91 protein-coding genes and 1 tRNA gene are annotated in these 95,707 nt (G+C 61.2%); 44 read left to right on the top strand and 48 right to left on the bottom strand.

Going from position 1 to position 95,707, the window contains the following annotated elements; translation table 11 throughout:
• Positions 1–18: 18 nt before the first annotated feature.
• Together ACE04I_RS24200 and ACE04I_RS24195 are read right to left on the bottom strand one after the other, a co-directional pair.
• The gene (locus tag ACE04I_RS24200) at positions 19–1,518 is read right to left on the bottom strand and encodes an amino acid permease (protein WP_046795254.1); all 1,500 of its coding nucleotides are present in this window, start codon (positions 1,516–1,518) and stop codon (positions 19–21) included.
• A 136-nt stretch (positions 1,519–1,654) separates the two neighbouring features.
• On the bottom strand, positions 1,655–2,425 hold the full coding sequence (locus tag ACE04I_RS24195) for an N-formylglutamate amidohydrolase (protein WP_046795545.1): 771 nt from the start codon (positions 2,423–2,425) through the stop codon (positions 1,655–1,657).
• Positions 2,426–2,594: 169 nt separating this feature from the next.
• Here ACE04I_RS24195 and ACE04I_RS24190 point away from each other — a divergent pair, with 169 nt between their 5' ends.
• From ACE04I_RS24190 to ACE04I_RS24170, 5 genes are all read left to right on the top strand, one after another.
• Entirely contained in the window at positions 2,595–3,485 is an 891-nt protein-coding gene (locus ACE04I_RS24190; protein ID WP_046795255.1) for a MurR/RpiR family transcriptional regulator, read from the top strand.
• Between the two features lie 133 nt (positions 3,486–3,618).
• Positions 3,619–4,722 (top strand): ABC transporter substrate-binding protein, encoded by a 1,104-nt coding sequence (locus tag ACE04I_RS24185; protein WP_046795256.1) that lies wholly within the window; start codon positions 3,619–3,621, stop codon positions 4,720–4,722.
• A gap of 66 nt (positions 4,723–4,788) precedes the next feature.
• A complete protein-coding gene (locus ACE04I_RS24180; RefSeq protein ID WP_046795257.1) occupies positions 4,789–5,664 on the top strand; it encodes an ABC transporter permease in 876 nt (291 codons plus the stop codon).
• Positions 5,661–6,449 (top strand): ABC transporter permease, encoded by a 789-nt coding sequence (locus ACE04I_RS24175; protein WP_046795258.1) that lies wholly within the window; start codon positions 5,661–5,663, stop codon positions 6,447–6,449. Before ACE04I_RS24180 ends, ACE04I_RS24175 begins: the two co-directional genes overlap by 4 nt.
• 13 nt (positions 6,450–6,462) lie before the next feature.
• On the top strand, positions 6,463–7,524 hold the full coding sequence (locus ACE04I_RS24170) for an ABC transporter ATP-binding protein (protein ID WP_046795259.1): 1,062 nt from the start codon (positions 6,463–6,465) through the stop codon (positions 7,522–7,524).
• Positions 7,525–7,554: 30 nt separating this feature from the next.
• Here ACE04I_RS24170 and metH read toward each other — a convergent pair whose 3' ends face one another.
• Positions 7,555–11,325: a methionine synthase gene (gene metH / locus ACE04I_RS24165; RefSeq protein WP_137326504.1), complete on the bottom strand. Its 3,771-nt coding sequence runs from the start codon at positions 11,323–11,325 to the stop codon at positions 7,555–7,557.
• A 169-nt stretch (positions 11,326–11,494) separates the two neighbouring features.
• Here metH and ACE04I_RS24160 point away from each other — a divergent pair, with 169 nt between their 5' ends.
• From ACE04I_RS24160 to ACE04I_RS24125, 8 genes are all read left to right on the top strand, one after another.
• Entirely contained in the window at positions 11,495–12,751 is a 1,257-nt protein-coding gene (locus ACE04I_RS24160; protein WP_046795261.1) for an AGE family epimerase/isomerase, read from the top strand.
• 104 nt (positions 12,752–12,855) lie between these two features.
• The gene (locus ACE04I_RS24155; protein WP_046795262.1) at positions 12,856–13,341 is read left to right on the top strand and encodes an MgtC/SapB family protein; all 486 of its coding nucleotides are present in this window, start codon (positions 12,856–12,858) and stop codon (positions 13,339–13,341) included.
• Positions 13,342–13,482: 141 nt separating this feature from the next.
• The gene (locus ACE04I_RS24150; protein WP_082118374.1) at positions 13,483–14,403 is read left to right on the top strand and encodes a 2-dehydro-3-deoxygalactonokinase; all 921 of its coding nucleotides are present in this window, start codon (positions 13,483–13,485) and stop codon (positions 14,401–14,403) included.
• Between the two features lie 13 nt (positions 14,404–14,416).
• Positions 14,417–15,046 (top strand): 2-dehydro-3-deoxy-6-phosphogalactonate aldolase, encoded by a 630-nt coding sequence (locus ACE04I_RS24145; RefSeq protein WP_046795263.1) that lies wholly within the window; start codon positions 14,417–14,419, stop codon positions 15,044–15,046.
• Between the two features lie 10 nt (positions 15,047–15,056).
• Positions 15,057–15,851, top strand: a complete 795-nt coding sequence (locus ACE04I_RS24140) for an APH(3')-II family aminoglycoside O-phosphotransferase (RefSeq protein ID WP_046795547.1) — start codon at positions 15,057–15,059, stop codon at positions 15,849–15,851.
• Positions 15,852–15,931: 80 nt separating this feature from the next.
• Positions 15,932–16,648: a FadR/GntR family transcriptional regulator gene (locus ACE04I_RS24135; RefSeq protein ID WP_046795264.1), complete on the top strand. Its 717-nt coding sequence runs from the start codon at positions 15,932–15,934 to the stop codon at positions 16,646–16,648.
• Between the two features lie 19 nt (positions 16,649–16,667).
• A complete protein-coding gene (locus ACE04I_RS24130) occupies positions 16,668–17,870 on the top strand; it encodes a mandelate racemase/muconate lactonizing enzyme family protein (protein ID WP_046795265.1) in 1,203 nt (400 codons plus the stop codon).
• 86 nt (positions 17,871–17,956) lie between these two features.
• Positions 17,957–18,814 (top strand): DMT family transporter, encoded by an 858-nt coding sequence (locus ACE04I_RS24125; RefSeq protein WP_046795548.1) that lies wholly within the window; start codon positions 17,957–17,959, stop codon positions 18,812–18,814.
• 82 nt (positions 18,815–18,896) lie between these two features.
• Here ACE04I_RS24125 and ACE04I_RS24120 read toward each other — a convergent pair whose 3' ends face one another.
• The 6 genes from ACE04I_RS24120 to ACE04I_RS24095 form a co-directional block, all read right to left on the bottom strand.
• Positions 18,897–19,901 carry a TRAP transporter substrate-binding protein gene (locus ACE04I_RS24120; RefSeq protein ID WP_046795266.1) on the bottom strand — a complete coding sequence of 335 codons (1,005 nt, stop codon included), beginning with the start codon at positions 19,899–19,901 and terminating at the stop codon, positions 18,897–18,899.
• 47 nt (positions 19,902–19,948) lie between these two features.
• Entirely contained in the window at positions 19,949–21,226 is a 1,278-nt protein-coding gene (locus tag ACE04I_RS24115) for a TRAP transporter large permease (protein WP_046795267.1), read from the bottom strand.
• Positions 21,226–21,759: a TRAP transporter small permease gene (locus ACE04I_RS24110; RefSeq protein ID WP_046795268.1), complete on the bottom strand. Its 534-nt coding sequence runs from the start codon at positions 21,757–21,759 to the stop codon at positions 21,226–21,228. The genes ACE04I_RS24115 and ACE04I_RS24110 overlap by 1 nt, the downstream gene beginning before the upstream one ends.
• A 16-nt stretch (positions 21,760–21,775) precedes the next feature.
• A complete protein-coding gene (locus ACE04I_RS24105) occupies positions 21,776–22,954 on the bottom strand; it encodes a fumarylacetoacetate hydrolase family protein (protein WP_082118375.1) in 1,179 nt (392 codons plus the stop codon).
• 173 nt (positions 22,955–23,127) lie between these two features.
• Entirely contained in the window at positions 23,128–23,847 is a 720-nt protein-coding gene (locus ACE04I_RS24100) for a FadR/GntR family transcriptional regulator (RefSeq protein ID WP_046795270.1), read from the bottom strand.
• 46 nt (positions 23,848–23,893) lie between these two features.
• Complete coding sequence (locus tag ACE04I_RS24095; protein ID WP_046795271.1) at positions 23,894–25,345, bottom strand: FAD-binding oxidoreductase; 1,452 nt, start codon at positions 25,343–25,345, stop codon at positions 23,894–23,896.
• A 195-nt stretch (positions 25,346–25,540) separates the two neighbouring features.
• Here ACE04I_RS24095 and denD point away from each other — a divergent pair, with 195 nt between their 5' ends.
• From denD to ACE04I_RS24080, 3 genes are read left to right on the top strand one after another with little or no spacing between them, the layout of a single operon-like run.
• Entirely contained in the window at positions 25,541–26,524 is a 984-nt protein-coding gene (gene denD, locus ACE04I_RS24090; RefSeq protein WP_046795272.1) for a D-erythronate dehydrogenase, read from the top strand.
• Positions 26,521–27,402, top strand: coding sequence for an NAD(P)-dependent oxidoreductase (locus ACE04I_RS24085; protein ID WP_082118376.1), 882 nt, complete (start codon positions 26,521–26,523; stop codon positions 27,400–27,402). The genes denD and ACE04I_RS24085 overlap by 4 nt, the downstream gene beginning before the upstream one ends.
• Positions 27,403–27,411: 9 nt before the next feature.
• On the top strand, positions 27,412–29,196 hold the full coding sequence (locus ACE04I_RS24080; protein ID WP_046795273.1) for an IlvD/Edd family dehydratase: 1,785 nt from the start codon (positions 27,412–27,414) through the stop codon (positions 29,194–29,196).
• A 42-nt stretch (positions 29,197–29,238) separates the two neighbouring features.
• On the opposite strand, the gene ACE04I_RS24075 is transcribed toward ACE04I_RS24080, so the two are convergent.
• Entirely contained in the window at positions 29,239–30,162 is a 924-nt protein-coding gene (locus ACE04I_RS24075; protein ID WP_487207658.1) for an alpha/beta hydrolase family protein, read from the bottom strand.
• An 80-nt stretch (positions 30,163–30,242) separates the two neighbouring features.
• Between ACE04I_RS24075 and ACE04I_RS24070 the strand changes: the two genes are divergently transcribed.
• On the top strand, positions 30,243–30,836 hold the full coding sequence (locus ACE04I_RS24070; RefSeq protein WP_046795550.1) for a TetR/AcrR family transcriptional regulator: 594 nt from the start codon (positions 30,243–30,245) through the stop codon (positions 30,834–30,836).
• On the opposite strand, the gene ACE04I_RS24065 is transcribed toward ACE04I_RS24070, so the two are convergent.
• Positions 30,833–31,600 (bottom strand): SDR family oxidoreductase, encoded by a 768-nt coding sequence (locus tag ACE04I_RS24065; protein WP_137326506.1) that lies wholly within the window; start codon positions 31,598–31,600, stop codon positions 30,833–30,835. The genes ACE04I_RS24070 and ACE04I_RS24065 overlap by 4 nt on opposite strands.
• A 238-nt stretch (positions 31,601–31,838) precedes the next feature.
• On the bottom strand, positions 31,839–32,879 hold the full coding sequence (locus tag ACE04I_RS24060) for a glutamine synthetase beta-grasp domain-containing protein (RefSeq protein ID WP_046795275.1): 1,041 nt from the start codon (positions 32,877–32,879) through the stop codon (positions 31,839–31,841).
• 414 nt (positions 32,880–33,293) lie between these two features.
• On the opposite strand from ACE04I_RS24060, the gene ACE04I_RS24055 reads away from it, so the two are divergent.
• From ACE04I_RS24055 to ACE04I_RS24045, 3 genes are all read left to right on the top strand, one after another.
• Complete coding sequence (locus ACE04I_RS24055) at positions 33,294–33,485, top strand: DUF2735 domain-containing protein (protein ID WP_046795276.1); 192 nt, start codon at positions 33,294–33,296, stop codon at positions 33,483–33,485.
• Positions 33,486–33,729: 244 nt separating this feature from the next.
• Positions 33,730–35,823, top strand: coding sequence for a TonB-dependent siderophore receptor (locus ACE04I_RS24050; protein WP_197082528.1), 2,094 nt, complete (start codon positions 33,730–33,732; stop codon positions 35,821–35,823).
• Positions 35,824–35,841: 18 nt separating this feature from the next.
• Entirely contained in the window at positions 35,842–37,074 is a 1,233-nt protein-coding gene (locus ACE04I_RS24045) for an MFS transporter (protein ID WP_046795277.1), read from the top strand.
• A gap of 27 nt (positions 37,075–37,101) precedes the next feature.
• Here ACE04I_RS24045 and ACE04I_RS24040 read toward each other — a convergent pair whose 3' ends face one another.
• Together ACE04I_RS24040 and ACE04I_RS24035 are read right to left on the bottom strand one after the other, a co-directional pair.
• Positions 37,102–38,181 (bottom strand): siderophore-interacting protein, encoded by a 1,080-nt coding sequence (locus ACE04I_RS24040; RefSeq protein ID WP_487207657.1) that lies wholly within the window; start codon positions 38,179–38,181, stop codon positions 37,102–37,104.
• 333 nt (positions 38,182–38,514) lie between these two features.
• A complete protein-coding gene (locus ACE04I_RS24035) occupies positions 38,515–39,873 on the bottom strand; it encodes an MFS transporter (RefSeq protein ID WP_046795280.1) in 1,359 nt (452 codons plus the stop codon).
• Positions 39,874–40,184: 311 nt separating this feature from the next.
• Here ACE04I_RS24035 and cyoA point away from each other — a divergent pair, with 311 nt between their 5' ends.
• The 5 genes from cyoA to ACE04I_RS24010 are packed head-to-tail and all read left to right on the top strand — an operon-like array spanning position 40,185 to position 45,202.
• The gene (cyoA, locus tag ACE04I_RS24030) at positions 40,185–41,369 is read left to right on the top strand and encodes a ubiquinol oxidase subunit II (protein WP_046795281.1); all 1,185 of its coding nucleotides are present in this window, start codon (positions 40,185–40,187) and stop codon (positions 41,367–41,369) included.
• A gap of 29 nt (positions 41,370–41,398) precedes the next feature.
• Positions 41,399–43,402, top strand: coding sequence for a cytochrome o ubiquinol oxidase subunit I (gene cyoB / locus ACE04I_RS24025; protein ID WP_137326507.1), 2,004 nt, complete (start codon positions 41,399–41,401; stop codon positions 43,400–43,402).
• A gap of 4 nt (positions 43,403–43,406) precedes the next feature.
• The gene (gene cyoC, locus ACE04I_RS24020) at positions 43,407–44,030 is read left to right on the top strand and encodes a cytochrome o ubiquinol oxidase subunit III (RefSeq protein WP_046795283.1); all 624 of its coding nucleotides are present in this window, start codon (positions 43,407–43,409) and stop codon (positions 44,028–44,030) included.
• On the top strand, positions 44,027–44,434 hold the full coding sequence (gene cyoD, locus ACE04I_RS24015) for a cytochrome o ubiquinol oxidase subunit IV (protein WP_046795284.1): 408 nt from the start codon (positions 44,027–44,029) through the stop codon (positions 44,432–44,434). The genes cyoC and cyoD overlap by 4 nt, the downstream gene beginning before the upstream one ends.
• Before the next feature lie 48 nt (positions 44,435–44,482).
• Positions 44,483–45,202, top strand: coding sequence for an SURF1 family protein (locus ACE04I_RS24010; RefSeq protein ID WP_052760446.1), 720 nt, complete (start codon positions 44,483–44,485; stop codon positions 45,200–45,202).
• On the opposite strand, the gene ACE04I_RS24005 is transcribed toward ACE04I_RS24010, so the two are convergent.
• The 3 genes from ACE04I_RS24005 to ACE04I_RS23995 all read right to left on the bottom strand — a co-directional run bounded on the left by ACE04I_RS24005 (position 45,199) and on the right by ACE04I_RS23995 (position 46,769).
• Positions 45,199–46,011 carry an enoyl-CoA hydratase/isomerase family protein gene (locus tag ACE04I_RS24005; protein WP_052760434.1) on the bottom strand — a complete coding sequence of 271 codons (813 nt, stop codon included), beginning with the start codon at positions 46,009–46,011 and terminating at the stop codon, positions 45,199–45,201. The two genes, ACE04I_RS24010 and ACE04I_RS24005, sit on opposite strands and share 4 nt — an antisense overlap.
• A gap of 122 nt (positions 46,012–46,133) precedes the next feature.
• Entirely contained in the window at positions 46,134–46,376 is a 243-nt protein-coding gene (locus tag ACE04I_RS24000; RefSeq protein ID WP_046795554.1) for a hypothetical protein, read from the bottom strand.
• A gap of 174 nt (positions 46,377–46,550) precedes the next feature.
• The gene (locus tag ACE04I_RS23995; protein WP_046795286.1) at positions 46,551–46,769 is read right to left on the bottom strand and encodes a helix-turn-helix domain-containing protein; all 219 of its coding nucleotides are present in this window, start codon (positions 46,767–46,769) and stop codon (positions 46,551–46,553) included.
• Between the two features lie 266 nt (positions 46,770–47,035).
• Between ACE04I_RS23995 and ACE04I_RS23990 the strand changes: the two genes are divergently transcribed.
• Positions 47,036–47,455, top strand: a complete 420-nt coding sequence (locus ACE04I_RS23990) for a diacylglycerol kinase (RefSeq protein WP_046795287.1) — start codon at positions 47,036–47,038, stop codon at positions 47,453–47,455.
• On the opposite strand, the gene ACE04I_RS23985 is transcribed toward ACE04I_RS23990, so the two are convergent.
• The 7 genes from ACE04I_RS23985 to ACE04I_RS23955 form a co-directional block, all read right to left on the bottom strand.
• A complete protein-coding gene (locus ACE04I_RS23985; protein ID WP_082118377.1) occupies positions 47,436–49,394 on the bottom strand; it encodes an LTA synthase family protein in 1,959 nt (652 codons plus the stop codon). The genes ACE04I_RS23990 and ACE04I_RS23985 overlap by 20 nt on opposite strands.
• A 167-nt stretch (positions 49,395–49,561) precedes the next feature.
• Positions 49,562–49,960, bottom strand: a complete 399-nt coding sequence (gene mnhG / locus ACE04I_RS23980; protein WP_046795288.1) for a monovalent cation/H(+) antiporter subunit G — start codon at positions 49,958–49,960, stop codon at positions 49,562–49,564.
• On the bottom strand, positions 49,957–50,238 hold the full coding sequence (locus ACE04I_RS23975; protein WP_046795289.1) for a K+/H+ antiporter subunit F: 282 nt from the start codon (positions 50,236–50,238) through the stop codon (positions 49,957–49,959). Before ACE04I_RS23975 ends, mnhG begins: the two co-directional genes overlap by 4 nt.
• Positions 50,235–50,711: a Na+/H+ antiporter subunit E gene (locus ACE04I_RS23970; protein WP_046795290.1), complete on the bottom strand. Its 477-nt coding sequence runs from the start codon at positions 50,709–50,711 to the stop codon at positions 50,235–50,237. Before ACE04I_RS23970 ends, ACE04I_RS23975 begins: the two co-directional genes overlap by 4 nt.
• Before the next feature lies 1 nt (position 50,712).
• On the bottom strand, positions 50,713–52,341 hold the full coding sequence (locus tag ACE04I_RS23965; RefSeq protein WP_046795291.1) for a monovalent cation/H+ antiporter subunit D: 1,629 nt from the start codon (positions 52,339–52,341) through the stop codon (positions 50,713–50,715).
• A complete protein-coding gene (locus ACE04I_RS23960; RefSeq protein ID WP_046795292.1) occupies positions 52,338–52,676 on the bottom strand; it encodes a Na+/H+ antiporter subunit C in 339 nt (112 codons plus the stop codon). Before ACE04I_RS23960 ends, ACE04I_RS23965 begins: the two co-directional genes overlap by 4 nt.
• Entirely contained in the window at positions 52,676–55,594 is a 2,919-nt protein-coding gene (locus tag ACE04I_RS23955) for a monovalent cation/H+ antiporter subunit A (RefSeq protein ID WP_046795293.1), read from the bottom strand. Before ACE04I_RS23955 ends, ACE04I_RS23960 begins: the two co-directional genes overlap by 1 nt.
• An 85-nt stretch (positions 55,595–55,679) precedes the next feature.
• Between ACE04I_RS23955 and ACE04I_RS23950 the strand changes: the two genes are divergently transcribed.
• The gene (locus tag ACE04I_RS23950) at positions 55,680–55,985 is read left to right on the top strand and encodes a helix-turn-helix transcriptional regulator (RefSeq protein WP_046795294.1); all 306 of its coding nucleotides are present in this window, start codon (positions 55,680–55,682) and stop codon (positions 55,983–55,985) included.
• Positions 55,986–56,047: 62 nt separating this feature from the next.
• Here the strand turns inward: ACE04I_RS23950 and ACE04I_RS23945 are convergent, their stop codons facing one another.
• Together ACE04I_RS23945 and ACE04I_RS23940 are read right to left on the bottom strand one after the other, a co-directional pair.
• Positions 56,048–56,530 (bottom strand): GNAT family N-acetyltransferase, encoded by a 483-nt coding sequence (locus tag ACE04I_RS23945; protein WP_046795556.1) that lies wholly within the window; start codon positions 56,528–56,530, stop codon positions 56,048–56,050.
• A gap of 40 nt (positions 56,531–56,570) precedes the next feature.
• Positions 56,571–56,646 (bottom strand) — tRNA-Ile (locus ACE04I_RS23940).
• Between the two features lie 153 nt (positions 56,647–56,799).
• On the opposite strand from ACE04I_RS23940, the gene ACE04I_RS23935 reads away from it, so the two are divergent.
• On the top strand, positions 56,800–57,546 hold the full coding sequence (locus ACE04I_RS23935; protein ID WP_487207656.1) for an SIMPL domain-containing protein: 747 nt from the start codon (positions 56,800–56,802) through the stop codon (positions 57,544–57,546).
• Between the two features lie 166 nt (positions 57,547–57,712).
• Here ACE04I_RS23935 and ACE04I_RS23930 read toward each other — a convergent pair whose 3' ends face one another.
• From ACE04I_RS23930 to ACE04I_RS23905, 6 genes are all read right to left on the bottom strand, one after another.
• Positions 57,713–58,075: a hypothetical protein gene (locus ACE04I_RS23930; RefSeq protein ID WP_046795424.1), complete on the bottom strand. Its 363-nt coding sequence runs from the start codon at positions 58,073–58,075 to the stop codon at positions 57,713–57,715.
• Positions 58,076–58,217: 142 nt separating this feature from the next.
• Complete coding sequence (locus ACE04I_RS23925; protein WP_046795425.1) at positions 58,218–58,640, bottom strand: secondary thiamine-phosphate synthase enzyme YjbQ; 423 nt, start codon at positions 58,638–58,640, stop codon at positions 58,218–58,220.
• A 53-nt stretch (positions 58,641–58,693) separates the two neighbouring features.
• On the bottom strand, positions 58,694–59,047 hold the full coding sequence (locus tag ACE04I_RS23920; protein WP_046795426.1) for a DUF1428 domain-containing protein: 354 nt from the start codon (positions 59,045–59,047) through the stop codon (positions 58,694–58,696).
• An 87-nt stretch (positions 59,048–59,134) separates the two neighbouring features.
• The gene (locus ACE04I_RS23915; protein WP_046795427.1) at positions 59,135–59,515 is read right to left on the bottom strand and encodes a DUF427 domain-containing protein; all 381 of its coding nucleotides are present in this window, start codon (positions 59,513–59,515) and stop codon (positions 59,135–59,137) included.
• 93 nt (positions 59,516–59,608) lie between these two features.
• Positions 59,609–60,649: a zinc-dependent alcohol dehydrogenase family protein gene (locus tag ACE04I_RS23910; protein WP_046795428.1), complete on the bottom strand. Its 1,041-nt coding sequence runs from the start codon at positions 60,647–60,649 to the stop codon at positions 59,609–59,611.
• Between the two features lie 41 nt (positions 60,650–60,690).
• A complete protein-coding gene (locus tag ACE04I_RS23905; protein WP_046795429.1) occupies positions 60,691–61,752 on the bottom strand; it encodes a DUF930 domain-containing protein in 1,062 nt (353 codons plus the stop codon).
• Between ACE04I_RS23905 and ACE04I_RS23900 the strand changes: the two genes are divergently transcribed.
• From ACE04I_RS23900 to ACE04I_RS23890, 3 genes are all read left to right on the top strand, one after another.
• On the top strand, positions 61,706–62,410 hold the full coding sequence (locus tag ACE04I_RS23900) for a TetR/AcrR family transcriptional regulator (protein ID WP_487207655.1): 705 nt from the start codon (positions 61,706–61,708) through the stop codon (positions 62,408–62,410). The two genes, ACE04I_RS23905 and ACE04I_RS23900, sit on opposite strands and share 47 nt — an antisense overlap.
• Positions 62,411–62,415: 5 nt before the next feature.
• Entirely contained in the window at positions 62,416–62,760 is a 345-nt protein-coding gene (locus tag ACE04I_RS23895) for a DMT family transporter (RefSeq protein WP_046795431.1), read from the top strand.
• Positions 62,761–62,937: 177 nt separating this feature from the next.
• Entirely contained in the window at positions 62,938–63,177 is a 240-nt protein-coding gene (locus ACE04I_RS23890) for a DUF2798 domain-containing protein (protein WP_046795585.1), read from the top strand.
• A gap of 76 nt (positions 63,178–63,253) precedes the next feature.
• On the opposite strand, the gene rpoD is transcribed toward ACE04I_RS23890, so the two are convergent.
• The 4 genes from rpoD to ACE04I_RS23870 all read right to left on the bottom strand — a co-directional run bounded on the left by rpoD (position 63,254) and on the right by ACE04I_RS23870 (position 68,993).
• Positions 63,254–65,314, bottom strand: coding sequence for an RNA polymerase sigma factor RpoD (gene rpoD / locus ACE04I_RS23885; protein WP_046795432.1), 2,061 nt, complete (start codon positions 65,312–65,314; stop codon positions 63,254–63,256).
• Positions 65,315–65,716: 402 nt separating this feature from the next.
• Positions 65,717–66,064 (bottom strand): GFA family protein, encoded by a 348-nt coding sequence (locus ACE04I_RS23880; RefSeq protein ID WP_046795433.1) that lies wholly within the window; start codon positions 66,062–66,064, stop codon positions 65,717–65,719.
• A 77-nt stretch (positions 66,065–66,141) separates the two neighbouring features.
• Positions 66,142–68,145 carry a DNA primase gene (gene dnaG, locus ACE04I_RS23875; RefSeq protein WP_046795434.1) on the bottom strand — a complete coding sequence of 668 codons (2,004 nt, stop codon included), beginning with the start codon at positions 68,143–68,145 and terminating at the stop codon, positions 66,142–66,144.
• Between the two features lie 398 nt (positions 68,146–68,543).
• Positions 68,544–68,993 (bottom strand): GatB/YqeY domain-containing protein, encoded by a 450-nt coding sequence (locus tag ACE04I_RS23870; protein ID WP_170986288.1) that lies wholly within the window; start codon positions 68,991–68,993, stop codon positions 68,544–68,546.
• Between the two features lie 327 nt (positions 68,994–69,320).
• Here ACE04I_RS23870 and carA point away from each other — a divergent pair, with 327 nt between their 5' ends.
• Positions 69,321–70,550 (top strand): glutamine-hydrolyzing carbamoyl-phosphate synthase small subunit, encoded by a 1,230-nt coding sequence (carA, locus tag ACE04I_RS23865; protein ID WP_046795436.1) that lies wholly within the window; start codon positions 69,321–69,323, stop codon positions 70,548–70,550.
• A gap of 98 nt (positions 70,551–70,648) precedes the next feature.
• Positions 70,649–70,999, top strand: a complete 351-nt coding sequence (locus ACE04I_RS23860; RefSeq protein WP_046795437.1) for an antibiotic biosynthesis monooxygenase — start codon at positions 70,649–70,651, stop codon at positions 70,997–70,999.
• A 29-nt stretch (positions 71,000–71,028) separates the two neighbouring features.
• Here ACE04I_RS23860 and ACE04I_RS23855 read toward each other — a convergent pair whose 3' ends face one another.
• Both ACE04I_RS23855 and ACE04I_RS23850 read right to left on the bottom strand, forming a co-directional pair.
• Complete coding sequence (locus ACE04I_RS23855) at positions 71,029–72,423, bottom strand: MATE family efflux transporter (protein ID WP_046795438.1); 1,395 nt, start codon at positions 72,421–72,423, stop codon at positions 71,029–71,031.
• A 147-nt stretch (positions 72,424–72,570) separates the two neighbouring features.
• Positions 72,571–73,803, bottom strand: a complete 1,233-nt coding sequence (locus ACE04I_RS23850; protein ID WP_046795439.1) for a TCR/Tet family MFS transporter — start codon at positions 73,801–73,803, stop codon at positions 72,571–72,573.
• Between the two features lie 269 nt (positions 73,804–74,072).
• On the opposite strand from ACE04I_RS23850, the gene ACE04I_RS23845 reads away from it, so the two are divergent.
• Positions 74,073–74,552 (top strand): DUF2938 domain-containing protein, encoded by a 480-nt coding sequence (locus tag ACE04I_RS23845; RefSeq protein WP_046795440.1) that lies wholly within the window; start codon positions 74,073–74,075, stop codon positions 74,550–74,552.
• Here the strand turns inward: ACE04I_RS23845 and ACE04I_RS23840 are convergent, their stop codons facing one another.
• Positions 74,553–74,879, bottom strand: a complete 327-nt coding sequence (locus ACE04I_RS23840; protein ID WP_046795441.1) for an ArsR/SmtB family transcription factor — start codon at positions 74,877–74,879, stop codon at positions 74,553–74,555. It lies immediately after the preceding gene.
• A gap of 47 nt (positions 74,880–74,926) precedes the next feature.
• Here ACE04I_RS23840 and ACE04I_RS23835 point away from each other — a divergent pair, with 47 nt between their 5' ends.
• Complete coding sequence (locus ACE04I_RS23835; protein ID WP_046795442.1) at positions 74,927–75,409, top strand: SRPBCC family protein; 483 nt, start codon at positions 74,927–74,929, stop codon at positions 75,407–75,409.
• Between the two features lie 29 nt (positions 75,410–75,438).
• Here the strand turns inward: ACE04I_RS23835 and ypfJ are convergent, their stop codons facing one another.
• From ypfJ to ACE04I_RS23815, 4 genes are all read right to left on the bottom strand, one after another.
• Positions 75,439–76,347: a KPN_02809 family neutral zinc metallopeptidase gene (gene ypfJ, locus ACE04I_RS23830; RefSeq protein WP_046795443.1), complete on the bottom strand. Its 909-nt coding sequence runs from the start codon at positions 76,345–76,347 to the stop codon at positions 75,439–75,441.
• Between the two features lie 99 nt (positions 76,348–76,446).
• Positions 76,447–77,658 carry an MFS transporter gene (locus ACE04I_RS23825; protein WP_082118398.1) on the bottom strand — a complete coding sequence of 404 codons (1,212 nt, stop codon included), beginning with the start codon at positions 77,656–77,658 and terminating at the stop codon, positions 76,447–76,449.
• A gap of 140 nt (positions 77,659–77,798) precedes the next feature.
• A complete protein-coding gene (locus tag ACE04I_RS23820) occupies positions 77,799–78,923 on the bottom strand; it encodes an acyltransferase family protein (RefSeq protein WP_046795444.1) in 1,125 nt (374 codons plus the stop codon).
• 115 nt (positions 78,924–79,038) lie between these two features.
• Positions 79,039–79,581, bottom strand: coding sequence for a DUF2306 domain-containing protein (locus ACE04I_RS23815; protein ID WP_046795445.1), 543 nt, complete (start codon positions 79,579–79,581; stop codon positions 79,039–79,041).
• A gap of 48 nt (positions 79,582–79,629) precedes the next feature.
• Between ACE04I_RS23815 and ACE04I_RS23810 the strand changes: the two genes are divergently transcribed.
• A complete protein-coding gene (locus ACE04I_RS23810; RefSeq protein ID WP_137326589.1) occupies positions 79,630–80,418 on the top strand; it encodes a LytTR family DNA-binding domain-containing protein in 789 nt (262 codons plus the stop codon).
• Positions 80,419–80,433: 15 nt separating this feature from the next.
• Here ACE04I_RS23810 and ACE04I_RS23805 read toward each other — a convergent pair whose 3' ends face one another.
• Positions 80,434–81,165, bottom strand: a complete 732-nt coding sequence (locus tag ACE04I_RS23805) for a DUF1868 domain-containing protein (RefSeq protein ID WP_487207654.1) — start codon at positions 81,163–81,165, stop codon at positions 80,434–80,436.
• Positions 81,166–81,453: 288 nt separating this feature from the next.
• Here ACE04I_RS23805 and carB point away from each other — a divergent pair, with 288 nt between their 5' ends.
• From carB to ACE04I_RS23790, 3 genes are all read left to right on the top strand, one after another.
• A complete protein-coding gene (gene carB, locus ACE04I_RS23800) occupies positions 81,454–84,942 on the top strand; it encodes a carbamoyl-phosphate synthase large subunit (protein ID WP_046795446.1) in 3,489 nt (1,162 codons plus the stop codon).
• 785 nt (positions 84,943–85,727) lie between these two features.
• Positions 85,728–86,204 carry a transcription elongation factor GreA gene (gene greA / locus ACE04I_RS23795; RefSeq protein WP_046795447.1) on the top strand — a complete coding sequence of 159 codons (477 nt, stop codon included), beginning with the start codon at positions 85,728–85,730 and terminating at the stop codon, positions 86,202–86,204.
• A gap of 15 nt (positions 86,205–86,219) precedes the next feature.
• The gene (locus ACE04I_RS23790; RefSeq protein ID WP_046795448.1) at positions 86,220–87,266 is read left to right on the top strand and encodes a glycosyltransferase family 4 protein; all 1,047 of its coding nucleotides are present in this window, start codon (positions 86,220–86,222) and stop codon (positions 87,264–87,266) included.
• Positions 87,267–87,304: 38 nt separating this feature from the next.
• On the opposite strand, the gene ACE04I_RS23785 is transcribed toward ACE04I_RS23790, so the two are convergent.
• The gene (locus tag ACE04I_RS23785; protein WP_348625765.1) at positions 87,305–88,237 is read right to left on the bottom strand and encodes a glycosyl transferase; all 933 of its coding nucleotides are present in this window, start codon (positions 88,235–88,237) and stop codon (positions 87,305–87,307) included.
• Between the two features lie 190 nt (positions 88,238–88,427).
• Between ACE04I_RS23785 and ACE04I_RS23780 the strand changes: the two genes are divergently transcribed.
• On the top strand, positions 88,428–89,459 hold the full coding sequence (locus tag ACE04I_RS23780; protein ID WP_046795449.1) for a polysaccharide pyruvyl transferase family protein: 1,032 nt from the start codon (positions 88,428–88,430) through the stop codon (positions 89,457–89,459).
• 10 nt (positions 89,460–89,469) lie between these two features.
• On the opposite strand, the gene ACE04I_RS23775 is transcribed toward ACE04I_RS23780, so the two are convergent.
• The 3 genes from ACE04I_RS23775 to ACE04I_RS23765 are packed head-to-tail and all read right to left on the bottom strand — an operon-like array spanning position 89,470 to position 91,514.
• Positions 89,470–90,135 (bottom strand): glycosyltransferase family 29 protein, encoded by a 666-nt coding sequence (locus ACE04I_RS23775; protein ID WP_052760443.1) that lies wholly within the window; start codon positions 90,133–90,135, stop codon positions 89,470–89,472.
• Positions 90,136–90,167: 32 nt separating this feature from the next.
• Positions 90,168–91,013: a glycosyltransferase family protein gene (locus tag ACE04I_RS23770; RefSeq protein WP_046795450.1), complete on the bottom strand. Its 846-nt coding sequence runs from the start codon at positions 91,011–91,013 to the stop codon at positions 90,168–90,170.
• A 33-nt stretch (positions 91,014–91,046) separates the two neighbouring features.
• Positions 91,047–91,514: an Lrp/AsnC family transcriptional regulator gene (locus ACE04I_RS23765; RefSeq protein ID WP_046795451.1), complete on the bottom strand. Its 468-nt coding sequence runs from the start codon at positions 91,512–91,514 to the stop codon at positions 91,047–91,049.
• Between the two features lie 246 nt (positions 91,515–91,760).
• Between ACE04I_RS23765 and trxB the strand changes: the two genes are divergently transcribed.
• The 4 genes from trxB to ACE04I_RS23745 all read left to right on the top strand — a co-directional run bounded on the left by trxB (position 91,761) and on the right by ACE04I_RS23745 (position 95,681).
• On the top strand, positions 91,761–92,735 hold the full coding sequence (gene trxB, locus ACE04I_RS23760) for a thioredoxin-disulfide reductase (RefSeq protein ID WP_046795452.1): 975 nt from the start codon (positions 91,761–91,763) through the stop codon (positions 92,733–92,735).
• A gap of 15 nt (positions 92,736–92,750) precedes the next feature.
• Positions 92,751–93,647, top strand: coding sequence for a LysR family transcriptional regulator VtlR (locus ACE04I_RS23755; RefSeq protein ID WP_046795591.1), 897 nt, complete (start codon positions 92,751–92,753; stop codon positions 93,645–93,647).
• A 578-nt stretch (positions 93,648–94,225) separates the two neighbouring features.
• Positions 94,226–94,522: an ArsR/SmtB family transcription factor gene (locus tag ACE04I_RS23750; protein WP_046795453.1), complete on the top strand. Its 297-nt coding sequence runs from the start codon at positions 94,226–94,228 to the stop codon at positions 94,520–94,522.
• Positions 94,523–94,559: 37 nt separating this feature from the next.
• Positions 94,560–95,681, top strand: coding sequence for an alkene reductase (locus ACE04I_RS23745; protein WP_046795454.1), 1,122 nt, complete (start codon positions 94,560–94,562; stop codon positions 95,679–95,681).
• Positions 95,682–95,707 lie beyond the last annotated feature (26 nt).

Raw genomic sequence — 95,707 nt, 5'->3', positions numbered from 1 at the left:
CCCCCCCTCCATTCGGCCTTAGACGAGCGAAGCCGCCTGCTTGTGCTCCATCGCGAACTCCTCCTCCGGGGAGAGGATGAGGCGGTGGCGCCCAACGACCGCGAAATAGGCGATCGCGATCGCAAACCAGATGGCAACCCAGAGAACCCCCTTCGAGAAATTCGGATCCTGTACCTGGTAGATCAGGGTGACGATCGCGATGATGATCGTCAAGACGGCTCCCGGTATGCCGAGCGGCGAGCGGAAGGGCCGCTCGATATTGGGCAGCTTCTTGCGCAGGATGATGAACGATATCCCCTGCATGATGTAGGAGAACATCGCCCCGAACACAGCCATGTTGAGTAGCACGCTGCCGATGATGCTGCCGCCCTGTTCCGCGCCGAGCCCGAACCAGATCGCCAGCATGACCGCCAGCCCGACCACGGAACCCGTGATCATCGCGACATAAGGCGTCTTGTAGGAGGAATGGGTGACGGAAAGCCCCGTCGGGAAATAACCTGCCCGCGACAGCGAATAGATCTGCCTGCCCTGTGCGTAGAGGATCGTGTGGAAACTGGCGATGAGACCCGTCAGCGCCACGAGGCCGAGAAGCACGACGCCGCTGTCGCCGTAGATCGCCCGGAAGCCGTCCAGCAGCGGTTCCAGCGAGGAACCGAGATGGAAGGAGCCGACACCCGGCACGGAAGGATTCAGGAGCACGATCATGAAGGCGGAGATCATCAGCGTGATGATGCCGAGGATGATGCCCTTCGGCATATCGCGCTTGGGATCGACCGACTCCTCGGCCGCAAGCGGAAGCTGCTCGATGGCCAGGAACAGCCACACGGCGAAAGGCAGCGTTGCGAGCACGCCGGAGAAGCCGAAGGGGAACCATTCGCCATTGCCTTCCGGCAGTTCCACCGCCGCGCCATCCGGACCGACGCCGACATTCAGGGCCCAGCGTGAGAAATCCATGCTCGGAATGGCGCTGATCCAGAAGAACACCAGCACCGCCAGCGAAATCACCGTGATAACCAGCGTGACCTTGAAGGAAAGCTCCAGCCCGAAGACGTTGAGCCCCAGAAAGATCAGATAGAAGACGATCCATATCAGTGGCGAATAGGCGGGATCGAGCCCGAAGATCGAGTTCACATAGGCCGTTATGAAGGTGACGATCACCGCCGGCGTCAGCACGTATTCCACGTTTTCGCAAAGCCCGGTGATGAAACCGCCCCATGGCCCCATCGCCGTGCGGGCGAAAGAATAGGCCGCCCCCGTATGCGGCAATGCCGGGCTCATCTCGGCGATCGAGAAGGTGAGCCCCAGATACATGATGGCGATGATGATGCCGGCGACCAGCATGCCGCCCCAGCCGCCGGTCGCGAAACCGAAATTCCAACCGGAGAAATGGCCAGAGATGACGGCTCCGACGCCGAGCGCCCAAAGCGACCAGACCCCCGCATAGCGCGAGAGGCCCCTCTTTTCGAAATAGGATGCGTCAGCCTTCTTGTAGCTGACGCCTGCGGATGAACTTTCCATGCCCTTCTCTCCTGATCCAAGAAAACGGGCAGCCGGCGTCAAATGCCGACCACGCCCCTCAAAATCTCGCACGCCGCCCGCTTGTTTCTCGGTGTCGATGCGCGTCGCAGCTTCCACTGCTCCCCGGGTCTTATCGTTAGACGTCTGCGAGACTTTCCCGCAGCAGGCCTGTCAGGAAATCGGCCACGACCCCTTGGCCGGTTTCGTCTGCTATCAAATCGTTCCTTATTTCGATCATCACGTTCAGAAGCCCCGCCGGCATGGCGTGAACCTCGAGCGTATGCGTAACCCCATCCGCCGGCCCATAGGGCTCGTTGCACGCGACATGGTAGAGACGCGTGTCTGCGGCGGCTGCAAGCATGCGATCGGCAAGCCGGCTGTCTTTTTCGTGCAGGATGCCGATTTCGACCTCGCGCAGCTTTCCGAAATAGACCGGCGTGAAACTGTGGACGGTAACGAGCACCGTCGGCCGTCCCCGCGCACGCCTGGCTGCGATCTCCTCGCGGATACGCCCATGGAACGGCAGGTAAAGCGAGGTGGTCCGCAGCGACCGCTCCGCTTCCGTCAGGTTCTCGTTGCCGGGAATGCGGAAGATCTCGCTGACGTCGCGCATCGCTGCGGGAGATTCCGGCGGGCGGTTGCAATCGTAGATCAGCCGGGAAAAGCGCTGGTGGATCAGCGTTGCGTCGAGGCTGCGCGACATCAGCCGTGAAACGGCGAGCGCGCCAGGATCCCAGGCGATATGAGAGGCAAGCGCCTCTTGCGAAAGCCCGAGGTCGCCGTAGCGCTCCGGCAGGCGGCGGGAGGCATGTTCGCAAACCAGCAGCACCTCGCCGCGCCCGTCAGCGTTTTCCACGGCCACGGGATCACCGTCCGCCTTCGTGAAAAACTCCGACTGAACCAGCATGATCGCCTCGGAATATGATTGAAACAACCTTAACGAAGAGAATTCTTCAACTTTCAGCCAAGGTCAATCCAAATCTGAAAAAATCTTTTCAGAGCCGCCATTGACACATGTGCTGGAACGATTGTTAAATCTTCTCAAACCGGCGAAGACCGGGAAAGGGAACAGTTCCGTGCCAACCACAGCGCGTACCGTATCGGATGTCATCCGCACTCGTTACGAAAGCCTCACACGCGCTGAACGTCAGCTTGCGGACCGAATTTTGGAGAACTACCCGGTGTCGGGCCTCGGCAGCATCACGACGATTGCGGAGAGTGCGGGCGTTTCCACGCCGACCGTCGCGCGCATGGTGCAGAAGCTCGGCTACAAGGGCTATCCGGAGTTCCAATCGCATCTGCATCAGGAACTCGAGGCAACGCTCTCGAACCCGATCGCCAAGCATGATCGCTGGGCGTCCAATGCGCCGGGCACGCACATTCTCAACCGTTTCGCCGATGCCATCACCGGCAATCTGCGCGATACGCTCTCCGATCTCGACACCAGAACCTTCGAAGGTTCGGCGGCTCTTCTGGGCGACCGCAACCGCGGCATCTATTTCGTCGGCGGCCGCATCACCGGCGCGCTTGCGGAATATTTCTTCACCCATATGCAGGTGATCCGCCCGAAGACGACGCTGATCTCCACCAATTCCAGTTCCTGGCCGCAGCATGTGCTGAACATGAATGCTGGCGATGTGCTGGTGATCTTCGATATCCGCCGTTACGAGCAGGAGATGGCGACGCTCGCGGAAGCCGCAAGGGCCAACGGCGTCGTCATCATCTTGTTCACGGATGTCTGGTCATCGCCCGTGGCCAAGCATGCCGAGCACATCTTCAAGGTGCGGATCGAGGCGCCCTCCGCCTGGGATTCCTCCGTCATAACCCTCTTCGTCGTGGAGGCTCTCATCGAGGCCGTACAAAGCTCCACATGGACGGAGACCCGGGAACGCATGAATTCGCTGGAAGGCCTGTTCGAGCGGACGCGATTGTTCCGCCGACCGGGCCGCCAGCCCCGTTCCGAGTAAACGCATGCGCATGTAAAATTCGACAGCCAAATAGGGAACTTATGAGAAAATGCTCACCTACCTGGCTGTCACATCGCATTCATGAAACGGCTCTACGAGTGCGCCGAGACGCCCTGAACCCTAGGAGGATACCGTGCTCAAGAACAACCGACGCCTGCTGTCGCTGACGACCGCAGCCCTCATCGCTTCCACCAGCCTCGCGGCTGCCGAACCCAGCGCCGAACTGATCGAAGCCGCCAAGAAGGAAGGCATGCTGACGACCATCGCCCTGCCCCATAGCTGGTGCGGTTATGGCGACATCATTGCCGGCTTCAAGGCGAAATACGGCATCGAGGTCAACGAACTGAACCCGGACGCAAGCTCGGGCGACGAAATCGAAGCCATCAAGGCCAATAAGGGCAATACCGGCCCGCAGGCTCCCGACGTGATCGACGTCGGCCTCTCCTTCGGCCCCTCATCGAAGGCCGAGGGCCTGATCCAGCCCTATAAGGTCTCGACCTGGGACAGCATCCCGGAAGACGCCAAGGATGCCGAAGGTCACTGGTACGGCGACTATTACGGCGTGCTGTCCTTCGTTGTGAACACCGACATCGTCAAGGAGGTGCCGAAGGACTGGAAGGACCTGATCAAGCCGGAATATGCCAATGCGGTTGCACTTGCAGGCGATCCGCGCGGCTCCAACCAGGCCGTGCAGGCGGTTTATGCGGCCGGCATCGCCGGAGGCGAGAAGGATGCAACCAAAGCTGGGGAAGCCGGACTCAGCCTCTTCGCGGAGGTCAACAAAGCCGGCAATTTCGTCCCGGTTATCGGTAAGTCCGCTTCGCTTGCGCAAGGCTCGACGCCGATTGTCATCGCGTGGGACTATAACGGCCTCACCTGGCGCGATACGCTGAAAGGCAATCCGCCGCTCGACGTGATCGTTCCCGAAACCGGTGTCGTCGCCGGCGTCTACGTCCAGGCGATCTCCGCCTTCGCGCCGCATCCGAATGCCGCCAAGCTCTGGATGGAATACATCTACTCCGACGAAGGCCAGCTCGGCTATCTGAAGGGCTATTGCCACCCTATCCGCTTCAACGACCTCGTCGCCAAGGGCAAGGTTCCGCAGGAAATGCTCGACAAGCTGCCGCCCGCGGCCGCTTACGAAAAGGCTGTTTTCCCGACCCTTGCGGAGCAGGAAGCCGGCAAGACCGCGATCACCACCAAGTGGGATAGCGTCGTCGGTGCCAACGTCCAGTAACACCGTGCAATCGGTCCCCTCGCCATCGGCGGGGGGACTTTTCCTTCTCCTGCAGAAACGGACCGCATGAACATAGCCTCGCCCCGTCTCATCGACCGCCGCACCGTCATCGATTGGCTGGGTATCGCGCCGTTCATGATCTTCGCGTTGATGTTTCTGGTCATGCCGACGCTTTATCTCGTCGCGGGAGCCTTCTTCAATTCTGCGGGTGAATTCACCTTCGAGAACATCACCGGCCTTTTCACCCCCACAATCCTCAGCGCCTACTGGATCAGCATCAAGGTCTCCTTTGCCTCGGCTTTCGGCGGAGCAGTCATCGGTTTCTTTCTTGCCTGGGCGATCGTGTTGGGCGGCCTTCCCTCCTTCGTCCGGTCCGGCCTTCTCACTTTCTCCGGTGTGGCATCCAACTTCGCCGGCGTCCCTCTCGCCTTCGCCTTCATAGCCACGCTCGGCCGCACCGGCCTCGTCACCGTCTTTCTGCGGGAATGGTTCGGTTTCAACCTTTATTCCACCGGCTTCAATCTTCTCTCTTTCTTCGGACTCACCATCACCTACATGTTCTTCCAGATCCCGCTGATGGTGCTGATCCTCACCCCTGCGCTCGATGGGTTGAAGAAGGAGTGGCGGGAGGCCTCCGAGAGCCTTGGCGCGTCGACCTGGCAATACTGGCGCATGGTGGGACTGCCGATCCTCTGGCCGAGCCTGCTCGGCACCAGCCTGCTGCTCTTCGCCAATGCCTTCGGAGCGATCGCCACGGCGTATGCGCTCACCGGTTCCTCGCTCAACATCGTGCCGATCCTTCTCTACGCGCAGATACGTGGCGACGTTCTCCACAATCCCAATCTCGGTTATGCGCTGGCGCTCGGAATGATCCTCATCACCGGCATCTCCAACATCCTCTTCATCTGGCTGCGGATGCGCGCCGAACGGTGGCAGAAATGAAGGCGCAGAAGATACTCGCCTGGACTGCTATCGCCATCGGCGCGCTCTATTTCCTCGTCCCGCTGATCGGCACGTTCGAGTTCTCGATGCGCATGCGCCGCGATGCCTACTCCTTCGATGCCTATCACTCCGTCTTCTCGGACATGCAGTTTCGCGCGACCTTCGGCTTTTCCATGCTGATGGCGCTTTTCACCATCGTCTTCGGGATGCTGCTGGTGGTTCCGACTGCCTATTGGGTGCGGCTGCGCCTTCCCCAAGCTCGGCCGGTGGTAGAGTTCATCACCCTGCTGCCGCTGGTGATCCCCGCGATCGTCATCGTTTTCGGCTATCTCAGGCTCTACAATTCCTCGTCCTGGCTTCCCTTCACGGGTTCCGTCGCCGGCACGAACATGCTGCTCGTGCTGTCCTACATCACCCTTTCGCTGCCTTACATGTACCGCGCCGTGGATACCGCCATGCGGGCGATCGACGTGCGCACGCTGACCGAAGCCGCCGAAAGCCTCGGCGCAAAATGGCCGACCATCCTGTTTCGCTGCATATTTCCGAACGTCATGTCGGGAGTGCTCTCGGGCGCCTTCATCACCTTCGCGATCGTCATGGGCGAATTCACCATGGCCGCTCTCCTGAACCGCCCGGCCTTCGGCCCTTATCTGCAGCTTGTCGGCGCCAACAAAGCCTACGAGCCCTCCGCGCTCGCGATCATCGCATTCGCCATTACCTGGCTGTCGATGGGTCTGCTCCAGCTCGTTTCCCGTTTCAGCAAACTGGCGCCCGCCCGGACTTGAGGAATTTCATTGCATGTCGTTTCTGGTTCTCGACCACATAAACAAGAGTTTCGGCGTTACGCAGGTCGTCAAGGATTTCGACATGTCCGTCGAGAAGGGAGAATTCATCTCTTTCCTCGGGCCCTCCGGCTGCGGCAAGACTACAGTGCTGCGCATGATCGCGGGCTTTGAAATGCCGAGCGGCGGCCGGATCAGCATCAACGGCAAGGACCAGAACAACCTCAAGACCAGCCAGCGCAACATCGGCATGGTCTTCCAGGCCTATGCGCTTTTTCCCAACATGAATGTCTTCGACAATGTCGCCTTCGGGCTGAAGGTGGCGGGCAAGCCGAAGGCGGAGATCGAGGCGCGCGTGAAGGAGATGCTGGCGCTGATCCGGCTCGATCATCTTTCGGACCGCTATCCCTACCAGCTTTCGGGCGGGCAGCAGCAGCGCGTAGCACTTGCCCGCGCGCTCGCGCCGAAGCCGCAGGTGCTCCTGCTCGACGAACCGCTTTCGGCGCTCGATGCGAAGATCCGCGTCTCGCTGCGCGAGGAAATCCGCCAGATCCAGCGCCAGCTCGGCATCACCACCGTATTCGTCACGCACGACCAGGAGGAGGCGCTGTCGATTTCCGACCGGATCGTCGTGATGAACGCCGGCCGCGCCGACCAGATCGGCACGCCCTCGGAAATCTACAATCGCCCAGCAACCCGCTTCGTGGCTTCGTTCGTCGGCACGCTGAACATGATCGAGGCGACCGTGGCCGATCCCGCCGCCGATACGGTGAAGATCGGCGGTGAACTTGTCGGGCTTCGCCAATCGCTTGCCGGCAGGAAGAGCGGAGACAAGCTCTCGCTGGCGCTCCGGCCGGAAGCAGGCTCGATCGCTGCGAATGCCAAGGGCGATACGGCGCTTGCCGGCGAAGTCGTGTCCTCTCATTTTCTGGGCTCGGTCATCCGCACGAAGATCGACATCGGCGGCAACCAGGTTTCCTTCGACATGTTCAACTCGCCGGATGCCATAATACCTGCTCCGGGCGAGAAGGTGACGCTGCGTTTTGCTGCAGGCGACCTTCTCGTCGTCGAGGACTAATCCCCGGTTCAGGCTTGCGACGCAGCGTTGTCAGGCCGCATCGTCCACTGCGTCATCGGCGGAAGGCACGTAATTGAGCACCGGACCGAGCCAGCGCTCGACCTCCTCGACCGCCATGCCCTTGCGCTTGGCATAGTCCGCCACCTGGTCCCGCTCCACTTTGGCAACCCCGAAGTAATAGGACTCCGGATGGCCGATATAGAGGCCGGAGACCGATGAACCCGGCCACATGGCGTAGCTCTCGGTCAATTCCACGCCGGTGGCGGCAGTGGCATCCAACAGGCGGAAGAGCGTCGCCTTCTCGGTGTGGTCGGGTTGGGCCGGATAGCCCGGCGCCGGACGGATGCCCGCATATTCCTCGGCGACGAGCTGATCGTTGGTCAGCGCCTCGTCCCGTGCGTAACCCCAGAACTCCTTGCGAACCTGCTGATGCATGCACTCGGCGAAAGCTTCGGCGAAACGGTCGGCCAGCGCCTTGACCAGGATCGAGGAATAGTCGTCGTTCGCCCGTTCGAAACGTTCAGCGATCGCCACTTCCTCGATACCGGCGGTCACCACGAAGCCGCCCACATATTCCGCCTTGCCGCTCGAAACCGGCGCCACGAAATCGGAAAGCGCCACGTTAGGACGTCCGTCGCGCTTCGAAAGCTGCTGGCGCAGCGTATAGAAGGTCGCAAGTTCTTCGGCGCGGCTCTCGTCGGTAAAGAGACGGATGTCGTCGCCCACGGCATTCGCCGGCCAGAAGCCGATGACGGCGCGCGGCCGGAACCACTTTTCGGCAATGATCTTTTCGAGCATCGCCTGGGCGTCGGCGTAGAGCTGGCGCGCCGCCTCGCCCTGCTTCTCGTCTTCCAGGATCGCCGGGAAGCGACCCTTCAGTTCCCAGGTCTGGAAGAAGGGCGTCCAATCGATGTACTTCGCCAACTCCTCGAGATCGTAGGTCTCGAAGACCTTCGTGCCGGTGAACTGCGGTTTGACAGGCTGATAGGCGGCCCAATCGATCTTGTGAGCATTGTCGCGAGCACGCGAGAGCGGCAGCCGCTGCTTCTCCGCCTCGGAACGGGCATGCGCGGCCGCAACCTTGGCATATTCGGCCCGGATCGTGCCGATATAGTTGTCCTTCATTTCCGGCGAAAGCAGTGAGGAAACGACGCCGACGGCGCGGCTGGCATCCGTCACATAGACGGTCTGGCCACGCTCGTAGCGCGGGTGGATCTTCACCGCGGTATGAACGCGGCTCGTGGTCGCCCCGCCGATCAAGAGCGGCAGGTCAAAACCCTGCCGCTCCATTTCGGAGGCGACATGCACCATCTCGTCGAGCGAAGGCGTGATGAGGCCGGAGAGCCCGATGATGTCGACCTTCTCGGCGATCGCCGTTTCGAGGATCTTGGTCGCCGGCACCATGACGCCGAGATCGATGATCTCGTAATTGTTGCAGGCGAGCACGACGCCGACGATGTTCTTGCCGATGTCGTGGACGTCACCCTTCACGGTCGCCATCAGCACCTTGCCGGCGGACTTCCTCTGGTCACCGCCGTTCAGGCGCTTCTCTTCTTCCATGTAGGGAAGCAGAACCGCTACGGCCTGTTTCATGACGCGCGCCGACTTCACGACCTGCGGCAGGAACATCTTGCCCGAGCCGAAGAGATCGCCGACGATGTTCATGCCGGCCATCAGCGGCCCTTCGATGACGTCGAGCGGGCGCTTGGCCTTCACCCTCGCCTCTTCGGTATCCGCATCGATAAAATCGGTGATGCCGTTGACCAATGCATGCGACAGTCGCTGCTCGACCGGCAGTTCACGCCAGGAAAGATCCTGCGCCTTGGCTTCCTTGCCCCCGGTTCCGCGGAAACGCTCGGCGACCTCAAGCAAGCGCTCGGTACCATCGGCTCGGCGGTTGAGAACGACATCCTCGCAGGCTTCGCGCAATTCCGGATCGATGTTATCATATACCGCGAGCTGGCCGGCATTGACGATGCCCATGTCCATGCCTGCCTGGATGGCGTGGTAGAGGAAGACGGCATGCATCGCCTCGCGTACCGGCTCGTTGCCGCGGAAGGAGAACGACAGGTTGGAGACGCCGCCGGAAATATGCACGAGCGGCATGGTCTGGCGGATCGTGCGGGTCGCTTCGATAAAGTCGACGCCGTAGTTGTTGTGCTCTTCGATGCCCGTGGCAACCGCGAAGATATTGGGATCGAAGATGATGTCTTCCGGCGAAAGCCCCGCCTGCTCGGTCAGGATCTTATAGGCGCGGCTGCAGATCTCCACCTTGCGCTCGTAGGTGTCCGCTTGGCCCGCTTCGTCGAAAGCCATGACGACGACGGCCGCGCCATAATTGCGGATCAGCCGTGCCTGGCGCAGGAAGTTCTCCTCGCCTTCCTTCAGCGAGATCGAGTTGACGACCGGCTTGCCCTGCACGCATTTGAGTCCTGCCTCGATGATCTCGAACTTGGAGCTGTCGATCATCACCGGCACGCGGGCGATATCGGGCTCGGCGGCGATGAGATTCAGGAACTCGACCATCGCCTTCTGGGAGTCGATCAGGCCTTCGTCCATGTTGATGTCGATGACCGAGGCACCGTTCTCGACCTGATCGCGCGCGACGGCGAGCGCGGCCGTGTAGTCGCCGGCCGTGATCAGCTTGCGGAACTTCGCCGAGCCGGTGACGTTGGTGCGCTCGCCGACGTTGACGAAGGGGATTTCCTTGGTCAGCACGAAGGGCTCGAGGCCGGAAAGCGACATGAAGGACTTATGCTCCGGCACCTCGCGCGGCTTGTAAGGCGCCACCGCCTCTGCAATTGCACGGATATGCTCCGGCGTCGAGCCGCAGCAGCCGCCGACGACGTTGACGAGGCCTTCGCGGGCGAATCCCTCCACCTGCCGAGCCATCATCTCAGGTGTTTCGTCATACTGGCCGAACTCGTTCGGCAGGCCGGCATTCGGATAGGCGCAGATGAAGGCGTCGGCGACGCCGGAAAGCTCCTGCAGGTGCGGCCGCATGGCATCCGCGCCGAGCGCGCAGTTGAGCCCGATCGTGAACGGCCTTGCGTGGCGGACGGAGCTCCAGAAGGCCGAAGGCGTCTGCCCAGAGAGCGTGCGGCCCGAAAGATCGGTGATGGTTCCGGAAATCATCACCGGCAGGTGGATGCCCTTTTCGGCGAAACGTTCCTCGCAGGCGAAGATCGCCGCCTTGGCGTTGAGTGTGTCGAAAATCGTCTCGATCAGGATGATATCGGCACCGCCGTCGATAAGGCCATCGATCTGTTCGCCATAGGCAATGCGCAGATCATCGAATGTCACCGCCCGGTAACCGGGATTATTCACATCCGGAGAGATCGAGGCGGTGCGGTTCGTCGGGCCGATCGCGCCGGCCACGAAGCGGCGCCGGCCGTCCTCCTTTTCGGCCCGCAACGCCGCGCGGCGAGCAAGCCGCGCGCCATCGCGGTTGAGGTCGTAGACCGCATTTTCCATCTGGTAATCGGCCTGCGCGATGCGCGTCGAGGAGAAGGTGTTGGTTTCAAGGATATCCGCGCCGGCCTTCGCATAGCGGTAATGGATTTCCTCGATCGCCTGCGGCTGGGTCAGAATCAGAAGATCGTTGTTTCCCTGCTGATGGCAGGCGCAGGATGCGAAGCGATCCCCCCGGAAATGCTCCTCGTTGTAGCCGAGCCCCTGAATTTGCGTGCCCATCGCCCCGTCGATGACGAGGATGCGCTCGCGAGCGGCCGCCTTGAGAGCGCTCAGAATTTCCGCGCCGTCCCGGCGGGCAGCCTCGGGACCAAAGAGTTCCTCGAACATGGCGCTTCTCCTGCATTAAACCATTGGCGCCTATAACCGCATAAAGATATCTTTATGTCAATAATCGGAAGACGACGCTTTTGAACCATAGTTTGCCGGTGACAGCGAAACGGCCGAAGGCTATAGCCGTTCCTATCGATTGCCCACCCCTTTTGATTCCGGAGAAATCATGAGCCAGTCAGGTCAATTGTCGAAGCCGTGGAATGAACTTCCCTATCATCGCCGCTGGCTCCTCGATCAGGCCGACGGCCTTTTTGATTTCTTTCAATATCGGGCAATGAACCCGAAGGGCGGCTTCTACGATCTCGATGACGAAGGACGGCCGCTTGCCGTGGCCAATCCCGTCCGCGGCATCCATGCCTCGGCACGCATGGTGCATTGCTATTCGATAGCCTATCTGCTCGGCCGGCCCGGCTCCGGCGATCTCATCGATCATGGCATGAGCTACATCTGGAGCCGTCACCGCGATAACGCGCACGGCGGTTATCACTGGTCGCTGAACGACGACGGACCGGCCGACGGCAGCAAACAGGGTTACGGCCATGCCTTCGTGCTGCTTGCCGCCTCTTCCGCCAAGGTGATCGGCCACCCGCTCGCCGATCGCATGCTCGCCGACATCACCGAAATCCTCGAAACCAGATTCTGGGAAAAGCGGCATGGCGCGATCGCGGAAGAGTTCCAGGCCGACTGGTCGCCGATCGACGGTGGCAGCTATCGCGGCCAGAATTCCAACATGCACCTGACCGAAGCGCTGATGGCGGCCTTCGAAGTCACCGGCGAGAGACATTATCTCGACAAGGCGGAAAGCATCGCCGACCTCGTCATCCGCCGCTTAGCCGGCAGCGTCGGTTTCCGCGTCGCCGAGCATTTCGATACGGAGTGGCGGATCAATAAGGACTATTACCACCGCGACGAGATGTTCCGCCCCGCCGGTACGACGCCCGGACACTGGCTGGAATGGGCGCGTCTCGTGTTGCAGCTCTGGGCGCTCGGCGACAGGCGGCACTCCTGGATGCCGGATGCGGCGAAGAATCTTTTCGTCCAGTCCATGTCACTGGGCTGGGACAAGGAGAAGGGCGGCTTTTTCTATACGCTCGACTGGCAGGACAAGCCGGCCAAGACCAACAAGCTCTGGTGGCCGATGTGCGAAGGCGCGGCCGCGGCCCATTTCGTCAACCAGCACCTGCCGGCCGACGACTTCTACGAAGACAGCTACCGGCTGATCTGGAGCACGATTGCCAACCGCTTCATCGATCACAAGAACGGCGGCTGGCATGAGGAGCTGACGGAAGACCTCGTTCCCGCCCACACGCTGTTTCCGGGCAAGGGCGATATCTATCATGCGCTCCAGGCCTGCCTGATACCGCTCTACCCGGCGACCGGCAGCCTGACCCGAGTCATTGCGGAAGCCGGAGGGCGCATCTAGAGCAAAGGAGCCATTTGAGCGTCCTTCGCTCGAACGGGAACTATCCTCCGGCAGCGGCATTCTCCGGTCGTCACGAAACTGGAACGACCGGATCGTTGCCTGCCATGCTCAACAGCCTCGCAGAGGAATTCTCCCATCAGGCTCCCGTCGCGATCGAGATCCTCTTCGCGCGCATTCTCGGCTCCATCATCCTCTGCGGCCTGATAGGTCTGGAGAGGGAGAGCGTCAAAAATCCTGCCGGCCTGCGCACCAACATGCTGATAGGGCTCGCCTCTACCGTCTTCACCCTGGTTGGCCTGCAGGTCATGCACGAGTTCGGAAACAGGCCCGATACCGTGCAGATCGATCCCATCCGCCTCGTGGAAGCCGTTACCGCTGGCATCGCCTTCCTCGCAGCCGGCGTCATTATCTATACACGCCAAGACGTCAAAGGGCTGACCACCGGCGCCAGCATGTGGCTATCCGGCGCCATCGGGCTCTGCGCGGGGCTCGGCATGTGGCTGGTGGCCGTGGTCGCCACGGGAGCCGGCATCATCATTCTCTGGCTCCTGCGCAAGACGGAGGTGGCTGTCGGCATGAAGGATAAGTAGGCCGCCGCAATGCCCGCATTTTGAGCGCTCGGAATTTCGCTGGAAAGCACGAGCGGAAAACCGCACCCGAACCCTTGTCTAGTCTCTCGAACCTGCGATAGAACCGCGCCATCCGACCTCGATCCCCGACGGAGACTTCTCTTGACCCGACCCGCCTATGCCGCTGTCGATTGGGGCACAAGCAGCTTTCGCCTGTGGCTGATGGATTCGCAGAACCAGGTGCTTGCCGAAAGGCGAAGCGGCGAAGGCATGACGACCGCCGCCAAGGCCGGCTTTTCGACCATTCTTTCCAGCCATCTCGACGCCCTGGCCGCACCTGCTGATCTGCCGGTGATCGTCTGCGGCATGGCCGGTGCCCGTCAGGGCTGGATCGAAGCCGGTTATGTCGATGTGCCCGCTTCCCTGCCGGCTGTGCTGGAAGGTGCCGTCCCGGTTCCGGGCGAAAGCCGCGACATCCGCATCCTGCCGGGTCTTGCGCAGCGCGCAGCCGATAGGCCTGATGTGATGCGCGGCGAGGAGACCCAGCTTCTCGGCGCGCTCGACCCTCGCGCGATCGGCCAGCAGGTGGTCTGCATGCCGGGCACCCACTCCAAATGGGTTCACCTTTCGGGCGAGACGGTGACCAGCTTCGCGACCTATATGACCGGCGAACTGTTCGACGTCATCTCGAAGCATTCGGTGCTCACCCATTCGGTCGACGGTGCGGAAAGCTTCGACGGCGACAACCCCGTTTTCGGGGAAGCTGTGCGGGCCGCCTTCCGCTTTCCCCAGCAGGTCACCAATTTCCTCTTCACCGTGCGCTCCGGCATGCTGCTGCATGGGCTTTCGCCCACCGATGCCGCCGCCCGCCTCTCCGGCACGCTGATCGGCACGGAAATCGCCGGGGGGCTCACGGCCCTTGCCACCATTCCGGCGATCCGGCTCGTGGCCTCCGGGCGGCTGGGCGGCCTTTACGAAGGCGCGTTCCGCGCGCTCTCCCTTGCCCATGAAACGATTGACGCCGACGAGGCGGTGCGCCGCGGCCTTGCCGCAGCCGCACAGAAACTCCTGCTCGCACAATGATGAGGACCGGCAGATGACCCGCATTCCCTTTCCCGAGATGAAATATCCGCTGGTCGCCATCCTGCGCGGATTGAAGCCGGAAGAAACCGAGGCCGTCGTCGGCGGGCTGATCGAGACCGGCTTCACGGCAATCGAAATCCCGCTGAACTCGCCGGAGCCGTTCAAGTCGATCGAGATCGCCGCGAAGCTTGCGCCTGCAGATTGCCTGATCGGCGCCGGCACGGTGCTGACCGTGGAAGACGTTGCAAGCCTCGATGCGGCCGGCGGCAAGCTGATGGTGAGCCCGAACGTGGAGCCGGATGTCATCCGCACCGCCGCCGCCAAGGGCATGGTGACCCTTCCCGGCGTCTTCACCCCCACCGAAGCGCTCGCCGCGGCGAAAGCCGGCGCGACAGGACTCAAATTCTTCCCCGCAAGCGTGCTCGGTCCTTCCGGCATCACCGCGATCCGGGCAGTCCTGCCGAAGGATCTGGTGATCGCCGCAGTCGGCGGCGTCTCGGACGAGAATTTTTCCGACTACATCAAGGCCGGCATCAGCGCCTTTGGCCTCGGCTCCAGCCTTTACAAGCCGGGCATGAGCGCCGAAGAGGTCGTCAAACGGGCGAAAGCGACGCTCGCCGCCTATGACGCGGCGGTTGCCTGAAGCCACCGCCATGAGCGCGCTCCCGGATGAAATCGAGCTGCCCGCTAATCTCCAAGCGCGCCTTGCCGGCTATGACTGGCAGCAGAATATGCTCGGCCGGTCTTCGGCAAGCGTGTTTCGGCTGGAGGCGGCGGATCGCCCTACCCTCTTCCTGAAGCATGAACCGGCCGGCCCGTTCACCGAACTTCCGGATGAAGCCCTGCGGCTGCGATGGCTTGCGGCGCAGGGCATTCCTTGTGCCGCCGTTGTGGCCGAAGCCCAGGATGCGGAGCGCAACTGGCTGCTTCTGACCGCGGTCGAAGGTGAGGACCTTGCATCCGCAGACGGAATATCCGCCGCAGATCGCGTCACGTTCCTGGCGGATGCGCTCCGAAGGCTGCACAGCCTCGATATCGCCACCTGCCCTTTCGATCACCGGTTGGAAAACCGCCTGCCGCACGTCCGCGCACGCATGCAGGCAGGTGTTGTCGATGAAAGCGATTTCGATGACGAACGGATTGGCCGCTCCTCCGAGGAGCTCTACCGCGAGCTGGAAACGCTGAAACCGGCGAACGAAGACCTCGTGGTTACCCACGGCGACGCCTGCCTGCCGAATATCATGGCCGACCCGCGGGGCTTCACCGGCTTTATCGATTGCGCCCGGCTGGGATTGGCGGATCGGCATCAGGACATCGCGCTTTCCTGCAGGAGCATCCGCTACAATCTCGGGCAGGAGTGGGTGCAGCCTTTCCTCGATCTCTACGGTCTGCCGAGTCCCGACCCTGCCAAGCTTTCCTATTATCGTTTGCTCGACGAATTTTTCTGATGCCGCCCGCAAGGCGTGTTGCCAAACGTAACAACTACGCCTATTAAACCTGTACTACAGGTTTTCAAAAGACGTAGCACATGGAAAACAGCTCGACACAGCATCTCACCGGTGCCGATTTCGTCGGCGGCGCGGTCACCGCGATTGCGCGGTTTATCCGGGAGAACGACCTCAAGCCCGGCGACCGCCTGCCCGCCGAGGCGAAGCTGTCGAAGGATCTGCAGGTCTCCCGAACCGTTATCCGTGAAGCGTTGCGGTCGCTGGCGGCACTGCGGCTTGTCGAACTCGGAGCCGGCAAGCGGCCGACCGTCGCCGAGCTCGACGACGCCTCCTTCTCCATGACCATCGAGCATGGCGTGGTCACCGACCAGATCGACATCCAGCAGATCTATGACGCACGCCGCACGATCGAGGCGCGCACGGCCGCACTTGCCGCGCTGCGGCGCACGGAGGGCGAGGCGCGCGCGATCCTCGGCCACGCGAAGGCCATGGAAGAGAATTTCGGCAATTCCGACGAGGTGATGGAGCACGATCTGGCTTTTCATCTTGCCATCGCCAAGGCTTCGAAAAACCCGGTTTTCGCGCTCATCATCGGCGCCTTTCAGGGCGTCACCCGCCAGACATGGCCGATCGGCTGGAAAAGCCGGGCGAATGACGACGAGCGTCGCGCCATGAACGCTCTCCATCTCGATCTCGCGCAGGCGATTGCCGCGGGAGACCCGCAATCCGCCGCCGACCTGATGAACAGGCACTTTGACCAAAGTATCAAGGCCCTGCTGAACGCCGGCCTGATTTGACCAAACCCAAGGAAACGTCATGAAGATCACCAAGCTCGAAACGGTGCGCGTCGCCGAGCGAACCAATCTGCTCTGGGTCCTCGTCCATACGGACGAAGGCATTACCGGCCTGGGAGAGACCTTTTTCGGTGCGGAAACCGTCGAATCCTACATCCATGAATATGTCGCGCCACGCGTGATCGGCCGCGACCCGCTGCAGATCGATCTGCTCGCCAATGAGCTCGTCGGCTATATCGGCTTCCGCTCCTCCGGTGCCGAAGTTCGCGGCAATTCCGCCTTCGATATCGCGCTTTGGGATATTTTCGGCAAGGCGACCGGCCAGCCGATCGCTCAGCTTCTCGGCGGCTTCAGCCGCAAGGAAATCCGCACCTATAACACCTGTGCCGGCACCGAATACATCCAGAAGAACACCGGGCAGACGACGGCGAACTACGGGCTGACCGGCGGCACGACCTATGACGACCTGAACGGCTTCCTGCATCGCGCCGATGAACTGGCGGAATCATTGCTGGAGGAAGGCATCACCGCCATGAAGATCTGGCCGTTCGATGCGGCGGCCGAAAAGACCCGCGGCCAGTACATCTCCATGCCGGACTTGAAGTTCGCACTCGAACCCTTTGAGAAGATTCGCAAAGCCGTCGGCGACAAGATGGACATCATGGTGGAATTCCACTCCATGTGGCAGCTCCTGCCTGCGATGCAGATCGCCAAGGCTCTGACGCCCTACCAGACCTTCTGGCACGAGGACCCCATCAAGATGGACAGCCTCTCGAGCCTGAAACGCTATGCAGAAGTCTCGTCCGCGCCGATCTCCGCTTCGGAGACGCTTGCGACCCGCTGGGGATTCCGTGACTACCTGGAGACTGGCGCCGCCGGCATTGTAATGCTCGACATCTCCTGGTGCGGTGGCCTTTCGGAAGCGCGCAAGATCGCCTCCATGGCAGAGACCTGGCATCTGCCGGTCGCGCCCCATGACTGCACGGGTCCCGTGGTGCTTTGCGCCTCCACGCATCTTTCGCTCAACGCGCCGAACGCACTGGTGCAGGAAAGCGTTCGTGCTTTCTATAAGACATGGTATCGCGATCTCGTCACCGCTCTTCCCGAAGTGAAGAACGGCATGATAACCGTGCCGCCGGGTCCCGGTCTCGGCATGGAACTCAATCCGGAACTCGAACGCGCCTTCACCGTCAGCCGGCGCATGTCGGACGCATCCGACATCTGAATTATACTGCAAGGGAGGAATAATTGACGACAACGACGACAACCGCGGCGGAGCGAAAAATCTCCGCCGCCACCGGTCCTTTGCTGATGCTGCTCGGCATGGTGATGTTCGCGCTGAACGATGCCATGGGCAAATGGCTCGTCTCGTCCTACGGGCTGGGCCAGGTCGTATTCCTGCGCAGTCTCGCGGCGCTCGCGATCCTGATCCCGATGGTCTGGATGGCGGGCGTGGCGAGCCTCACGAAGGTGGAGCGGCCGAAAATGCAGTTCGCCCGTGTGGTCTTCTCCACGGCCGAGGTCTTCTGCTTCTATTATGCCGTCATCTACCTGCCGCTCGCAGATGTCATGACCTATTGGCTCGCAGCGCCGATCTATGTAGCGGCAGTCTCGCCTTTCCTGCTCGGCGAGCAGGTCGGATGGCGGCGCTGGACCGCCATCGCCATCGGCTTCGTCGGCGTCATCATCGCGCTGGAACCGTCGAGCGCGATGTTCACCATGCCGGCGGTGATCTCCATCATCGGCAGTGCGGCTTTCGCATTCATGCTGATCACCGGGCGCTTCCTGCGCGGCACGCCGGACAGCACCCTGGTCTTTTTCCAGGTCGTAGGCGCCGGGCTGGCGGGACTGGCCTTCGTTCCGTTCGATTGGGCGCCGATCGCCTCAAGCCGCGACCTGCTGCTGCTAGGCCTGCTCGGCATCGTCGCGATGTCGGCGCATATGCTGGTCAACCGGGCGCTCAAGATGTCGGACGCGGCAACCGTCGCGCCGCTTCAGTATACGCTGCTCCTCTGGGCGGTGGTTTTCGGCTGGCTCTTCTTCGGCGACGTGCCGCGCCTCGGCATGATGATCGGCGCCGCGCTCATCATCGCCTCCGGCCTCTTCATCTTCGTGCGCGAGCAGACGCTCAAGAAGAAGGAAAAGGTCCTGCCTGCCGTTCCCGAGTGACAAACGAAAAGAACCCGCGGCCGAACAAGCCGCGGGCTCTCTGATGCAAAAAAGGCCGTGCCCTTGGGCACGGCCTTTTCCGTTACTTGCGGATTTCGTTCAGCTTGGCGACGATGCCGTCCACGACGTCGGCGCCGATCGCAGCCTTGTGCTTTTCGTAGACAACCATGGACTTCTCGCGGATGCGAGCCTGCTCTTCCGGAGAGAGCGTGTTCACTTCCAGGCCGGCTTCCTTGATCTTCTCCAGCGACTTCTTGTTCAGGTCGGCGATGACCTGACGCTCGACGTCGCGGCCGACGACTGCGCATTCACGCAGAGCAGCCTGCTCTTCCGGGGCATAGGTATCGAAGATCGGCTTCGAGAACAGGAAGAGGAACGGCGTATAGGCGTGGTTCGTCTCGGTGACATACTTCTGCACTTCGTAGAACTTCGAAGTGTCGATCGTCACATAGGGATTTTCCTGCGCGTCGATCGCCTTCGTCTCGAGAGCGGAGAATACCTCGCCGAAAGCCATCGGAGTGGCGTTGGCGCCGAGGTTCTGGAAGGTATCGAGGAAGATGTTGTTCTGCATGACGCGGACCTTCAGGCCCTCGAAGTCTTCCCATTTGGTGACCGGACGAACGGAGTTCGACAGGTTACGGAAACCGTTCTCCCAATAGGCAAGGTTGACGAGGCCTGCAGCTTCCAGCTTCTCGTTCATCATGTTGCCGAAGTCACCGTCGAGCACGGTATAGGCTTCCTGAGGATTGGCGAAGAGGAACGGCAGGTCGAACACGCCGAGCGCCGGAATGATGCCGACGAGCGGCGAGGACGAAGTCACGACAGCTTCCTGAACGCCGGAACGCAGGGCCTGGGTCGCCTGCAGGTCGCCGCCAAGAGCACCGCCCCAGAACGCGGTGAGCTTCAGCTTGCCGCCCGACTTCTCGTCCAGGCACTTCTGCATGGCCTCAATGCCGTTGCCGACAGGATGGTCGGCGTTGATGCCGTTGGAGACGCGGATGTTGCGGTCGCTAAATTCGGCGAAGGCCGGAGCGGCCGCCGAGCAGGCGAATGCGATTGCAGTTGTCGTCAGAAGCAGCTTTCTCATTTTGTCCTCCCTTGGACGGTTGTTTGAGAAGGTTGATCGGAACAGTTTTAGTGCAGCCAGCGCGCGGGCACGATGACAAGGTCCGGGAACAGAACCAGCAGCAAGAGCACGACCGTCTGCGCCACCAGGAACGGCCACACACCCACGGTTACTTTTCCAAGCGGGATGCGGGCCACGCCGCTGACCACGTTCAGCACCACGCCGACCGGCGGGGTGATGAGGCCGATGCAGTTGTTCATGATGAACAATACGCCGAAATAAACCGGATCGATGCCCGCCTGCTTGATGATCGGCATCAAAACCGGCGTAAGGATCAGGATCGTGGGCGTCAGATCGAGCGCCGTGCCGACGATCAGGACCAGGATCATGATCGCGAACATCAGGAGCGTCGGGCGATCGATGAGCGGCTCGATATAGCGGGTGATTTCCGCCGGAATGTTCGCTGCGGTGATCAGCCAGGCCGAAACGAGGGCCGCGCAGACCAGGAACATGATGACGGCGGTCGTCTTGGCCGCCTGCAGGAAAACGCGAGGCAGATCCGTGAACTTCAGCTCCCTGTAGATAAACAGGCCGACGAAGAGCGCATAGGCGGCAGCCACCACCGCAGCTTCCGTCGGCGTCACCACGCCGGCCTTGATGCCGCCGAGGATGATGACCGGCATGCCGAGCGCCCAGAGAGCGCGGCCGGTCACCCGCAACCGTTCCTGTGCCGATGCCTTCGGAAGGGTCTCGACATTGTCCTTGCGCACGACCCACAGCCAGGTGCCGATCAGAGCAATGCCCATCATGATGCCGGGCACGATGCCGGCCATGAAGAGCTGCGTGATGGAGACGTTCGCCGCCACGCCGAAGACGATGAAGGCCATGGACGGCGGGATGACCGGTGCGATGATGCCGCCGGCGGCAATCAGACCGCCCGAGCGGGGCACGTTGTAGCCCGCCTTCGCCATCATCGGAACGAGGATCGCAGCCAGCGCCGCCGTATCGGCCGCTGCCGAACCGGAGATCGAGGCCATGATGAGAGCTGCGACGATCGCCACGATGCCGAGGCCGCCGCGGATATGGCCGACAAGCGCAATGGCGAAGTCGATGATGCGCTTCGACAGTCCGCCGGAATTCATCAGCTCGCCGGCAAGGATGAAGAAGGGAATGGCAAGCAGCGTGAAGGTGTCCGCACCCGCGATCATGTTCTGGGCGATGATCTGGGTATTGAACATCCCCATGTACCACATGAGGACGACGCCGCAGAACATCAGCGAGAAGGCGACCGGAACCCCGATCGCCATGGCGCCGAGAAGCGAGCCGACAAAAACGAGAAGTGTCATCAGGTACGCTCCGCCATCTGTTCGATCGTCAGGTTTTCACCCGCGAAAGCAGCAATTTCCTCTTCGGTCACGCGGCCCGTGACGAGCCGGAGGAGCCGTTCCAGAGCGATGATGGTGCATCCTGCGCCGGTGAAGAAGCCGATCCCGTAAACCCATGCCATGGAGATGCCGGTGACCGGAGCCGTCATGCTGGCGTTGATCGGATACTGCTTCCAGGTGCCCCAGAAGAATATCGCCGAACAGGCGATGATGATGATGTTCGACAGGATCATGCAGATGATGCGACCCTTGCGGCCGAAATGCGCGACCAGGGTTTCCACCCCTAGATGGCCGTGCTCGCGAAATGCCACGACCGCGCCCACGAAAGTGAGCCAGACGAAGAAATAGCGGGACAGCTCTTCCGAAACATTGAGACCGGAGTTGAAGCCGTAACGGAGAACCACGTTGACAAAAACCATGATCGCCATGGCCGCAATCATGATAATCAACAGGATTTCCAAGGCTTTATAAAAGAGATCGATTGCCTTCTGCATCTTCCCTCCCAAAATCTTACAAGAGGCCGCGTTGAGCCAGGTTTTTCATCAATGATCCGAGACCGAAAGTCCACTCGGCACAGTTATCGCTGTGCGCGACCCGGTTGACCAGACGGCCGAGCTTCGGCGTCGAGATTTCCACCCGGTCGCCAATCTCGTGAGTGAAGCCGAGGCCTGCGCCGCGACGATCCTTTACGGGTGCGAACATGGTACCGAGGAAGAACACGACACCATCCGGATATTGATGATTGCGGTTCAGAAGCTGCGATACGAGATCTTCCGGGCTGCGGCTGATCGCCGACATCGGACTGATGCCGGTCATCGTGAAGCCGTCCACGCCCTCGACGATGAGCGAGACTTCCGCCTTCTTCACGTCCCCGATCGTGAAAGCGCCGTCGAAGAGGCGGATGAAGGGACCGATCGAGCAGGACGCGTTATTGTCCTTCGCCTTGCTGAGAAGCAGCGCGGAGCGGCCTTCGAAATCGCGCAGGTTCACATCGTTGCCGAGCGTGGCGCCGACGATCTTGCCCTTCGACGTGACGGCCAGAACCACTTCCGGCTCCGGATTGTTCCAGTCGGACTTCGGGTGGATGCCGATCTCGGCACCGCAACCGACCGACGACATGGGCTGCGCCTTGGTGAAGATTTCGGCATCGGGACCGATGCCGACTTCCAGATACTGCGACCACAGGCCGAGTTCCTGGAGCAGCTTCTTGACCTCGGCCGCCTTTTCGGAGCCCGCGACGAGGCCCTTGAGGTTGTCGCCGAGAACGGGGGCCAGCCGGCCGCGGATCTCCTGCGCCCGCAGCGGATCGCCCTTGGCCTGTTCCTCGATCACCCGTTCCAGCATGCTGTCGGCGAAGGTGACGCCGGCCGCCTTGACGGCCTGCAGGTCCGCGGGCGCCAGAAGCTCGCCGGCTTCGCCATTCAAAAACGCATCAATAGGACCGAGGCTTGAAAAACGCGACACATCGCGCAAACTGCCGACAAGGTCGTCGATTTCAAGAAGGGCTGAAATCGTCGCGGCAAGCGGAGTAAGGTCGAACACCTCTCCGCCGGAGACCAGCACCGGGCAAGGCCCGCCTGCGACGTTGGACCAGACACGCCCGACGAGCACCGCGCTGGATGCATCCGCAGGCAGGATTAATTCGGCGCTCAGCGCCTGCTCGAAACTCACCAGAAATCCTCCGCTCATCCCGAAGCCCGGAGTACGGGCTCAACATTGTCAGGATGTCTGACAACGAGACGACCCGCTTCTAGTATGACTTTTCGGCCCTGTCTAGGGCGCAGGCGAGCCGGCCTGAAAAGTCTGTTAATTCCAACAGACCTCGGCGGGCCCCTGCCCCACCGGACGAAAGTTCTTCAACCCTAAAAACTTTCGATCGTCAAATCCAGGCGAGCCGCCGCTCCGTTCAGATGATACCGCATCGCCTCCCGCGCCTTGACGGGGTCGCGCCCTGCCACCGCATCGCGGATGGAGACATGTTCCGCGATGGTGACTTCGACGATCTCCTCCAGGATTGCCGCCGCACGCGCCGCATTGATCGCAAGGCTTATCCGTTCGGCGATGAAGCCGATGAAAAGCGGGAAATATTCGTTATGGGTCGCCGCCGCGATCGCGCGGTGAAAGGCGAGGTCGGCGACGATCCCCTGCTCGGTCCATTTCTCCGCGCCGGTCATCTGCTCAAGCGCTTCGTCGATCTTGGCCAGCTCCTCCGGCACGTGATGGATGGCGGCAAGTCCCGCCGCCTCGATCTCCAGCGGGATGCGGAGCTGGAAGAGATCCCGGAAGCTTTCCCGGTTCGAAAGGTCCCCCTGCTCGATCCGCAGCGATTGGCGGCGTTCGATTTCCGTGGCGAACGCGCCGACACCCTGCCGGGTTTCCACCAGCCCTTCATTGCGCAATTGAGCGATCGCCTCCCGCACCACCGAGCGGCTGACCCCGAAGGTTCTCGCCAGCAGGTGTTCCGTGGGCAGCTTCTCTCCGGGCGAGATACGCCCCTCGCTGATCTCCCTGCCGATCTGCGCCGCAATGCGCGCGGGCAAATGCTCGCCCCGTCTGATCTGACTGAAATCGATCGTCGCCAAACCTGCTCCTCCCTGCAATCAAGAAGCGTCTTTTCCAGCAATTCTGCTAGAAGTTCAATTGACAACCAGGATTCATGATCATCTCGGGGTCAATGGCATGCTTGAGCGCCGTCAACAGCTTTCGGCGGGTCTCGGGCAGCCTGGCATCGAAATCCGGGCGCTTCAGCCGGCCGATGCCGTGCTCGGCGCTAATGCTGCCGGTGTAGCGATCGAGGACCTCGTTCACGACGGTCTTGGCCTTGTAGATGCATTGGACGCGCTCTTCGGGCGTGCTGCCATCCGGAGGTAGCACATTGAGATGCACGTTGCCGTCGCCGACATGACCGTAGGAAACGCTGACGGCGCCCGGAAGCGCCTCGGCGACCGCCTTTTCGGCCTCCTCCACGAAGCGCGCGAGATCCGAAAGCGGCACCGAAATATCCGTGCGCATGTGAGCGCCGCGCTTCGCCTGACCTTCGTTCATGCCTTCGCGGATCAGCCACAGATTTCGGGCCTGGTTCTGGGACGCCGCGATCGTCCCGTCGACGACGAGGCCTTCCTCCATCACGCCTTCCAGGAAGCGCTGCATCAGATCGTCGATATCGACGAGGCCGGAACCGGAAATCTCCATCAGCACGTAAGCCGGATATTCCGCGGAAATCGGCACCGGCAGATCAGGTATCGCCTCCTGCGCCAACGTGAAGGCGAGCGGCGGCATGAACTCGAAGGCGGACATCAGGTCGCAGCAATCGCGCCGCGCCTGACGATAGAGCTTGATGGCATCTTCCAGGGAGGCAAGCCCGAGCAGCGCCGTCGCAACCTGATCCGGATAAGGAGTGAGCTTGACCGAGACGGCGGTGATGATGCCGAGCGTGCCTTCCGCGCCGATGAAGAGCTGCTTGAGATCAATGCCTCGGTTGTCCTTCCTCAACGTCGAAAGGCCTTCGAAGATGCTGCCGTCCGGCAGGACCACTTCGAGCCCGAGCACCAGTTCGCGGGTCATGCCGTAGCGGAGCACATTGATGCCGCCGGCATTGGTCGAGACGTTGCCGCCGATCCGGCAGCTTCCCTGCGCGCCGAGCGCAAGCGGAAAGAACATGCCTTTTTCCGCGATTGCATCCTTGAGTTCGGAAAGGATGCAGCCTGCCTCCATGACGGCGGAAAAATCATCGGCATCGATCTTGCGGATGCGGTTCATGCGCTCCAGCGACAACACCACCTGCTGTTCCGGGGCATCCGGAATTCCGCCGAGCACGAGGCCGGTATTGCCGCCCTGAGGCACGATCGAAAGCCCGAGCTCGCGGCAAGCCTTCACGGCAGCGGCCACCTGCTCGGTGGAGCGAGGCCGAATCACGGCTACCGCGCCGCTGGTCACGTCGCCATGCCAGTCGCGGCAGTAGCGGAGCATCTCATCCGCTTCGCTCAGCACGATATCCTCGCCGAGCATCCGGCGCAGCGCTTGCCGCGGTTCCGCAAGGCCCTTCGCATCCTCTACCGTGCCCATCACTCCGCTCGTCATGTTCCTTGCCTTTCCTCCGCGCTCTTGAAGAGATCGGCCCACGCGCTGCACGCGTCCAACAATCTTCCTCGATCCGCTAATATCTTGTTTTCAAGCGAAGCATATAAGGTTATCAGACAACCGTACAAGATAATTTTTTCAACCGCATGACCCGGATCGGGCGCGTGCGGCTTCAGCCCAGGAGGAGACATCCGAATGCATATCCTGATCATCGGCGCCGCCGGCATGGTCGGCCGCAAGCTCACCCAGCGCCTCGTCAAGGATGGCGCGCTTGACGGCGAGCCGGTCGAGAAGCTGACGCTCATCGACGTGGTTACGCCCGAGAAGCCGCAGGGCTTTAACGGCACGGTTGTCGCGCGCGAGGGCGATCTATCCGCTCCGGGCGAAGCCGAAAAGCTGATCGAGGGCCGTCCGGACGTCATCTTCCATCTTGCCGCCATCGTCTCCGGCGAAGCCGAACTCGATTTCGACAAGGGTTACCGCATCAATCTGGACGGCACCCGCTATCTCTTCGACGCGATCCGTCTTGCCCACAATCAGGACGGCTACAAGCCGCGCGTCGTATTCACCTCCTCCATCGCCGTCGTCGGGGCGCCGCTCCCCTTCCCCATTCCGGACGAATACCATCTGACCCCGCTGACCAGCTACGGCACCCAGAAGGCGATCTGCGAACTGCTACTCTCCGACTACAGCCGCCGCGGCTTCTTCGATGGCATCGGCATTCGCCTGCCGACGGTCTGCATCCGTCCCGGCAAGCCGAACAAGGCCGCTTCCGGCTTCTTCTCCAATATCCTGCGCGAGCCGCTGATCGGCCAGGAAGCCGTCCTGCCGGTTGCCGAAGACGTTCGCCACTGGCACGCCTCGCCGCGCTCGGCTGTCGGTTTCCTGATCCACGGAGCGACCATCGACCTTGAAAAGGTAGGCCCGCGCCGTAACCTCTCCATGCCGGGCCTCAGCGCCACCGTGGGCGAACAGATCGAGGCGCTGCGGCGCGTTGCCGGCGAGAAGGCCGTCAAGCTCATCCGCCGCGAGCCCGACGAGATGATCATGAAGATGGTCGCCGGCTGGGCGCCGGGCTTCGAAGCCAAGCGCGCGACCGAGCTCGGCTTCACCGCCGAAAAGAGCTTCGACGAAATCATTCGCGTACACATCGAGGACGAACTGGGAGGCAAGCTGTGAACGCTCACAAGAAGATTGCCTTTCTCGGCACGGGCTTGATGGGCGCACCGATGGCGCGCCGCCTGCTCGGTGCCGGGTTTAGGGTAACCGTCTGGAACCGTGATCCGGCAAAGGCTGCCCCCCTTGCCGCTGACGGCGCGCAGCTTGCCGCCTCGCCCGCTGAGGCAGTTGCCGGCGCATCCGTCGTTTTCACGATGCTGACCAACGGACAGGCCGTTTCCGACGTGCTCTTCGAGCGTGGCGTCGCCACCGCCCTGCCAGAAGGCACGGTCGTGGTGGATTGCAGCTCGATTGCCCCGCCGGTAGCCCGTGAACATTCCCAAAAGCTTGCCGAAAGAGGCATCCGCCACCTGGACGCCCCAGTCTCCGGCGGCGTCGTGGGTGCGGCGGCCGGCACACTCGCCATCATGGCCGGCGGCGATGCCGCCGTCGTTGAAAGCCTCAAGGATATTTTCGCCGCGCTTGGCCGCGTAACCCATGTGGGCCCAAGCGGGGCCGGGCAGATCTGCAAGCTCGCCAACCAGCAGATCGTAGCAGTCACGATCGGCGCGGTCGCCGAAGCCATGATCCTGGTGGAAGCAGGCGGCGCCTCGCGCGCTGCCTTCCGCGACGCGATCCGCGGGGGCTTTGCTGAAAGCCGTATCCTCGAACTGCACGGCGCCCGCATGGTCGAGCGCAACTTCGTGCCGGGCGGGGCTTCGAGCAATCAGCTCAAGGACTTGAATGCCGTGATGGCCATGGCCGAGGAGCTTTCGCTCACCCTGCCCCTGACGCAGGAAGTGCGGCAGGAGTTTGCCGACTTCGTTGAAGCCGGCGGCACCGAGCAGGATCATAGCGGTCTGCTTCTGCACCTCGAAAAGCTCAACCCGCAAAACTGAGGCCAGCCGATGAGCGACAACACAAAACCAGGGCGCCGCTTGCGCTCGCAGGACTGGTTCGACAATCCGGATCATATCGACCTGACCGCGCTCTACCTCGAGCGTTTCATGAACTATGGCGTGACGCCGGAGGAGCTGCGTTCGGGCAAGCCGATCATCGGTATCGCCCAGAGCGGCAGCGACCTCACGCCGTGCAATCGTGTCCACATGGACCTCGCCAAGCGCGTGCGCGACGGCATCCGCGATGCCGGCGGCATTCCGATCGAGTTCCCGACCCACCCGATCTTCGAAAACTGCAAACGCCCGACAGCGGCACTCGACCGCAACCTCGCCTATCTCGGCCTCGTGGAAATCCTCTATGGATACCCGCTGGACGGCGTGGTGCTGACGACCGGCTGCGACAAGACCACGCCGGCCGCGCTCATGGCGGCCTCGACGGTGGACATCCCCGCGATCGTGCTTTCCGGTGGCCCGATGCTGGACGGCTGGCACGAAGGCGATCTTGTCGGCTCCGGCACGGTGATCTGGCGCATGCGCCGCAAGTTCGCGGCCGGTGAAATCGACCGTGAGGAATTCATGCAGGCGGCGCTCGATTCGGCACCGTCCGTCGGCCACTGCAACACCATGGGCACGGCTTCCACCATGAATGCCATGGCCGAGGCGCTCGGCATGTCGCTGACCGGCTGCGGAGCAATTCCCGCCGCCTATCGCGAGCGCGGCCAGATGGCGTATCGCACCGGCCGCCGCGCCGTGGAGCTCGTCTTCGAAGACCTGAAACCTTCCGACATCCTGACACGCGAAGCCTTCCTCAACGCCATCCGCGTCAATTCGGCGATCGGCGGCTCCACCAATGCACAGCCGCATCTGGCCGCCATGGCGAAGCACGCGGGCGTCGATCTCTATCCGGACGACTGGCAGGTGCACGGGTTCGATATCCCGTTGCTCGCCAATATCCAGCCGGCGGGCGCATATCTCGGCGAACAATATCACCGTGCCGGCGGCACGCCCGCCATCATGTGGGAACTCCTGCAGGTAGGAAAGCTCGACGGAAACTGTCGCACCGTCACCGGCAGGACCATGGCCGAGAACCTCGAGGGCCGCGAGGCGACGGATCGCGAAGTGATCCTCCCTTTCGATCAGCCGCTCAAGGAAAAGGCAGGTTTCCTGGTACTGAAAGGCAATCTCTTCGATTTCGCGATCATGAAAATGAGCGTGGTTTCAGAGGATTTCCGCAAGCGTTATCTCCAGGAGCCGGGCCGCGAAGGTATCTTTGAAGGCAAGGCGGTCGTCTTCGACGGTTCGGAGGACTACCACAAGCGCATCAACGATCCCGAGCTCGGCATCGACGAAAACACCATCCTGGCGATCCGCGGCGCAGGACCGCTCGGCTGGCCTGGATCGGCGGAAGTCGTCAACATGCAGCCGCCGGATCACCTCCTGAAACGCGGAATCACGAGCCTGCCGACCATCGGTGACGGACGCCAATCCGGTACGGCCGACAGCCCTTCGATCCTCAACGCATCGCCGGAAAGTGCTGCCGGCGGCGGCCTCGCCTGGCTCCGAAACGGCGATGTCATCCGCATCGACTTCAACCAGGGCCGCTGCGACATGCTGGTTTCCGATGAGGAAATCGAGAAGCGCAAGGCGGACGGCATTCCGGCAGTTCCGGCCGATGCCACACCCTGGCAGCGCATCTACCGCAAGTCCGTCACCCAGCTTTCCGATGGCGCCGTGCTTGAAGGCGCCGCCGACTTCCGGCAGATCGCCAAGACCATGCCGCGCCACAATCATTGACACGGCACCCGTGAGGGGCGGCTTCGGCCGCCCTTTTTCGGCTCAGACAGCCATTTCGAGATCGACGCCGCTCCTGTTCCAGACCCGCCTCGGCCAGGGATTGACGCCGTCGCGCAGCCAGAGAAGCGTATCGAGCCAGAAACCTGCCGCATGCCTTGAATGGAAGAGGCTGAAATGGCCGATCTGCTCGTAGCCGAGATCGGCCGGTGAAAGATGAACGGCTAATCGGTCGCAGCCCTCGTAATAATCCAGCGCCCTGCTCACCGCCCGCGGTGTGGCGATCTCGTCGTCACTGACGGAAATGGCGAGGATGGATGCCGCGACCGAGGAAAAGCGGCGGAGATAAAGCGCGCGCTTTTCCTCCGGATAACTCAACTCCATACGGGCGCGCCGGAAGCTCCACTCGTTGGCGACCCCTGCCGGAAGGTCCTCCAGCCAACCCAATCTGCGCCCCGGAAAATAGCCGAGAAGGGCAGTCGCTACCGGCATCGCCACATGCCATTTGAGGAAAAGCCGCGCTCTCCGCGAGGGCGCATAATCAGGCCAATAGGCATACTGCGCACCGATCGTGAGCATGCGGTCGATGAGAAATGCGCTCTGCGCTAGCCCCGGCAGAAAGCCTCCGATGCTGTGGCCCACCACCATGAGAGGGCCGCTCCCCTCTCCGCTCGCCAGCCGCAGCGCCGCATCGAAATCATACTCGCCCCAATCGCTCCACCGATAGCCGCACCCTCTGAGGTTCGGCGGCCGGGATGCGCCGATCCCGCGATAATCATAGGTGAGCACGGTGAAGCCGTGCTCGGCCAGGAACTGCGCATAATAGTGGTAGTAACGGGCCCGCACGCCGGTCGCCGGATTGATGACGACGGTTCCCTCCGCCGAGCGTGACCCGACCGACCAAAGGTGGCCCGCAAGGCTCACGCCATCGGCACAGGCGATTGCAACGGGTCTTCCCTCGACAGTCATGAAACACTCCCCTGCTTCCCGACAAAAGCTAGGGCAAGTTCGCCATTGTGTATATTCATTGGTCGGTATACTTTTCGAGCATGGCGAAGACCGATACCGACACCCGAGAGCGCATCGTCGCGACCGCCGCGAAGCTGTTCTACATGAGCGGCGTTCGCGCAGTCAGCATGGATGCCATTGCCGAAAAGGCGGATTTGACGAAGCGCACGCTCTATTATCATTTCAGGAGCAAGGACGATCTGATCGCCGCTTATCTCGAGGAGCGGGATCATCCGAACCTTGCCCTCTTCCAGCGTTGGTATGAGGAAAGTCCGGGAACGGTTGCCGATAAGGTGGAAAGCCTCTTTCGCAATCTGGCGCAAACGGCGCGCCACACGAAGTGGCGCGGATGCGGCTTTCTTCGCACCGTTGCCGAGCTGGCCGACATGCCGGGCCATCCGGCGGTCAAGGCCGCCACGGTTCACAAGAAGCGTGTGGAGGACTGGCTTGCCGAGACACTCGAAGGCCCTATCCCGCACGCCGATTCAAAAATTCTGGCGCAGCAGGTCATGCTGCTCATGGACGGCGCCTTCGCCGCCGCCCTCACCCATCGCGATCCCCGCTATATGGAGACCGCCGGCAAGGCAGCCTCCACCCTCATCCGCGCGGCGCAGGCCGGCAGCAGCGCGGCCTAGATCACCGCACTCATGCCGCCATCGACATAGATGATCTGGCCGTTGACGTAGTTGGAGGCGTCGGAGGAAAGGAAGACGGCGGCGCCGACGAGTTCCTCCGGCTTGCCCCAGCGGCGCGAGGGCGTGCGGCCCTTCACCCAGGCATCGAATTGCGGATTGTCGATCAGCGCCTGGTTCATGTCCGTCAGCATGTAGCCGGGTCCGATGGCGTTCGCCTGGATACCGTGCTCGGCCCATTCCGCGGCCATGGCCTGCGTCAGCGTCTTGATGCCGCCCTTCGCTGCCGTATAGGGCGCGACGGTCGCACGGCCGAGCCCGCTCATCAGCGAACCGATATTCACAACCTTGCCCCGCTTGCGCGGCAGCATGCGCTTGGCCGCCTCGCGGGAGACGATGAAGGCGCTGGTGAGATTGGTATCGATCACCCTCTGCCAGTCGGCGGTTGCGAGTTCCACGATCGGCTTGCGATACTGGACGCCCGCATTGTTGACGAGGATATCGACCTCCACGCCATCGGCATCGAGCTTCTCGAAAGCCGCCACGACCGAGGCTTCGTCCGTCACGTCGAAGGCGGCGGCGCGAACGGAAAAACCTTCTCCGCGAAGCGCGGCAGCGGCTTCCTGCAGCCGTTCTGCATTGACGCCGTTGAGGATGACCGAGGCACCCGCCTCGGCAAGCCCTCGGGCGATCGCCTGACCGAGGCCGCGAGACGAACCGGTCACGAGAGCCGTACGGCCCTCAAGACTGAAGAGTGAATTCGGCACCAAATTTCTCCCATCGAATGTACGGACAAAGTATGCCGAAGCCATAAGCGGCCATGCCAGCCACGTCCAGCCCGAATGGGGGTCGATCGGTTCGTCTATGAAGGAATAAAGCCAGATGGGCATAGCCGAGCGCGGTTTATTGACGGCGATCGCAGCCTTCCGGTCTGGGCCGATCAGGAAGGCATGAAAAAACGGCGCGGAAACGATCCGCGCCGCTCGTGATCTAACCCTTAGGCCCTTAGGCAGCAGCCGAAGCGTAGCCTTCGGTCGAAACTTCCGAGATCGTCTTCAGAACCTGGGAAGCGATCTGGTAGGGGCAACCCTGCGAATTCGGGCGGCGATCTTCGAGATAGCCCTTGTAGCCGTTCTTGACGAAAGAATGCGGAACGCGGATCGAGGCACCACGGTCGGCAACGCCGTAGGAAAACTTGTTCCACGGAGCCGTCTCGTGCTTGCCGGTCAGGCGCTTGTCGTTGTCCGGGCCGTAAACGTTGATGTGGTCCATCAGGTTCTTTTCGAACTGCGCCATCAGCGCTTCGAAATAGGCCTTGCCGCCGACTTCGCGCATGAACTTGGTGGAGAAGTTGCAGTGCATGCCCGAGCCGTTCCAGTCGGTGTCGCCGAGCGGCTTGCAGTGATATTCGACGTCGATGCCGTACTTTTCGGTCAGGCGCTGCAGCAGGTAGCGTGCCATCCAGATCTGATCGGCGGCTTTCTTGGAGCCCTTGCCGAAAATCTGGAATTCCCACTGGCCCTTGGCCACTTCGGCATTGATGCCTTCGTGGTTGATGCCGGCGGCGAGGCAAAGGTCGAGATGCTCTTCGACGATTTCACGAGCAACCGGGCCGACATTGGAGGAGCCGACGCCGCAGTAATACGGACCCTGCGGAGCCGGGTAACCCTGCTCCGGGAAGCCGAGCGGACGGCCGTTTTCGTAGAAGAAGTATTCCTGCTCGAAGCCGAACCAGGCGTCTTCGTCATCGAGAATGGTGGCGCGGCTGTTGGACGGATGCGGCGTAACGCCATCCGGCATCATGACTTCGCACATGACGAGAACGCCATTGGTGCGGGCCGGATCCGGGTAAACGGCGACGGGCTTCAGAACGCAGTCCGACGAGCGGCCTTCGGCCTGCATCGTGGACGAACCATCAAAGCCCCAGAGCGGGAGCTGATCGAGCGTCGGGAACGCTTCGAATTCCTTGACCTGCGTCTTGCCGCGAAGGTTCGGGGTCGGGGTGTATCCGTCGAGCCAGATGTACTCGAGCTTGTATTTCGTCATTTGAACTCTCTCATAACTGATGCTGCAACGATGAGCACACATCCTGGCCAGACCGCTGCCGAAGCACGATCCGCCATCGGATGCCCAAGACGAAGCATTTTGCGTGCCAGTTGCCTTCCGAACGAACCAGATGACCGCTTTCAAGGCATTTCCCTTCGCCGGATTGGCACAATCGCAACAGTTGATGGGATGCTTCCCACCCCGTCCGCCGCACACCAAGACGCGCGGCCGGCCTTCACGGAAAATTTCGGCCGCCGGAACTCCTCGCTGCCGCAAACGTTGGCAGCGGGCCGTTCATTGGGCGGGGCCGAGTGCCCGCAATAGTGACAATGAATGGTCATAAAGAGTGCAACTGCGCAAATTATGTGCTAACTCTCTATTCCGTCGAACCACCCATGGATGGGAGGGATTTAGATGAATGCTAATTCCGAACGCGTCTCGGCAAAGATCTATCAGTTTCCATTGAAGGGCCTGCGCCAGAATCGGGACCTTCAACGAGCCCGACCCGATATCGACCCTGCCGTGGCGGATTTTTCGGACGCCGCATTCGGCGGCTGCTGGTATCACGAGGAAGCCATCAAGGATTCAGGGCAGGACCGCGACTGACCGGTCTTCGCGCATTTCAATCGATCCACCGCCTGATCCTGGTCGGGATCACCTCGCCCTACGACACCGCGGCTGCACCGTAGCGCCGGCACTTCCATGACGTGCCCCTTGCGCAGAGTGAAAGGTTGCAGTTCGGCTACACGGAGATGTTTTCGCTCCAAACACGCCCTTCCGCGCCTCTGTATAGTTGACAAACATACTCATATTTGTGAGTGGCCTCCCCATTGTCAGTGGGGAAAATGCCATGAAGTTCACAATGCGCCTTGGGCTGCTTTCGGTAAGTATCGCTGCGATTTCATGCGGTTGGGCAAGTGCCCAGGATGGCGAGGGCACCGTCCTGGACACCATCACCATCCAGGCCGAGAGCAATGAAATCCTCGTTCAGGATGGATATGTCGCCAAGTCTGATCGCATCGGCACCAAGGTCGATACCCCGATCGTGCAGATTCCGCAGGCCGTCTCGGTCGTCACCCAGGACCAGATCGAGGATCAGAAGCCGCGCACGCTGAACGAAGCACTCACCTATACCGCCGGCGCCAACCCGAACACCTTCGGCTTTGATTCGCGTTACGACGCATTTTACCTGCGCGGCTTTCCCGCCTACTACAACGGCATGTTCCGCGACGGGCTGAAGCAGTTCAACGGCCCCTCCGCCTGGTTCCGCACGGAGCCCTATGGCCTTGAAGGCGTCACGGTCCTGAAAGGCCCCGCCTCTTCGCTTTATGGAGTGAGCGGCCCGGGCGGCATCGTCAATCTCGTCACGAAGCGGCCGAAGGACGAGGAGTACCGGGAAGTCGAGCTTCTGGTCGGCGAGCACAGCCGCTTCCAGGGCGGCGTCGATGTTTCCGGGCCCGCCGACGAGGACGGCACCCTTCTCTATCGCTTCACCGCGCTTGGCCGTAAGAGCGACACCCATATCGACGGCTATTCGGATGACACCGGCTACATCGCGCCGGCCTTCACCTGGAAGCCGGATGAGGACACCAAGTTCACTCTCCTCAGCGAATTTTCCCGCAGCGTCACCGGCGGCACGGCATTCTACTATAACCCGGCTCTGGGCGAAGTCTCCGATATCTATACCGGCGACCCCGATTGGAACGACTTCACCACCAGACAAGGCCGCATAGGCTATGAGCTGGAGCATCGCCTCAACGAGGTCGTGACGCTGCGCCAGAACGTGCGTTACAGCGCCGTCGACGCCGACCTGCAGTATAGCGGTTTCTACCCAGCACCTCCGACCCGCTATTGGGGCCACTACAAGGAAGACCTGAAGAGTCTCACCATCGACAACATGGCGCAGTTCGAATTCGACACGGGGCCGGTGAGCCATACGGCGGTCGCGGGATTCAATTATAGCTGGTGGGATTACAGCGCGCAGTCGGCCATCTCCTACGCTTCCATCGCCGATCTAAAGACCCAACCGTTCTCGTCCTCCGGAAGCCAGCAGATGGACCAGTATGGCATCTATCTTCACGATCAGATGGAGTGGGACAACTGGACGCTGTTCCTGAGCGGACGACAGGACTGGGCCGTCTCGCACAGTGTCACCGCGGCGCCCGCGATGACGGAGATAGACAATACCGACCATGCGTTTTCGGGGCGCGTCGGCCTTTCCTATAAAACCGATTGGGGTGTCATTCCCTACGCCAACTACTCGACCTCGTTCTCGCCCAACCTTGGCTTCGTGTATGACGGCGTAACCAATGAACGCCGCGTCGCACGGCCGACAACCGCCGACCAGTTCGAGTTCGGCGTGAAATACGAAATCCCTGATACCAATGCCGTCATCAGCGCGAACTACTTCGACATCAAGCAAACGGATGGCGTCGTATACGACGGCACCTTCGACGACGCGGGCAATCAGCGCCAGCGCCAGCTCGACCTGCATTCGCGCGGTGTCGAATTCGAGGCGAATGCTTCCTTCGACAACGGCTTCAGCCTGATCGCCTCCTACACCTACATGCAGATGGAAATCGACAAGGGTCTTGCGGGCACTGTCGGCAAGGAGCTTTCGGCAACGCCCAACCATATCGCTTCGCTATGGGGGCACTATCTGGTGCAGGACGGCCCTCTGGCGGGCTTGGGTCTCGGAGCGGGCATCCGTTATGTCGGCAAGAGCTACGGGGATGATCAGAACACGTTCGAGAACGATGCCCGCGCCCTGGTGGATGCGGCGGTCTCCTACGACTTCGGCTATCGCAACCCGGATCTCAAAGGCCTGACGCTGCAGGTCAACGCAAAGAACCTGTTCGATACGCGTAAGGCGATTTGCTCTGCGGGTTCTTGCTACTGGGATGAAGGCCGCACCGTCTTCGGAAGCCTGCGTTACCGCTTCTGATATCGGAGAATGTGAAACATGAACCCGGCCTCGCCATTTGTCGTCATCTCCGGCATAGCCGGGCTCTACATCGCCCAGAGCGTCATCGGCGGCGTGACCTGGGCGGGCCTGCCCGCCGTCATGCGCAGCCAGGGCGTGCCGCTCGACCAGATCGGCCTCGTTTCGCTGATCGCCCTCCCCTGGGCGCTCAAGTTCCTGTGGTCGCCCTTCATCGAACGGTATCGCCTGCCGCTCGACGGACGCAACCGCTCGGCCGTCATCGTCGCCGTCGGTGGCGCCATATGCGTCGCCGGCCTGCTCCTGACCGGGACGCTCAGCCCCGCCAACGCATTTCCGTTGCTCGCCTGCTTGACGATCGTCGCCTTTGCGGCCTCGACCGTGGACATCGCCTGCGACGGCTTCGCGGTTCAAACCCTTGCAAAGGCGCAGCACGGCTGGGGCAATGCCGCCCAGGTGGGCGGCGCCTATCTGGGTGCGGCGATCGGCGGCGGGCTTTTCCTGTACCTGGTCGGCGCGCTCAACTGGCAATGGGCATCCTGGGCCATGGCAGCACTTCTCGTGGCTCTCGGCCTGCCCTTCCTGTTCGGAGCGGCCCGCAACCTGCCTGAGGAAAAGCGGGAGCACGTGCCCTCGCTCGCAGCGGCCCTCAAACGGCCGGAACTCCGCCGGGGGCTCCTCGTCTCCGCCATCTTCGTAACCGCGCAGAAGACCTCGCTCGGCATGATCGGCCCGTTCCTCGTCGATTCGGGCTTCGACGTCGCGACGATCGGACTCTTGAACGGGCTCGGCAGCATATTCGTCGGGCTCGCCGCCGCCCTGCTCGGCGGACTTTGCGTCAGGATCTGGGGTGTACGGACCATTCTCGTCACCTCCCTTTTCCTGCAGGCGCTATTTTTGGCCCTCTTCTGCTACGGCGCCTGGACGCGGGCCTTGCCGGAAAGCCTGCTCGTCGTGGCAGCGATCGGCAGTTCGTCAGGCGTCATGGCTTTCGGCTTCGTCGCTCTCTACGCCCAGTTCATGCGCTGGTCGGACCCGCGTCAGGCCGGCGTCGATTTCACGCTCTTCCAATGCATGGATGCGCTCGTCAGCCTTGCTGGCGGAGTGGTGGCCGGGCAGGTCGCCAATGCCTTCGGCTACGGCGTCTTTTTCGCCGGCGCATGCCTTCTCGCCATCATCGCCGCACCGGCAATTGCGCTAACGGCGAAATCGGAAAGCGCTACCGCCGATGTGGCAGGAGCGGTTCAGGGTTAAATGGAAACAGCTCTAGGGTCGCGTAACTTACGCGGCCTCCTTGCGGGCTTCATCGCCCTCGGCGCCCCGACGCCAGTAGGCGACGACGAGCTGCCGCTCCTTAGGGACACCCCATTCCTTGCGGACGATTTTCCTGATCTCCTTGAAATCGGAAAACTCGCAGCCCGCCCACACGTAAATGTCTTCCGGCAGCGTCGAGGGATCGATCTTCCGCAGGGCGTCCGACAGCAGGGCCGTGGTGCCGGCCGGACGTCCCGCGCGAAAGAGCCAGCGTATCGAAACATTCGGGAAATCGAACGCCAGCACGTCCTCCGGGCTGTCCACCTCGAGCAGAACCTCGGCGCGCCGGTTCGCCGGCAAGCTGTCGAGAATACGCGAAATCGCCGGCAGCGCGGTATCGTCGCCGACCAGCATCAGGGTCTCCGCTTCGGGAATGTGGTCCCCGCCGGGACCGATCATGCCAATCACGTCGCCCGGCTGTGCAGTCTGCGCAAATAGCGCGGCCGGCGTCGCAAGATCGGGGTGCAGAACGAAATCGATGTCGATCAGCCCGCGTTCCACGTCGATCGCCCGGATCGTATAGACCCGCACCGTCAGCGCATCCTCGCCTTGCGGCCAGTTGAGCAGGCCGTCGCTGCCGATCACCGGCCAGACCGGCTTGCGCTCCCTCGGCGGTATCAGAAGCCGCACATGCAGTCCGCCGACCGCGAAACGCGCGATGTTGTTGGCGCGGAAACGCAGCCGCTGCATATGCGGGGAAATGCGCTCGGAAGAAACCAGCTTCATCTCACGGAAAAAGACCGGCACTTCCGAAGTATCGCCATCACCCGACCAGCGCAGCCCCTCGGTGGAGCCGAGATATTCCTGCATATGGCCGGCGACATCCATCTTCATATAGGAGAGGCAGGTCTCGTCCTGTGCGAACACCTGCACCTTCAGCCGCCGTTCGCTGAGCTCCATCGAAACCGAGCCGTAGTACATGCGGAACCGCCACCTGTTCGCCTCCCCGGTCGGAACCAGAAAGTCTTCATGGTCCTGGTGCATCCTCGTCGCGGCGGTCGCGACATCGTCGTGCTCGATCAGGGTCTCGGCGATAAGTTCGTTCATGGGGCGAAATCCGGCTTCCTCTTCAGCTTCAGGGTGCTGCCTTGGCGCACGCCTTAAAGCGGAGTGGAATTAACAAGTTTTCACCCCGGTTCGCAACCGCGATCTTTGCCATAGCGATGCTCTATCGGCAAAAAATCGGAATCTCACTTGAACGACAGGACGGAACCCGGCAGCTCGGCTGGCATTACCAAGTCATGAGCAAGGACAATCCCCAGGCCAGACGCGGCATGACAGCCTTCGTGGTCACCATTTTCGTGATCGCGGTCATCCTGGCGGCCATCTACATCATCGGGTTCACGCCCGGCGAACCGTAGTAGCCGCCTCGCCCCTCCATCACCTCCGGCCGGCGGCGACAGGGGCGGCCGAATCGTCGCCCTGGTCGAGCGCGCGGCTGAGCGTGAGCGCGACGATCGTGCAGATCGCTCCCGAAATCAGGTAGCCGCCGATGAAGATGATGCCGAAATTGCTGGCAAGCCCCAGCGCGACCAGCGGCGCGAACCCCGCGCCGATGAGCCAGGCTAGGTCGGAAGTCAGCGCCGCGCCGGTATAGCGGTAGGTCTGGCTGAACCGGAAGGAAACAGAGCCCGAAGCCTGACCGAAGGAGAGGCCGAGAATGGCAAACCCGATAAGGATGAAGGCATTCTGACCAATCCTTCCCGCGTCGAGCAGGAAAGGAGCGGAGAAGCTGAAGATCGCGATGATGATCGCGCCGATCATCAACTGGCTGCGGCGGCCGATTCGGTCGGCAAGCAGTCCGGAGATGATAATCGTGCCGACACCGACGATGGCGCCGAAGACCTGAACCACCAGGAACTGGGCGGGAGACTGCCCCCCGTAAAGCGTGACCCAGCTCAAGGGGAAGATCGTCACGAGATGGAACATGGCGAAGCTCGCCAGCGGCACGAACGCGCCGAGCAGAACATCGCGTCCATGCAGTCTCAACATCCGGAAGACCGGCTGCGGCTGGAGCTCGTTGGCGTCCAGAAGCTCGCCGAATTCGCGGGTCGCGACGATTCGCAGACGTGCGAACAGCGCCACGACATTGATCGCGAACGCCACGAAGAACGGGTAACGCCAGCCCCAGCTCAGGAAATCCGCGTCGGAGAGATTCGCCACGAAATAACCGAACAGCACGCTTGCAAGGGCAAAGCCGAAGGGCGCGCCAAGCTGGGGCACCATGGCATACCAGCCGCGGCGGTTCTTCGGAGCGTTGAGCGAAAGCAGGGATGCAAGGCCGTCCCACGCTCCGCCGAGCGCAAATCCCTGCCCCAGGCGGAACAGCGACAGCAGCGCGACCGACCAGAGGCCGATGCTTTCATAGCCCGGCAGGAAGGCGATCGAGGCGGTCGATCCGCCCAGAATGAGAAGCGCGATGGTGAGTTTCGTACCCCGTCCATAGGTGCGGTCTATCCACATGAAAACCAGCGAACCGACCGGTCTTGCCATGAAGGCGAGCGAGAAAACAGCGAAGGAGCAGAGAGTGGCGCTGACCGGATCCTGCACGAAGGGGAAGACGAGTCGCGGAAAGACGAGAATCGAGGCAAGGCCGTAAACGAAGAAATCGAAGAATTCCGACATGCGACCGATGACCACGCCGATGGCGATATTGGCGGGCGAAACCGGCTTGTCGTCGTGGATGCGGCGCGCATCCCTTTCCATCGAAGTAGACGTAGGATTGGTGGCCGTGGCCATGAATGCGTCCTCCTTGCGTTCGCCTCCTCTGCAAGATGTTGATCAAACACGCGAAGAGATCAAGGATCAGAAGCAAAAAACCTCGCTTAATACGCGAAGAAAGCCACTGGTCGTCTTCATCTTTCGTCCTAGATCATGCCGCTAGAGCGGGAAGTGGGCACACGCGCTTCGGTGGTGCGGCACACTTGAAAAACCTGGACGCTCGTATATTGCGGCGCGACAGATTGCTGCAGTGCGACGAACGACCTCATTCCAGCTCCGACATTGCCTCGCTAGTGCCAAGTAGACGAAACGCAAATTTCGAGCTCCAGATGCCACGTTTGTTCAAAACGGCCGCACGCCTTTCTGCACTCCTGTTCCTTTTAGCCCTGACCGGCTGCGACATGGTCGTCATGTCGCCGTCGGGCGACATCGCCTCCCAGCAGGCGAACCTGATCATCATCGCCACGGTATTGATGCTGCTGATCATCGTGCCGGTGATCGCCCTCACCCTCTATTTCGCCTGGCATTACCGCCAATCGAACAAGAGTGCGAAATATGATCCCGATTGGCACCATTCCACTCGCCTGGAAGTCGTCATCTGGTCCGCGCCGCTCGCGATCATCATCGCGTTGGGCGCGGTGACCTGGATCAGCACTCACAAGCTCGATCCGTATCGGCCGCTGGATCGGCTGGATGCGGAACGCCCGGTTCCCGCCGATACCAAGCCTATCACGGTGGAGGTCGTGGCGCTCGACTGGAAATGGCTATTCTTCTATCCCGACTACGGAATAGCCACCGTGAACGAGATGGCAACGCCGGTCGATGTACCGGTCAATTTCAAGATCACCTCCTCGTCCGTGATGAACTCCTTCTATGTCCCCGCCATGGCTGGCATGATCTACGCCATGCCGGGCATGCAGACGCGCCTCCATGCCGTCATGAACCGCGAAGGCCAGTTCGACGGCTTCTCCGCCAACTACAGCGGGGACGGCTTCTCGCATATGCGCTTCAAGCTGCACTCCTTCGATCAAGCCGGTTTCGACGAATGGGTCGCCCGCGTGAAGAGCCAGGGAACCATGCTCAACCGCGATGCCTACCTGAAGCTCGAAAAGCCGAGCGAGCGCGAACCGGTCCGCTATTACGCCAGTGTCGAGAGCGGGCTTTACGAAGCCGTGCTCAACATGTGTGCCCAGCCCGGCCAGATGTGCATGAACGAGATGATGCATATCGACACCATGGGCGGAGCGGGTCGGGAAAGCCACGAGAACCGCGAGCGCCTTCAATACGACAGCCGCCGTTCGGCGGAGGCCGGCACTGCCGCGACCTTCCCCGCGACCGGCAACCCCGCCCGCAGCCCCGAGCCGGCAGAAGGCGTGGACACCCGTTCCGAAAACAACCCGCAGCCTCAGGGCGAACCGCAGATGAATCATGGCGAACACCATGATCCGCAGGCGCCGGATGCCCAGAACCCCGGGCAGGACCAACTCAACACCGATAGCAATAGCCAGCCTTAAGGCCGGCGATGATGTAATTGGATCACGCCATGTTTGCAGATTCCAACCTTATGCAGTTCATTTTCGGAAGGCTGACATTACAGTCCTTCCCCTACCACGAGCCTATTCTCGTGGTCACCTTCGCCGTGGTGGCGATCGGCGGCATCGCGCTCATGGCGCTGATCACCCGCTATCGTCTCTGGGGTTATCTCTGGAAGGAGTGGATCACCAGCATCGATCACAAGAAGATCGGCATCATGTACGTGATCCTGGCGCTCGTGATGCTGCTGCGCGGCTTTGCCGACGCCATCATGATGCGCGCCCAGCAGGCGATCGCCTTCAACGGCAATGAAGGCTATCTCAACCCTCACCATTACGACCAGATCTTCACCGCTCACGGCGTGATCATGATCTTCTTCATGGCCATGCCCTTCGTGACGGGCATCATGAACTTCGTGGTGCCGCTGCAGATCGGCGCGCGCGACGTCTCCTTCCCCTTCCTCAACAACTTCTCGTTCTGGATGACGACGGCAGGCGCGGTGATTATCATGATCTCGCTTTTTGTCGGGGAGTTCGCACGCACCGGCTGGCTCGCCTACCCGCCGCTTTCGGGGGCCGATTACAGTCCCGGCGTTGGTGTGGACTATTATATCTGGGGGCTCCAGGTCGCCGGCATAGGCACGACGCTATCGGGCATCAACCTGATCGCGACCATCGTGAAGATGCGCGCGCCGGGTATGACCATGATGAAGATGCCGATGTTCACCTGGACATCGCTCTGCACCAACGTCCTGATCGTCGCAAGCTTCCCGATTCTGACCGCCACTCTCGCGCTTCTGACGCTCGACCGCTACGTCGGCACCAACTTCTTCACCAACGACCTCGGCGGCAATCCGATGATGTACGTCAACCTCATCTGGATCTGGGGTCATCCGGAGGTCTACATCCTCATCCTGCCGGCCTTCGGCATCTTCTCCGAAGTGGTGGCGACCTTCTCCGGCAAGCGCCTCTTCGGCTATGCCTCGATGGTCTACGCCACGGTCGTCATCGTCATCCTTTCTTATATCGTCTGGCTGCACCACTTCTTCACCATGGGTTCGGGCGCCAGCGTGAACGCCTTCTTCGGCATTACCACGATGATCATCTCGATCCCGACTGGAGCCAAGATATTCAACTGGCTGTTCACCATGTATCGCGGCCGCATCCGCTACGAAGTGCCCATGCTGTGGACCGTCGGCTTCATGATAACATTCGTCATCGGCGGCATGACCGGCGTCATGCTGGCCGTGCCTCCGGCCGACTTCGTGCTGCACAACTCGCTCTTCCTGATCGCCCACTTCCATAACGTGATCATCGGTGGCGTGGTCTTCGGGCTGATGGCAGGCCTGGTCTACTGGTTCCCGAAGGCTTTCGGCTACAAGCTCGATCCGTTCTGGGGCAAGCTCTCCTTCTGGTTCTGGTTCATCGGCTTCTATGTCGCCTTCATGCCGCTCTACGTGCTCGGTCTGATGGGCGTAACCCGCCGCGTCAGCCAGTTCGAGGACCCGTCGCTGCAGATCTGGTTCATCATCGCCGCCTGTGGCGCGGTGCTGATCGCCTGCGGCATCGCCTGCTTCCTCATCCAGCTCGTCGTGAGCTTCATGAAGCGCGAGGAACTGCGCGACACCACCGGCGATCCCTGGGACGCGCGTACCCTGGAATGGTCCACGTCCTCTCCCCCGCCGGAATACAACTTCGCCTTCACGCCGGTCGTCCATGACCACGACTCCTGGTACGACATGAAGAAGCTCGGCTATTCCCGCCCGATGACCGGCTTCAAGCCGATCCACATGCCGAAGAATACCGGCACGGGCGTCATCCTGGCCGCACTCAGCGTCGCCTTCGCCTTCGGCATGATCTGGTACATGTGGTGGCTGGCTGCCCTGTCCTTCGTCGCCATGCTGGCCGTGACGATTGGCCATACCTTCAACTACAAGCGTGACTACTACATACCGGCCGAAACCGTTGAAAAGACGGAAGAAGCCCGCTCCAGGCAGCTCGCGGAACAGGCGTGATACGATGAGTGAAACCACAATCAACGAACAGGAAGAACGGCAGTTCTATCTGACCGAGGAGGAGCATCATCCGGAGGGCAGCACCCTCCTGGGCTTCTGGCTCTACCTGATGAGCGACTGCCTGATCTTCGCCGTGCTTTTCGCGACCCACGGGGTTCTCGGCCGCTCCTATGCGGCCGGCCCCTCCCCCGCCGATCTGTTCGACCTGCCGCTCGTGGCGATCAACACGGCAATGCTCCTTTTCTCCTCCATCACTTATGGCTTCGCCATGCTGGAAATGGAGAAGAACAGGAAGGGCGCAACGCTCGCTTGGCTCGCCATCACCGGCCTGTTCGGCTTGGCCTTTCTTGCGATCGAGCTCTACGAGTTCTACCACCTGATCCATGAAGGCGCCGGCCCGATGCGCAGCGCCTTCCTTTCCTCCTTCTTCACGCTCGTCGGCACCCACGGCCTGCACGTGACCTTCGGCATCATCTGGCTGGTGACGCTGATGGTTCAGGTCTCCATGCACGGGCTGATCGAGGAGAACCGTCGCCGGCTGATGTGCCTCTCGATGTTCTGGCACTTCCTAGACGTGATCTGGATCGGCGTCTTTTCCTTCGTTTATCTGATGGGAGTTCTCGGATGACACCCCAAACCCACGCTCCTGTTCATGAAGATGCCGCGGCGACCCATCATGGCCATAGCCATGGCCATGGCGCCGGACATGGCACCTTCAAAGGCTATGTCACCGGCTTCGTCCTCGCGGCCATCCTGACCGCGATCCCCTTCTGGCTGGTTATGGGCGACGTGCTGGAAAGCAAGCTGCTGACGGCCTTCTTCATCATGGGTCTCGGTGTGGTTCAGATCGTCGTGCACATGGTCTGCTTCCTGCACATGAACCCGCGTTCCGAAGGCGGCTGGACGATGATGGCGCTGATCTTCACCCTCGTGCTCGTGGCGATCACCCTGGCCGGTTCGCTCTGGGTCATGCATCATCTCAACACGAACATGATGCCCATGTCGCCCGAGATGATGAAGAATATGCCCTGACGCTCATCTCGCTTGCGGCTCCCCATGTCCCTGCCTTCCGACGAAACAATGCCCGGCCGTTCGCGCCGGGCCCGCCTGACGCTCGTCGGCGTCATGGCGCTGCTGACGATCGTCTTCGTCGCGCTCGGCACATGGCAGGTACAGCGGCTTTTCTGGAAGCTTGATCTCATCGAGCGGGTGGAAAGCCGGATAAATGCCGGGCCGCAAGCGCCGCCAGCTCCAGCGCAATGGGCTTCGGTCAACGTCCAGGACCACGAATATCTACGTGTGGCGGTGAGCGGTCGTTTCCGGCACGACCTGGAAACGCTGGTTCAGGCGGTGACCGAACTTGGGCCGGGCTACTGGGTCTTGACCCCGCTCGAGCTGGCTGACGGCACGGCCATTCTCATCAATCGCGGCTTCGTGCCCGGCGACCGCCGCGATCCGGCATCCCGCGCCGCTGGACAAGCCGAGGGCACCGCAAACGTTATCGGCCTCCTGCGCATGACCGAACCGGGGGGCGGTTTCCTGCGCGGCAACGATCCGGCCAATGATCGCTGGTATTCGCGCGACGTCGCAGCCATCGCAGCCCACAAGGGCATTTCGAATATCGCGCCCTATTTCATCGATGCCGACGCCACGCCCAATCCCGGCGGCTTTCCGGTGGGCGGCCTGACGGTCGTACGCTTCCGAAACAGCCACCTGGTCTATATATTCACCTGGTATATTCTGGCAGTCATGTCGGCAGCCGCCGGAATTTATGTTCTCCGGCGGTCTCGGGATCACTAACGCGAAAACCTGGGCGGCCGCTTCTCGGCGAAGGCCGCAAGGCCCTCCGCATAATCGTCCGATCCGAAGATCGCGCCAAGCGCCTGCCGCTCCCGCTCCAATCCGTCCGCGAGCGGAAGCGCATGACCTTCGTGGACGACCTGCTTCAGAACGCGCGCCGTCGCCGCCGAACGGGACCCGAGAAGAGCCATGTAATCGGCGACCGCCTTGTCCAGTTCCTCGTCAGGAATGCAGGCGTTCACAAGCCCAATCTCATAGGCCCTCCGGGCCGATATCGGCTCACCCGTATACATCATGTCGAGGGCGCGGGAGATGCCGATCAGTCGCGGCAGGCGTTGGGTGCCGCCAGCACCGGGGATAGCGCCGAGCCGCGATTCCGTGAGACCAAGCGAAGCGCCTTCCGCCGCAATCCGGATATCGCAGGCGAGCGCAAGTTCGAGGCCGCCGCCGAGCGCCGCGCCATTAATGGCTGCGACAGTCGGCACCGGCGCCGCTGCAAGCGCGTTGACCGCTGCATTGATCGCGCGATTGTGCTGGTAACGCCCCGCCGCGTCCATGCCCTGCCGTTCCTTGAGGTCCGCGCCGGCGCAGAAGCCGCGCCCCTTGCCGCGAAGAACGATGGCGCTCGCGCCGGCAGCGATCGCGCCGTTCACCGCCTCGGTCAACGCCACAACCATGTCGGAGCCCAGCGCATTGAGCCGTCCCGGCCGATTCAGCCAGATGGCCGCCGCACCTGTTTCCAAGGTTTCGACCAGAACATCTCCGCCTTGCGGCGGAGTGACACTCTGCTGAGGCATCCTGTCGGGCATATTTCCTGTCCTCCCCCTGTCCTCACAAGGCAGATGGGTGCCATTCTTTGGAGGCGGAGTAAACACCTGCACCTGTGCTGTTCAAGAAACGCCAAACTCGGGAACCGTCCATAGCCCCTGGATCAGATCTCGCCGGCCGGATTGAAATCCGGATCGTCATCGTCGGGAGCAAGCAGATCCACCAGTTGCGCGACCCTGCCGCTTGGCCTCGTGCGCCCCGCGCTCACCAACGCTTCTTCGCTGTTGATCCATGCCCAGGCTTCGGCAAGTTCCGCCGGGGTGGCGCCGGTCGCGATAATCTCGGCGATCAGCATTCGATCGACCGGGCCGAGTACCGCCGTTACGTTTTCCGAGGTCATGCTCATTCGGAACTCCTTCATTTCACGGAAATGAACGGTGTTCCGGGACATATAGTTCAGCAGCCGACCGCTTCCAGCCGGATGGGTGAAAACCGATCCGGGGGAACTCATGCCACGACTGAACGCTTGAACTGAAGGAACGCGAGAGCGGGCTGCATCAGTCCGCTCTCAAAGGGCAAATTAATGCGCCGACGGCAATTGGAGCGCCGTTGCGACACGTTTCAGACGGCCCGGATCCACATCCCGGCCTTCTTCGATCGCTTCGATTTCACTGGCAGTCAGTCCACAGGTCAAAGCCAGATCCTCGACGCTATAGCCGGCATCCCGCCTGGCTTCGGCGATAATGCTCGCGATGGAAGCTGACTGCGAGGACTCAAAACTCTTCATTGAAATTGTCATGGATTACTCCTTTGGAGAACCGGCCAGAAGGCCGGTAAAAAGGGCATCAGCCCAAAGGATGCAGCGCAGCATTTGGAGCCGGATGCCGGGCAAAGATAGGTAGTTTGATCCCGCAAGCCAATACCCAGGAGCGGGTTGCTTTACATGCTTTTGAAAAAGCACTGTTTTGCGATATTCTGGGCATCGAAATGGGGAATGCGCCGGCCGCTCTTGAACCTCGATACCGGCAGCCGATAATAGGGGCAATACTCAAGCGGAGCCCGATTATGTCGAACGATGCCCTGCCGATCCGGAAGCGAAGCGGCATTGCCCATGCCCTCGCCGCCCTGCGATTCTCGACCTCCGGCGCCTGCCGGATCTGGCGCGAGACCGCGTTTCAGCATGAGGTGATCGCGATAGCCGTCGCCATGATAATTTATGCCCTCATCGGCGCGGAAGTCTTCGTCTTCGTCGTCAGCGGCATCCTCTTTCTGATCCTGATCGCGGTCGAGGCGCTGAACACGGCGATCGAGGAAATCATGGATCGCGTGTCGCCCGAGTTTTCGATCACGGCGCGCAATGCAAAGGACCTCGGCTCTTTCGCGGTCCTCTGCCTGCTGGCGGCCAACGGGTTGTTCTTCGCCTATGCGATGTATGAATTCCTGAGCGCCCTCGATCTGGAAAATCTTAGCTGGCTGCCTCTATAGTCCCGACCTCATCCTCTTTCCGGCTTTCCATACCCTGCCTGCGCAGCCAGTCGAAGCCGGGGAAGAACCGCTCCCGAGCATATTCGGCACCGAACATCATGTCGTATTGAAGAAGACGATAATCGCTCAACTGCCGAGGCAGCGCTCCGCCATCCAGCCATCCCGGCTTCGAGCCGCCGTCCCTAAGGCCGAGCATGTAGCGGTCCACGATCGAATAGTTCTTCCGAACCTCACCGAGGACGCCGGTATAGAACGGGTCGCGGAAGCCTGCCCCCTTCACGGCATGATAGGGAAGCTGGGACGGACTGATGGAACCGAGCCCCGTCACGACGCCGGTTCTGGAGGACCAGACCACCAGCGGGGTTTCGTGTTCGCGCTTCATGACGTCGAGCTCCGCCCGGCGGGTGGCGACCATGTCCTGCATGTAGCCGCTTTCTTGGAAGGTCGGGCCCAAAGGCGGCAGGTGATCGCCGAAAAGGATGACGATCGTTTCCCTGTCGCGGGCGCGTGCCCAATCCATCAGAGAGGCGAGGCTGTCATCGGCCTGCCGCACGCCTTCTACATAGGTCGCGAAGGATTGCGCGGCGCGTTCGGAAAGCCCGCTCTCTATCTCAGTCTTCAGCGCGGCGTAGCGGTCGCTCTCGTATGGGCCATGGCCCTGCAAGGTCACCGCAAACAGGAAGAACGGCTGATCCGAGGCCTCGCCCTTGGCCATGATCTGACGCATGAGCGCATCGTCGGCCGCGAATTTTCCATATTTTTCCAGCTCCGGCAGATCTGCCTGGGCCAGGAATTCGTCGAAGCCAAGCGCCTTGTAGACATTCGTCCTGTTCCAGAACCAGCCCTCGAACGGGTGGATCGCGATGGACCTGTAGCCCTCGCCGCGGAAGAAGCTGGCGAGCGAAGGAAGCGGCCTGCGGATATATTGCTGGTATGGAATGCTTCCCTGGGGAAGGAAGGCATTGGAAAACCCCGTCAGCGCTTCGAACTCCACATTGGCGGTCATGCCGCCGAATTCGGGAGAAAAGACATTGCCGGATTGGTGGGCGCGGATCGTCGGCATCGGATCGGGCTTCAGGCGCGCTCCCGGCAGCCTCGTGGGGTCCCAAAGCGATTCGCTCATGATCATGATGACGTCCGGCCGCCCGCCGCGATCCACAGCAAAGGCGTCCGCCGCCAGAGGGACATCGGTGACGGCATCCGCACGGTAACCGGAAGGAGCGGCCACCTTGAGCATGGGAAGGTTGAACGCCAACGCGATGAGAAAACCATTGTGGCGGTAATTGGCGTTCTGATCCCACATCATGGGGAGAATCGACAGCCGGTCCCTGATCCACGAATATCGATCGTATTGTGCAAGCGGTATGCAGCTTGCGAGCAGCGGGATGGTTATCGCCAGCCGCAGCAGCCGCCCGCGCGTGCCAAGCTTGGGGAAGCGTGTCCAGGCGAAAAGGATTGCATAGGCGAGGATGCCGATCGCCAGAAGGAAAACCACGCCTGTTCCGAGGGCTGCGAACGGGCGCGCATCGACGATCACCGGGAGGAGTTCCAGTATCTGGCGCGCGAACAACAGATCCGAAGGATAGAGCGGGTCCGACAGGAAAAGCTGCTTTTGAGCGGAAAAGAAGGCGAGCAGCAGAACCACGGGTGCGATCAGCAGCAGCGAACGATAGGCCGCGCCCAGGATCGCATCCCCGGCAAACAGCATGAGCGCCACGAGCGCAACCGTCGCAGGCCCGGCGCGAGAGGTCGAAACCACGAATTCCGGAATGCCCTGGAAGTATCCCCTCGCGATCCATTCCACTGCCACGACCAGCAGCATGGCCAGCAGGCAGCAATTGAACGGAACCAGCAGGTTTTCGACTAGCCTGCCGCGCAATCCGGCAGCGGCGATGGCCGCCCGCGCCGAAGATTTTGCTCGGGGCGTCTCCTCTGGCATTACATCGCGCAAATCACCGGCTCCTGCTGTATTTCACAGCCAGTGAACTGTCATAAAACTGTCATGAGCGCTACCCGAAGCGCCGCTTCCGGGTTCACATCTCCCGCGAATATCATCACGATTTGGCGGAACGGCGGGACACCGCCAAAGCCTTCCGAAGATGGGCCTCAATTATCGGCGGGGCGGATTTGTCCCTCTTCTTGAACGGGAAGGCTCGCCTTCTTCTTTTCCGGCGCATAGCCGGTGTTCTCGGCGCGGTCGCGGTGAAGCGCGGCGCGCGCAAGCAGCATGAAGGTCACAGGCGTCGTGACGGTTATGAAAAGCCCGATCAGCACCTCGTGGACGACCAGGCGCGACGAGGTCACGGAAAAGAAGATCATCGAGGCCAGCATGACGCCGCCGACACCCCAGCTCGTGCCGAGGGTGGGCGCATGGATACGCTCGTAGAAGGTCGGCAGTTTAAGGAAGCCGATAGCGCCGATCAGCGTCAGCGATGCGCCGAACAGCAGGAAGAAAGCAACTGCGATAGCCGCCCAGAGCGGCAGGTCGGCCGGGGCCAATATCATTCGATCACCTCCCCGCGCATCAGGAATTTGGCGAGCGCCACCGTCGCCACGAAGCCGAGCATGCCGATCACCAGCGCTGCCTCGAAATAAATGACGCGGCCCGTGCCTATGCCGAAGGTCACCAGCAGCAGCATGGCGTTTACATAGAGCGCGTCGAGCCCGATGATCCGATCCTGGGCGCGAGGCCCCCGGAACATGCGGACGAAAGCGATCGCCATCGCAGCGGCGAGCATCAATTGAGCGATCGAGACCGCAGTGAAGAGAATGATGGCGCTCATGCGAATATCTCCACCAGGAGCTTCTCGTACCGGTTCTTGATCGTGTCGATCCACTGCTCCTCGTCGACGAGATCGAGCACGTGCAGCAATACAGTCCGGTCGTGGGAATCATATTCCAGCCAAGCCGAACCCGGCGTGCTGGTGAGGATCACGGCAAGCAGGGCGAGCGCCGTCCGATCCTCGATCTCCAAAGGCAGGAGCAGAAAGCTCGACACGTGCCCTTTCGGCCGTCCCCGCAGGATGACAGCGGCCACCGCCAGATTGGAGCGGATGATATCATAGAAGGCGATGCCGAACAGTTTGAAGAGCAGGTGCCACTTCCTGATTTTCGGCTTGTCCGGACGAAGGGACGCCATGCCCCAGGAGGCGAAGACGGCGACCAGCGTGCCGAGCACGAAATGGCCCAGCGTGAAGCCGTTGAGCAGTAGCCACATGAGGATGAGGAAGACGGTCAGTATGGGATAGGGCAGCATCTCAGTCCCCCTCCCCTATTCCGGCCGAAGCGGGTCGGTCCTCTCCTGCCACCACGGCATTGCGCACCGCGTCGATATAGACCGTCGGATTGCTGAGCGTGCGGATCGTCGTGTCCATGTAATGCATGGCCGGTCCGGCCCGCACCGTCAGCACGAGCGTCAATGCCAGCAGGAACATCACCGGCATGATCTCGATCACGAGAACGCGGGGAACCACCCCCTCGATCGAGCCCCAGAACGTTCTTATCCCCACGCGGGTCATGGAAATGAGCGCGGCGACACCGGAAAAAATCACCAGGATGACGAGCGTCCACACGGCCGCGGTCGGGGGCACGCCGATCGCTCCAGTGCCCATCATGGCGGAAAGCATGGCGAACTTGGCGACGAAACCGGAAAGCGGCGGCAAGCCCGAGAGCAGAATACCGCAGGCGGCAAAGCAGGTGCCGAGAATGGCCATGGTGCCGGGCATGGTGACGCCTCCGCCCTCCTCCGGCTCGTCCTCATCATCGCCATAGGCTTCCATGGTCACGGCAAGCACGTTCGCGCCGGCATCCTGGCCGCGTTCGACAAGCTCGATCAGCATGAAGAAGGCGCTGATCGTCAGAGTGGAGCTTACCATATAGAGGAGCGCCCCGGACGAGATAGCCCCGTCGTTGATACCGAGTACCATCAGCAGCGTTCCCGAGGAAACGAGCACCGAAAAACCCGCGAGCCTGCCGAGAGCCTGCGAGGCGAACACGCCGATCGTGCCGAAGACGAGCGTGGCAAGGCCGCCATAGAGCAGCACATCGGCTCCGAAACCGGCGGACGGGCCCTCGCCGAACAGCAGCATGGTAAGGCGCAGGATGATGTAGATCCCGAGCTTGCTCATGATGGCGAAGATGCTCGCGACCGGGGCCGAGGCGGCGCTGTATGCCGTGGGCAGCCAGAAGCAGAGCGGCCACATGCCGGCCTTGATGAGGAAGGCGATGCCGAGCACGCCGGCACCCGCTTCCATCAGCATCCGGCGGTCGGGCTCGATCTCCGGAATCCGCGCCGCCAGATCGGCCATGTTGAGTGTTCCGGCCGTGCCGTAGATCAGGCTGACGCCGATCAGGAAGAGAAGTGCGGCGGCGAGATTGACGGCGATGTAATGCATGCCGGCCTTGACACGCAGCGGCCCGGAGCCGTGCAGCAGCAGACCATAGGAGGCGGCAAGCATCACCTCGAAGAAGACGAAGAGGTTGAACAGGTCCCCCGTCAGGAAGGCGCCGTTCAGCCCGACCAGCAGAAGCTGGAACATCGTATGGAAATGCGCGCCCGCCGCATGCCAGCGCGCCAGGGAGTAGATCAGCACCGCCACCGCGAGCAACGCCGTCAGCAGCAGCATCAGGGCGGAAAGCCCGTCTACGACCAACACGATTCCGAATGGCGCCTTCCAGTTTCCGAGGAGATAGACGCCGTCGAAGCCCTGCGGATCGATTTCGATCCGGAAGAGCGTCAGTGCCACGGCAAGCACAAGCAATGCCGAGGTGAGGCTTATCATACCCTTCACGAAACGCTGGCGCTCGTCGAAGAACAGCAGGATCGCTCCGGCAACCAGCGGGATGAGGACAGGCGCTATGATGAGGTGATGCATCCAGCCGTTCATTTCCGGTCGTCCCTCCCGTCGACATGGTCCGTTCCGGTGAGGCCGCGCGAGGCCAGAAGAACGACGAGGAACAGTGCCGTGGTGGCAAAGCCGATGACGATCGCCGTGAGCACCAGCGCTTGCGGCACGGGATCGGTCAGCGTGGAAATGGCGACGTCATCGCTCAAGATCGGCGGAACGTTCGTTTTCACGCCCCCCACGCCGAAGATGAACAGGTTGACGGCATAGGAGAGCAGCGAAAGCCCGATGATGACCTGATAGGTGCGCGGGCGCAGGATGAGCCATACGCCGCAGGCCGTCATGACGCCGATCGCGATCGAAAGAATGATCTCCATCAGGCCTCCTTCGCCTTTTCGGCGTCGAGTGTCCGTTGGCGATTGACACGGATCGACTGGTGCGCGAGCGCCACGAGGATGAGCACGGTGGAGCCCACCACGAGCAGGAAGACCCCGAGATCGAAGAGCAGCGCGGTTGCGGCCGGCACCTTGCCGATCAGCGGAACCTCCAGATACCGGGAATGCGATGTGAGGAACGGATAGCCGAGGAACCAGGCGCCGACGCCGGTCGCCACCGCCGTCAGCAGGCCGGCTCCCATCCACCGCAGCGGAAGGATGCGGATGCGGTCCTCCGCCCAGCGCGTGCCGCCCGCAAGATATTGCAGCAGGAAAGCGATGGACAGCGTCAGCCCCGCCGAGAAGCCTCCGCCCGGCAGATCATGCCCGCGCATGAAGATGTAGACGGCAAAGGTGATGACGATCGGGAAGAACCACTGCATGATGACCGACGGCACCAGCAGGTAGTCGCGCACGGTATCGCCGGAGGAACGGTTGGGGCTCTCCTCGTCGAACCGATCCTGTATCTGCTGCTGCTCGGGCACGTCCATGCTGTCCGCAGCGGGGCGGAAGCGGCGCAGCAGGGCGAATACGGTGAGCGCCACCACGCCGAGAACGGCGATTTCCCCAAGGGTGTCGAAGCCACGGAAGTCCACCAGTATGACGTTGACGACATTGCGGCCGCCGCCCTTGGTATAGGCGTTCTCCAGGAAGTAGTTGGCAATCGCATCCGGCACCGGCATGGTCATGACCGCATAGGCGATGAAGGTCATGCCGATGCCGCAGCCGATGGCGAGCGCCAGATCCCTGAAGCGCCGGAAGCGCGCCTGCAACGTGATCTTCTCGTCGCTGTCCTCGGTCCGCTTCGGCAGCCAGCGCAGCCCAAGCAGGATGAGGACCGTGGTAACGATCTCCACCAGAAGCTGGGTGATCGCCAGATCGGGAGCCGACAGCCAGACGAAGGTGATGCAGACGATCAACCCTACCCCGCCAAGCATCACCAGCGCCGCAAGCCTGTGGTACTTGGCGAGGTAGGCGGTTCCGACGGCAAGGCATATGCCGATAAGCCAGATCGCCGCGAAAGTGGGATCGATGCCTGAGAACGCGAAGGCGCGCGGCTCGAAGCCCGAGAGGTAAAGCGGCAGCAGCCCGGCAAGAAACCCGACGGCGACCACCCAGCGCAACTGCGGCTGCAGGCTGCGCGTGCCCAGCCGCTGCTCGAGCAGACGCGCCCACCGCCACGAGACCTCCACGAGGACGCGTTCGAAGATGCGCTGCCCCTTGATGTTGCGCAGGAACGGTGGGCCGTCCTCGCAACTCGAAAGGTAATCCTTGAGAAGGAAATAGAGGACCGCGCCGCCGACCAGCGCAATCGCGCTCATGATGAGCGGCAGGTTCACGCCGTGCCACACCGAAAGGCTGTATTCCGGCGTATCCTGGCCCAGCACGCTGACGACCGCCGTATGCAGGAATGGCCCGACCGAAATGGCGGGCATGATCCCGACGATGAGGCAGGCGACGACGAGAAACTCTATCGGGAATCGCATCCAGCGCGGCGGCTCGTGCGGTTTTTCCGTGGGCAGGTCCACCGGCGGCGGTCCGAAGAACACGGTATGGATGAAGCGCAGCGAATAGGTGACGCTGAAGGCACCCGCTAGTGTGGCCACATAGGGCAGGATGCGGTCGAGAATGGAATCGGCGTGCGTCTCCACCGCCTCGGCGAAGAACATCTCCTTCGACAGGAAGCCATTGAGAAGCGGCACGCCCGCCATGGCTGCGCTGGCGACCATGGCGAGCGTTGCCGTATATGGCAGGAAGCGGAAAAGTCCGCTCAACCGCCGCATGTCGCGCGTGCCCGTCTCGTGGTCGATAATGCCCGCCGCCATGAACAGCGATGCCTTGAAGGTCGCATGGTTCGCCATGTGGAAGATCGCCGCGACCGTCGCAAGCGGGCTTCCGAGGCTGAGAAGCGTGGTGATCAGGCCGAGATGGCTGATGGTGGAATAGGCGAGCAGCCCTTTCAGGTCCTGCTGGAACATCGCGAAATAGGCACCGAGCAGCAGCGTGACGATGCCCGCGAAACCCACCAGCCAGAACCATTCATAGGTTCCCGAAAGCGCCGGCCAGAGCCGGACCAGCAGGAAGACCCCGGCCTTCACCATGGTGGCCGAATGCAGATAGGCCGAAACCGGCGTCGGCGCCGCCATGGCGTTCGGAAGCCAGAAATGGAACGGGAACTGCGCGCTTTTCGTCAGCGCGCCGAGGAGCACGAAGACCAGCGCCGGCAGATAGAGCGAATGGCCGCGGATGATGTCGCCCGACTGGAGGATCTTGTCGAGATCGTAGCTGCCCACGATGTTGCCGAGAAGCAGGAGGCCGATCAGCAGGCAGAAGCCGCCGATACCCGTGATCGTCAAGGCCATGCGCGCGCCGTCGCGGGCCGCGGGACTGTTGTGCCAATAGCTGATCAGCAGGAAGGAGAAGATGCTCGTCAGTTCCCAGAAGACCGACAGCAGAATCACGTTGCCGGAAATGACGATGCCGAGCATCGCGCCCATGAAGGCAAGCAGGAAGGAGAAGAAACGCGGGACCGGATCGTCCTCGGACATGTAATAGCGGGCATAGACGACCACGAGGAAGCCGATGCCCGTGATCAGCATGGCAAACATCCAGGCGAAGCCGTCCAGCCGCAGCGTGAAGTTGAGGCCGAGCTGCGGCAGCCACTGCCCTTCAAAGCGAATGATTTCGCCCGCCGATACAGCAGGATAGCAGGCTGCGACGATCAGCAGCGAGAGTAGTGCGACAGCGCCCGCGAGCCATGCGGGCAGGACGCGCGAGCGCGTCTGCAACAGAAAAACGGATACCAGGCTTCCAACAAACGGCAGGACCAGCAGCAGAAGAAGATAAGGTCCCGAAGTTATCCCAATGTTCCGTTCCTTCCCTGTTCCGCCTGCAATATCGCCTTGTCGAAGAGCATCGACCGCCCATCTAGCAATATCAGCAAAAATGCCATATATGAAAGATAGTGACCAATATGGGCAGCTTTGGACGATGGGTCAAGCGGATAAGCCGAAGATTTTGACACCCGCTCTATGTCGGGCAGCCCGCGGCTTCCTGAACTGGACGCAGGCCGACCTCGCGGACCGTTCAGGCGTCTCACGCAGCACCATTCGCGACTATGAAGGCAGCCGGCACGACGTCCATCGCTCAACCGAAGCGCAACTGCGCCTCGCCTTCGAAAACGGCGGCGTGATGTTCACGTGTTCCGAGGAAGGACAGACCGGCCTCTGCCAGAAGGAACGTCCGGAATAGGACTGGTGGGGGAAGGCCTCTCCCACCCTCACCGGAATGAGCCCCCTCTTCGAGGGCTACTCTCAGCGCAGTGATTTAACGAGCAATAGAGTCGTCAGGCCGCTATTCCACTCCTCGTCGGGATAACGGCCGGCCTCAAGGTAACCTCTGGATTGGTAAAAGGCTTGGCTGGGATAATTGAATGTATCGGTTTCCAGCCGTGCCGAGGCAAACCCGGCACCGGCAATCTGCATCTCCACATGGTCCAATAACCGTCGTCCGATACCCTGTCGCGCATGCGACGAACGCACGTGAAGGGCGTTTATGAAGTCCCCTTCCCAATCGACCAAGCCGACGACTTCGCCGGCAACATCGGCCACCCATAACTGAAGCCCACGCTTGTTCACATAGGAAGTCGGCCTATCCTCCTGAATGAAGGCTTGCGCAGCGGCCTCTTTGATATTGGGCCGCCAAGTGCTCTCGAACGTATCGTAAAGAATGGCGCATAGGTTGGCGAAGTCTTCCGGCCGCGCTGCCCGAACGATGGTGTCTCTATCTCCAGTCATGTTCGCGCTGTGCCTGAGAAGACAAATCGAAATAAAAATTTGGTGGGCCCGGAGGGACTCGAACCCCCAACCAAGCGGTTATGAGCCGCCGGCTCTAACCATTGAGCTACAGGCCCTCACGCTTCGGTAGAAACGTCCGGCCCGCAAATGGTCGATACGGGCCCGGACGCCCGCTCTAGCCCAAATCGGAAAAAGCCACAAGCCATTGCCGCAATAGCTTCACAATCCACCGGCACCTAGGCAGAATGTTCCAAAGAAAGGAATCGTTCATGAACGCTACGTCCACCTCCCGCTCCCTTCTTGCCGCCTCGCTCTCCGGTCTTTTGCTGACTGCGGGCGCCGGCGCGGCTTCCGCGCAGGAGAGCCGCCCGCGTGAAGCCGTCATCAGCGTCACCGGCGAAGGCGAGGCATCGGTCGCGCCCGACATGGCGATCCTGACGCTCTCGGTCGTCCGCAACGGCGAAACCGCCGAGGCAGCGCTTTCGGCCAACAATTCCGCGATGAACGAGGTCCTTTCCGCGCTGAAGGCCGAAGGCATCGCCGATCGCGATATCCAGACCAGCAACTTCTCCATCTATCCGCAATATCGCCACCCGGAGCCCAAGGACGGCGTTTCGCAGCCGCCGGAGATCGTCGGCTACGAAGTGTCCAACACGCTGACGCTGCGGATTCGCGACCTTCAGAAGCTCGGCGGTCTGATCGACAGCTCCGTCAAGCTCGGCGTCAACCAGGGCGGCCAGATCGTGTTCACCAACGACGATCCCGATGCCACCACAACCGAAGCCCGCGAGGCTGCCGTCGCCGATGCGCTGGCCAAGGCCAAGACGCTGACGGAAGCGGCCGGCGTGAAGCTTGGCCGGGTGATCGAGATCAACGAGACATCCTTCCGTCCCATGCCGCAGCCGATGGGCCGCATGGCTATGGCCAAGGAAATGTCGGCCGACGCGGTACCGGTGGCAAGCGGCGAGAACACCTACACCGTCACGGTCAACGTCACCTTCGCGCTGGAGCAGTAATTCTCCACCATTGGAGAGTTACGACCGAAACAAGCCGAAACCTCCGCCACCGGCGGAGGTTTTCTTTAGAGCGGTTCAGGCAAAAGAAAGCGCCCTCGCCCGATCCGAAGATCTGGGCGGCCGCGCTCTTTCCGTCATCGGGCGATGGAGACGGAAACTCTTTTCCTTAGCGACGGATGATCGGGCAGCCGCGGCGGTTGGCGAAGATCACGCGGTCCCGGCCCCGGCGGTCGAAACCGGAGACGACCACCACGCGGCGGTCCGCACCGACGACGCGCGCACGGCGAAGGCCCATATGCCTTGCCTTCTCGACAGCCAGCCACGGCGAGCAGCCGGGACGGCGATCGGGGCGACCCGGACGGCCGGGACGGTCAGGGCGGCCGGGACGATAGTGCCGCTCACCTTCGCGATACTGCACTTGCTGGATGCCGAATTCCGGGCTGGAAGCAGCGGCAATGTTTGGGACGGCAGAGAAGCCGGTCAGTGCGACGAGCGCTGCAATCCCGAGTTTAGCGATCAGGTTGGTCATGGGTGTTTCTCCGAAACGACGGCCAGAACGCTTGAGGCCGACTGCTATGATCTCTCGCCTAACCCAGCGATTGACAAGATGCTTAGAACTTTCAGCCTGAACGAGTGCCTAATTCGTCATTCACCCGCCGTTCATCTATGGGTCATGCGGAGAGGTGCAGGACGATCTCCCGGCGATGCGGCCGGTCGCGGTGCTCGAAGAGATAGATGCCCTGCCAGGTGCCGGTGAGGAGCCTTCCATCACGAACCGGAATGCCGAGTGAAACCTGGGTCAGTGCTGCCTTGATATGCGCTGGCATGTCGTCCGGCCCCTCGGTGGTATGGGTCACCCATCCCATGGAGGCATCATTCGTCGGCGGCACGAGGCGGGAGAAGAAGGTCTTGAGATCCCGGCGCACGTCCGGATCGGCATTTTCCTGGATGATGAGGGAGCAGGAAGTGTGGCGCACGAAGACGGTGAGCAATCCTTCGCCGATCCCGCTCGAGCGGACGAAGTTCGCCGCCGCTTCCGTGAATTCGTAAAGGCCCTGCCCTCGGGTGGAAATGGAAATCACGGTTTGCGGCACGGTTTCTTCTCTAGTTCATGGGTGCCGGTTCACCGGCACCCTAGGTTGAGGACTCACAACGTCAAGAAGCTTTCGAAGCCGCCATAGATCATCCGCTTGCCGTCGAAAACGTCTTTCCATCCGTCGCCGGCAAGCCTCGGATCGGCCATCACCTTCGCGTTGATTTCGTCACGCCGGCTGCGGCTTTCATAGGTGATCCAGGAAAAGACGACAATCTCGTCCTCCTTTGCCTGCACGGCACGGGGAAAGGAGGTGAGCTCGCCATAGGGCACGTCGTCGGCGAAGCATTCCACATAGGATAGCGCGCCGAGCTCCTTCCAAACCTCGCCCGCCGTGCGGGCCATCTCCTTGTAGCGCTCGATATTGCTCTTCGGCACGGCAAGCACAAACCCATCGACATAGGGCATTTCAATTCCTCCTTTTGGTTTCGGCGTAACAAGGACGCCCGGCAAACCCCGATCCCGACACCGCTGCTGAAACTTTTTCTGTCAGGATCAGCCAGAAGCCTCCTCGATCGAATCCACCCGGTCAGGATAGAAAGCCAGATGGTCCTTGATCGGGCTGACCGCTTCATAGGGTTCTTCGTAGGACCAGACAGCGTTCTTGGCTCTCTCGCCGCCTGCCGGGATGCTGAAATAGGAAGCCTCGCCCTTATAGGGGCAGTAGGTGTGATGATCGGTGGGCTCGAGCATCGACAAGTCCGCATCCTTGCGCGGAATGTAATGCACCGGCGGATAGGAGGCCTCGCGAAGCGTCAGCGTGCTTGTGCTGTCGGCGATCACCCTGCCGCCGAGCTTCACCACCACGCGCGCCGAATTGCTCTCCACCGTAATGGGATGATCGGGTCCCGGATATCTTCGCTCTTTCTCTGCCATGGCATCACCCTCCTTCGGGTTTCGAAAGGAGGGGATATAGGGGGCAAGCTCGCCGGAGCCACCGCAGGTCCCCGGAAAAGATTCGGCCGACCGTTAGAACGCCGTTATGACGCTCATGCCCGCGGTCTCGGATTTATCCATCGTCATCAGCGCGGGGATCGCATCCTCCAGCCCGATCCTCTTGGCGATCAGCATTTGCGGCGCCATCTTGCCCGCGGAAATCATCGCGAGCATCGCATCGTAGCGCCAGGCCTGCATCCCGTGGCTTCCGTAGATCTCCAGTTCGTGGCCGATCACCTGCGCCATCGGGATCTGCGGTGTGGCATGCTCGCCGAGCATCAATCCGACCTGCACATGACGGCCGCGTCGCCGCAGATTCTTGATGGAATTGAAGCAGGTGGCGGGATGGCCGAGCGCATCGATCGAGACATGGGCTCCGCCCTTGGTGATCTCACGCACCGCCTCCACCACGTCCGCGACCGTGCCGGCATTGATGGTGGCCACCGCGCCGCACTGGCGGGCAAGCGCCAGCTTCTCTTCGGAAATGTCGATGCCGATCGCATTCGCCCCGAGTGCTGTGGCGATCATGATCGCCGAGAGCCCCACCCCGCCGCAGCCATGAATAGCGATCCATTCGCCACGGCCGGTGCGCGCCTGATCCGCAACCGCACGGAAGGATGTGGCGAACCGGCAGCCGAGGCTCGCCGCCGTCGCGTCGTCGATCTCTTCGGGCAGATGCACGAGATTGGTATCAGCATAGTCGATCGCCACATACTCGGCGAACGAACCCCAATGGGTAAAGCCCGGCTGGAACTGGTTGGGACAGACCTGTTGGTTGCCGGAATGGCATTCGGAACAATGGCCGCAGCCGGAGACGAAGGGCACCGTCACCCGGTCCCCCACCTTGAAGCGCATCACGCCCTTGCCTGTGGCGACGATCCTGCCGGCGAATTCATGACCGGGCACATGCGGCAGGCGGATATCGGGATCATGCCCCATCCAGCCATGCCAGTCGCTGCGGCAAAGCCCCGTCGCTCCGACCTTTATCACCACTCCGTCGAAGCCCGGTTCGGGATCGGGCAGCGTGCGGATCTCGGGCGCCTTTTCGAAGGCGTCGTAGAACATGGCTTTCATGGTGGGACGCTCCCTAAGTCAACAGTCAGATCAGCATGTGGTCACTGGAAGCCGCGTGCACGCCATTCGCGCCGCGGCACCGGAGCGCCCACCTTGAATGCAAAGGACACAACCTTAGTGGCAGCTTCGTCGATCACGCAGCGAAAGCTCAAGTCGTACCATTGATCGTTAGCGAAGAAGCCAACATTCTGTTCATTAAGAACCGTCCCCTCCGGCAATCGGGGTCGCGGCACGGCCATTACATTATATGAGGCATTTCGTAACTGCGCCGCCAGTTCGTTGGAGCAGAGCTGACCTGCGCGCAAACCCCTCGGCATATCGCCCATGGCTCTGGTAGCAATCTGACTCCCCGTTTCGTTTTGCGAAAACAGCCTCTTGGCCTCCGTCAGCTCCAGCGGTTTCTCCGCAGGCTTCTCCTCCGCCTGCGGCTTCGGCCGTTCGGCCGGCACCGGCACGGCCTCCAGGCTCGTCTCGCCAGGCGCCACGGTTCCATCCCGTTCAGGGCTGGTCTCGGCAACGTCCACCTCCGGCAGATTGATATCATCCGGCAAGGGAGGCGCTTCCTGCTCGGCCGCATCCGGCGCCTCCTCGGCAGTCGAAGCAGCCGGTGCAGGCTCTTCCGCCTCGGCCTCCTGCTCGGCGTAAGGCGTCGCGGGTGTCTCCGCCTCTTCGGAAGCATTGCCATTGGATAGTTTAGGCCCGGTATCCTTCTCTCCATATTGGAAGACGGGATCGAGCTGCGGCATCGCTGCCTGCTCCTCGGGCTGCTCCTGTGCCTGGGGTGGCGGAGGCTCCGCTGGCGGTGTCTCCGCCTGGGGACTCGGAGGTGGCGGAGGAGGCGGTGCGGCCTCTTCCGGCTTCGGCTCCTCCGGCTTCTGTTCCGGCGGAGGCTCCTGAGCTGCCTGCTCTTCCTGTTTCTCCTCCTGCTTCTCCTCCTCTGGCGGCGAAACGAGTTCCACCTGCACGGCCTCCTCCTCGCGAGGCTCGGAAAAATCGAGCGGCAGATGGAAGAACAGCACGCCGGCGAAGACGGCATGCAGCAGGATGGAGACCGGAATGCCCCATCCGATATTGCTACGCGGCTTCTCCGTCTCTTGCTTCATCAGAAGATCACTACACGCCCCGCCCCTTCTCCGCAAAATCAAATCGGCTCCATCTCCTCTTGCAAACAAACCTACCGAATGGTATGTTTTTCTCATGTCGGAAGCTCACAGACGGGAAAAACAACCGGAACAGGTACGGCGATCCCTGCTGGATCATGCGGCCCAATGCGCCGTTGAACAGGGGCTCGGCAGCCTGACTTTGCAAGCCGTGGCAGATGCCGCGGGCGTCACCAAGGGAGGGCTGCTGCATCATTTTCCAAGCAAGCAGGCGCTCATCGAAGCCGTTTTCGAGGACCTGCTCACCATGCTGGATGAAGAGATCGACCGCCTGATGGAAAGGGATCCCCTCGAGCACGGACGCTTCACCCGCGCCTATATCGACGCCTTCTTCCAGGTGACGCAGGACGGCAGCAAAAGCCCCTGGGCCGCATTGTCGATATCCAGCATGACCGACGCGCGAATGCGCGAACTCTGGTCGCAATGGATTTGCGGGCGGCTCGAGCGCCATGCGACAACCGATAGCCACCCTTCCCTGCAGATCGCCCGCTATGCGGCGGATGGTATCTGGCTCGCCAACCTGATGAAACTGGACGGCATGTCGGCAAACGAACTTGCCGGGCTGCGCAATGATCTAGAAACACTGACGAAACACGCGTGATAACCATGAATCCAGCAATCATGACCTATGGCGCGCTTGGGGTCGCCATCGTGCTCGAAGTGATCGGCACGACCTTCCTGCAGCAGAGCCAGCAGTTCACCCGTGCGCTGCCGACGGCGCTGATGAGCATTTGCTATCTCGCAGCCTTCTATTTCCTGTCGATCGCGCTCCGCACCATGCCGGTCGGCATCGCCTATGCCATATGGAGCGGGCTCGGCATCGTGCTGATCTCGGTAATTGGCCTCGTCCTGTTTCGTCAGACGCTGGATCTCGCGGCCATCATCGGCCTCGGGCTCATCATCGCCGGCGTTCTGGTGGTGAACCTCTTTTCCAACAGCGTCTCGCATTAGATCTCGGGGCTTGCCATTTCCGACTGCTTTCGAGTATGGAAGCACCGCCGGTTTTCGCCGGCCGTAAGCGTCTGACGTGAGGCAACGCATTCCAACCTTCGGATCGTCGGAAACGGCGGTCGCATGGATGCGAACACTTGCCCCGTGACCGATGATCCCTTCAGGAAAGACTTGAATATGAAGCTTACGCGATTTCCCGCACGCTATGCGGCCGTCCTGATGCCGCTGGTTCTCTCGATCCTCATGACCTTCGTCGTTTCAGGCGTTGCCACGGTGCAGAATCTCGGCATCGAGGACCAGTTCGTTCTCAACTGGATGTCCGCCTGGGCGCTCTCCTGGATCATTGCCTTCCCGACCCTGCTTGCCGCCTTGCCGGTCACGCGTCGGATCGTGCGGGCACTGGTGCAGCCCGCCTAAAACAAAAGGCAGAAGACAACGAAAAAGCCCGGCCTGATTTCGCAGGCCGGGCTTTTTCTTTTGAATGTCCGCTGGCTCAGCTATCCAAGAAGCTGCGCAGCTTGCGGCTGCGGCTCGGATGCTTCAGCTTGCGCAGCGCCTTCGCCTCGATCTGACGGATACGCTCGCGGGTAACCGAGAACTGCTGGCCCACTTCTTCCAGCGTGTGGTCGGTGTTCATGCCGATCCCGAAGCGCATGCGCAGCACGCGCTCTTCGCGCGGCGTGAGCGAAGCCAGAACGCGGGTCGTCGTCTCGCGCAGGTTCGCCTGGATGGCCGCATCGATCGGCAGAAGCGCGTTCTTGTCCTCGATGAAATCGCCGAGGTGCGAATCTTCCTCGTCGCCCACCGGGGTTTCGAGCGAGATCGGCTCCTTGGCGATCTTCAGCACCTTGCGCACCTTCTCAAGCGGCATGGCGAGCTTTTCGGCCAGTTCTTCCGGCGTCGGCTCGCGGCCGATCTCGTGCAGCATCTGGCGCGAGGTGCGGACGATCTTGTTGATCGTCTCGATCATGTGCACCGGAATGCGGATGGTGCGGGCTTGGTCGGCGATCGAGCGGGTGATCGCCTGCCTGATCCACCAGGTCGCGTAGGTCGAGAACTTGTAACCGCGGCGGTATTCGAACTTGTCGACCGCCTTCATGAGGCCGATATTGCCTTCCTGGATGAGGTCCAGGAACTGAAGGCCGCGGTTCGTGTACTTCTTCGCGATGGAGATGACGAGACGAAGATTTGCCTCGACCATTTCCTTCTTGGCGATACGCGCCTCGCGCTCGCCCTTCTGCACCATAGAGACGATGCGGCGGAACTCGGCGATCGATATGCCGGTTTCCGTTGCGAGATTCTGTATCTCCTGGCGGATTTCCCGGATCGTATTGTTCTCGGCGCGCGCGAACTCCTTCCACCCGCGGGCGGAAAGGTTGGCGATCGACTTCATCCAGTTCGGATCGAGCTCCGCGCCCTGATACTGCTCCAGGAAGCTATCGCGGCTGACGCCATAAGATTCGGCAAGCCGCAGCAGCCGCCCTTCATTCTGCATCAGGCGCTTGGAGATGTCGTAGAGCTGCTCGACGAGCGAGTCGATGCGGTTCTGGTTGAGCGACAGTGACTTCACCGCCGTGATGAGCTGATCCTTCAGCTCCTTGTAGCGGCGCTCCTGGCCCGAAGAGAGCGTGCCGGTGCAGGAGAGGCGTGCCTCCACCTGCTGGTCCTGCAGCTTGCGCAGCTTCTTGTAGGTATCGGCGATGAAATCGAGCGTCTGCATGACCTGCGGACGCAGTTCCGCCTCCATCGCGGCAAGAGAAAGGTTCGATTCGTCATCGTCCTCCTCTTCCTCTTCGATGGGCATGGCATCGCCACCGACGGCCGTGATGTCGTCGTCATTGGCAGCCGCCATGCGTGCCTTGCGGGCCTTTTCCTTCTCTTCCGCAGCCTTGCGGTCGGCCTCGATCTTTTCCGGGCTCTGGAACTGCGGCGCAGCCTTGGCCTCCGGACCGGAATAGGTGGTCTCGAGGTCGATGATCTCGCGCAGCAGCGTCGTGCCCTCATTGAGCTCGTCACGCCAGATGATCAGCGCCTGAAAGGTCAGCGGGCTCTCGCAGAGGCCTGCGATCATGGTTTCGCGGCCGGCCTCGATGCGCTTGGCGATCGCGATTTCACCCTCGCGGGAGAGAAGCTCCACCGAACCCATCTCGCGCAGATACATGCGCACCGGATCGTCGGTCCGGTCGGTCGGTTCCTTCTTCTTGGCGGTTGCCAGCGCGGTGCCGGCGGTCGGGGCAAGCTCGCCGCCCTCGCTCTCGCTGTCGCCGTCGTCGCTGTCTTCCTCGTCGCCGCCGGTCGCGTCTTCCGCTTCCTCGTCCTCGACGACGTTGATGCCCATATCCGAAAGCATCGACATCGTGTCCTCGATCTGTTCGGAAGTGACTTCTTCCGAAGGCAGGACCGAATTCAGCTCGTCCATTGTCACATAGCCGCGCTTCTTGGCGGCCTTGATCATCTTCTTGACTGCGTCGTCAGAAAGATCGAGAAGCGGACCATCCTGCGTGCCTTCGCGCTCGGTTTCTGCTTCTTCGTTTTCTTTGACTTTTGTTGCCATGTATTTCGCCACTTTCCCTGAACCCACTTCGCCGCGGTCCGTGGTCGCCGGCTCAAGGCGACACTCTCGCCTTCACCGCGAATCACTGCTCAACACGTAACGGAATGACCTTTAACTACCAATTACCACGCAGGCGGTCGCTCTATCGCAGGACCGTCCGTCCGTGACAATCGGACACGTTGGTGTGCTTGACCCACTCCGCCTTTTCTGCCTGAAATGGTGATTCCCACAAATTAACGTTCCGTCAAGCTTTTCCACGGGCTTTGCCCACGAAAAGTGGAAAAAGCTACCTACGCCGGCTTTTGGGGTACACTCATCAACTGCCGGATATGTAGGCGCAGGCGCCCGAAAGACAAGGGTTCGCACCCGCACAATGACTGCCGCACCGCATTTCGGCGGGCATCAGCGGCTCGCGCCGTCGTACTGAGTGACCGCCAATCCCGCCAGATCGATCTCCGGCACGCAACGCAGATTGATGGCCGACATTTCCGTGCCGTCAGGCATGCTCGCCTCGCTGAAGGGAGCAATTCCGCAATTGGCACAGAAATAATGCGCGATGACGTGCTTGTTGAACCGATAGCTCGAAAGATTTTCGCGCGGCGTCGTGAGTTCGAATTGGTTGCGCGGCACGAAAGCCAGCAGCGACCCCTTTCTTCTGCAGATGGAACAGTTGCACTCCATCGCCTTGTCGAACTCGCCTTCCGCCTCGAAGGCGATGTTGCCGCAATGGCAGCTACCGGAAACACGCATCTGGTTCCTCCCTTGTTTCCGCGGCATTCTATTGTGCGCGAGCCATGAGACAAGGGCGCAAGGAAAAAGAAAGCAGCTCAGCCGTGGCTGACCGCCGCGCCCTTCACTCGGCCGGAAAGCACGCCGAAACCATCGATGATGGCCTCCTGGTTTTCCATCCGCAGGATTTCGAGCTGCACTTCCGAAAGCGCTCTCAGAAGCGGCTCGATCTCCTCCGCATCGCCGGCCTCGGTCGCTTCCGCTATTTCACGTTCGAGTTCGATCTTCTGGAAGCGCAAGGCCTTCGTCCGCTTGTGAAGCGAAAGCGCCTGGCGGTATCCTTCTCGGGCGTCCTCGGGCGCGGCCTCCTGCGTCGCTGTCCAGAGCCGTGCATTGCGCACCTGTTGCTCCAACATCTTCAAAAGCTCGCCGAACCCTTCGCCAGAAAGCCGCTCCACCAGATGGTCGCGGGAAATGCTGCCTCCCGCCAGGGCGGCGGCCGGCAGCACCGCCGACCAGAAGCGCTGCAAGTCGCGGTTTTCGAAATCGATCGCGGCGATCTCGTCGTAATCCTCCAGCAGAAGCTGCGGATGATTGACGATGGTGAGCGCCAGTACGCTTTCCCTGAGCGCCGGAAGATCGCGGTAGCCGCGCACCAGACCCGAGCGGGCGAGCCGATCGGAAATACCGACCGCACGCCCCGACGCTTGCGCGCCCCGGGCGCCAAAACCGTCTCTGCCCTGCCCGCCGCCGCGCTGAAAGTTCCGGCCTCGGTCATTGCCGCGCGGCGCCGGCGCGAAGAAGGCGTTCAACCGTTCGCGGATATCCTGCTGGTAATGACGGCGCACGTTCTCGTCAGCGATCACCGAAACCACCTGCTTCAGCCGCGCCTCCAGCTCGGCGCGCTTTTCCGGCGTGTCGAAACTGCTTCCCGCCGCCTCCCTTCGCCAGATCATGTCGGCAAGCGGCCGCGCCTCGGCCATGACCTTGTCGAAGGGGGAGCGGCCTTCGTGGCGAACGAGATCGTCCGGGTCCTTGCCGTCCGGCAGAAGGGCAAAGCGCACCGAACGGCCGGGTTTCAGGAAAGGTAGGGCGAGGTCGGCGGCGCGGTTCGCAGCCCGAAGACCCGCGCCGTCTCCGTCGAAGCAGAGAACCGGCTGCGGCGTCATCCGCCATAGGAGTTCGAGCTGGTTCTCGGTAAGCGCCGTGCCGAGCGGCGCGACTGCGTTCTCGATGCCCGCCTGATGCAGCGCGATCACGTCCATATAGCCTTCGACGGCGATGATCGTGCCGCCCTCGCCCTTTGCTCCCCCTTGCCCGGGACCGCCCTGGGCAGCGCGCCGGGCGCGGGTGAAATTGTAAAGCACCTGACCCTTGTGGAAGAGTTCCGTCTCGTTGGAATTCAGATATTTGGCGGGAGCATCCGGCGACATGGCGCGGCCGCCGAAGGCGATCACCTTTTCCCGTGCCGAAAGGATCGGGAACATGATGCGATCACGGAACCGGTCATAGGAAACCGGCACGTTCTCGTGCACCACGAGCCCGCAAGCCTCCATCTGCTCCTTCGAGATCCCCTTGCCCGCCAGGAATTCCTTCAGCGCGTTACGGCTTTCCGGGGCATAGCCCAGCCGGAAGGTCTCGATCGTCCGTGCCGTCAGGCCGCGGTCACGCAGATAGGCGCGCGCTCTGGCGCCGATAGCGCTTTGCAACTGATCCTGGAAAAAACGGGTCGCCATCTCCATGACGTCGAGCAGAGACATGCGCTCTTTTTCGCGCTTCTCGGCCTGCGGGTCCGGCTGCGGCATGGCGATACCCGCCATATCGGCGATCTGCTGCACGGCTTCCGGAAAGTTCAGGCCTTCGAGTTCGGTGAGGAAGCGGAAGTGATCGCCAGAAACGCCGCAACCGAAGCAGTGATAACGCCCCTTGCGGTCTTCGCAATGGAAGCTCGGGCTCTTTTCTCCATGGAACGGGCAGCAGGCCCAATAATCCCCGCGAGACACATTGGTCTTCTTGCGATCCCACGTGACGCGGCGGCCGACCACCGCCGAAATCGGCACGCGGTCGCGTATCTCGTCGAGAAAGCTGTTGGAAAAGCGCATATTCACCTCTGGGGCCGAATTCTCATATACGCGGCACGGGAGAGGAATGCCAATCTTCAAGGCGGGCAGTTCCCGCTATTCACAGGCCTGGCTCACTTCGGCGCTTTGTTCCGGCGCGGCCTTTCGGCAAATTTACGGCGGGAAAGCCGTTACGAACATTATCTTTTTGTAATTTGAAAGTCCGCTTTTCCCAAGCTTAGCTTGCTCGCGAAGAGAAAGCGCCGAGCTGCCCGCCGCTCAAGCTTACGGCCTTGCTCTTCAAGAGGGTGGGCGTCCGCATCCGCCAGCCCAACTGCAGCCGGCGGTAAGTCCGCTGTCAGCCGGCGATCCTGAAGAGCAGAAGGCAGGAGCCCGTGAGGGATTCCTGCCTTCATTCGTTCCGTCTCAGTTTGCGAAGACTATTTCAGCATGTCCTTTACGACACCCGAAGCCTTGGCGAAATCCATCTGGCCCGGATATTTTTCCTTGAGCGCATTCATGCACTTGCCCATGTCGCGAAGGCCATGGGCGCCGGTCTCGGAAATGACGGACTGGCACAACTGGCGCACCTTGTCCTCCGAAAGCTGCTCGGGCATGAAGCTCTTGATGATCTCGGTTTCCTCGCGCTCCTGAGCGGCAAGCTCGGCGCGGCCGGCATCCTCGTAGATCTTGGCCGATTCTTCGCGCTGCTTCACCATCTTCTGGAGGATCTGCAGGATATCCTCGTCACTGACCGGGTCCTTGCCGAGGCCTCGATTGGCGATATCGCGATCCTTGATGGCCGTCTGGATCAACCGCACGGTCGAAAGCCGGCGGGTGTCCTTTGCCTTCATCGAATCCTTGAGCGCATCGGAGAATTTGTCGCGCATCATTGTCTTTCAGCTCCTTGGGAAAGCCATCCGCAGGTCCGTGAATTGTGGCTTTTCCTTGTCATTCACGCCGTTGTCATAGATCAGGGATCGGAACCGATCAATTCACTTTCGCCAAGCCCTTGATTCCGATGGACCAAAATCCCATCGGATTCTCCCGGCCGCGAGATTGACCGCCTCGCCTGCTTTGTCTATTTTCCGGCACCTGCACGAGATTTAGATTTCAGGGCTTGCGCCGGAGTTTTCCGCGCGCCCTTTCCTGCGACCATAAATGGCCCCGTAAGCCCGCTTCTTCAAGTGGCGGGCCGATCGGGCAGAAGGATAGACATGACCGCGACCGCCCCCTCTGCCCCCTTGGGCACTTCCCCCTGGACCACCAACAAGCCCACCGCCGTGCTCGTCCTTGCCGACGGCACTGTCATTGAAGGAACCGGGATCGGCGCAACTGGCAAGGTGCCGGCGGAGGTCGTCTTCAACACAGCGCTCACCGGATATCAGGAAATCCTGACCGACCCCTCCTATCTGGGCCAGATCGTCACCTTCACTTTCCCGCATATCGGCAATATCGGCACCAATGACGAGGACATCGAAGACCTGACGCCCGCCGCCCGGCGCGGCGCGGTCGGGGTAATCTTCAAGGCCGACATCACCGATCCGTCCAACTATCGCGCCGGCAAGCACCTCGACGGCTGGCTGAAGTCACGCGGCATCATCGGCCTTTCCGGCATCGATACCCGGGCGCTCACCGCCTGGATCCGCGAAAAGGGCGCGCCGAACGCGGTGATTGCCCACGACCCGAACGGCGTGTTCGATATCGAGGCGCTGAAGGCGGAAGCCAGGGCCTGGAGCGGCCTCGAAGGCCTCGACCTCGCCAAGGAAGCCACCTCCGGCCAGTCTTCGCAATGGACGCAGAAGCCCTGGGTCTGGAACGAAGGCTATGAGGAACTCAAGCCGGAAGACGCCAAATACCACATCGTCTGCGTCGACTACGGCGTGAAGCGGAATATCCTGCGCCTCTTCACCGGCCTCGACTGCAAGGTGACGGTGGTGCCGGCCCAGACGTCCGCCGAGGACATCCTGGCGCTGAAGCCGGACGGCATCTTCCTCTCGAACGGTCCCGGAGATCCGGCGGCCACCGGCGAATACGCGGTTCCCGTCATCCGCGAAATCGTCAGAACCGATATCCCGACCTTCGGCATCTGCCTCGGCCACCAGATGCTCGGCCTCGCGCTTGGCGCGAAAACCGAGAAGATGCATCAGGGCCATCATGGCGCCAACCATCCCGTCAAGGATCACACCACCGGCAAGGTGGAGATCGTCTCGATGAACCATGGGTTCGCAGTCGACTCCAAGTCCCTGCCGGAAGGCGTTGAAGAGACTCACATTTCGCTCTTCGACGGTACGAATTGCGGCCTGCGCGTCGCCGGCAAGTCGGTTTTCTCCGTCCAGCATCATCCGGAAGCTTCTCCCGGCCCGCAGGACAGCCATTATCTCTTCCGCCGTTTCATCAACATGGTGCGCGAAAAGAAGGGCGAGCCGGCACTGGCCGAGCGCTGATCCCGCTGACGCGGATTTTTTTTCCGTAGAGCCTATTGACCTTAACCTTACTTGAGGTCGCACAAATACCCCTGTTCAATCGAGCAGGGGTTTTTCATATGAGCAATGCACAAATGGCACGTGTCGTTCGGGTCAACAGTTTCTCGGTACCGAATGATGCACGCGACGAATTCATGAGGCTTGTCGAAAGGACACATGAGGTCATACGCCAGCAGCCGGGCTTCGTCGACGACCTCATTCTGGAACGGAATTCCGGTCCCGGCCCGTTCAACCTCATCACCATTCTCCAGTTCGAGAACGAGCAAGTTCTTCAGCCGGTCATCGCGGCAGTCGCAAGGTCGGATGCGGAAGCAGGCATCGATAGGCAGGCTTTGAGCAGACGCCTCGGTGTCGAATCCAGTATCGGTTTCTATACGCCCGTCGCCGTGGCCGATCTTCTCGCGGCCTGATCCAGCCGGAATTATGGGGCCTGCTGATATCAGTGGGCCGCTTTGCTTTCCTTCTGCACCAGAATGTAGAAGCGTCCGCACAGGAATACCGCAGCCGCGGCAAGGCCCGTCACGAAGCCGAACCAGACGCCCTCCCCCCGGAAGCCGAGCGGGAAGCCGAACAGCCAGGCGCAGCTGAAGCCGATCGGCCAATAGGCGATAAGCGCCAGGATCATCGGAATGCGCGTGTCCTTCAGCCCGCGCAGCAGGCCCGCGCCAACCGCCTGCAATCCGTCCACCAGTTGGAAGACGCCGGCAATGACGATCAGCGGCACCGCCATGACCAGAACCTGTGCCGCATCACCCCGGCTGACATCGAGAAACAGGGCTCCCAAGAGCCGGGGAGCGATGGTGAAGAGAAGGCTGCCGGCCGCGGTGAAGCAGACGCTGACAGCGAGCACCGCCACCGCCGCGCGCTTGACGCCGAGCATGTCTTCACGGCCGTAGGCAAGTCCCACACGCACCGTCGCGACCTGGGCGAGCCCCAGCGGAACCATGAAGGCGATCGAGGCAAGCTGCAGCGCAATCCCGTGAGCCGCCAGTTCCAGCTTGCCGAAAAGCCCCATGAGAAGGGAGGCTGCGGAAAACAGGCTGGTCTCTGCAAGGATCGTGAAGCTGATCGGCAGTCCGAGGCTGACGACTTCACGAAACGCCGCCCAATCGGCGCGCCAGAAGCGCACGAATATCGTATAGGCGCGCGTGCCCGGCTGGGTCTGGACATAGAAGAACATGATCAGACTGCCGACAATGTTCGCGCTGAGCGAGGCAAGCGCCGCGCCCAGCATCCCGAGCTCCGGCAGTCCGAAATGGCCGAAGATCAGGGTATAGGCGACCACGCCGTTCACCACGAACATGGCGATGGTCACGTAGAGAATGATGCGCCCGCGCTCCAGCCCGCCGAGGAAGCTGCGCACCGACATGACGAAAAGCGCCGGGAACATGCCCCACTGCATGACGCGCAGATACCTTTGCGCGATCGCCGCCACCTCCGGGTCCTGCCCGAGCCTTACGAGAACGCTGCCGGAAAACCAGAGGATCGGCGCAGTAAGCAGCCCGTAGAAGAACACGACCCATATGCCCATGCGCACGCAACGCCTGACCGAGACGGAATCGCCACGGCCGAGCGCCTGGGCAACCATGGGCACCACCGCGCTGGAAAACCCCGTTCCGAAGATGAATACGAGGAAGAACATCTGGCTTGCGAGCACGACGGAGGCAAGTTCGGTCGTGCCTAGCCAGCCGACGAAGATGATATCCGTCGTGTGGATCGCCATCTGCGCCAATTGCGCCCCCACGAAGGGAATGCCGAGCGCGAAGGTGGCCCGCATGTGCGAACCCCAGGAATTGTCGGCAGACGCAGAAAGGCTCGGAGCCAGAGTAGACATCGGACTTCCATTCCAAGACGAAAAAAGCCGCTTCCAGGTGTTGGCGAGCGGCGGGTACCAAAACCTATAGGAAAGCCCTCGACCGGGAGCAAGCCTCGATACCCATCAAGCAAATTTTTTGGGCACCAGTTCAACAAAACTGATTAATCAAGCTGCAGCTACCGCCTCTTTTGACGAAATTTTGCTCGCAAAGACGATGATTGCCACCAGCATGAAGAAGGCAGCCACGATATAGGGCGCGCCGGCGAACTCCACCAAGGCACGCGCTCCGGTGAAATTGCTGAAGGCTTGAGTGAAGATCAGAGGGCCAATGATCGTCGTCAGGCTCGTGAGGCTGGTCATCGCGCCCTGCAGTTCGCCTTGCGCCGAAGGCGGAACCTTGGCGGCGGCGATGCTGCGCAGCGCCGGGTCCGCGATGTTCTCTATAGTGGTGCCGAGAATCACCGCATAGACGACCCAGCCTTCCCAGGCGAGCCCATAACCGGTCAGTCCGATGCAGGAGAAGGAAAGCCCAAGCACCGCCGTCCTCCATTCGCCGAGCACCGGCACGACTTTCGGCAGAACGAAACCCATGACGAAGGCGGCGCAAATGCCGAAGAGGCCCAGCGAAAAGCCGATCTGCCCCTCGCTCCAGCCATAGCGATAGGACGAGACGAAAGACCAGACCGATGGGTAGACGGCATGGGCGAGCCAATAAAGGAACATCACCAGCATGACCCAGCCGATACCTGGATAATGGCGCATCTGCCGAAGCGCGCCGAGCGGGTTGGCCCGCTTCCACTCGAATTTGCGGCGATTGCCCCGTTCCAAAGTCTCCGGCAGCAGGAACCAGGCGGCGATGAAATTGGCGAGCGACAAAAGCCCGGCGCCGAGGAAAGGCACGCGCGGTCCGAGTTCGCCGAGCAGGCCGCCGATGACCGGGCCGATCGTGAAGCCAACGCCGAAGGCGATGCCGATCAGGCCGAAATTCTTCGCGCGATTCTCGTCATTGCTGATATCGGCGATATAGGCCGAGCAAGTGGCGAAGCTGCCGCCGGATATACCGGCCAGAAAGCGGCCCACGAAGAGCATCCAGAAACTGGTGGCAGCCGCGCAGATCAGGTTGTCGAGCGCGAAGGTGAAGACGGACGCAAGCAGGATCGGCCGCCGGCCGAAACGGTCGCTTAAGTTTCCGAGCAGTGGCGCGAACAGGAACTGCATGGCCGAATAGATGAGCAGCAGCCAGCCGCCGTCGACCGCAGCCGCGCTCACGTCGTCGCCTGTCAGCTCCTGCAGGAAAGCCGGCAGCACCGGCATGATGATCGCGATCCCGATCACGTCCAGGAACAGAATCATGAAAACGAGGAACAGGCCGCGGCGAACGAATTTGGGATCGAGCATCGGGAGGTCTCTGTGGAATTGAGATTCTGTAAGGACGATCGCGTCGCCGGCTGGCCTAAATACCCGATGCGCCGGACGGAAACAATACGTGAACATCTCAAAGTTTTTGATGAATGGACGCCAGCATGAGCGGCCAGCCCGCCTTCATCATCCACCGATACTCGCTACCCCGCAGCCAAAGCCAAGGCTGCAAGAAGCCTGCGGGTTCTCGACAATCGTCTCCATCCCGCTGTAGAAAGGGAAGAATTCCCTCCTATGGCGGCATTTCCATGTTCGAACTTTTCTGGCGCGGCGCGGTGATCGGCATCGGCGCGACCGTACTGATGGATATCTGGGCGATCGTCCTTTACCGTGTCTTCGGCCAGCCAAAGGCAAACTGGGCGCCCGCGGGGCGGTGGTTCTGGCATCTTGGCCGTGGCAAGGTGTTTCACGAGAACATCGCCGATGCCGAACCTTATGCCAACGAATTGGCGCTCGGCTGGATCGGCCACTATGCCGTTGGAATTCTATACGGCCTGATCCTCGCCTTCATCGTCGGCTCCGCCTGGTTCGCCGCCCCGACTTTTCTGCCTGCATGGATACTCGGTATCGTCACGGTAGGCGCCGGCTGGTTTCTCATGCAGCCCGGCCTCGGGCTCGGCTGGGCGGCATCCAGAACACCGAACCCCACCAAGGTGCGTGCCCTGAACCTCGTGGCACACACGATCTTCGCCGCCGGACTTTATGGCAGCGCACTGCTGATCCGCTGATCAGCCGCCCTCGAGATCGGCTTTCAGCCGGCCGAGCATATCCACCGCCTGTGCCGCATAAGGGCCGATCCATCTGTCGTGGATCGCCTTGATCGGCAGCGGATTGAGGTGATTCCATCTTTCCCGCCCTTGGCGCTTCGCGATCACCAAATCCGACTCCTCCAGCACCTTCAGGTGCTGCATCACCGTACAGCGGTCTATCTGCGAGAACCGGGCGCAGAGTTCGCCCGTCGTTTGCGGCCTGTCTTTCAACTCGTCCAGAATCTCCCTGCGAACACGCGCGGCCAACGCCTTGAAAATTCTGTCGCTTTCATCTTCACTTGACATGTTATGTTTTTATAACATTATGGAGCTGAGAACAAGGGAGAAGGACCATGGAACTGAAATTCAAGGTATCGGGCCGGATTTCGAAACCGGTCGAAGAAGTCTTCGAGGCAGTTGTCGATCAAAAAAAACTATCCGGCTATTTCACGACCGGCGGCGCCAGCGCGCGGCTGGAGACCGGCACCACCGTCACTTGGGATTTCGCTGACTTTCCTGGCGCGTTCCCGGTTGAGGTCGTCGAGGTGGAAAAGAACAGGAAGATTGTACTGCGCTGGGATGCGACAGACGGCAATGCCGCCGAACAGGGACCGGAAAACGTCGTGCTCGCCAACTACAAGACGACGATAACCATGACGTTCGAACCTGTGGACGGAAACCGCACGCTGGTGACAATTGCCGAGGAAGGCTGGCGGGAAACACAAGGCGGCCTGGCTGCATCCTATGGCAACTGCCAGGGATGGTCGCAGATGCTCTGCGCATTGAAAGCCTATGTGGAATACGGCATCAACCTTCGCGAAGGTATGTACAAATAAACGGTGGCGGGCAAGGCCCGCCGCCACTCTCACATCTGGGCCGCGAAAGTATCGCAGGCATTGATGTCGCCGGTATCGAAACCGCGGCGGAACCATTCCATGCGCTGCGCCGATGTCCCGTGATTGAAGCTTTCGGGCACGACATAGCCCTGCGTGCGCTTCTGCAGCGTATCGTCGCCGATCTGCTGGGCGGCGTTCAGCGCCTCTTCGAGATCGCCGCGCTCGAGAATGCCCCTCTGCTCGGTGAACTTGGCCCATACGCCGGCGAAGCAATCCGCCTGCAGTTCCACGCGCACGGACATGCGGTTGGCTTCCGTCTCGCTCATGCGCTGACGGGCCTGATTGAAGCGCGGCAGGATGCCGAGCAGGTTCTGGACGTGGTGACCGACCTCATGGGCGATCACATAGGCTTCCGCGAAATCGCCTGCCGCGTCGAAACGCTGCGAAAGCTCGCGGAAGAAGCTCGTGTCGAGATAGACCTTGCGGTCGCCGGGGCAATAGAAAGGACCGGAGGCCGCGGACGCAAAGCCGCAGGCCGAGTTCACCTGGCCTGAAAACAGCACCAGCATCGGCTCCTGATATTGCTGTCCGTGTGCCTGGAAGATGCCGTTCCAGGTATCTTCCGTCTCGGCAAGCACGGTGCTCACGAAGGCCGTGCTCTCGTCATCCGCCGGCGTGCCGGTCGTCTGCTGCTGGGTGGAGCCGCCATTCGTGGAAAGTTCGCCGGTGAGCATCGTCAGCGGATTGATTCCCGCGATCCAGCAGACGATCAGAACGAGCACAATGCCGCCGATACCAAGACCGCCTCCCCCGCGGCGCATCCCGCCACCGCCGGAGGGAAAGCGAAAGCCTCCGCCGCGACCGAAAGGACCGCCTCCCGGCGAGACGCCGCGTCTGTCCTCGACATTGCCCGACTGGCGACGGCCTCTCCATTCCATTATCGCGCTCTCCTGTTCGCCTGCTCTCTAGACAGCATCATATAACGCAACCGCGGGCAAGGCGATCCTTGCCCGCACGGGTGGTGAAGAGATTTCCGTTCAAGCGACCCGAAGCGCGCTCTTGCCCGGCAGAAACACGGTCAGCAGCCCGAGCCCCGGCAGGAAGGCGCAGAGGAAATAGACGAAGGAGATGCCGTGGCTATCGGCAATCACACCGAAGAGCGCAGCCGAGATTCCGGCCATGCCGAAGGCGAGACCGAAGAAGATGCCGGCAATCATCCCCACCCGTCCCGGCACGAGCTCCTGCGCCATGACGACGATGGCCGGAAAGGACGAAGCCATGATCAAGCCGATGATAGCCGAAAGCACGATCGTCATCGGCAGATTGGCGAAGGGCATTGCCAGCGTGAACGGCAGCACGCCGAGGATCGAGACCCAGATCACCACCTTCGAGCCGAACCGGTCGCCGATTGGTCCGCCGACGACGGTCCCGAGCGCAACCGCGCCCAGGAAGATAAAGAGCATGGTCTGTGATTGCTGAACCGTCACGCCGAAGCGCTCGATGACGAAGAAGGTGTAGTAGCTGCTGATGCTCGCCATGTAGGCATTCTTCGAGAAGGTGAGCAGCGTCAGCACGGTAAGCGCGATCACCACGGTGCGGCGTGACAGGTTGTGCGGCCGGACAGCCTTCTTGCGGCCGGCATTGGCAAGCATGTGCGCCTTGTACCAGCGCGCCACCCGGCTGAGAATAAACATACCGAGCATGGCGGCGACGGAGAACCATGCGACGCTGCCCTGCCCCCGCGGCACGACGATGAAGGCGGCAAGCAAAGGTCCGATCGCCTGGCCGAAATTGCCGCCCACCTGGAAGACCGATTGGGCAAAGCCATAACGCCCGCCGGCCGCCAGCCGTGCCACGCGCGAGGATTCCGGGTGAAAAATCGCCGAGCCGATGCCGACCAGCGAGGCTGCGAAGACTAGCATGCCATAGGTATGGGCATTGGCGAGAATCAGCAGCCCGATAAACGTGGAGCCCATGCCGACCGGAAGAGAATAGGGAAACGGCTTCTTGTCGGTAACGATCCCGATGACCGGCTGCAGCAGCGAGGCCGTGCATTGGAAGGCGAGCGTCAGGATACCGATCTGCCAGAAATCCAAGCCGAAATCAGCCTTCAGCATTGGATAGATCGCCGAGATCATCGACTGCATGACGTCGTTGAGCATGTGGCAGAAGCTGACCGCAAGAATGATCGGCAACACCGTCACTTCCGCGGGAACAGCCGCTACGGGTTTCATCGTTGCATCGGCCATGGTGTCTCCTCAGCGCAACCGCCGTCTATGAGGAGGCAGTTGCCGCACGTTTGTTACGTGCAGCTCTTAATCCCGCCGGCGGTAGCTTGTCTATGACAGGAAGCCGCCTAGCGGTACGCTCCGCCTTTTTCGAGACTGGATCAGGAAGCCGAGGGAGTAGTCGCAGCCGCGACCCCGGACCTGCCCTTTCGTGTGAACAGGCGCGCGGCCCGGTTGAAGGGTTGCTCGATCACGACATAGGAAATCGAGGCGCCGAGAATGCAGGCGGCGACGATCAGCGCCATGCCGATGGCGGTCGCGGCTTCGCCAAGCGATAGGCGCTTGATGACGAACCAGCCGAAGCCGACGACGAACATGTGCGTGAGATAGAGCGAGTAGGAAATATCACCTAGGCGCACCAGCAGGTGGATGATGCCCGCATCGCGAACGAAGCTTTCGCAAGCTAATGCGAGCGCGACCAGCGCCAGAGCGGCGATGACAAGCCAGATATAGCCGTGGAACCCCGCAAAATCCAAAAAATGCAGGCTGAACAGCATCCAGAGAGAGCCGAGGCTCGCCATCGTCATGGCGAAAATGCCGAGTGGCGATATGCGGTCGAACATTCGGCGCTTCTCCGCTTCGGCAAGCCACAGCCCGCCGATGAAGGCCAGCAGCGAGAAATTGAGATAGAAGGAGAGAATGCCCGATGCCGGTTCGATGAAGAAGGCGGCCATCGCCATCGAACCTAACAATCCGGTCAGAAGGATCGTTCTCCTGACCGTCGTCGCCACCCAGAAGAAGGCCGCGAACAGGATATAGAAGAAGACCTCGTAGTTCAGCGACCAGCCGAGCTTCAGCAAGGGGCGCCAATCCGTCGGGTCCCCCGGTATCGCGGCCGGAATGAATAGCATCGAATTGACGAAGTAACCTATGTCCGGGGTCGTGTTCTTGAACAGCGACGGAAGGAAGAGAGCGCAGAAGAAGGTCAGCAGGGTGCAGGCCCAATAGAGCGGTACCAGGCGGAAGAAGCGGCGCACAAGGAAATCCGCCGGGTCGAACCGGCTATCGGCAGAATGCTCGCTGCTGTTGATATGCGAGATGATGAAGCCGCTGATGGCGAAGAAGACGATCACGCCGAACAGTCCGAGCGTCAGGATATCATCGTTTGGCATAGTCTGCGGATGCTCGATGGTATGCGCTATCACAACCGAACCGGCCGCAAGGCCGCGCAGTATCTGGATGGAAAGCAACTTGCGCCGACCGACGGAACCTGGCGAAACGACCACGACAGCACCCTCTGAACCTTACCCGCTGCCGTGATTTATTCATTTGCTTCGATTTTGTCGTCGCGATTATCCGAAGTTACTTAATAGGTAAAACTCTATCGTTCATGCTCTTCGGTTAGGCCCTGTCGCCGAGCTCGGCTTTCGTGCGGCGAAAACCCCGGTGCACGAAGAAAGCCCCGGCGACGACGGCAAGGGCGAGGATGACGGCCCAAACGAGATTACCGGAAAAGATCACGTCATACATGATCCGGCCAGGCAGCAGCGTGAAGAGGCCCGCGCCGACGATGCCGCCGAGATACATGCCGAGCACGATCGATCTGTGACGGCGGATGTCATGGCGCCTTGCCGCCGCGATCGCCCCGAAGGCTCCGAAAAGGACCAGGATGGAAAGCAGGTGGATGGGGCTGAAACCATAGAACAGGTTCAGTTCATGGATGAAGAACGTCGAGATCGAGGTTACCACCATCAGCACCATCCAGACCTTGCCGAGCAGACGATGCGTCGGCGTGCCTTTGCGGGCAGAAAGGATATAGGCGCCGAGAATGGCCGCGGGCACAACCGTTGCGACATGAAACTGGATGACCGGCGATGCCTCCAGGAGCGGCTGAAGCGTCATGAGAATACGATCCGAATTGAACTCCACGGCTCTTTCGGCCATGAATGCCCCACCCTCAACCGAAAATGGCGCAACAGACGGATAAACTTCGTGGATCGACCCCTTTTGCAATCCACGCTTCGTGAAATGCGGCTCTTCACCGCATCGCCGCGCTTCTGGCTGACCTTCGGCGCGATCGTCCTGATCTTTGCCATCACCGGCCCTTATGGCACCTCACAGACCATGGGGCCGGCCGAACGCTTCGGATATTGGCTGAGCCTCCACGCCGTCACCTGGACGATCGCCATCACCTTCTCGGTTCTTGCGGAAATCCTGCTGCGGCGACCGATCATGAGCATGTTCTGGCGCATGATGACCGGTTCGATAATAGCGGCCCTGCCGATTGGCCTCGCTCTAACGCTGCTCGATCTCGGCTTTCTCGGAACGGCATTCTCCTTCACAGACATTCTGCGGCGGGCCATCTTCGCCGTGCCACTCTGTGCGCTCTTCTGCCTTCTGACCTTCCTCGCCATGCGGGAGAAGATCGTTCATCTCGAAGCCTCACCTCCGGCACACGCTTCCGCCGGCGCTCCGATTCTCGACCGGCTGAAACCGCAGAACCGTGGCGAGCTCATAAGGCTTTCGGTTCAAGATCATTACACCGAGGTCGTCACCACGCGGGGCAAGGAACTGGTGCTGCTGCGGTTCGCCGATGCGATCAGAGAGACAGGAGCGACAGCCGGCCTGCAGGTGCACCGTTCCCATTGGGTGGCGGATGCGCAGGTGAAGAACCTGAAGCGAGACAACGGCAAGCTTTTCGTGGTCATGAAAGACGGCGCGGAAATCCCCGTCAGCCGGACATTCCAATCCGCCACTCGCGAACACTATGCGGGACGCTGACCTACCTCACCATACTTAAGGCTGGACATCGAAGATCTGGAGTTCTTCGAAATGATTCATGTCGGCGAACTCGCAGAATGCCGGTGGCCGTAATTCCAGGAACTCGAGGCTTTCGCGGATGTCCTTTGCGGCATCCGAAAGCATCACCTCCCACGCCGGCAACGCCGCGTCCTCGAACCACTCGATCACATAGCTGAAAGTGATGTGGAATTCGTAGCTATCGTGATCGGGATGCCTGTAACCGAAGACATCCGCCAGGCTGTTCCGCCAGTCCTTGAGCGCCTGCCTGTCCTCGCTCGTCAAGCCCTCCAGAACGAGCCCGGTCGGCAAGGCCCGCACCACCTGCATGCGGAATGCCGGCCCTCCCGTGAAATCGCGAAAGCGCTCGCGATAGATCGCGGTCATTTCGTCCACGGGGGTGTCGAGCGCGATATCCCCTGGCCAATAGGGCAAGCGCCGGCGGCGTTCGATAATCCCCTGGAACAGCGTCATGTGAAGGCTGCTTATCGGCGTGAACGCGAGCTGCGGCGCTTCCGGCATTGCAAGATAGCGCTCGCGCGCGGCTATCAGCGCACGTTCGGTCTCGGAACCCGGAACGAGGTGACAAACGACCGTATTTCCCGGTTCGGGAAGGAACCGCCCGCTCCTGTCGTAACGCGTTCCCAGATGAAACGGCGGCTCGGGCCTCCGGCTCTTCGCGAAGTTCAGCAATTCGGATGTAACAGATGTAACGATCGTATCGGCCACGCTGGATACTCCCCATTTCCGAGCGCGTTCCTTAGCCCTCCCAAGGCACAGAAACGTGACACCTGGCGGGGATATTCCCATTGGAAGGGCGGTCGCCGGAGGTCGGTGTCGCCGATAACCGGAATACGAATGCAAATCCTGTCGATTTGGTGATTTATGGGGTTCCGTTTGCGGACACATTTGCCTATAAGCCCCGTCTAGCCTGAAAAGACCTTGAGTTGCGCGACCCGACCGGTGATCTCCCACACCCGGCCGGCTTTTCGCGCAGAAAAAAGCGGAAAGACGATCATGCCGAAGCGCCAAGATATCAAATCGATCCTCATCATCGGCGCGGGGCCGATCGTCATCGGCCAGGCATGCGAGTTCGATTATTCCGGCACCCAGGCCTGTAAGGCGCTGAAGGAGGAAGGTTACCGGGTTATCCTGGTCAACTCCAATCCGGCCACCATCATGACCGATCCGGGCCTTGCCGACGCGACCTATGTGGAGCCCATTACCCCGGAAGTCGTCGCCAAGATCATCGCCAAGGAGCGGCCGGACGCGCTGCTTCCGACCATGGGCGGCCAGACGGCGCTCAACACCGCCCTCTCCCTGAAGCGCATGGGCGTGCTCGACCGCTATAATGTCGAGATGATCGGCGCCAAGCCCGCCGCGATCGACAAGGCCGAGGACCGCGCGCTCTTCCGCGAGGCGATGGCCAAGATCGGTCTTGAAACCCCGAAATCGATGCTTGCCAACGCGACGGATATCAAGGACCAGGACCGCAAAGCGCATGAGGCCGAGCGCGCCAAGCTGCGCGAAAGCCTTTCCGGCGCCGAGCTCGACAAGGCGCTCGACGCACTCGAAAACCAGTGGAATCTCGGCGAAAGCGACCGCAAGCAGCGCTATATGAGCCACGCGCAGGCGATTGCCGCCCAGGCGCTCGACCATGTCGGCCTGCCGGCCATCATCCGCCCCTCCTTCACGCTCGGCGGCACCGGCGGCGGTATCGCCTACAACCGCTCTGAGTTCTTCGAGATCGTTTCGAGCGGCCTCGACGCCTCCCCCACCACCGAAGTGCTGATCGAAGAGTCGGTGCTCGGCTGGAAGGAATACGAGATGGAGGTGATCCGCGACAAGGCGGACAACTGCATCATCATCTGCTCGATCGAGAACATTGATCCGATGGGCGTCCACACGGGCGACTCGATCACCGTCGCGCCGGCGCTGACGCTGACCGACAAGGAATACCAGATCATGCGCAACGCCTCGATCGCGGTGCTGCGCGAGATCGGGGTGGAAACCGGCGGCTCGAACGTGCAGTTCGCCGTCAACCCGGCAGACGGCCGCCTCGTCGTCATCGAGATGAACCCGCGCGTCTCGCGCTCCTCCGCACTTGCCTCCAAGGCGACCGGCTTCCCGATCGCCAAGGTCGCGGCGAAGCTTGCGATCGGCTACACGCTCGACGAACTCGAAAACGACATCACCGGCGGCGCGACCCCGGCCTCGTTCGAACCCTCGATCGACTATGTCGTGACGAAGATCCCGCGCTTCGCATTCGAGAAGTTCCCCGGCGCCGAACCCACGCTGACGACGGCCATGAAATCGGTCGGCGAAGTCATGGCGATCGGCCGCACCTTCGCGGAATCGCTGCAGAAGGCGTTGCGCGGTCTCGAAACCGGCCTTACCGGCCTTGACGAGATCGAAATCCCTGGCCTTCAGGACGAGGAAAACTCCAAGAACGCCATCCGCGCCGCGATCGGCACGCCGACGCCGGACCGGCTGCGCATGGTCGCCCAGGCGCTGCGCCTGGGGCTCAGCGAGGCCGAAGTCCACGAGGCCTGCAAGATCGATCCGTGGTTCATCGCCCAGTTCAAGGCGATCGTCGATATGGAAGCGCGCATCCGCGAGCACGGCCTGCCGACCGATGCCGAAAACCTCCGCATGCTGAAGGCCATGGGCTTTTCCGACGCCCGCCTTGCAAGCCTGACGGCCAAGCGGCCGAAAGAAGTCGCCGAGCTTCGCAACAGCCTGAACGTTAGGCCCGTCTTCAAGCGCATCGATACCTGCGCGGCCGAGTTCGCCTCGCCCACCGCCTACATGTATTCCACCTATGAAACGCCCTTCGTCGGCTCGCTCCGCTCCGAAGCGCAGGTTTCCGATCGCAAGAAGGTCGTCATCCTCGGCGGCGGCCCGAACCGTATCGGCCAGGGCATCGAGTTCGACTATTGCTGCTGCCATGCCGCCTTCGCGCTGAAGGATGCCGGCTACGAAGCGATCATGATCAACTGCAACCCGGAAACGGTCTCGACCGACTACGACACTTCCGATCGCCTCTATTTCGAGCCGCTGACGGCCGAGGATGTGATCGAAATCCTGCGCGCCGAGCAGGAAAAGGGCGAAGTGGTCGGCGTCATCGTCCAGTTCGGCGGTCAGACCCCGCTGAAGCTCGCAGAAGCGCTCGAAAAGAACGGCATCCCGATCCTCGGCACCGCGCCCGACATGATCGATCTCGCCGAAGACCGTGACCGCTTCCAGAAGCTCCTGATGAAGCTCGACCTCAACCAGCCGAACAACGGCATAGCCTATTCGGTGGAACAGGCCCGCCTCGTGGCGGCAGAGATCGGCTTCCCGCTGGTCGTGCGCCCGTCCTACGTGCTCGGCGGCCGCGCCATGCAGATCATCCACTCGGAATCCATGCTGCAGACCTATCTGCTCGACACGGTTCCGGGCCTCGTGCCGGAAGACATCAAGCAGCGTTATCCGAACGACAAGACCGGCCAGATCAACACCCTGCTCGGCAAGAACCCGCTGCTCTTCGACAGCTACCTCACCAATGCCGTCGAGGTGGATGTGGATGCCCTTTGCGACGGCGAGAATGTCTTCGTCTCCGGTATCATGGAGCATATCGAAGAGGCCGGCATTCACTCGGGCGATAGCGCCTGCTCGCTGCCGGTGCGCTCGCTCTCGAAGGAAACGGTGGACGAGCTGGAGCGCCAGACGACCGCGCTCGCCAAGGCGCTCAACGTCGGCGGCCTGATGAACGTCCAGTACGCCATCAAGGACGGCACGATCTACGTGCTGGAAGTGAACCCGCGCGCCTCCCGCACCGTTCCCTTCGTGGCGAAGACCATCGGCGCGCCGATCGCCAAGATCGCTGCCCGGGTCATGGCGGGCGAGAAGCTGGATGCGGCAATCGCCGCCTACGGCCAGAAGCCGGACCCGCGCAACCTGAAGCACATCGCGGTCAAGGAAGCTGTCTTCCCCTTCGCCCGCTTCCCCGGCGTCGACACGCTGCTTGGACCCGAAATGCGCTCGACCGGCGAGGTCATCGGCCTCGACACGGATTTCGCTCTGGCCTTCGCAAAGTCGCAGCTTGGCGCGGGCGTCGAACTGCCGCGTGACGGGACGGTATTCGTTTCCGTTCGCGATGAGGACAAGGCCCGCGTTCTGCCGGCGATCCGCATCCTGAGCGAGATCGGCTTCAAGGTGTTGGCGACCGGCGGCACCCAGCGCTTCCTCGCTGAAAACGGCATTGAGGCGACCAAGATCAACAAGGTGCTGGAAGGCCGCCCCCATATCGAGGATGCCATCCGTAACCGCCAGGTTCAGCTGGTCATCAACACGACCGATGGTAACAAGGCGATCTCGGACTCCAAGTCGCTGCGCCGCGCCACGCTGATGCAGAAGGTCCCCTATTACACCACCATGGCCGGCGCCGAAGCCGCAGCACTTGCGATCAAGGCACTGAAGGCCGGCAATCTCGAAGTGCGCCCGCTGCAAAGCTATTTCGGCTGAGCCAAACCCTGCCCGCATCACAATGCGAAGGCCTCTTCCCTTGGGGAGAGGCCTTTTCATTTGCGTCGTTCAGGATTTCGCGGATAGCTAAGTCATAGATAGTCGCGGATCAGCCGCCACATCACAAGCGCGGCGATAAAAACACCGGCCCACATCATCAGCGATGTCAACACCGACACGATCAGATATCTCAGCCGCCTCGTCATTGGCGGAACCTCCAGAAACCATGCGCGCGGAATTTAGAAAGGCGATTGCACGGTGTCTTTCTTAGTCATCGGTCAAGGTTGACACTTTCTTAACAGCCAACTCTCCCGCCTCCCACATGTCTCATTTCGGGACACTTTCGGCTCCTCACGGGACAAGAAGGACAAAAGCGCCTGTAGAAGCTTGCTTTCCGGAACGGTCCGGCCGCTCCGTTTAGGAACGATCCGGCCCTCATCCGCCGCTTGAAGCGGCTCGAATCGAGATGCGAGCTCGAGCGGATAAGCGGCTGAATGGACTCGGATATCCTCGCTTCCAAGGGTGCGGCCCCGTCGGGGCGTGCGCGACAGATAGTCTCTCCCTCACCCGTAATGTGCCAGTTTCGAACACAGCAGGAGCAGCATGGTTCCCGACGGACTTGAAATCTCTGCGGGAGATGCCATCTCGAAATCTCTGGCAATTGCAGTTCATGATCTGCTATAGTCCGGAAAACTCTGATTTGTGGATGGTTCCGAAGTTTCGCTCCGGAACCTGTTTCTTTTTGTGTCCGCGGCAACCGCGGGCATGAGGTAAAGGACGAAGAAATGGTTGATAAGGTACCGATGACGCCGAATGGTTTTACAAAGCTGCAGGAAGAACTGCGGTGGCGTCAGCAGGAGGAGCGTCCGCGCATCATCGAGGCCATCGCTGAGGCGCGCGCTCATGGCGACCTTTCGGAAAATGCCGAGTATCATGCCGCCAAGGAAGCGCAGAGCCACAACGAAGGCCGCGTCGGCGAACTCGAGGACCTGATCGCCCGCGCAGAGGTGATCGACCTCACGAAGATGTCGGGCTCGAAGATCAAGTTCGGCGCAACCGTCAAGCTCGTCGACGAAGACACCGACGAGGAAAAGATCTATCAGATCGTCGGCGATCAGGAAGCCGATGTGAAGGCCGGCCGCATTTCGATTTCATCTCCTATCTCCCGCGCGATGATCGGCAAGGAAGTGGGCGATTCCATCGAGGTCGTGGCTCCCGGCGGCTCCAAGAGCTATGAAATCCTCTCCGTGAGCTGGGGCTGATTTCCGGCTGCCATCTTGCACTCGCTCCGCCATATCACCGTCATCGCGCCTCATTTCAAGCGGCGCCTATCGGGCGTGACGTCTACCGTCGTCCAGCTCGTGCCGGAACAGATCCGGCTCGGCCGCGGTATCGTCACGCTTGGCCCCGGCCTGCCTGACGGCTTGCCGAAGATGAAGTGGCGGCAGCTTTTGGCGCTCTGGTCTCCTCCGGAGGGGGCAAGATGGCGCGTCTGGCATGCGCGCCGCAACACGGAGATGCTTCCGGGCATTATCCTGCGCCATGTCTTCCGCATGCCGCTGAAGCTTCTCTTCACCTCGGCGGCGCAGCGCCGCCACACCGGCTATACCCGCTGGCTGATCCGGCGCATGGACGCCGTGGTGGCAACGAGCGGCCGCTCCGGCTCCTTCCTCGAGGTTCCTCACACCGTCATCCGGCATGGCGTCGATCTCGACCTCTTCCATCCCGCATCGGGCGAAGAGGACAGCATCGCGGCAACTGGCTTGCCGGGAAAATATCTGATCGGCTGCTTCGGACGCGTCCGCCATCAAAAGGGCACCGATCTTTTCGTGAGATCGATGATCGACCTTCTTCCGGACCACCCGGAATGGACGGCGGTGGTGAACGGCCGCGTAACGGCCGAACATCAGGCCTTTGCCGATGAGCTGAGAAAGGCCGTGGCCGATGCGGGCCTCTCCGAGCGGATACGCTTTCTCGGCGAGGTGGACGATATCAAGCCCTGGTATCGTAAGCTCACGCTTTATGTAGCGCCTTCCCGCAACGAGGGTTTCGGCCTGACGCCACTGGAAGCCATGGCCTCCGGCGTTGCGGTCGTCGCGAGCGACGCCGGCGCCTATGCCGAGATGATCGTTCAGGATCAGACCGGAGCCGTCGTCCCTGCGGGAGATTATCGGGCGCTTCGCGAAGCGATCCGCAACTATCTGGCTAATCCCGAAGAGACGCTGGAGCAGGGCAAGGCCGGATTGAAGCACGTGCGGGAGAACTTCGCGCTGACGCGGGAGGCCGAGGCGCTGGAGACGGTTTATAAGCACCTGCTTGCGTAGCCGGAAAGCGGCGGGTTCCCTGCCCCACCTAGCCTTCCTTAAGCCTCGATGGCTGCTCTTGCATATCGGGCGTCATAGGCAAGACCGCAATCCTGCAGGGCTGACATCCTGGAGAAATTGAGAAGCTCGATCCTCTTTTCGTCGCAAACCTGCTTGGCAAGCTCGATATGGGCCAGGATGCGGGCGCGGGCGCGGGCGATTCCGGATTTGGCCGTCCAGCCGGTCCGCTCGTAAAAACGCGGAGTGCTATCCGCATTGGCGATGTCGATCCCGAAGAAGCCGATCCGCTCCGGCGCGCAATAGACCGCGAATTGAAGGGCGCTAACGGCGACGGAACCGCCCTGGAAGACGCCACGGGACGGATCGTCGGAAAAGCCCGCCCCTCGATCCGCGCTCAGATGCGCGAAATCGAATTCGACCAGTGTGGTGCTGCTTCTTCGAGCCTCCCGATACGGCTTGCGGATATCGTCGATGAGGACGATCCTTTTGTCGCCAAGCCATTTGTGGTCGATCTCGCATATCGCCCTGAGCACGCCGACGGAGAAGAGGCAGAACATTCCCTTCTCGACCTTTGCGCGCACGAGATCGAAATGGCGCCAGATGAAACGTTCATCCTCGATAGCAATTGCAAGCGGCCTTTCTATCGGGCAGCCGATCAGACTGACCGACCCGTTCAGGAGAATGGCGGTGCAGGAACCGATCGCGGATATGTCATTTTCCTTCACCGAAGGACCGGAACCGATGATGAATACATCCCGACCGGCTTGCGCCTTCAGTGCCGACGGATGCAGGAGCTGCGCAACCTCTTCTTCGCGGTAGACGACATGCCCCTCTTGGGCCGGATCAGCTGGCGCATCCAGAGCAAGTCCCGGCCACCAGTTCTGCGCATGCGCGTTCGCTCTGCCAAGGAGAACCGTGGCAAGAAACTTTATGGCCGAACGGTGCAAGGGCCGTTCCGATATCCGCACCACGCGCTCGCTCCTGATGTAGTGGCTTGCTCTTCCTCAGACCAAATCACGAGGCCTGAGACAAGAGGATATTGAAGGATCGGCCTTCGCATTGTTCAGCGCAGTTCGCAAAATTGCTTGATAGCAGAGCTGTGGCAGACATAAATGCAGGCACTCCAAGTATCCGGCGGCACCAGGCCCGGAAAGGCATTCTTTGACCCTCAAGGCAGTTATCCTGAACGACACGCGCGGCGACAATCATTTCGGCTGTCTCCGCGTCATGCGCATCATCGAGGAAAACCTGGCGCGGCGGAACATTCAGATAGTGGCCCGCAGCCTTGTTCGCAATGACTGGGAGAACGACCGGCGGTTCCTCGCCGCCATGTCGGATAGTAACATTATCGTCATCAATGGCGAGGGCACTCTCCATCACGGGGCACCGCAAGGTGAACGGCTGCTGCGGGTCGTCGATCATCCGGCGCGCGGCGACAAGCCGGTGGCGCTCATCAACGCGCTTTATCAGGAAAATCCCGCCGATTGGCGCCGCTATCTGGAGCGGATTGCACTGATCTCGACGCGCGATTCCTGGAGCGCCGAAGCCGCTTCGGCGCAAGCCGGCCGGCAGATCGGTTTCGTGCCCGATCTTTCGCTGGCGGAAGGTGCCGTTCCCGCTCCTGCGACCACGAACCGCAACCTGCTCCTGGTAGGCGACTCGGTTTCACGCGAGGTGAGCCGAACGCTTGCCAGGATCGCCTTCTCGCGAAGCGATGCCAGGTTTCTGCCGATCCTGAAGACGCTGAAACCGAGCAAGCCGCATTATCCGCCTCCCCTTCGCCTGCTGCGAGAAGCCTATATTCATCTGCATGCCGCAGCCTCGGGCATGCGTCACCCAGATATCCTTTTCAGCAAGGATGAAGCCGGCTTCATAGATGCGCTCCAGCACGCCTACCTGCACGTCACGGGCCGGTTTCATGCCGCATGTTTCTGCCTTTTTACCGGAACGCCTTTTCTGGCGGTGGATTCGAACTCCTGGAAGATCGGCGCGCTCCTGAACGATTTCGGCCTCGGGGCTCGAAGACTGACGACGATGTCATCGCTTGCCGACCGCCTCTCGCATCCCGAGAGGGAAAGCTATACCGACGAGGAGCGGCAGAAGATCGAGATCGGGTTGGAAAAGTGCCGGACCGATGCCGGGCTGCTTTTCGATGAGATTGAACGGATCGGAAGCCTCCACCAGCGCCAGTAGTCCGCGCAGGTCAGTTCAGCGAAAATCTTCGGTCCTTGGCGACAAGCGTCCTCACGAACCGTTCTTCGGCATCGAAATCGTGAGGCCCCTGCGTCCTGTCACGATCGCCCGACAATGATTGACTCTTGAAGAAATCGAAGCCGTAGAGCGCCACCGAGCGACAGCGCGAACGTGTCAGAATATCTATGACCATCAGCCCCGTGGTCGGTCGGCCGGGCATCTTGGCGTTAAGCGCCTCGTGGCGCTTCTTGGGATAAAGGAAGAAGTTCGGCCATTTGACGATCCAGCCCGGAAGCGCATTGCGTGGCGGCGACATCCATAGAATGTGGCTTGCGCCGCGCTCGGCCATGATTTCTCCCGGCAACTCGATGCTGGTCGCGATGAACGTCGTCCTCGCGCCGTGCGAGCGGATGTCGGGTATCGGTGCTCGGTTGCAACGGATGATGATGTCGCAGGCATCGATCGCAGCCCCGCAATCCCGTTCCCCAAGGCTTAGCGCATTGCCGACGAGCGCGACCGATTTTCCACGAAGTATCTTGAAGAGATCCGCCTCGGACAGCGCGGACCGATAGCACATACCGAATTGCCGGCGAAACCAGCCGATCACCTTGGCGGTCTTCTTCTTTGCTTTCTTCCTGAGGAACGGAATGAACCCTTCCCCGTTCATGCTGGTCATCAATGAACGCCTCGCCGTGGGCCTCCAGTTTCCTAGCGCAATGCCGATGCGTCCGTCACAAGCGCATAGACAAGCCGGGTGAAGAGCATGTTCTTCGGCCGTAGATACTGCCGGAAGTAGGGAATATTCGAAAGGGGGCGCCGGTCCATCGCGTCGCGCTCCTGCTGCGACAGCTCGTGAAACGCGTAGGTGCCCCGGTTTCGCGGAAGCCAAGACCGCCTGACCTTGCCATTCCGGTATGAAACCGGAAACGGGACATGCATCAGGATCGGGGAAAGCGGAAAAAGCCGCTGATAGCCGAGTTCTGTCAGAACTCTCTTGTTTTCCGATTCGCTATCCCGGAACTTCCAGTTCATCGCTTTGAGAAGCGAAAGCCGCAGGATGCCGACATCGGCATAGGAGCGACGGACATCCCCTTCCGGGAACCGGTAGGCATTCCACGCCTCCACGATCTCGTAGTTGTAGCCCTTCCGCAGGAAACGCGGATCGACCTGCAGAACCTTTTCATCCGCCTCGAACAAGGTTGAATACTGCCGGCAGATATAGTCATCCATGGGGCGCACGAACTGCATGTCGTCCTGGATGAGGAAGAGATATTCATATCCCTTTTCAGTGGCCAGATCGCACATGAACTGGACATTGTCGTAGAGATTGCCGTGCTTTTTCCCCTCCTTGTCGCTCTCGGAAACGAATGAGAACTTGAAGGAGCCGGCATGCCTGCGGATCACGTCCCTGGTGGCCGCATCCTCGCTCTGGTCGTCGATGATGGCGAGATCGAAGCCCGGACACATCTTCAGCGTCGAGGTAATGCACCTCTCAAGCGTATTTCCCATATTGTAGGAGAAGATCGCCAGAAGCGTATTCTCGGGTGTAAGCATAGTATCAATCCCGCCAGCCCTGCTGGCCTAGGGTCAAATTTCCACCAGGCCGAGCTGCTTGACCTGACGGATCGTCAGCATGGTGCGAACGGTGTCGACATGTTCGTCCGCCGTCAGCACCTCGATCACGAAATCCTGGAAGATCGTCAGGTTCTCCGCTGCGCAGCGCAGAAGGAAATCGCTGTCGCCATTGACCATCCAGGCTTCCCGCACGATGGGCCATTGCTGCACCTTCGAGCCGAAGCCCTTGAGATCGGCATCGGACTGCCGCTTCAACCCCACCATGCAGAAAGCCACCAGATCGTAGCCGAGCTTGGGAGCGTTCAGCAGCGCATGGTAGCCTTCGATGATGCCGGCTTCTTCCAGCTTGCGCACACGGCGCAGGCAAGGCGGCGCCGATATGCCGACCCGCTCTGCGAGCTCCACATTGGTGATGCGCCCGTCGCGCTGCAATTCCCTTAGAATCTTGATGTCGATAGCGTCGAGATCAGCGCGAAGCACGATTTTTCCCTTCGTTTTTTTTCAGGCTTTTAGCGCAAGACGGATTTTAAGCAAGAATATGTCGCGTCCACCGCTGACGTTTCCATGCCAACTGTTCTGTTGTTAACGCAAGGCTGCCCTTGAACTAATGCATGGATCGCACTTAAATGCTGCGTCAAAAGCGGCAGATCGCGATCGACTCCTTATATGAGGAATGTAGGGAGGAGCCATGCCTACGCTTTGATCCGGTCTTCGAAAGGAAATTTCATGTCTGCCCGTCATACCGAGGTTCTGATTATCGGCTCCGGCCCGGCCGGCTATACTGCCGCCATTTATGCGGCGCGCGCCATGCTGAAACCGGTTCTGATCGCCGGAATGGAACAGGGCGGCCAGTTGATGATCACCACCGACGTGGAGAACTATCCAGGCTTTACCGATCCCATCCAGGGCCCCTGGCTCATGGAACAGATGTTGAAGCAGGCAAGCCATGTCGGCGCCGAGATCGTCAACGATCTGGTGACCGAGGTCGAGCTTTCCCGCCGCCCGTTTACCGTGCGCACCGATTCCGGCACGACCTGGACGGCCGAGACGATCATCATCGCCACCGGCGCCAAGGCCAAGTGGCTCGGTATTGAAAGCGAGCAGCATTTTCAGGGATTCGGCGTTTCGGCCTGCGCCACCTGCGATGGCTTCTTCTACCGCAACAAGGACGTGATCGTCGTGGGCGGCGGCAACTCCGCCGTCGAGGAAGCGCTCTATCTTTCCAATATCGCGAAGTCGGTCACCGTCGTGCACCGCCGCGACAGCTTCCGCGCGGAGAAGATCCTTCAGGAACGCCTCTTCCAGCGGCCGAATGTCGGCGTGCTGTGGAATACGGAAGTCGCCGAGATCACCGGCAAGCCCGCCAAGCCGCCGATGCCGCCGTCCGTCGAAGGCATCCGCCTTCGTGACACCGTGACCGGCGCGATTACCGAACGGCCCGTCGACGGCGTCTTCGTGGCGATCGGCCACGCGCCTGCCACGGAACTCTTCAAGGGCAAGCTGAAGACCAAACCCAACGGCTATCTCTGGACCGCTCCCGATTCGACCGCGACGGACGTTCCCGGCGTATTCGCCGCCGGCGATGTGACCGACGACACCTTCCGCCAGGCGGTCACCGCCGCAGGCATGGGCTGCATGGCCGCGCTGGAAGCCGAGCGCTATCTCGCCGGTATCCAGCCAATCGCCGTTGCGGCAGAGTAAGGGCCTCGCATGGGTGTGCCGCTGGACTGGGACAAATTGCGCATTTTCCACGCGGCGGCGGAGGCCGGGTCGTTCACCCACGCTGCCGACAAGCTGCACCTCTCACAATCGGCCATCAGCCGGCAGGTGAGCGCGCTCGAGCAGGACGTGGGCGTGAAGCTTTTCCACCGGCACGCCCGCGGCCTGATTCTCACCGAGCAGGGAGAGCTGCTTTACCGCACGGCGCATGACGTGCTGCTGAAGCTCGAAACGGTGAAGGCGCAACTCACCGAGACGACGGAAAAACCCTCCGGCAAGCTCCGAGTTACGACCACCGTCGGCCTCGGCCAGGGCTGGCTGACCGACAAGGTCCAGGAATTCCTGCAGCTCTACCCGGAAATGGCGATCCAGCTCATCCTCGACAACGAAGAGCTGGATGTGAACATGCGCCATGCGGACTGCGCCATCCGGCTTCGCCAGCCGCAGCAGTCCGATCTCATCCAGCGCAAGCTCTTCACCGTGCATATGCACGTCTATGCGGCGCCCTCCTACATCAATCGTTTCGGAGAGCCGCAAACGGTCGAAGATCTGGACGATCACCGCATTCTCACCTTCGGGGAACCGGCGCCCAATTATCTTCTCGACGTCAATTGGCTGGAATATGCCGGGCGCTCCTCGGACAATCCGCGTACGCCGCATCTGCAGATCAACAGCCAGACTTCGATCAAGCGCGCCTGCCTGCTCGGCATCGGGATAGCCGTATTGCCGGATTACATCGTCGGCCGCGATCCGGGGCTGATCCAGCTTCCCATCAATGCCGACATCCCGTCCTTCGACACGTATTTCTGCTATCCGGATGAAATTAAGAACGCCGCGAAATTGAAGGTCTTTCGCGATTTCATCGTCGCCAAGGCGCGCAATTGGAATTTCTGAGCCCGCTTCAGCCTATGGCGAATCAAGGCATCCATAAAAAACAATAGGTTACGGGAATATAAAAAGATGACTATGCCTTCATGGCGGTTTTTTGGCCGAAGGCTTGCGCTTCCCGCATAGCTGTTGTGCACAAAAACGTATTGTTCGCTGCACAAAAAACCACCATATCGCACACAGCTGATGCACATGGTGGCTTTCCTCCCAGTTCCACCGCAGCAGCTGTTCCCCTCTGGAGGTTTTTGACCTTCACACCTATAGGGCCCTGGAGCGATCCGGCGGCCCTCTTTTTTTGCTCTGCAAAAATTTCGCTCAGAAAACTTCCTGTTCAATATTCCATCCGCACCCCTTGTCCATTCGCCTCCGATTACCCATATTGGTTGTAGCTGGCGCCCCTTCTTTGACGACTCCCCGTTGTCCCGCGCCGGCTGTTCCCCTCTGGAGGTTTTGACCTTCACACCTAGGGCCCCGGAGCGATCCGAGGGCCTATTTTTTTACGCTCCGGCATTTCTCCGCAAATCGGTTCCTTTAAATCGACGATTTCCGATCTATATATCGGAGAAACACGATTTAAGGTCACGATGGACAAAACGGAAATCTTGAAAGCGCTCGCCCATCCGGCTCGAGTGGAATTCCTGGAATGGATGCGTGAACCCGAACGCCATTTTTCCAGTCAACTCCATCCTCTCGAAATGGGCATCTGCGCCAATCAGTTCGAGAAGCGCTGCGGCCTGTCGCAATCGACCGTCTCGGCGCATCTGTCGACCCTCGAGAAGGCCAACCTGCTGACGATCCACCGCGTCGGCCAATGGGCATTCTATCGCCGCAACGAGGAGACAATCGCGACCTTTCTCGAGGAGCTTCGCTCCACCCTCTGAAATTCCCCGCCCCCGCTCCGTGAAAAAGGAAATTCGCATGGCCAATCTCTTCGATCCGATCAATTTCGGTGACATCTCGCTTTCCAACCGCCTCGTGATGGCACCGCTCACCCGCAACCGGTCCCCGAAAGCCGTCCCGAACGATCTCAACGCCATCTATTACGAGCAGCGTGCCAGCGCCGGCCTCATCGTCACCGAAGGGACACCCATCAGCCAGCAGGGCCAGGGATATGCCGATGTACCCGGCCTCTACCTTCCGCAGGCGGTCGAAGGCTGGAAGAGGGTGACCAAGGCCGTTCATGAAAAGGGCGGCAAGATCGTCACCCAGCTCTGGCATGTGGGCCGCATCTCGCACGTCTCGCTGCAGCCGAACGGTGCAGCACCCGTGGCGCCCTCCGCCATTCCGGCGAACAGCAAGACCTTTATCATCAATCCGGATGGCAGTGGCGCGTTCGCGGAAACCTCCGCTCCCCGCGCGCTGGAGCGTTCGGAGATCGCCGGCATCATTGAGGACTATCGCAAGGCTGCCCGCGCGGCTGTCGATGCCGGCTTCGATGGCGTCGAAGTGCACGCTGCAAACGGCTATCTGCTCGATCAGTTCCTCAAGAACGGCACGAACCAGCGGACCGACGACTACGGCGGCTCCATTGAAAACCGCAGCCGCTTCCTGCTCGAAGTCGTCGATGCGATTGCAAAGGAAATCGGCAGCGGCCGCACCGGCATCCGCCTCTCGCCGGTAACGCCTGCAAACGACATTGCCGAAACCGATCCGCAGCCGCTCTTCAACTACGTGGTCGAGCAGCTTGGTCCCCGCGGTCTCTCCTTCATCCACGTGATCGAGGGAGCCACCGGCGGCGACCGCAATTTCTCACAGGGCGACAAGCCCTTCGATTACCAGGAGCTGAAATCCGCCTACCGCAAGGCCGGCGGCAAGGGCGGCTGGCTGGTCAACAACGGTTACGACCGCGAAAGCGCGATCGAGGCCGTCGAGAGCGGCTATGCCGATGCCGTCGCATTCGGCAAGCTCTTCCTCGCCAACCCGGATCTGGTGCAGCGTATCAAGGATAATGCGCCCCTCAACGAGCCGGATCGCGCCACCTTCTATGGTGGTGGCGCCAAGGGCTATACGGATTATCCGGCGCTCGAAGCCGTCGCCTGATCTTTTCCGGAAACCACGCCCCGCAA

It is taken from the genome of Rhizobium moroccans, assembly GCF_057559155.1.
The sequence above is the reverse complement of the archived record's forward strand: the minus strand, read 5'-3'. Positions and strand labels throughout refer to the sequence as shown.

Bases quoted from the DNA above. Each gene is read 5' to 3' on its own strand.
- cyoA (WP_046795281.1), top strand. From the start codon at position 40,185: ATGCCACGTTTGTTCAAAACGGCCGCACGCCTTTCTGCACTCCTGTTC.
- ACE04I_RS24130 (WP_046795265.1), top strand. From the start codon at position 16,668: ATGAAGATCACCAAGCTCGAAACGGTGCGCGTCGCCGAGCGAACCAAT.
- ACE04I_RS24055 (WP_046795276.1), top strand. From the start codon at position 33,294: ATGAATGCTAATTCCGAACGCGTCTCGGCAAAGATCTATCAGTTTCCA.
- ACE04I_RS23995 (WP_046795286.1), bottom strand. From the start codon at position 46,769: ATGACAATTTCAATGAAGAGTTTTGAGTCCTCGCAGTCAGCTTCCATC.
- ACE04I_RS23835 (WP_046795442.1), top strand. From the start codon at position 74,927: ATGGAACTGAAATTCAAGGTATCGGGCCGGATTTCGAAACCGGTCGAA.
- ACE04I_RS23825 (WP_082118398.1), bottom strand. From the start codon at position 77,658: ATGGCCGATGCAACGATGAAACCCGTAGCGGCTGTTCCCGCGGAAGTG.
- ACE04I_RS23815 (WP_046795445.1), bottom strand. From the start codon at position 79,581: ATGGCCGAAAGAGCCGTGGAGTTCAATTCGGATCGTATTCTCATGACG.
- ACE04I_RS24050 (WP_197082528.1), top strand. From the start codon at position 33,730: ATGAAGTTCACAATGCGCCTTGGGCTGCTTTCGGTAAGTATCGCTGCG.
- ACE04I_RS24180 (WP_046795257.1), top strand. From the start codon at position 4,789: ATGAACATAGCCTCGCCCCGTCTCATCGACCGCCGCACCGTCATCGAT.
- ACE04I_RS23880 (WP_046795433.1), bottom strand. From the start codon at position 66,064: ATGCGTGTTTCCGGTAGCTGCCATTGCGGCAACATCGCCTTCGAGGCG.
- ACE04I_RS23770 (WP_046795450.1), bottom strand. From the start codon at position 91,013: ATGCTTACACCCGAGAATACGCTTCTGGCGATCTTCTCCTACAATATG.
- ACE04I_RS24115 (WP_046795267.1), bottom strand. From the start codon at position 21,226: ATGACACTTCTCGTTTTTGTCGGCTCGCTTCTCGGCGCCATGGCGATC.
- ACE04I_RS23890 (WP_046795585.1), top strand. From the start codon at position 62,938: ATGAAGCTTACGCGATTTCCCGCACGCTATGCGGCCGTCCTGATGCCG.
- cyoD (WP_046795284.1), top strand. From the start codon at position 44,027: ATGACACCCCAAACCCACGCTCCTGTTCATGAAGATGCCGCGGCGACC.
- ACE04I_RS24175 (WP_046795258.1), top strand. From the start codon at position 5,661: ATGAAGGCGCAGAAGATACTCGCCTGGACTGCTATCGCCATCGGCGCG.
- carB (WP_046795446.1), top strand. From the start codon at position 81,454: ATGCCGAAGCGCCAAGATATCAAATCGATCCTCATCATCGGCGCGGGG.
- ACE04I_RS23775 (WP_052760443.1), bottom strand. From the start codon at position 90,135: ATGACCAGCATGAACGGGGAAGGGTTCATTCCGTTCCTCAGGAAGAAA.
- ACE04I_RS23985 (WP_082118377.1), bottom strand. From the start codon at position 49,394: ATGCCAGAGGAGACGCCCCGAGCAAAATCTTCGGCGCGGGCGGCCATC.
- ACE04I_RS24000 (WP_046795554.1), bottom strand. From the start codon at position 46,376: ATGAGCATGACCTCGGAAAACGTAACGGCGGTACTCGGCCCGGTCGAT.
- metH (WP_137326504.1), bottom strand. From the start codon at position 11,325: ATGTTCGAGGAACTCTTTGGTCCCGAGGCTGCCCGCCGGGACGGCGCG.
- ACE04I_RS23950 (WP_046795294.1), top strand. From the start codon at position 55,680: ATGCCATATATGAAAGATAGTGACCAATATGGGCAGCTTTGGACGATG.
- ACE04I_RS24160 (WP_046795261.1), top strand. From the start codon at position 11,495: ATGAGCCAGTCAGGTCAATTGTCGAAGCCGTGGAATGAACTTCCCTAT.
- ACE04I_RS23750 (WP_046795453.1), top strand. From the start codon at position 94,226: ATGGACAAAACGGAAATCTTGAAAGCGCTCGCCCATCCGGCTCGAGTG.
- ACE04I_RS24195 (WP_046795545.1), bottom strand. From the start codon at position 2,425: ATGCTGGTTCAGTCGGAGTTTTTCACGAAGGCGGACGGTGATCCCGTG.
- ACE04I_RS23960 (WP_046795292.1), bottom strand. From the start codon at position 52,676: ATGGAGATCATTCTTTCGATCGCGATCGGCGTCATGACGGCCTGCGGC.
- ypfJ (WP_046795443.1), bottom strand. From the start codon at position 76,347: ATGGAATGGAGAGGCCGTCGCCAGTCGGGCAATGTCGAGGACAGACGC.
- mnhG (WP_046795288.1), bottom strand. From the start codon at position 49,960: ATGATATTGGCCCCGGCCGACCTGCCGCTCTGGGCGGCTATCGCAGTT.
- cyoC (WP_046795283.1), top strand. From the start codon at position 43,407: ATGAGTGAAACCACAATCAACGAACAGGAAGAACGGCAGTTCTATCTG.
- ACE04I_RS24145 (WP_046795263.1), top strand. From the start codon at position 14,417: ATGACCCGCATTCCCTTTCCCGAGATGAAATATCCGCTGGTCGCCATC.
- ACE04I_RS23860 (WP_046795437.1), top strand. From the start codon at position 70,649: ATGAGCAATGCACAAATGGCACGTGTCGTTCGGGTCAACAGTTTCTCG.
- ACE04I_RS24110 (WP_046795268.1), bottom strand. From the start codon at position 21,759: ATGCAGAAGGCAATCGATCTCTTTTATAAAGCCTTGGAAATCCTGTTG.
- ACE04I_RS23905 (WP_046795429.1), bottom strand. From the start codon at position 61,752: ATGAAGCAAGAGACGGAGAAGCCGCGTAGCAATATCGGATGGGGCATT.
- ACE04I_RS23840 (WP_046795441.1), bottom strand. From the start codon at position 74,879: ATGTCAAGTGAAGATGAAAGCGACAGAATTTTCAAGGCGTTGGCCGCG.
- ACE04I_RS24075 (WP_487207658.1), bottom strand. From the start codon at position 30,162: ATGACTGTCGAGGGAAGACCCGTTGCAATCGCCTGTGCCGATGGCGTG.
- ACE04I_RS24095 (WP_046795271.1), bottom strand. From the start codon at position 25,345: ATGACGAGCGGAGTGATGGGCACGGTAGAGGATGCGAAGGGCCTTGCG.
- cyoB (WP_137326507.1), top strand. From the start codon at position 41,399: ATGTTTGCAGATTCCAACCTTATGCAGTTCATTTTCGGAAGGCTGACA.
- ACE04I_RS24005 (WP_052760434.1), bottom strand. From the start codon at position 46,011: ATGCCCGACAGGATGCCTCAGCAGAGTGTCACTCCGCCGCAAGGCGGA.
- denD (WP_046795272.1), top strand. From the start codon at position 25,541: ATGCATATCCTGATCATCGGCGCCGCCGGCATGGTCGGCCGCAAGCTC.
- ACE04I_RS24170 (WP_046795259.1), top strand. From the start codon at position 6,463: ATGTCGTTTCTGGTTCTCGACCACATAAACAAGAGTTTCGGCGTTACG.
- ACE04I_RS23900 (WP_487207655.1), top strand. From the start codon at position 61,706: ATGCCCCATCCGATATTGCTACGCGGCTTCTCCGTCTCTTGCTTCATC.
- ACE04I_RS23920 (WP_046795426.1), bottom strand. From the start codon at position 59,047: ATGCCCTATGTCGATGGGTTTGTGCTTGCCGTGCCGAAGAGCAATATC.
- ACE04I_RS24080 (WP_046795273.1), top strand. From the start codon at position 27,412: ATGAGCGACAACACAAAACCAGGGCGCCGCTTGCGCTCGCAGGACTGG.
- ACE04I_RS23845 (WP_046795440.1), top strand. From the start codon at position 74,073: ATGTTCGAACTTTTCTGGCGCGGCGCGGTGATCGGCATCGGCGCGACC.
- ACE04I_RS23915 (WP_046795427.1), bottom strand. From the start codon at position 59,515: ATGGCAGAGAAAGAGCGAAGATATCCGGGACCCGATCATCCCATTACG.
- ACE04I_RS23895 (WP_046795431.1), top strand. From the start codon at position 62,416: ATGAATCCAGCAATCATGACCTATGGCGCGCTTGGGGTCGCCATCGTG.
- ACE04I_RS24040 (WP_487207657.1), bottom strand. From the start codon at position 38,181: ATGAACGAACTTATCGCCGAGACCCTGATCGAGCACGACGATGTCGCG.
- ACE04I_RS23935 (WP_487207656.1), top strand. From the start codon at position 56,800: ATGAACGCTACGTCCACCTCCCGCTCCCTTCTTGCCGCCTCGCTCTCC.
- ACE04I_RS23990 (WP_046795287.1), top strand. From the start codon at position 47,036: ATGTCGAACGATGCCCTGCCGATCCGGAAGCGAAGCGGCATTGCCCAT.
- rpoD (WP_046795432.1), bottom strand. From the start codon at position 65,314: ATGGCAACAAAAGTCAAAGAAAACGAAGAAGCAGAAACCGAGCGCGAA.
- ACE04I_RS24135 (WP_046795264.1), top strand. From the start codon at position 15,932: ATGGAAAACAGCTCGACACAGCATCTCACCGGTGCCGATTTCGTCGGC.
- ACE04I_RS23975 (WP_046795289.1), bottom strand. From the start codon at position 50,238: ATGAGCGCCATCATTCTCTTCACTGCGGTCTCGATCGCTCAATTGATG.
- ACE04I_RS24035 (WP_046795280.1), bottom strand. From the start codon at position 39,873: ATGGCCACGGCCACCAATCCTACGTCTACTTCGATGGAAAGGGATGCG.
- trxB (WP_046795452.1), top strand. From the start codon at position 91,761: ATGTCTGCCCGTCATACCGAGGTTCTGATTATCGGCTCCGGCCCGGCC.
- ACE04I_RS23870 (WP_170986288.1), bottom strand. From the start codon at position 68,993: ATGCGCGACAAATTCTCCGATGCGCTCAAGGATTCGATGAAGGCAAAG.
- ACE04I_RS24070 (WP_046795550.1), top strand. From the start codon at position 30,243: ATGGCGAAGACCGATACCGACACCCGAGAGCGCATCGTCGCGACCGCC.
- ACE04I_RS24060 (WP_046795275.1), bottom strand. From the start codon at position 32,879: ATGACGAAATACAAGCTCGAGTACATCTGGCTCGACGGATACACCCCG.
- ACE04I_RS23745 (WP_046795454.1), top strand. From the start codon at position 94,560: ATGGCCAATCTCTTCGATCCGATCAATTTCGGTGACATCTCGCTTTCC.
- ACE04I_RS24120 (WP_046795266.1), bottom strand. From the start codon at position 19,901: ATGAGAAAGCTGCTTCTGACGACAACTGCAATCGCATTCGCCTGCTCG.
- ACE04I_RS24200 (WP_046795254.1), bottom strand. From the start codon at position 1,518: ATGGAAAGTTCATCCGCAGGCGTCAGCTACAAGAAGGCTGACGCATCC.
- carA (WP_046795436.1), top strand. From the start codon at position 69,321: ATGACCGCGACCGCCCCCTCTGCCCCCTTGGGCACTTCCCCCTGGACC.
- ACE04I_RS23930 (WP_046795424.1), bottom strand. From the start codon at position 58,075: ATGACCAACCTGATCGCTAAACTCGGGATTGCAGCGCTCGTCGCACTG.
- ACE04I_RS24140 (WP_046795547.1), top strand. From the start codon at position 15,057: ATGAGCGCGCTCCCGGATGAAATCGAGCTGCCCGCTAATCTCCAAGCG.
- ACE04I_RS24105 (WP_082118375.1), bottom strand. From the start codon at position 22,954: ATGAGCGGAGGATTTCTGGTGAGTTTCGAGCAGGCGCTGAGCGCCGAA.
- ACE04I_RS23855 (WP_046795438.1), bottom strand. From the start codon at position 72,423: ATGTCTACTCTGGCTCCGAGCCTTTCTGCGTCTGCCGACAATTCCTGG.
- ACE04I_RS24045 (WP_046795277.1), top strand. From the start codon at position 35,842: ATGAACCCGGCCTCGCCATTTGTCGTCATCTCCGGCATAGCCGGGCTC.
- ACE04I_RS23910 (WP_046795428.1), bottom strand. From the start codon at position 60,649: ATGAAAGCCATGTTCTACGACGCCTTCGAAAAGGCGCCCGAGATCCGC.
- ACE04I_RS23965 (WP_046795291.1), bottom strand. From the start codon at position 52,341: ATGAACGGCTGGATGCATCACCTCATCATAGCGCCTGTCCTCATCCCG.
- ACE04I_RS24155 (WP_046795262.1), top strand. From the start codon at position 12,856: ATGCTCAACAGCCTCGCAGAGGAATTCTCCCATCAGGCTCCCGTCGCG.
- ACE04I_RS24125 (WP_046795548.1), top strand. From the start codon at position 17,957: ATGCTGCTCGGCATGGTGATGTTCGCGCTGAACGATGCCATGGGCAAA.
- ACE04I_RS23945 (WP_046795556.1), bottom strand. From the start codon at position 56,530: ATGACTGGAGATAGAGACACCATCGTTCGGGCAGCGCGGCCGGAAGAC.
- greA (WP_046795447.1), top strand. From the start codon at position 85,728: ATGGTTGATAAGGTACCGATGACGCCGAATGGTTTTACAAAGCTGCAG.
- ACE04I_RS23970 (WP_046795290.1), bottom strand. From the start codon at position 50,711: ATGCTGCCCTATCCCATACTGACCGTCTTCCTCATCCTCATGTGGCTA.
- dnaG (WP_046795434.1), bottom strand. From the start codon at position 68,145: ATGCGCTTTTCCAACAGCTTTCTCGACGAGATACGCGACCGCGTGCCG.
- ACE04I_RS23850 (WP_046795439.1), bottom strand. From the start codon at position 73,803: ATGCTCGATCCCAAATTCGTTCGCCGCGGCCTGTTCCTCGTTTTCATG.
- ACE04I_RS24010 (WP_052760446.1), top strand. From the start codon at position 44,483: ATGCCCGGCCGTTCGCGCCGGGCCCGCCTGACGCTCGTCGGCGTCATG.